The sequence below is a fragment of the Legionella birminghamensis genome (assembly GCF_900452515.1).
GTDB classification, from domain to species: Bacteria; Pseudomonadota; Gammaproteobacteria; order Legionellales; family Legionellaceae; genus Legionella_C; species Legionella_C birminghamensis.
The window spans coordinates 1960826-2076168 of record NZ_UGNW01000001.1 but is presented as its reverse complement, the minus strand read 5'-3'; the positions used below and the strand labels follow the sequence as shown (position 1 = coordinate 2076168).

Genomic DNA, 115343 nt, shown 5'->3' with positions numbered 1-115343 from the left:
TGAAACATTTTTAACTCCCCCCAGACTATAGATAACCATAATGTCGCGCCCCATGCGGGCGCGTGGATTGAAACTGTAGCATCTGATAAAACCCTTACTTTGCCAGAGTCGCGCCCCATGCGGGCGCGTGGATTGAAACATGTCATAGTGAATTAATATCATGAGTATATGCCAAGTCGCGCCCCATGCGGGCGCGTGGATTGAAACGCTACTCCTTAATCTCTTCTCTCATTTTAAGTAGTCGCGCCCCATGCGGGCGCGTGGATTGAAACAACGATGAAACTAGGGCGTTGCCCGTCTGAGGTTGTCGCGCCCCATGCGGGCGCGTGGATTGAAACAGTATCCGCTCAAAATAGAGTTAGATATTATTGGTCGCGCCCCATGCGGGCGCGTGGATTGAAACAAGTTAAAAATGCCTGAAGGTACCAAAGACCAGCGTCGCGCCCCATGCGGGCGCGTGGATTGAAACAAGAATGTGCCACAGAATAGTACTTTTTCAGGAGTCGCGCCCCATGCGGGCGCGTGGATTGAAACTTGTTCTGTCAGTGTCACGCTATATAAGTCGGCGTCGCGCCCCATGCGGGCGCGTGGATTGAAACTTTTTGCTTGAACAAATTAAGTGCTGCAGCTTGGTCGCGCCCCATGCGGGCGCGTGGATTGAAACAAATTTGGAACTCTGAATGTACCAACTCCACCAGGTCGCGCCCCATGCGGGCGCGTGGATTGAAACTAAAAAACCAATGGTATTTGCAAGACTATATCGAATAGTCGCGCCCCATGCGGGCGCGTGGATTGAAACATTATAATGTACACCGTCATAATGAAAATCAAGGGTCGCGCCCCATGCGGGCGCGTGGATTGAAACAAGCTGTGGCGTGTTCTGCTGTTGCTCACCTAAAAGGTCGCGCCCCATGCGGGCGCGTGGATTGAAACGTTTAATTTTAACTTTACATTCGTGCCCATTATGTCGTCGCGCCCCATGCGGGCGCGTGGATTGAAACTTTTTGACATTGTATGTTCCGAGTGCCGGAACAACGTGGCGCCCCACGCGGGCTGAGGAATCCCCTCATTTTTTCATTCAAAAAAACGTACCTTATTAGGGTCAAAATGACTTTAAATAATGTCGTTTCCGCGTAGCGGAAATCCATCTTGCAAACAAAGTTAGGAATTATCTTGAGAAATAGGGTGGATACCACCGAATCCCCGCGGCTTTGACCGCGGGCCCACACGAAGCCAATTTAATGTTAAGCACACTTGTTTATGACTACCCGTTAAATCTTATTTTTTGGCAACATTCAAACTTGTTTGAGGACCATGCTACTCCAACAGGCATGGGCCCCGCGGTCAGTGCCGCGGGGATTCGGACGGGGAAAATATTGGTGTAGATAGCTATGGGCTGCGACCGCGGGCTAAGGATGTTTTATCAACCTCAGTTTCCGTTGTCTAAACAGGGGGATTTCGTTAATATCGCTAAAGAAAAATTACAAGAGACGATAAAATGCTAAATCCAATCACCCACAATGCAACTATAGAAGAAACATTGACGAGGGATTCTATTGGTTCTCTTTCATCTGAGGCGCTTCGACAACTTTTCCTGGATGCTCGAACTCATCATTTTTGGCAAGATCGACCGGTTTCTGATCTTATTTTACGAAAGCTATTTGATCTTGTTAAATGGGCACCTACCTGCGTGAATGGGTCACCAGCAAGAATACTATTTATTAAATCTCCTTTAGAAAAGGCAAAGCTGCTTCCCTGTTTAATGGAAAAGAACGTTGAAAAAACGCGACTTGCTCCGGTAACAGCGATTATTGCCTACGATTTGGCCTGGTTTGAGTATTTGGATGCTTTATCTCCCCATTTTGATTACAAGCCAATGTTCGAGTCGAACACCGCATTGAGCGAGGCCACAGCATTTAGAAGCGGTTCGCTTCAAGGAGCCTATTTGATAATGGCTGCTCGTGCACTGGGGCTGGACGTAGGCCCGATGTCTGGATTTAATTCAGAAATGGTAGATGAAATTTTCTTCAAAGGGACAAACTGGCGGACAAATTTTCTCTGCAATTTGGGCTATGGAGATAAGTCAAAGCTTCATCCGCGAGCGCCACGATTAAAATTTGAAGAAGCGTGCCAGATCATTTGAACTGGCTACTTGTGTGCAAATTGTGTTTGCATAACAAAACAACAAAAGCGCCGGAAGCAATAAAGTTGTATAATCTGTCTGTTTTCGTAGCACTTCAACCGGAGCCGTCATATTGAATTCCATTGCCTGGACAGAAAAACAAACACTCTTACGGTTATTTCCCTTAATTATTAGCATTTCATTTGCCATGGATGTTTTTGTGCCCGCTATTCCCGATATGAATCAGTTTTTTAACACTGATAATGCGGTGATGCAGGCCAGCCTTTATGTCTTTATGTTTACTGTTGCTGTGGGGCAATTGATAACAGGGCCTTTGGCCGATAAACTGGGGCGCCGGCGAGTAGCCGTCGGCTGTGCGCTGCTCTTTTTTGTCGGTTCACTTCTCGCCACTTTTACCAGCTCTATTCATGCGCTAATTATCACTCGCATTATTCAGGCTGCAGGAGCCTGTGGAACTTATCTGGTGTGCTTCATCATTGTTCGCGACAATTTTTCAACGCAGGCCTGTGCGAGATTATTCAGTATTTTGACTGGTACGAACTCAATTGTTGCCAGTTCGGCGCCCATCATCGGTGGTGTGCTGCTAGATTGGACACACAATTGGCACAGCGGTTTTTATTTCCTCACCATTCTGGGATTAATAATGACTGCGATTGCGTTTCGTTATATCCCTGATTATGCCTATTCCAGGCCTGAAACGTCAGGCAGTTGGCTCCAGGCAATGAAGCCTATGCTGAAAAATGCTGATTTTCGTCAGTACACATTGGTTGCCGCATCCTGTTTATTGGGTTTGTATCTATTCTGCGCCTTATCTCCCGGGATATTAATTACCCAACTGCATCTCAGTGGAACAGAATACGGTCTCTGGTTTGGTTTGAATGCGATGACAATGTTTCTGACCAATATGGTTACTGTCCGCTTTACATACTCTTATTCTCTGGAAAATATTGTGCGTTGCGGGGTGATTGTCATGATGGTTTCATGCCTGCTAATGACCGGCCTCAACTTTGAGGAATGCAGTGTATTAAGATTCATGCTGCCGATGATTTGCCTGACCATTGGTATTGGAATGAGCATGGGATCAGCTACAGCGCTGGCGCTGAGGGATTTCGAGAGGCAAGCGGGGACTGCAACCGCTTTAGTGGGAGCTTGCCAATTTGGGCTGGCAGGGTTTATGGGAGTGATAACTTCCCAGTTTACCCCTGGCCCTTTAAGTCTGACCATTCCGGTCTTCTGTTTTAGCGCGATAGGGCTTGTTGGCGTAAGCAAATTGGGATTGATTCTGAATAACTCTCTAGATAATTAGCTGCTAAACACTGCGAGTGGATGCAGCTTAAATCACTAAAGTTAACCTGGGTTGGTTATTTTGGGCGCAATTCTGTTAAAATTGCCCCATGTTTTTTGCATTTCATTATCAGCATGCTTCAGAATTTTACAAAACTGGCTGATAAGACAGCCCGTATGTCTATATCCGAATTAAAGTTTAAGCGTTTAATCCCTTTTGTTTTACCCTTAAGAGCCCAAGAAAGCAATTTGCAGCGACCTGCAATGAATTGGTCATTAACCAGAGTGCCCAAACAAAATGGTGTGCATCAGCGGCATCTGGTATTGCCAAGATTTAACCGAGTCAATGAAAGCTGTTATCTGCATGATGATAGTCTTTTGGAAACCGGTATAAAAGTAGAGCGCCTGCAAGTTCTTTATCAATGCAAAAGTTTAAATCCAGCTTCTACCCTGGACAGGCTTTTGATAGGACTTCATCCCAATCAGGTATTATCACTAATGGCTATTCCCCGGCCTGGTACCAGTTTGAAGCTCTGCAGAGCACTTAGCGGATTCGATTCGCTAGTCTCGATAGAGCAATTGCATAACGAGGCTCTGGTCAATCAGCATTCTTTTCAATTCGCACCGAGGGCAGGCGCCGATCCCCGTGCCCGCGCATCACTACAGGTTCGTTGCGATAATGAAGCGGACGTTCAGCGATTAAAATGCTTTATGGTTGGGATACAATCTCTGGGTGCATTCAGCCAGCCGATTACTGCGCTTTGGCAAGGCATTGAGCAGCAAGTCAATTCACAATGCGACTGGTATATCGATGAGAATATTCCCATGGTTGAAGAACCACGGCTGTTTACGGGCTATCCAAATGGCATTTCAGATTACCAGCCTCAAACAAAAATCTCCAGTTTTCATCCTGCTGACATACTTTCTTTTCCAGACCATTTGCCAGATCTTCATTTGGCTATTCTGGAACAAAACGAGGAAAAAGTAGCGCAGTTGCTTGAAGTAAGCCCGATGTCAATCTTCCAACGCTGTCCCCGGGGGATTCTGCCGATTGAGCTAGCCAAGACTTGCCTCAACTCTTTTATCTGTGCTCAAATTTTTAACACATGGCGGGCACTGCCAAAATCCAGCCAATGGGCTTCACAGCGCTTTATAGAAGCGGCTAATGGTATGGTTCACATAGAGAAAACCCAGATCATTGACGTGGAAAGAAAGCAAAAAAAAATAGATATTTTCTTGAAGGAATCTCAGATTTTTTCCGAGGGACGATCTGGATCAGGTTCTAGTCGCAGCAAGTTACATCAGCAGGCAATCGCGGGGCAAATAAAGAACGTCGATTCTTTTGTTGAAGAGAAAGCTGATTTAGAGAATTATCGCCAGGTTATCAAGAATATTTTATTAGCGCAGGCACGGCATCATGAAGCCCATATTCTTTCAATTAAACGGCTTAATTCAATTCCTGAGCGTTTGGAGTTTTATATAAAATATCTGGTGACTGATGCCGAGTCCTTACAGGATCTGGAGACACGGGTAGAACACTACATTCGATCGGAAAATAATGGCGAGCATCTTCGAGAATTATGGGACGCCTTTCGTCTTCGAAAAGCACTGGATATTCAAGTTTTATCAGAAGCGACGGCTGAATATAGAAGGCGCTGTAGAACAAAAAATGAAAAGATTTTTCAGGTGTACACTGCTTGTCTGATATTGCAAACAGGTTCCATAATTTATCTGGACGTTCTGAATGTGGAAAGAGAAATGCAATTCCCTGGCGCTATCCAAACCAGGCTTGCGCCCGGATTGGATGGTGACAATTCTCATGTGTATTCATGCAAGCCTCTCCGCCATTATTCCGCCCGGGATGACTTTCGGCTTGATCCCTTGATTAAAAGCAATTTGCTAAGTTATGAAGCGCAGGATCCCTGGGGCTATACACCTTTATTATTGGCCGTAGCCGCTAACCAGCTTGACACGGTTAAACTGTTTTTCGAGAAAGGAATTGGAAGCGATATCATCGTTCCATTAGGAGGCGCAGATGGTTGGTACTATAGCCTGCTGGATGGTTCGCCCTCTCGTGAGATGACCGCGTTATTGCTCCACTATTATCTGGATCCGAAATTTACTTTTTCCTGGAACTCTGGAGTCGAGAATAAATTACAGATCCTGCTCATGTATCAGCATTCTCTCAGCCAGGATACTTTTAACCAGAATTTACTTGACTATATTGCTACTGGTCATCGCTATGATTTAACGTTGCTTGATCTTATTTTAAAGCATCGAGACACCCCCGTTCAGGAAGGCCCTTATGATCCGGAGATGCCAGAAGAGGTTCAAAAACGGTTTACAGCGCACAATCGAGGCATTGCTTTAAAGCAAAAGAAACTCTCGGAGCGAGAGGTAAGCCTCCAAAAACTTTCATTCTTTGGAAAAGAAACGTCTTCGCTTATCTTCTATATAAAGAATGATTCCAATAAACGCTTTTATTCATTATTCAAGTCAACTAACGAGTTGAATCCGAAAGAACAAAATGCATTGGCCGCTATTTTCGCCCGCCAATTTGAATTGCCGGGAGATTCCGGATCATTTGAAAAAGTGCAGGATTTTTTCAAATCAAAAGTGCTAAGCGATCCGCATTATTTGTTTGATATTTTTTTCGACAAGGCCAATGAAGCGGTGGCTTTTTGTTGCTTTAAATTTAAAACGGTTAATCATCCCCGCTTTGGGCATTTCAATGTTATTTATGCTTCTATTGCAGCCTGTGATAATGAGGCTGCAAGATATAATTTATTAAGCTCTTCATTTAAAATTGTGTTGGCGGCAAAAAAAATCAGTGACTCACAAAAAGTGCCTTTAAAATTTTACGGGCGTTTTGGGCGACCTGGTATTGCCTATTTACTCATACCTAAAGAAGCACGGGTGTCTACAAAATATCACCATCCGGATGGTTTGATAAAGTTTATTGCCGGTTTATTTGGCAACGTCGTTGAAGCAGATGGGTCGTCAGTGCCGCCTGTACAGTCAAGGGCAACGCCAGCTTGTGAAAATGTTCGTCTGGATGAATATAACTATTTGCTAAATGAATTTCTGCATGCCAGGACAAATGCCTCCCTGCCTTTGATTTTTGATGTGGATGAAGTGGTTTATAAAAGCTGGCTTAGTAAATTGTCTCAGGTATGTGGCGTTACAGAATCCTATCTTGGAACGCTTGCATCTGATGGCCGACTTTCCCCTCACCCTGCACAGTCTGAAGAAAGCTATGTCGCTTTTTCAGGAAGGAGTCGTTTGTAGTGGGAGTCAATCGAGATATATTGACTACTTCTTTTTTGATGAGACCGGTTATGCATCTTAAAAAAATCTATCGCGAACATCCCAGTTTCATTCATGCTCCGGAGGTTCACCAACTATGTGAGCCTCTTAAAGCCATGGGTATTAACCATTTTTCGCATGTAAGAGTGAGCAGGGAAAAGCAGTTTTCGTTTATTTCATTAAATCCAGAATTTGTATCGCATTATCTTGACAATGCTTATTTCGATTTTGATGTACACCGCATTGTTCCATCTGCTGCAGAGCAGTATTTTATCCGCGATTTGCAATCGCTGACTGGACGGACTAGAGCCTTGCAAAAAGCATTTAATGAATATGGATTTGGGCATTCCTTTACGATTCTGCGTTCAGTGAATGGCGTTATAGATGCTTATAATTTTGCCACCGAGTTTGGAAATAGCGGGATTAATGGCCAGTATCTGGAGAAGCTTGACTTTCTAAAACAGTTTCTACTTTATTTTCATGCCCAGGTTGAAACCTGCGATTTGAAAAAGGCTTATGAGTTATCTTTATCTCTCCAGAAACAGGGCGCGGGATTTCAGGAGGATATGGCTTATAAAAAAGAGAGGTTATCCCTGCCTGTCCCTGACCGTGTTGCTGTTCCTGGAACGGAATCTTATCTTACCTTTCGTGAATACGAATGCATGTGCTGGCTTGCCAAAGGAAAGACACAGCAGGAAATAGCAGAAATTTTGTCGCTTAGCTTGCGGACCGTGAAAGCGCATGTTGGACAAGTGCGTAAAAAAATGGATTGTAGAAATCAATTTCAACTGGGGCTAGTTCTGGCAAGGCTGGAACCTTTACTTACGGAAAAAATTGATTAATCAATCTATTTTGCAGGCTTCGAGATGATGCACAAGGCTATTCCTGTTTACAATAAGCCTAAATACTTCCAATAAGGGATAGAGGCATAGATCACTGCCAATTTAGCCACAGCCATTAAGGCATTCGTTACCAGCAAAGGTTTTAGTTTGAAATTCTGCTGATTATCCAGCAACTTTTTAAAGCAAAGAAAATAGCTGGACTGATAAGGAAATATCCAGGATTCAGTAGCCATCAGAATGACAAATGCAATAACCCATTGATTAACCCCGCCGCTTGTCAGTATGGGAGCCAGCAGTGTGAAAGCAATGCCAGGCGCAATCATAGTGCCGAAGACAATACAGAGCAGCCAGCTGAGAATAAACAGCAGGAAAATAAACAGGTAAATGTTTTCTGTAACTGGATTAAATAGCAAGTGTAGTCGGGTAAACCACAAAGGGGCGGTCATACCGCTTATACATTTCATAATACCAATCATGGTTCCCAGATAGCATATGAATTTCCAATTGATATGACTTGTAAAATCGCTCATTTTTAACAGGCCAAATGAGACGGGTATCAATGCAGTCAGCAGCGCAATGAAGATGGGATGTATTGGTAATAGTTCTCTTAATAATAAGCTCCCAATCAAAACAACAACCGAAATAATCGCTGCGTATTCTTTTTGGGATACAGGTCCCAGCTTAGAGCATGTTTTTAACAGGCTAAACCTTGTAATTTCTGATGACTCTTTGGTTTTATAAGCAACTGAATGTATTATGAAAAAGCTGGTAACGAGTAGGATTCCCGGAAATGCAGCGAAACCAAGCCAGAGAAGCCAGGCTTTCGACAAACTATTTGAGGGGGGCATTGCGCTAAATAAAAGATAATTGCTTGATTTACCGGTGAGAAAAATGGTTGACAATAAAACACAGCCGGTAAAAGCCGCGTTAGCCATCGCATTGGCGGCTTTACCCTGGGGCTTATAGCCGCTAATTGAAACAATATTATCCAGCACCGGTGCAATAATTGAGACACGAGTACTTTGTACAGACAGAACAGGCGTCATTATTACCCCAATAAAAAATAATAATTTTTCGAGGCATGGCGGCTTATATGCAAATTTCAATAGCAGCCAGAGGATCATCCTTTGAAACATCTGGGATTTCTGAATGACACAGGCAATAATAAAAAAAGACAAGACAATATAAATGTTTGCACTGGTAAAACCGGAAATAACTAAGTATTGCGATTTTTCTGATATGAACAATGCTGAGATGCAGGTAATGGCCGATAGGGTATATTCCGAAATTAAGCCAAGGCCGGTAAGAAAAAGAGCCACAATGGATATAAGCAGGAAGAGTTGTTCTTCAGTGCCTGAATAGAATGACAGGATCTGAACTGATTTAAATGGAGTGGGAAGACTAAACAAACAAAAAGCAAGACAAATAGCGAGGGACAGTTTAACCCATAAACGGGCTGGTCGGTTTTGTAATTTTGAAACATAAATCTGCATAGAAGTCCCGCTAATTTCTTCTTATTAATCTCCCTGATCTATTGTCTCGTCCTGTGCCTGCGAGTTTAATTAATATATTTTTCTGAGGATATTGTACTAAAGTGCAATTGTTTGCAGATTCTATACAAGAAAACTTAAGTCTTCATTAAGAAGCAGAATGCATAAATTCTGGGAAAAGCTATAATTCAAGAAGACGCGTAGCATGAATCATAAAACATGGAGGTCTATGATGAATGTTGATCTGGGAGACGCAGATGCTGCGGTTGGAATTTCCTTTGAGGTTGTCACTGATTTCCTTCGCGAATTAACCCGGCTTGGCCGGTTTCCAGATCGCCTGGAGTTCGATCGGGATATTGGCGGTCAGCCTTCCCATATTATTGTTCTGTTTAATCCATTTGAATTTGTAATGATAAAGCAGGGGCCTGATGCCCCCCGCAGTATCTTGCGTATTTCAGGGACAATTGAGATACGTCCGGCGGCTGATCCCAATGCACAGCCCCTGGTTCTTCCTCTGGAAGCGGCAGTCAAATTAACAATAATTTTAATCGATGCTGATCCCGTTGCAGAAGTCGGTTTTCGCTATGATGGCGTAGACGGAACGCCTTCACCCGCAGAAATTGCCAATGATATTGATAATTTTATGAATAGTCCCGCTATTATGGATGTGCTTTCAAATACCAGGCTGCCGATAGCGGATAGTCTTGTACAGGGATTAAATGATACCCGGTTCGCCGATACCGCTAACCCGCCTGAACCTTCGGAGTGGAGTGTTGGGCTCACGCTAACTCCGTCTGGCTCTGACAGTGTCGATGCTTTTGTAATATCAGCAAGCCCTCCAGGCACAAACCCCGCTTTATCAATAACAGAAAGTTTTGTTGCACCGCGCACAGGGTTGGCTGTTGCATATAATAGACTTTTTCTTGATATGGTTTTAGCGCGAGGTGCAGCTGCAAAAGTAGGGCAGGAGATTGATGGTGCCGAAATCACTTCTTTAACCATGTCGATGGCCGATAATGGAATTCAAATTATCGGGCATGTGGTAAGGGACATCGATACGCCGCTTATTGATATAGCCCCCGATGTGGATATTGATTTCAATGGTGTTGCTATTCCCTTATTGATTCGTGGCACAACCGGTATGACGATGGATACCTCTGGTATTGAGGTTGATGTTGATGACAGTGATGAAATTTTCTATGGGGCGTTAAGGTGGGTACTTACTATTGGCGCCTCCGCACTGCTTTTTACAGGAGTAGGAAGTTTGACCGCGCTAGGCATCTTGCTGTGGGCGACTTTGGTACAAAAGGTATGGAACAGTGCTGTAGAACTGGATAATGCGCCAAATGTACTTCGCGACAGCCTGGCTGCAGCATTAGGCGCCCAGCTCAGTCTACTGGCTGACTCGCTTGATGATTCGACCCCGGCTGGCGAATTAAGAGTGGATGGCACGCCGGACTCTGCCCTGGTGGTGGAGGGCAATATTGTTCTTTTCGCACAGGTAATCATCACGTCGATGAGAGCCAGAATGCGCTCCGCGGAATACTCTCACCGCTTGCGGCGTTTTGTTATTTTCGAACTTGACGACAGGCGGAAGTTCAGGGCACAGGAACTAGCTAGGCTGATGAAAGCAGGTAAAATTTCAGTGTCCGGTTTCCACCATGTTAGTGGCAAATTTGTCCGGTCGGATCATGACAACTCAGCTGCTAATAATCTCCTGAAAATGTTTAAGTCTAATGAGACGAGGGAGGTTGTGGTGAAGAACGAACAATGAACTAAAGATGTTCAGGATTTATATCGGTATCAATTGTTTTTCTTGAATTTCATGGGTGCTGCAGTATAGTGATTCCAACACAATTTAAAAGTAAGCAGTATGATTCATATCAGACAATTAACCCTTGAGGATGTACCTGAACTTATCGCTATATTGAAACGCGACTGGTATTGCCGGTTTGTTGACTTCCGCTGTGAGGATGAAAGCCTGAAGAAAGAATTTCTAAAGATTATTAATGGTGATATAGATTTTGAAAATCCTCAGATTAGTTATTTTGGTTTATTCAATGAAAATGAATTGCTGGGCTATGCAAAACTGGCAATTCTAACAGAGCGCGCGTTTCTCTCTGGATTATTTGTTAATGAAAACCAAACAGAAAAAGGCTTTGAAGGCCTACTATTGAAGACCTGTGTCGAGAAAGCGCTGGAAGCTGGCATTCATAGTATGAAGGTAGAGGTAGAGGATCTGAATACGAGTGCTATCTCCTTTTATACTCAATATGGATTTAGCCGTCAGCCTAATAAATTACTGTATCCTTCAACAGGGATCTACCGACATTATAATGTGGCAATGATTTCAATGGATCTGCATCACTCCCTGAATTTATTAAGTGCCGAAGACGATCCGGAAGATGAATTTATCCAGTACTCGGCTGCCTCAGCGGCATAGGAAGTGACTACAGTTAATGGCAAAGTGTCTTAGCTTGTGAAGAATCTGCAATATTTGTCTTTAATTTGATTTTTTTGTAAAATGTTTGTTCGTTCATTCTTGTTGATGAAATATGCCTCGTATTGAATTTCCTGTTTATGAAAGCGCTCTTGTTCAATCAGAAGTGCAAAACAATTGTGATCTTGAGACGCAACTTCACCTACAGATACTGCAAGAAAAGCGTCTAGTGATCTATGTCTGGATGCAAGCTCAGATCAGCTCTAAGATCATTTTAGCTGGTAATGAGAGGGGTTATGAATTTTCTCTTGAATTTGACAATAATAGGCCCGTTAAAATCTCAATTCATAGCATAAATAGCAACTCGATTAATTTGGCTGAAAAGCCTTCCTGCACGTTCAGTTTTTATACCCTGGAACCTTACAAACTTGCTCTGACTTTTGATCAGTTAAGTTCATCATTCCAGGGCAATCCTATAACTCCTGACAGTGCTCAGCAACAGTTTCTTCGGATGGTGTGGAGATTTCTATCCGAGTGCGGCATAGAGCGATTAGCGGTAAAACAGCTATCTACGCTAACAATGTTTCGTGAAACAATTTATAAACAGCATATGCATTTTGATCAATTACCTTCCTACACGGAAAAAGATGTGGATTCTCTAAATACTTTTTTGAATGCTATTGCAGTTGCCAAGCGGCAGGAGTTAAAAAATGAAAAATTAACTGCTGAGCTGGCTGTAACTGGAGAGTCTAACACTCAAGAGAAGTGGGTCTGTAATATTCTCTAGATACATTAAGTCAAGAAGGATTGATTCGTTGCGTTCTTTCCAACCCAGCAGGATGCTCCTGCCAAATGTTGTGCTGGCATTGAGCTTGTCAATGAAATCAGATTTTCCCCCTCTCCCGCGCAAGGGAGTTTGAGTAGAATGATGATATTTTTCGCGGGATGAGGGTTGGGGAGAGGGTATGTAACTAAACTAACGCAGACATGATATCTTCAAGGACAGATTGTATTTTGCTGAAATACATCGTGATTCCAAAAGCGCAAGACCTTGAACCCATGTGCCATTAGCCAATCCGTGCGCTTCCTATCATAAATATGATTGCTCATGTGTTGACCACCATCAAGCTCGATAATTAGTCGTTTTTCAAGGACAAAATCAACGATATATACGCCTATTGGTACTTGTCTCTTGAATTTAAATCCGAGCCGATTAGCTCGAAGATAATACCAAAGATGTCTCTCGGCAGGGGTGCTGTTTTTCCGTAAATCGCAAGCACGTTGCCTTAGCGTAGATTTGTCCATTTCCCTCTCCCCGCGAAAGACATCATCAGATACTATTAAACTCCTTGCACGGGAGAGGGGGCAGATCGATTTCTTGGTAAAGCAGGGTATAGTGTTCGCAGCCAGATTGTGCCAGAGGCGAGAAGGATTGATTCGTCAGTCACTGCGTTCCTTCCTCACCCCTTCGGGGCGCGCAAAAGCGCGTCCAAAATGCTTCGCCGCGCTTTGCGCTCTTCGCTTCGCATTTTGTCGAACCTCTTTCGGTTCGAACCCTTCCGGACACCATTACTCGCCTACGTGTTGCAGCCATATCATTACCCATAAGTATGGCCAAAAGCGCGTGTAAATACTTCACGCGCATTAATACAATTATAAAGCTTTCGTAGGCCTTTCCAGATTACCGCAGGACCGGGCTCCCTATCATGTTTTCGTCCGAGGAAACCACCCAATTGAGCAATTATTCCCAGCATCTCTTTGAGGGTAGGTGGTTCATGCGGGGGAGGTTTTTCATAAATCATAATGTAGGCTGTTTGCCATTCTATTGTTTCAAATAAGCACTCGCTGCTTAAGGAAGGTGAAGCCCGCCCAATCATGGTCATGAATAGAATACGCCAAGCGACAATGAGATAGAGAGCAAGACAAGGGTCAAATCGTTGTTTATTACTTAATTGTAATTTTTCAATAGTACATCCACTTTTCAATATTTTAAAAAAGATTTCTATCTGCCAGCGACACAAGTACCAATGAATTACTTTTAAGGCAGCTTCTAAATTAGGGATAGGGATACTTGTTAAAAGAGTCCATTCGATTGCTTTCTCACCAGGTGGAGGATTTGTTTCTGTAGCAATAATTGCAGTGAGTTGTACCGGAGTAAAACCTTCTTTTGCTTTTTCTCGAGGTGGGCGCAAAGTCACCTCTTTTGCATAAATAGTTTGGGTCACTTCTCGTTTTTTTCTACTCCCAAATGAAGAGGTTGTAAACGTTACTTGCCCAACACCTGTAGAGGCTTTTACATTGGCTTTTAATTTAGTGCTTTTTTTAGGGTGATTCTCATCTAAAATAGCGCGGTCGAATGTGGCCCGGATTACCCAGTCTGCAGAGCCTTTTGCAAAAGCAGTATTCGCTTCATGATAAATATCATAAATATCGCCTTCTCTATCAGCTATATAAATAAATTGAGTATCGGGCATAAACTTCGCAAGGCAAGAAGCTTTTTTATATCCCCTAACCCAACGATAACTTTCCTTATCTTTGATTGCTTTGGAGCACCGCTCCGCTTTTCGCTCTTTGGCGCTTCGATGCGCCAATGGCTTTCGGGACCATTGTTCATAGTCAATTATCCCTAAACAATCACGATTAGGCGTTACCGCAAGCGTCGGATGAAGAAATATACCCCGTACATTGTCTTGTTGGAGAGGACCAAGGTCTTCTCGTTCTTTTTGGCCACTATAATTCAGCGTAGTAGTGTCTTGAAGCAATAAGACCACCGGATGCCCTTTAATTCGATTAAGCGTCGCCTGCCTATGGGGTTTAATAATTTTTTTTGAGGTAACCAAATCATTCTCAAAAAAACGATAAGCTGCCTCTGTTTCCTGCCAACCTTTACAGCTTTCAGGGATACTTGCGCTGGGATTAGCTCCCAATCTCTTTAATAAAGTCTTTGCTCGTCTATTTAAACGCTCATCACCTATATTCACACAACCAAGCTCATCTTCTACCCATTCCATGGATTATACTGCCGTTAAAAGGCTCTATTATCTCATGTAAGGAAATTTTAATACAACAACAATTTCCTTACTTATGGGTAATGATATGGTTGCAGCTTGTCCGCAACATCCATGGGATGATGAAGCTAAAACTGAATTTTCTGGAAAGCTGGGTGCTTGTGTTCACAGCCAGAATAGTGCCGGAGGCGAGAAGGATTGATTCGTCAGTCACTGCGTTCCTTCCTCACCCCTTCGGGGCGCGCAAAAGCGCGTCCAAAATGCTTCGCCGCGCTTTGCGCTCTTCGCTTCGCATTTTGTCGAACCTCTTCGGTTCGAACCCTTCCGGGCCAAGGATATTTGTTGTTTTTATTGGTTTACGGAGTGATTGTTTTTTTTGTGATTTTTACTGGGAAATGGCGCGCCCGGAAGGATTCGAACCTCCGACCCCCTGGTTCGTAGCCAGATACTCTATCCAACTGAGCTACGGGCGCGTTGTTCTTGGCGGAGAGAGAGGGATTCGAACCCTCGATGGGATTTTGTCCCATACTCCCTTAGCAGGGGAGCGCCTTCGACCACTCGGCCATCTCTCCATCAATGGAAGCGAAGTATAGCAGCTATTTTGTTAAGGTCAACAGTTTATTCAAAAGAAATAAAAGTTATCTGAAATTCAATAACATAATTTCCAAAAATTTTAATAGCTGTTATCTTTGATATATACTGAACTATTCAGCAGCCGGATACCTATCGGCTATACGCGTGGTGAATTAATCTCTATTTATGCCAATCTTAATTGGCAGATATCAGGAGGACGAATGAAGCACAAGTCTAATTTAAGTGGTCGCGACGTTTACGTCGTTGACGGGCTGAGAACGCCATTTTTAAAAGCAAAAGATATAGGTCCTTTCACTGGTTCTGATCTGGCTGTAGCCGCCGGCTTGCCTCTTTTAAACCGGCAGCCATTTTTACCCTCAGAGCTTGATGAGGTCATCATTGGCTCTGCAATGCCCGGACCCGATGAAGCCAATATTGCCCGGGTAGTTGCCTTGCGTCTGGGATGCGGTGACAAAGTTCCGGGGTTTACAGTAATGAGAAACTGCGCCTCGGGAATGCAGGCTCTGGACAATGCAGCAATGCAGATTGCTTCCGGGCGCAGTAATCTTGTGCTTGCCGGTGGTACAGATGCGATGAGTCATGCGCCACTCCTGTTCAACCAGAAAATGGCCTCCTGGCTGGGTAAATGGTTTGGCGCTAAAAGCGTGGGCCAGCGATTCGCTTTGGCAACGCAATTCCGACCCGCTTTTCTTGCACCGGTTATTGCCCTGCTTCGCGGCCTGACTGATCCCATTGTTGGGCTCAATATGGGGCAAACTGCGGAAAAGGTGGCCTATCGCTTTGATATTAGCCGCGAGCAAATGGACAGCTTTGCTGTTAACAGCCATAAACGTTTAGCGCAGGCTTATGCAGATAAGCGTATGGAGGAAGTGGTTCCAATTATCGACAGCAAAGGAAAAATCTATCTCCAGGATGATGGTATCCGCTCTGATTCCTCCGTAGAAAAGCTGGCTCAACTCAAGCCATTCTTTGATAAAAAATACGGTATGGTGACGGCAGGTAACAGCTCACAAATAACAGATGGTGCCTGTCTCCTGATTTTGGCCAGCGGCGAAGCTGTTAAAAAATACAAATTACCTGTATTGGGTAAAATTGTAGATTCTCAATGGGCAGCGCTTGATCCCTCGCAAATGGGGCTTGGACCGGTTCATGCCGCTACGCCGATTATGGAACGTCAGCATGTCAAACCGTCGGAAATTGACTGTTGGGAAATTAATGAAGCATTTGCAGCACAGGTTCTTGGATGTCTGGCTGCCTGGGATGATAAAGAGTATTGTCAGAAGCAATTAGGTTTAGCTGAGGCGATGGGTGCTCCTTCGCTTGCCCAGTTAAACCAGGATGGCGGTGCTATTGCTGCAGGTCATCCAATTGGCGCCAGTGGAGCGAGAATTGTCCTGCATGTTTTGGAAAATTTAAAGCACACTAATGGCAAAAGAGGAATGGCGGCAATCTGTATTGGAGGTGGACAGGGCGGCGCAATGTATTTGGAACGGGTTACTGAGGTGAAAGGATAATGACTAATTATAATCATTGGGAAATAGATACGGACACAGATCGTATATTTTGGTTGGGGATGAACCGGAAGGGGGCTGCTGTAAACTCTATTAATCAGGAAGTCCTGGATGAATTAAATATTGTTCTTCAGGATATTGCCAAACAGTCTGATCTTGCTGGCCTGGTCATTTATTCTGCCAAAAGCAAAGGATTTGTGGCTGGCGCTGATGTCAATGCGTTTTCCCAGTTTAAAACGCCGGAAGAAGCAGCAAATTTTTTAAGAAAGGGGCAAACCGTATTTTCTCGAATTGAATCGCTGAAGATACCTACTGTTGCGATGATCGATGGTTTTTGCATGGGCGGAGGCCTGGAACTGGCATTAGCCTGTGATTATCGGATTGCCAGTGATGAAGAGGGTACACGCCTTGGTTTGCCTGAAGTCATGCTTGGAATTCACCCAGGCTGGGGAGGCACTGTTCGCCTGCCGCGTCTGGTTGGCGGTTTTGATGCCTTGTCCCGAATTATTTTAACCGGCGCACCGGTATCTGCAAAAACTGCAAAACAAATCGGCTTTGTGGATGACGTCGTTCCTGAGCGGCAATTAAGACGGGCGGCAATTTACTACATTCGAAATAAGCCGGCCAAACATAAGCCTGGTTTCCTCCAGTCGCTTAGCAATAAAGGCTGGGCGCGTGCGATTCTTGCCCCGATTCTTCGTTATCAAGTATCCAAACGCGTAAGAAAGCAGCATTATCCGGCTCCCTTTGCCATTATCGATCTTTGGGAAAAAGAAGGCGGACAGGGGGAACGAGCTTATCTGAAAGAAGCGGATTCCGTTGAAAAATTGATAACGCAGAATAATACAGCCAGCAATCTGATTCGCGCCTTCCTTTTACGTGAGCGAATGAAATCCTTTGCCAAGAACAGCGATTTCCATGCAAAACATGTCCATGTCATTGGAGCTGGTGTAATGGGTGGTGATATTGCGGCCTGGTGTGCGCTCAAAGGTTTGAAAGTAACCCTTCAGGATCAAAGTTATAGTCAAATCGCTCCTGCTATTGGCCGTGCACATACTTTATATAAGAAAAAGCTGAAAAAACCCCGTTTAATCCAGGCGGCAATGGATCGACTTGTTGCTGATCCTGAGGGATTTGGTGTTGCCCGGGCTGATGTGATTATTGAAGCCGTTTTCGAAAATCTCGAAGTGAAGCAACAGATAATGAAGAAGCTGGAAGAGCAGGCAAGAGCTGACGCAATTATTGCAACCAATACCTCCAGTATTCCTTTGGAAGAGATAAGCCAGGTCATGAAAGACCCAGCGCGTCTGGTTGGAATACATTATTTCAATCCTGTTGCCCGAATGGAGCTCGTGGAGGTAGTGAGCAGTAGTCAAACGCTTAAGGAAGTCCGTGATAAAGCCTGTGCTTTCGTAAATCAGATTGGACGCCTGCCCTTGCCTGTAAAATCCAGCCCGGGTTTTCTGGTTAACCGCGTGCTAATGCCCTATTTAATGGAGTGCGTCCAGCTGCTTGAGGAAGGCTATTCCGGAGAAGCCATTGATGAAGCGGCTGAGGCATTTGGTATGTTTATGGGACCAGTTGAACTTGCCGATACAGTAGGTATGGACGTGTGCCTTGCTGTTGCAGAGAACCTGACCAAGCATTACGGTGGAACCGTTCCGCAAAGACTGCGGGATATGGTTAAGAATGGGAAGCTGGGCCGTAAAACCGGAGAAGGTTTCTATGTTTATAAGAATGGTAAACCCATTAAGAAGAAAGTACAGAATAAAACTGAGAAAGATATAGCGAATCGTTTAATTCTGCGAATGGTCAATGAATCTGCAGCTTGTTTACGTGAAGGCGTGGTTGCGGATAGCGATCTTCTTGATGGAGCCATGATCTTTGCTGCTGGTTTTGCACCCTTCCGCGGCGGACCTATGAATTATGCCAAGGATTTTGGGCGTGACAAACTCAATCAGCTTTTTACCGCTTTGCACACTCAATACGGCGAACGTTTTCGAGTAGATGGCAGTTTGTAATCCTATAAATAGCGGCAGGAGAAATCCTGCCGTTACCGAGAATCCAATATCATGCACTTAGTTGTTTTCTTCTTATTACTATCGATTAATTTCATGGCTCAGGCAGGCACTTTTGTATTACCGGCACAGGGTGATATCGTAGGGCAAATTGAATATGTTAACCCACAGATTGGCGAAACATTGAGTGAGGTCGGGATTCGTCATGACGTTGGGTATTATGAAATGATGAATGCCAACCCAGGCGTTGACCCAACCAGGCCTTTGTCGCCGCAAACCCGACTAATTATTCCAGGCCAGTATATTCTGCCTTCGGGCCCACGTAGCGGGCTGGTGATTAACCTCGCTGAATATCGGTTATATTATTTTCCTCCGAATGATAATGTTGTAATCACAATGCCGGTTGGTATAGGCCGCGAGGGTTGGAATACCCCGGTAGGACAAACAAAAGTCACCAGCAAGGAACATGATCCCATCTGGCGCCCCACTGCAAATGTCAGAGCGGAAGCAGCAAAAAATGGAACACCTATTCCCAATGAATTTCCACCCGGTGCGGGCAATCCCTTAGGCCGTCATGTATTCCGCCTGGGTTGGCCAACCTATTTAATTCATGGTACAAACAGGCGTGATGGTGTGGGTTCAAGGGTAAGTGCCGGATGCATTCGAATGCTTCCAGAAGATATTGAAACGCTTTTCGATATGGTTTCTGTCGGAACAACGGTTCGTGTTATCAATGAACCTGTGAAGGTGGGACGGTATAACAATAGTATTTATGTAGAAGCGCATACTCCGTTAGAGCAAACTATCAGTCTAAGTGCATTATTAAATACCCAGCTTGGAAAATATTCATCTTCATGGAATAAGACTGTAGTGCAGGAGGAGGGTTCAAGGCCTTCAGGAATTCCACGGAAGGTTGCCGGTTAGCGTTCAGTACTCCGGCGCAGCCACCCGAATCCCCGAGGCGAAGCAACTCGAATCCCGAGGTGAAGGCTACCGAATCCCCGCGGCTGCGACCGCGGGGCCCATGCCTGTTGAAGTAGTATGGTCCTCGGACAAGTTTCAATGTTGCCAAAAAATAGGATTTAACAGATAGTCATAAACAGGTGTTCTTAACATTAAATTAGCTTCATGTGGGCCCCGCGGTCGCAGCCGCGGGGATTCGATAGCTTTTAATTCTCATGCACTTGTGTAGATACCTATGGGTCGATGCCGCGGGGATTCGAAGGGGGGCGGAGCATGAAAATATTTGTAAATACCAAGCAGCGATTCATGTATTTATAAATAATATTTGTTAACCAAATCACTAAGAAGGCCCCAACAATATCGAGTGGATAATGCCACCCGAGCAGAACGCAACTTAATACCAACAGCGTGTTGATAACGAGTAACAGGGAATATGCAATGGGCCAGCCGCGCATCAGCTCCAGACAATACCATGCCCAAAAGGTATGGAAAGAAGGGAAAGCGACCATGCCGCCCTGAATGGTGTCAGGTTGAATATGCTGGTGCAGCTGATTAAATTTAATACCGGTTGCCAGCTGTTCAAGTGCAAATTCATCGGTACGGAACATAATTGCCGGGGCTACAGTCGGAAAGAAGTAATAAATCAAAAAACCAATCGTTGAACTGATTAAAATTAAACTAAAAAAACGGCGAATTTTTTCAAACTGGCCGGAAACGATGACCAGAAGCGGTAAAAAGCCCAGTTGGTAGGGTAAAGTATCATAGCAAAGCCCAAGTATATTCTTGAACCAGGGATGCTGATTGGTCCAGGCTACAATCACGGGAAGAGAAATGCCTAACCTGGATTCCAGGGAAATAATATGACTGTCAATGGGCGCGAAAGGGGTAAACTGCACTGAATTGGTGGCGAAAGCAATTGCCGACATTACTAAGTAAAAAAGCAAGGTTTCCTGAATTACCTTAAGCAGGTAGTGATCTTTATTTAATAATAATCGGCAGCCAGCAAGCATTAGTAATAAAGAAAGTCCAATTCCGGCAGAGCCTTCAGGGAAATAGTTATTACCTGGAAATTGATAAACAAAATGATTTACAGCAAACGCAATACAGGAAAGAGAAAATAATAAAATCAGCTGTAACGTTAAACAACTATAGATAAACTTTGGGGTTGGCATGCTTATTCAGCTAAAAGTTCAGCTTCTTTCTCTTTTTGTTTAATGGCCTGGTGAATTTCTTCGCGGTGTACTTTGATGCTGCGGGGCGCATCCACTCCAAATTTAATGTTGCCATGCTCCGGTGTTTTAAATGCAATGACTTGAACAACTTCGCCATTAATGCATACAGCCAGTGGCTCTTCGAATGAAACAGTGATGATTTCCATATAAAATCTCTTTTTTTTTAGTATGTTATATCTCAATACCTCTTTAAAATCAATGGAATACTGAACTGGCTGCTGCTGTTCAAGGCTTTGAGGAGGAAGAGTTTGCCCCAAAGCTGAAAATCGGTTAAACTTACTCGCTTTTTAAACCTTGCCTCATCTTTGTCGAGAGAGGCTTATTTCCATAAGGATACACTATGCGACATTATGAAATCGTATTCCTTGTTCATCCCGATCAGAGTGAACAAGTTCCTGCCATGGTCGAGCGTTATGAAGGTATTGTCACTAACAATGAAGGTATCATTCATCGCAAAGAAGACTGGGGACGCAGACAGTTGGCTTATCCAATTGCCGAAGTGCACAAAGCGCATTATATTTTAATGAACATTGAATGTAATCAAACAGTAATCAATGAACTGACGAATGCTTTCAAATTTAATGATGCAATCATTCGTTACATGATCATCAAACGTGATGAAGCGATTACTACTGAATCTGTTCAAATGAAAAAAGAAAAAGACACTCGTGCAGCTTAAGGAACTAAATATGTCAACTACATCCTATTTTCGCAGAAAAAAAATGTGCCGTTTTAGCTCTGAAGGCTCAAACGAAATCGATTACAAAGATATTGCCCTGTTAAAAAATTACATCACTGAGACTGGAAAAATTGTACCAAGCCGTATTACAGGTACTCAAACCAGATTTCAACGACAATTGGCGCAGGCAATTAAACGAGCACGATTTTTGGGCTTGTTACCTTATTGCGATAGCCATAAATAAGAATTAATTGGGTATGAACAAATTGCTGCACAAACAGGGAAAACTTCTGCTGGAAAATAAGAGTCTTGCGTACTTTTTAACAGCAGCGCTCCCTTTTTTGCCATTTGCTTCATGGTTATCTCTCGTTATTGTTGCACTAATTACTTTGCGGCAAGGGGCGAGAAACGGCGCAGGATTGTTGCTAACCAGCATCATTGCATCTTTGTTAGCAGGTAATTCAAGCGATTCAGCATCGTATATAACGATAACCATTCTGCTGACGCATTTCATGTGCTTCGCGGCAGCTCTGGTATTAAGGGCTTCTGCCAGTTGGCAATGGGTTGCTGCAACAGCGTTGGTCATTAGTCTACTGGTGGTTGCGCTGACTTATGGTCTTGTACCCAATTACATTATTAATGAATACAACTACATACTACTGATTTTTAGCAAATTGAATCCAAATAATTTGCTGGAAAATCTGACGAAAGAAAACCAGGCGAATGTACCATTATTTGCCAGTTATTGTTTTGGCGTTAAAGAGGCATGTATTGTAATTTTTGCCTTAATACCTTTGATGTTTGCTCGCTACATTCAGTCGCTGCTCTTTTACCCTGGCGGTTTCAGGCATGAACTGATGGCGTTTAGAGCCAGCCGCCTTGTTGTAGGGCTGTTTATAATTACAGTGGCGGGTGTTTACCAGAATAATTTGCTGGCAATAAGTTGCTTACCTGTTTTGAGTGTTTATTTAATGATGGCAGGGCTTTGTCTGTCATTCAGTTTAACGCCCAAAAGAGGAGGTGCTTTTTGCATCGCTTTACTATTACTACCGCTTATAATAAGGCCCGATCTTATGCTGCGGGTTTATATATTGTTTGGTTCTCTGGATAGTATGTTTAATTTTAGATTGCGCCTGGCTTCAAAAGCCAGCAATTCAAAAGGGGTTTAGTAATGGAAGTTATTTTATTAGAAAAAGTTAGAAACCTGGGTAACCTTGGCGACAAAGTAAAGGTCAAGCCAGGTTATGGAAGAAATTTTTTGATTCCACAAAGCAAAGCAGTTTTTGCTACTGCAAAGAATGTTGAGCTTTTCGAACAAAAAAGAGCAGAGCTTGAGAAAAAGGCACAGCAGTCACTGAGCAACGCAGAACAACGCGCTGCCAAACTGAATGATATCACTGTAGTAATTAATGCTATGGCAAGCGATGAAGGCAAGCTTTACGGCTCAGTCAGTGCTAATGAAATCAAAGATGCATTAAACGCTCAGTCAGTTGAAGTTAGCAAGCGTGAAATCGTAATGCCTGAAGGACCAATTCATTCAATTGGTGATTATATCGTTGAGATTCATGTCCATAGTGATGTGATTGCCAAGTTGCAAGTTCAGGTTCTTCCTTCCAAGTAATAATTCCTGGGAAACCTTGATTAGGACTTCTGCTGCTTGAAGGCCACAGCATTTCAAATGGTGTGGCCTTTTCCTTTTCAGCACAGTGGGATCCCAGCGTGACTAGCTCATTTTCTCAAAACAATTTTGCCTGCACTCTCTAATTCTGCTAGTTTATAGCTAATAATTTTAAGGAGAAGAATGTGGACAAAATTCAAGCATTATTTACCATAACTGCCACATCAATGGGCGGACGGAATGGACACAGTAAAACCAGTGACGGCATGGTATCGGTTGACCTGTCAGTTCCCAAGGATTTAGGCGGTCCTGGAAAGCCCAATACGGTAACGCCTGAACATTTATTTGCAGCAGGTTACGCAGCCTGTTTTGGTGGTGCACTGGACTTTATTGCCAAAATGCATAAAAAAGATGCTTCCAAGGCAAAGGTAGATTGCAGTGTATCCATCGGTAAGCGGGATCCCAGCGGGTTTGCCTTGGCAGTTCAAATACAGGTAGAAGATAAAACCCTGCCTCAACAAGAGCTGGAAGCTTTAGTGAAAGAAGCCCATGAAAAAATTTGCCCTTATTCCCATGCCACAAGAGGCAATATCGAAGTGGATTTTAAAGTGATTGGCGGATAAATTGACGTCTTTGTGTGTGCAAAATGAAGCCATACAGAAGGGTGCTCGTTGCTTCACTTGCTTCGCAAAGACGATTCATGCCGTAAAAGCCAATAATACGTCCTTGCAGTACTATTAATTTACAGTAGAATGGAATTATTTAATTAATGGTGTTCGCAAAATGCTACAGCAAGTAAAGACTGAGGGCGGCGTATTTATTGAGTTTGAACAACAATCGCTAGTTTATAAAAATGCGATTGAACCTTTACTTGATAAGCTCGATTCCCAACGGGGCGCATTATTTGCGTCCAGTTTTGAATATCCGGGTCGATATACTTGCTGGGATATCGGATTTTATAACCCCCCGATGGCGTTGGTGGTAAAGCAACAGGGCGCAAGTCTTCAGGCACTTAACCGTCGCGGTGAGATTTTATTAGTTATCGCCCATGCTGCCCTGAGTCGTTCGAGCTCAATTAAAATTACTGAGGTCAGTAAACAGTCCATTCATCTTGAAGTGAAGAAAACTGAAAAAATTTTCAGCGAGGAAGAGCGAAGCCAACAACCCTCTGTATTCACTATTATTCGTTGTTTAGTTGAATTGTTCAAACTGCCGGAAGAGCCATATCTCGGTTTATACGGCGCATTGGGCTATGATTTAATTTTTCAGTTTGAAGGCTTAAAACAACATAAAAAAAGGGCTGAAAATCAACGTGAAATGGTCCTTTATTTTCCCGATGAAATTTATATCGTCAATCATCGTAAAGAGGAAGCGTTTATTCGACGATACGATTTTCAATTCCAAGGGCACTCCACGCAATCATTAGCTCGCGATGGACAGTTTTCTGAATATCAGGCAGACAATAAGCCGGACAATTTTTGTGATCATGAAGAAGGTGAATATGCTGCTGTTGTGGAGACAGCCAAAAAGCGATTCGCATGTGGCGATCTGTTTGAAGTGGTTCCCAGTCAAACTTTTTATGCGCACTGCCCGCAGAGGCCTTCTGAGTTATTTCGAAAAATGCGGGAAGTAAATCCTTCGCCTTATGGTTTTTTTATTAACCTCGGTGAGGAAGAGTATCTTGTAGGTGCATCGCCCGAAATGTATGTGCGTGTTACGGGGAATATGGTAGAAACCTGTCCCATTTCTGGCACAATTAAGCGGGGAGGGGATGCTATCGAGGATGCCCATAATATTCAGCTGCTTCTTGATTCAGAAAAAGAAGCCTCTGAGCTGACTATGTGCACTGATGTAGATCGTAATGATAAATCGCGAATCTGTGAGGCTGGAAGCGTTCATGTCATCGGTCGACGTCAAATTGAAATGTATTCGCGTCTTATCCACACAGTCGACCATGTGAGAGGTACTTTGCGTGCGGGATTCGATGCTGTTGATGCCTTTCTAACGCATATGTGGGTGGTTACTGTGACAGGAGCCCCCAAACTCTGGGCAATGGATTTTATTGAAGCACATGAAAAATCGCCGCGCCGCTGGTATGCTGGCGCTGTTGGATGGTTTGGTTTTAATGGAAACTTGAATACCGGGCTGGTATTGAGAACCATGCGCATTCAAAAAGGAATTGCTGAAATTCGTGTGGGTGCCACTTTATTATACGATTCTGACCCGGTATCTGAAGAACAGGAAACGCGGCTAAAAGCCTCTGCATTTCTGGATTTATTGCGGCCTGTGTCCAAACCAGCGAAGAATACTGTTTCGCAACTTACAGGCAAGGGAAAGAAAATATTATTAATTGATCACCAGGATTCGTTTGTGCACACGCTGGCTAATTACCTGCGTCAAACCGGAGCTGCAGTTAAAACCATGCGCTTTGACCATGCCCTGTCCTGTTTAGAGTCCGAATCCTTTAATCTGGTTGTGTTGTCCCCTGGCCCGGGTTGTCCTGCTGACTTCGATTTAAACAAAACGATTGCTGCGATTATTGAAAGAAGCATTCCATTATTTGGAGTCTGTCTAGGCTTGCAGGGGGTCGTGGAGTACTTTGGCGGAAAGCTGGAGACGCTATCCTATCCTATGCATGGAAAGGCCTCTGAAATTAAAATTACGAACGATACAGCACTTTTCAAAGGGCTGGGTGTTTCATTTACAGCGGGACGCTATCATTCGCTCTATGCTTCGCGTTCTGAATTGCCGGCGGAACTTAAAATAACGGCTATTACGGAGGATGGCGTTATTATGGCAGTTGAGCATCGCAGCAAACCTATTTACGCTGTCCAGTTTCATCCTGAAACTATTTTGTCGCTGGCGAATCAGGCTGGATTTAAAATTATCAGTAATTTAATGGAATTGATTAATGAACATCAAGGGACGATTGTGGAATAAAGTTGTCAGTATTTATTTCATCTCGATTTTATTAGGCCTATTGACAGGTTTGGCTGGTTCTTTATTTCAGATTGCAATAACAGAGGTCAATCGATTCCTGTCATGGATTAAGTCTTTCTCTCAGGGCGACTTGATAATGACCCTTTCGGTCACTGTGATTATTACTGTACTGATGGTAGTTGTTGCCTGGGCATTAGTACGCTTTATCGCTGCGGAAGGGGCAGGAAGCGGAGTACAGGAAATTGAGGGAACCTTACTGCATAAACGGCCCATTCATTGGCGGCGCTTACTCCCGGTCAAGTTTTTTGGGGGAGTACTGGCAATAAGCGCGCAAATGGTGGTCGGACGAGAAGGACCCACTATTCAAATGGGCGGCAATCTGGGCGCAATGCTTGGTGAATGGTTTAGCATGCATCGCAACCGCCGTGATGCACTTATCTCAGCCGGAGCCGCTGCGGGTTTGGCGACCGCTTTTAATGCGCCTCTTGCGGGTGTATTGTTTGTTATTGAGGAGATGCGCAACGAATTCAATTTTAATTTTACAAATTTTAAAATGGTTGCTATCTGCTGTGTAATGGCAACCATTACAGGTCAATTAATTATGGGATCGGCGCCAGCGATTCCCATGGCTGTTTTCCAGCAGCCGAGTCTGCATTCCCTATGGTTATTTTTTGTTTTTGGCATCGTTATGGGGCTTGCGGGTCTGATATTTAATATTTGTCTGATGAAGTGTCTGGCCGTCAGTGACCGTTGGAGTATTCGTCAGAAATTGATTTATGTAGTAATTGTTGCCGCTTTGATTGGGGTTTTTACAATCATGTATCCACCTGTTGTCGGTGGAGGATATGATATTATCGAGCAATCATTAACCCTTTTTCCTCCGGTGTATTTATTATTGCTGTGGATCTTACTGCGTTTTATAAGCACTTTAATGAGTTATACCACTGGTGTCCCAGGAGGAATATTTGCACCAATGCTGGCATTGGGTACTCTAGCAGGATTGGCGAGTTACAACGCGCTGATATGGCTTATGCCTGAGCTAACTATTCATCCCGGTATGTTTGCGGTTGCCGGGATGGGAGCGCTATTCTCGGCAGCGGTGCGCGCTCCAATTACCGGTATAATTCTGGTTGTGGAAATGACGCAGAACTATTCTTTGATTCTGCCTTTGATGGTTAGCTGTCTGACTTCAACGACAGTGGTCCAGTTGGCGGGTAACGAGCCAATTTATACGCAATTATTACGGCGTACTTTGAAAAATACTTAAACACGATAAGAAGGGGCTCTTTTCAAGTTTTTGCGTGGTGGAAAACCATTGGAGGCTTTGAGTGGGCCCCGCGGTCGGCGCGGGGATACGAGTAGGGGCTGCGGTTCGGATGCAGTGGCGGGATTTCCGAGCGGCGAAGACCGCGGGATCCATCTTCATTGCAAACTAAACCTCACATTTTCACCACCACCTTGCCAAAGTGCTTCCCTTCTAACATATGCTGCTGTGCTTTCTCCATCTCATCAAATTGAAATACAGAGTCAATTACAGGCTGAAGTTCTTTATTCTGCAAAGCGGGTTGCCAGCGCTTATGGGCGGCTTGCCATAAATTTATTTTGTTTTGAATAGGTTGGGCGCGTAGAACAAATCCCTGAATTTTGAGGCGCTTCCTCATTAAAGCTGCCAGATCCAATTCCGCTTTTCGTCCTAGCATGGCAGAAATTTGAATCAAGCGGCCAGTTGTTTTTAGCAGTCCGATATGCTTGGCAAAGTATTCACCGCCCATGTAATCGAGAATTAAATCAAGCGAATCAGCCGAAATAGCGGAAGCAAAGTCTTCCTGCCGATAGTTGATAACCTGATCGGCACCGAGAGCAATTGCCTTTTCAGCCTTGACAGCACCGCTTGCAGTGGTGAATACATAGGCTTGTGCAAGTTTTGCCATTTGGATTGCCATGGTGGTAATACCGCTGCCAGCAGCATGTACCAGCATAGTTTCCCGGCTGGACAGATTACCCAATTCAAACAGGGTTGCATGGGCGGTGGTCAGCGCCTCAGGAAGTGCTGCGGCGTACTCAAAAGACCAGTCAGAAGGCATTTTCTCGGCAAGGAATTGATTGACGGGACAGTATTCAGCATAAGCGCCGCTACCCACCAGACCATAGATGCGATCGCCTGTTTTAAAACGGGTAACGCCTGTGCCGAGCGCCGCAACTTCACCGGCAACTTCCAGACCGGGAATTGCAGATTCATTCGGTGGTGGAGGGTATTTGCCCTGTCGTTGCATTAGATCAGCACGATTTAATGCTGTGGCATGCACTTTAACTAAAATTTGTTCCACCTGTATGGATGGAATTTTCCCCTCGACTATTTCAAGCCGATTTTCCTTGTTCACCAGAATACAGCGCATGGAATCTGATTGCGGATTTAACATAGAATTCTCTCCCTGTCTTTAATATAGCAAGCGGTCGGTATATACTTTTGTTTCTATAAATAATATGGCTGCTGATGGCAAATTTTACATCGCATAAAAAATTGGCGCTATTGCTAATAGCTCCCCAGTTAGTTATTACCCTGCTTTTTTTTATCTGGCCGGCCTTTATGGCATTAGTTCAGTCCGTTTATTTTAGTGATGCATTTGGTCTTAAACAACAGTTTGCCGGTTTAAGCAATTTTGTGGATTTGCTGCTTGATCCCGAATTCACCCATGCTATCTTAATGACCATTATCCTTGCTTTCTCGGTTGCAGCCGTAACCATGTGCATGGGGCTTTTCCTGGCTTATCTGGTTTCTCAGCGAAGCAAAAGCCAGAAAATTTATAAAACCTTGCTGATCTGGCCTTATGCTGTCGCGCCAGCGATAGCTGCCATTCTGTGGCGGTTCCTATGCCAGCCCGGAATGGGATGGTTCTCGCACATAATGGAAGCTGTGGGCATTCATTTTAATTATCTTACCCATCCTGGTCAGGCTTTAATTGTTATTATCATCGCTGCCAGCTGGCAGCAGTTTAGTTACAATTTCCTTTTTTTTCTTGCAGCACTCAAAGCGATTCCTCACTCGTTGATCGATGCTGCGGTAATTGATGGGGCTACATCCTGGCAGCGGTTCTGGCAAATTATTTTTCCCTTGCTATCACCGACGACTTTTTTTCTTCTAGTAATGAATCTTATCTATGGCTTTTTTGAAACTTTTGGGATTGTTGATATATTAACCAGCGGCGGTCCTGGAACGAGCACCAGCACATTAATATATAAAATTTATCGGGATGGATTCGTAGGTATGGATCCGGGAAGCTCCGCTTCGCAATCAGTTATACTCATGTTGTTAGTGGTTGGACTTACTCTTTTACAATTTTATTATCTGGAAAAGAGGATCCATTATAAATGAAAATAAATCGTCTGTTTCCACATGTTTTTCTGACAGCATTTATTATCTTATTATTTTGTCCATTGTATCTGGCTCTGGTGGCAGCAAGCCATGAAGGCAGCACGATGATGCAGCATTCAGTGCCGATGGTTCCGGGCGGGTTGTTATTCAGTAATTTGAAAACGGTACTGACGCAAGGGGTGGCATCTACCGGCGGGCAACCTGTCTGGCGTATGCTCCTCAACAGTTTCACCATGGCGTTTTCCATTGCCTGTGGAAAAATAATCCTCGCTCTTTTCTCAGCATTTGCTCTGGTCTATTTCAAATTACCAGGTAAATCGCTTATGTTTGGATTAATTTTTGCCACCATGATGTTGCCCGTCGAGGTCCGTATCGTTCCCACCTTTCAGATTGTTGCACAGATGGGATGGCTTAACCATTTCAGCGGTTTAACCTTCCCGTTGATGGCCTCGGCAACGGCCACTTTTCTGTTTCGGCAGTTTTTTAAATCGGTACCCAATGAGCTGATTGACGCTGCCAGGCTCGATGGGGCAGGGCCCCTTCGCTTTTTCTGGGATATATTATTACCGCTTGCGAAAACACAGATTGCCGCTTTGTTCATTATTTTGTTTGTTTACGGCTGGAACCAATATCTCTGGCCATTAGTGATTACCACCGATAGCAGCGTTGCGACAATTGTTATGGGGATACGTTATCTGGCTGGCGTTGCAGATCAGATCCCACAGTGGCACTATATTATGGGAGTCGCATTGTTGGCGATGTTTCCTCCATGCATTATAGTGGTGATTTTACAACGCTGGTTTGAGCAAGGACTAACACATTAATGGCTACGGTCAAACTCCTTGAAGTGAGTAAATATTATGACAAACAGCAAATTCTCGATAATGTCAGCTTGAATATTGAACAAGGCGAGTTTGTTGCTGTGATTGGGCCATCTGGTTGTGGAAAATCGACATTGTTGCGGCTTGTTGCTGGATTGGAAGTCATTAGTTCCGGGAAAATTCTTTTTGATGAGAAGTGTGTTAATGATATCGCGCCTTCAAAACGTGATATCGCCATGGTTTTTCAAAACTATGCACTCTATCCGCATATGACTTGTTTTGAGAATATGGCCTATGGGTTGAAAATCAGGGGGATGCCGGCAAAGTCTATTAAACAAAAAGTGCAGGAGGTTGCGGAAATGCTGCAGATTAGCACTTGCCTGCATAGAAAGCCCCAGGCTTTGTCGGGTGGTCAACGGCAACGTGTAGCGATGGGCAGGGCCATTGTGCGTTCACCCGCTGTTTTCCTCTTCGATGAACCCTTGTCCAATCTTGATACCAAATTACGCAATGAGATGCGATATGAAATACGCAAAATTCATCAGCGCCTGGCTACGACCAGTATTTATGTAACTCATGATCAAACAGAAGCAATGACCATGGCTTCCAAAGTAGTCGTTCTCAATCAGGGTAAAATCGAACAGATTGGTTCTCCCCAGGATCTTTACCAGCAACCGCAATCACTATTTGTTGCCGGTTTCACTGGTCATTATCCGATGAACCTTATCCCTGCCAGGTTGAACAGCGGCAGCAATTTAATCTCATCGGAGCTGGGTTTTGAGATACAGGCCCCTGGAAGTACCAGCCGCCTTGCGAGTGAAGTGGTTATAGGTATTCGCCCCGAACACCTTCGGATTAATACAAGGGCTGGCAGCCCAGCAATACGGGTGAAAATAGAGTATATTGATGATTTGGGAGCGGATAAATTAATCCATGCGCAAAGTTTGTGCGGGACAACCCAATTTGCAATCAGAGCATCTGCTGACCAACTGATTGGCGACGGGCTCTTGGACATTGAATTAAATATCACAAAAGCAAACTTGTTTGACAGTAAAACCGGATTACGAATGGGAGGATGGCATGAATCAACAGAACTCTGCGCTGCGGGATATTAATAAGCCTCATTATAATTATTGGCAGGCGCTCATTCTTTCATTTTTTAGTAACCGTTTATATGTCGATGTCGGTAAACGCTGGACAGGGCTGGGAGTTCTCTATCTATTTATCGCCATACTGGTATTTGGCACACCCTTTGCCCTGAGAACAACGAATGATTTTAATTCTTTTTTCAATCAACAGTTATTGACGCCGCTACGAGAGCTTCCGCCTATCACAATTCAAAATGGCCAGGTAAGCACTGATAAACCAATGCCCTATGAGATAAAAAACCAGCAAGGCCAGGTGGTTTCAGTCATTGATACCACAGGTACAGTTACCGGGCGCAGTGAAAAATACCCCTATCTGACTACCCTGATTTCCAAAAACCAATTATCTTACTGGCCGCCATCGCCTCAGTTTTTCTTCATGAATCAGGCGCAGCCGCAAAGTGACCAGCCTATTGTGCAAATATTTCCCCCGCAAATGAATGAAATTTTTGTGGGAAGCAAATGGATTGAATCCTCAGGAATTGGAACAGTAAAGTATTTATCCCTGATTATCATTTATCCCACTGTCATTTTGATCTTTTTTGTAATGTTTCTTACTTTTTTTCTGGTTTTTGGAATGATTGGCCAATTGGTTTCAAAATTATTCTATAAACTGGATCTGACTTATCCGCAATCCTGCCGCTTATTGGCTGTTGCTGCTACGCCGGCCATCGCGATTCTTTTATTGATACTGGCTATTAATCTTCCTGTACCCGGTTTTGGTGTGGTGATTATTATTGCGCTGGCCTTTTATTTCAGCTTTGCAGTAATCTCGCTGCGTAATGAGAGTAAAAAACTGGTGCTTTCGTGAAAGAAACCATTCATTTTGCCCATGGAAACGGTTTTCCGTCACCCTGTTACCATCAATTATTAACCGCATTGGAGCAGCGTTATCATTGCTGCTATGTGGATCGGATTGGGCATGATCCCCGTTTTCCTGTGACGGAAAACTGGCATTATCTGGTGGATCAGGTCGCAGAGAGTGTAAAAGAAAACTGCGAGCCTCCGGTGATTGGCATTGGGCATTCATTGGGAGGTGTTTTGTCTCTCATTGCGGCTATTGAACAGCCTGAATTATTTTCTGCAATAGTAATGATCGACTCCCCTTTGTTAAATCGCTTTAAATCCACAATGGTTAAACTGGCAAAAACCATTGGATTAATTGACAGGGTGACTCCAGCGGGGCGTACACGCGGAAGACGCCAGCATTGGCCAAACAAACAGCAGTTATGGGACTATCTTAAAACCCGGGCGCTTTTTGCCAGCTTTCGTGACGATTGCCTGCAAGACTACATTGAATATGGATTCACAAAGGATGAAGATGGCTACGTATTACGCTTTGATCGTGATATTGAATACGCCATTTTTCGAACCATCCCCCATAAATTTCATCGCTACGAAGGAAAGCTGAAAGTGCCTGCCTTTCTCATTTATGGTGATCACAGTGATATTGTCCGCCAGGCAGATGTTAGTTATATGAGCAGAAAATATGGAATTAAGAGTCATCAAATGTCTGGAACTCATATGCTGCCTATGGAAAACCCCGAATTACTGGCCAGGCAAATTTTTAAATTATTGGACAGTATCAACAAAAACTAAGCCTTGATGCTTAATTCTGGCAAAAATACCTTAACCCGCTATATACTTAAGATTACCCGCTTGAAAAGGAGATGAACGTGTTGCTCGATCTTATTATAACGGCAATATTGATATATGGATTTTATCAGTTATTGAGCCGGCAAGCTTCAATTGTGGTCTGGACAATCAGCTACGCAGTGGTTGCCTTGCTTTTTATGAAATATTCTAGCATAGGCTGGTTTACCCACGGGTTGCTGTGGTTAGGGTTCGCCATGCTCTTGATCGGTGCAATAAAACCGCTAAGGCGTCAACTGCTTTCCCGTCGTCTCTTCAATGTGGTGAGTAAGGCAATGCCTACGATGTCAGCTACAGAGCGTGAAGCGCTTGAGGCAGGTACTGTCAGTTGGGAAGGCGATTTATTTAGCGGCGCCCCCGATTTTAGCCAATTGCTAAATGCGCCGGTAAGCCGCCTCACCGATGACGAACAAGCTTTCATAAATGGCCCATTAAATGAATTATGCCGCATGCTTGATGACTGGGACATTACCCATAATCGCACTGATTTACCCCCGGAAGTCTGGCAGTTTATTAAGGAAAAAGGCTTTTTAGGGATGATTATTCCCAAGGAATACGGCGGCCTTGATTTTTCAGCCACAGCGCAGGCCTTCATCCTGGCCAGGGTATATGGGCGCTCAATTTCTGCAGCTACTACCATTTCGGTGCCCAATTCATTAGGTCCTGCTGAATTACTTTTGAAATACGGTACAAAAGAGCAGAAAGATTATTACTTGCCCCGTCTTGCTGACGGTCGCGAAGTCCCCTGTTTTGCGCTGACCGGCCCCAATGCAGGTTCAGATGCTGCCTCCATTCCCGATAAAGGTATTGTCTGCAAGGAAAAGGTGGATGGTAAAGAAGTGCTGGGAATTCGTCTGAACTGGAATAAGCGTTACATTACCCTTTGTCCGGTGGCCACTGTAATTGGCCTGGCTTTCCGTTTGTTTGACCCTGACAACCTGCTGGGTAAAGGTCAGGATGTAGGTATCAGCTGTGCTCTGATACCGGCAACCACTCCAGGCGTGATTAAGGGTAGAAGGCATTTCCCCTTGAATACAGCCTTTCTGAATGGTCCAACCCAGGGTAAAGACGTGTTCATTCCTGTTGATTATCTGATCGGCGGCGCTGCCATGGCAGGCGCAGGCTGGCGCATGCTGATGGAGTGTTTAAGTGCAGGCAGGGCGATTTCACTTCCTTCCAGTGCGATGGGCGGTTCTCAGGCGGGTGCTTTAGCCAGCGGCGCTTATGCGCGTGTCAGAAAGCAATTTAATCAGGCAATTGCCAATTTTGAGGGAATTGAAGAACCCCTGGCTCGAATTATGGGTAACACCTATATTATCGATGCAGGACTAAGTTTGGCTGCTTCGGCGATTGATCATGGTGCCAAACCCTCCGTTGCTGGTGCCATTCTCAAATATCAGACAACTGAAAGAGCGCGTCAGGTTTCTCTTGATGCAATGGATATCCATGGCGGTAAAGGGATTTGCCTGGGGCCTAATAATTATCTGGGCAGAGGTTATCAGAATGCACCGATCGGGATCACCGTGGAGGGCGCCAATATTCTAACCCGTAACCTGATTATCTTCGGGCAGGGTGCCGTCCGTTGCCATCCCTATGTGTTTAAAGAGCTTGAAAGCGTTCGTGAGAATAACCTGGCTGCTTTTGACGAAGCATTTTGGGGGCATGCAGGTTTTGTCATGGCTAACCTTGCCAAGTCTATCGTATATGCATTTACCGATGGACGATTCAGCAAGGCGCCGACCAGTAAAGCAAAACGTTATTATCAGCTGATTAACCGCTATAGCGCCAATCTGGCTTTCACTGCTGATTTCTGCATGGGTATTTTGGGCGGTGCTTTAAAGCGCAAGGAAAAGATCTCAGCCCGCCTTGGCGATGTATTGGGTAATCTTTATCTGGCTTCGGCTGTATTAAAGCGATATCACACAGACGGGGAACCGGCTGCCGATTTACCTCTGGTAGAATGGTGCTGCCAGCATTTACTCCATGAGTGCGAGCGTGCTTTCAGAGGCGTGCTGACCAATTTTCCGGTTGGCTGGGGGCGCATACTTTTAAAAATGATCATCATGCCTTTCGGCAGTAAGCGTCATTATCCTAGTGATCAGTTAGGTCATGCACTGGCTAAATTAATGTCAGAGCCTAATGAAACACGTGACAGAATGTCTCGAATAGTTTTTAAAGAACCGTTGGCGAACTGTCCTGTAGGCCGTCTTGAAGAAGCTTTTCTTAAAATTTATGCCGCAGAAAGCATTGAGCGTAAAATTAGCAAGGCAGTGAGGGATAAAAAGCTGCATGCGCTGACTTTAATGGAGCAAATTGACGAAGCTGAAGCGGCTGATATTCTGACTGCTGAAGAAGCGGCTCAAATGCGTGAAGCGGAGCAGGCTCGTCAAGCGGTTATTGCTGTGGATGATTTCAGTGATGATGAATTGCGTCGTGCAACAGCCGATAAACACAGTACCAAACAGCGAAAACTGCTTTCCACTCACGACGATCTGCCTATTGAAGCAGCTTGATAGGTTAGCCTGATTATAAGGAGCCGCGTATTGCGGCTCCTTAGCCACCCTAAAATATATTCGAGCCGCTACTATTTCCAATTGCCTGAGTGGTTATAGATGGCAAATTTATGGAACAGGCCCCATTCGCTGTAAATTCAACATAACCCACATAATTAGCAAGATTGTCTACAACTGTAGGCGCAGTAAATTCACGGACTACTTCATTTAGAATGTTCGGGGTTACTGATTTATCGATACAACGAATACGCACATAATACGTAAGCGGCAAATTGGGACCGGGCATGTTGAAATTGAAGACTGCAAAATAGGAGCGTCCCAAAGGCATAGGCAGATTGGAATTAACCTGATAAATATTTTCAGGGCCATCTCCGGGTCTATCATCAATATCCAATTGAAAATTGTTTTGAAGTTTGTTTTGATAATAAATATGAGTGGCAGTGGGTAATGTAGGAAATAAGCCATGTGCATCAATATCCCCATTCCTTGACCATTCCAATGTAAATTGCACGCCTCCACATCCGCCTAGCTCACCAAAAACATGATTTGTATTAACCAGAGGAAGGCCTGGGGTTGTGGGTAAACAGCTGCTGCATCCCGCAGTCGGATTGATAATATTTGTCGCATTACTCTGAAGCAGTAAGCCCGTACAATAACCCGGCGGGGTGAAGGCTAATACACGAACTTCCGAGACGGTTAGATTAGTGTTACTACCCCTAACTGAAATATTGGTGGTTTCCGGCTGATTGCCAGGCAGAATATTGTAAGTACAACTGCTGTGTGCTGGAAGAGTATTTGTGCAGGTAGAGCTTGCATAGTTCACTGTAAGTGCACTCCCGCCAGGTATATTGATGGCCAGGTTTAGTGCGGGAGCGTTGCTGTCATTTCTTACTAAAACATCTTTTGCGCCATCGTTCGCAATTAGAAGAAGTGTGGAGGGCGCTAAACTCAGCAGGGCAGGTTGCGTATCGGATGGTAGCAGGTGAATGTTGAGGCCATCATTGAAAGCAGGCCGATAGCATTGCAAGGGGGCATAAAGGTCGCAGAGAACGGGACCGCCAATGATATCCGCTGACAGGGATTGGCCATTAACCGTTAAGCTCAGAATGCAGGATTGATGATAGCCAAGAGTTTCAGTGCAGCCTGAGGCACTGATACCTCGAATAGGTTCCATCCTTAAAGTATGCGGTTTACGCGATTGATTAGTGACTGTATATTTAATGGTTGCGTTTCCTGTAGGGCTAACAACAACGTTTGCAGGATATCCAGGGACTTGCGCAAAAGTCCATAAAGGTATTCCCGCATTTGCTTCTGTCCCTAACAAAAACAGGGAAGCTGCAGCAAGCAACTGGTTTCTAAAATCCATTTTATTCATATCAATCCTCTTGGGTTTATGTAAAAATTTTTGTTTGATTTAGCCGTACATCATAGGATGACCAGGTTAAATAACCTAGCACAGCCATAATGGTGTAAAGAAGCATTAATAGAGCATGGAAAGGAATTTGTTTGTGGAAATATAAGTAGGCATATATCGCATCCGTAAAGAACCAGATAACCCAGGTAAAAATAACTTTATAACACATTAGCCATTGGCCCATAATGCTAAGGGAGCAAGTCAGTGCATCCAGACTGGCTACGGTGGAAGGGGTGTATTGACCCAATAAAAAGTAAATAAAAGAATATAATGCCAATATAAGAAAAAGAAGTTTAATAGTTTGAGTTAATGAAAGCCGCCTGATTCTATCAGCGCTAGTGGAGTTTCTGCCCCAGAGAAAGAAGCCGTAGAGGCTGTTTGATAAATAAAATAATTCAAGGGCGGTATCAGCAAAAATTCCTTTTTGGAAATAAAGAACGCTGTTAATTGCAGTAGCGAAAATACTGATTAGCCAGGCTTTTCTGTCCACCTTGATAAAATACCAGGTTGAGAGCAGTGATAAAAGAGTTCCTAAGAGATCGAGTACCATGGATATTGCTACTAATTGGGAAAAAGTTTCGCTAGGTGCGGAATAATGCATTCATTAATGCTTTGCAGCATTATAACATTGAATGATAAAGGATTATGTATTAACTTATATAAATATTTTTGAGCAAGGAAACCGCATGAAAAAACATTCAGCTTTATTGGCGATCACAACCTGTCTTTTTGCTGGCCAGTCTGTTGCTGGTACCATGGGTGAAGTAGCCGTAAAAGATTGGACTTGGGTCAGTTCGTTCAGCATCGGTCCAGCCTGGGCAAGAGGCGGCGATACCCAAACTTTTTTTCTGGCACCCGAGATTGAAAAAACCTATGTGGCCAGAAAATCAACTAAGGCTGTTGGGGTAGCAGAATTATTTTTTGGTGTTCAGAAAACTTTATCTGACCAATTAGCCGGCCAATTAGGTATCGAACTCGCTACCTACAGCAGAATTAAGCTGCATGGCGATATATGGGATGATGCTGATCCGACTTTCAATAATTACACCTATAGCTACAAAATCAGACACAACCGCATTGCAGCAAAGGGCAAGTTATTGCTGGATAAAGGCTATATGGTTATGCCCTATATTAGCGGCAGCGTGGGTGTCGGGTTTAACCGTGCTTTTTCTTTCGAAAACGTACCCACTATTTTTGAAGCCGTCCCCAATGCTGATTTTGCAAATCATACCAAAACGACTTTTGCCTATACATTGGGTGCTGGCATACAAAAAAGCCTGAATGAGCATTTCCAGGTTGGCGTGGGATATGAGTTCGCAGACTGGGGTAAAAGCGAGCTTGGACGCGCGGCGGGGCAAACAATGAATACTGGCCTCCAACTAGATCATCTCTATACCCATGGCGTGCTTTTTAACGTAACTTATCTCGCTTAACCCGTCATTGCGGCATAGCGAAGCATCCCAGAACGGAGCCAGAATGAGCTACATAAATGTTTTCCTATTCTGAATCCCGCGGCTGCGACCCATAGCTATCTACATAAATGCATCGAATCCCCGCGGCAGCGACCGCGGGGCCCATGCCTGAGTGATCCTCACAATTTAGACAGCTAAACTTCAGCTTCTATCTCAGGCCGAACGGTTTGGCCGCACCGGAAACCACAATCGCTGGATAAACGGCAAATAGCAGGTCCATAACGAATAAATTTAAACGCAAAGTCTAAGGCTCAATTGCCAATCCATAACCCCTTGCAGGAAGAGATCCCTTTATTTAAATCACTCGTATTGTATAATTGAAGACCATTCAGGTTGATTTAAGTGATCACATGCCAAGAAATAGATCCAAAGGCCTTTTCTGGAGAAGGGCTTTAATAGACAGAAAGGTTTTTGACCGCTATTCCAAGGATGAGAAAAAGATAATAGAGGCTGTCAAGGCTTTATTAAACAATGGAACTCATGGAACGAATTATGAAAAATTACGGGATGATTTGGCGAGCGCGCGTTTAAACGATGCGGATAGAATTTTATTAACGAATTACGAGCTCGACGGTCAAAACAATCTGTTGGTCATCGATGCAGCCGAATGGCATGAATATAAAAAATCGCCTGCTTATAATGATAAAAATGGTGTAAAGAATTATCTCGTCAAAAATAAAGAGTCCATTGAAAAACGCATTCGCGAAATGATGGCGGAAGAGGCTGCAGCCGCGCAGTCGCCTAAGCCCCCTGCCGGCAAGCCCGAGCCAGTCATCCTGGATTATTATAACCAGCAATTCATCCGCCTGAATTTAAGCCAGCAATCCGTTTTGCAATCGGGCTTGCCCCTTGTCGTCAGCGGTGCACCGGGCTCTGGTAAATCCTGCGTGGCCATTTCCATGCTGCGGCAATTGGCAGCGCAGCTGCCTGAGGGATCTGAGGAAAAGATCCTTTACTTGACAGAATCCCCCCGTTTGTTAAAAGAGATGCAGGCCATTTGGGGATCACTTGAGCTTCCCCCGGACATGCAAAGGCGGGTTGAGTTTAAAACCTATGCCATGCAGGCGGCGGAAAGCCGTGCCGAGTATGTAAAAGACCGGACAGTCTGCACCAAACTGGAATTTGAACACTGGTTTAAAAAGTATGTCAGTGACCGAAGAAATGAACTCAAACCCAGCATGGCGAACACCAAGGGTAAAAAAGGCAAAACCCAGGATGATCCCTTCCTGAAACTGGATGGGTTTTTAAAAAATCAGCAGACGATTTACCAGGAGTTTCGCTTGCTGTCGGGTTACAAAAAAAAAGAATATATCAAGCTGGGCAAGAAACAGAGTATTTACAAAAATGAAGAGGACAGACTTTGGATCTACCGCGCCTACAAAGCCTATCTCAATCATCTTGACGGCAGCGAACTGGTTAATTTTGACTTTCTCGACCTAAAAGAGGAAGAAAAATACCATTCAGTGGTGGTTGATGAAGCGCAGGATTTATCGCGATTACCCTTGAAGGAAATACTGCATCTGGCAAAGGAAAAGAAGGTATGCTATCTGATGGATACGCATCAAAGCCTCTTTGATAATAAGTCCAAGCGCCCCTATCTGCTGGGTTTAATGGGTGCCAATGCAAAGCATATCGAATTGCCCCACTCCTACCGCTGCCCCGCAAATGTTGTCCATTTTGCCAATAGAGTTATCCGCCTTAAAAACTGGCTGGTTGGCGGCCGTGCCGACAAGCTCGAGCAAGCCGAGATTATCCCTTCTCCGGAGCAGGAAAAAATCCCTGGTACGGTGGTCTGGGTAGACAAGGAAGAAGAGTTTGAACGCTTAAAAGAAGCGGCAAAGGAAAGTGATTTTGCAATCATAACCCTGCCCCAATACGTTGAAGAGGCGCGTCGTAAATACGGATCCGCCCTGATTTTTACTCCCGAACAAATCAAAGGGCTCGAATATAAGAAAGTGCTGCTCTACCGCATGCTCGATGACGAGCTTTGCTATGAGGCGAATAAAAAAATCAATGGCCTGTCGGATGAGGAGTTAAATTGCCTGACCAACCGTGCCAAAGAGGGTTGTGAAGAAGATCAATTTGGCCCTCCATTCAACAAGTTTTTTACCAGTTGTACCCGTTCGACCGCGGACTTATACATTGACCAGCCAGAGAAGCATGTCACCAGGAATCTGACCCGGTTTTTTAAAAAGGGAATAAAAGCCGCTGAGTTGCCTGTGCAGGATAAAGCCCCCAAAACAGAGGCTGAGCGATTGGCCGACTGGACGCAGGAAGCCCGCCGCCAATATGAAGAAGGCAATACGGAGATTGCCGAAAATATCTTCAGGCAATGCTTGAAGGATAAAATACCGCAGTCCGATTTCGAGTCCTTTCTAATCGCACAAAAGTTAGTTCCCGAAAAAATCGAAGCGCAAGCCCGGCCTGAGCCTGAAATAAAGGCGGAGCCAAAACCAGAGCCAAATCCAGCTGCTGAGGAGCAAACAAGCGAAGCTTGCCCAAAGAAGAAGAAAAAAAAGCGCTCCAGGAAGAAAGCAGCTGCGGAACCAAGAACTACGGCAGCGCTCTCCCTGCAGCCCAAGGCTGTAAATAATGAGAAAAAAATAGTCACTCAAGGCCCTAAGCCCGCCAAAAACAGCATACTGAACGTGTCCCCTCTACAGCAAAAAATTGTCGATAAGCTGATATCGGTTATGGAACAAGGAAAGATTAAGGAATGGCAGCATTATTTTCAGTCCAAGCTTTCCTGTCCAATTATGTATCAAGCCCTGATTCAAGGCCTTACAAAGCAAACTCACGCAGATAATCTTGTCAGTTTTTTCAGGGCTTGGGTTTCAATATTGCAAGTGGAATGGGATCGGTTTTCAACCATCATTACCCCGGAACTCCTGGCCCTGGAGTTAACAAACAATGTTCTTTGGTATAAAGGAGCGAACCTCCTGTACCTCTTTATTGTTGCTAGCGCCATTGTCAGTGAACGATGGGATTTCTTCAGATCACGCATCGATAAGACCTTACTTCATAAACAGAATACAGAAGGACTCACACCTTTTTTTATCCTCTGTCTCCGTAAACCCTACGAAGACGAAAATTTAAATAACATATGGAAAGATATCATAGGGTTCGTTACCAAAGAAGCTTTGCATATAAAATCCACTGATGGGTATAGTTCAGGGGCTACGCCATTTTATGGTTTATGCTCAAACACTGCCAACATAAAAATCATGGACCGGTATTGGGCTCATTTTAAGCCATTGATTACAAAAGAGCTGTTGTATCAAAAAGTAACGGGGACGAATACTAACCATCAGGGATGTAGTCCGCTTGTGCGTTTGTGTTCTTCAAAGGAAGGGCTCAATTTGCTGGACAAACACTGGGATTTTTTTGAGTTCTTATTAACGGATGAGATTTTTAGACATTCAGGCAACGAAAAGGATGCCTCAATTTTTGTCCACCTGGTTACTAAAAACAAAGAGGGTGTAGAGTTAATTAAAAAGCGCTGGCCGCATTTTGCCTCATTATTTCTTCAGGAATTTCAGAGCCCGGATAACAAGATCAGCAGTGATATTTTATTCGGCCTAAGTTCTACCCGGGAAGGCATTGAACTTCTCGATCAGGAATGGGATTTTTTCAGACAGTTTATCAATAAGCAAAGTTTTATGCCGAGGCATAATCCTGTTCGTCCTTCCTCGGGATATAGTTGCATTCTCCATTTAGTGTCTGGCCCAGACAGGCGTGAGGGTATCGCTTTATTAAATAAACACTGGGCTGATTTCCGCCCCTACCTGACGGAAGATCATTTAAGCGAGCATTTTTTGGATAATAGTGTAACAGCGCTTCATTATTTATGCTGCCACACTAATGGCATTAAAACCATAGCCTCCCATTGGGAGGATTTTGCCCCACTGCTTACACGAAAGAACCTGCATATGGCGGAGAAAGGGGAAGGCCCCTGCGCAGGCGTAGGCTCTTTATATTGGCTTTTCAGAATAAACGAGGGTATTGATCTCATTCAATCCCACTGGGATTTTTTCCAATCTTTCATTACGGCAGAGGTATTGCAACAGACAGTTACGGGTGAATGTGATGATAAGGGCGTGTGTGTATTGCATTCACTATTTAATAAAACAGCCGGGCTGGAATTGCTAGAGCAGCACTGGGATTTTTTTGAGCCTTTGCTGAGAGAGCAAAATTTATTAAGAACCACCACAAATTCTGCGGGCTTATCGATAACCCCACTGGACAGTCTTTTGGCTACCAAACAAGGAAGGGCAATGATCCAGAAGCACTGGGCTTATTTTTCCCGACAACTTAGTCCCGAGGGGGAAAGGGATTTTTTTGTTTGGCTATGTTCTACGGCAGAGGGACATCAGTTGCTCAAGCAGGATTGGGACGAATATAAGCATCTATTTACGAAGGAGGAATTGCTAAGGCGGACATGGTGCAAGCAATCAAATCGTGAGGTCAGCTTGTTTGAGCGGTTTCTTTTATTGCCTGGCGGCATGGGTTTAACTCAGGTAAATCGCACATTCCTGAAGGAATTAATGGGTGAAAAAGAATTGGATGATTTAATCCTATTAACCCATCGTCAGGCATACAATAAGCGGCCATCCATCCCTCAGCCTTCTGATGCGATGAATAGGAGTCGATTTTTTGCAAACAGTGATAAAGATGGCAGGGATGATGTTTTACAAGTGGCTCATTCATGTAAAAAATAAGCAATCAAGGAAGATTTATTTCTCTATAATATCTATCTTGGCAGGGATTAGGAAAAAATAAGCAATGGCAATAAGCAATGAGAATACCCCCATCAAGGATAATGTGAAGAAGGAACCTAAATATTGCAGACTTATTCCTCCCAGGACGGGGCCTATGGATAGGCCAAGTAGTGATAAATTGGCTACACCGCTGTATATTCCTACCTTGTTCCTGGGTGTAATACGAAGTATCAGCAGATTATTCAATGACCAGGTAAATAGCTGGGCAAAACCGAAGCAAATGATACCCAAAATCGCGATAACTGTAGAAAATGACCAGGCCAGAAGTGCATAGGCCAATGAAAAGAGAAAACAGCCCAAAATGCCGCATTTAGCCAGCGAGTGTTTTGTTGACCAATTAGCCACAGAATGTTGAAAGAATATGCATATTATGGCATTAACTACAAGCAGTTGGCTCATTAATTGGGCAGGATGGTCTACTGTTCGGGTAACAATTTGCGGTATTGTTGAATCTATCTGCGAGACCAGCACCCAGATAAAACAGTTAATCACTGTAATGTTCACTAGCATTCTGTTCTTAAAGAACATCGAAAGCTTACGGTTGCCAACGCTCGAAACGCCTGGGGCTTTAGGGGAGAATAAATTAGCCCTGAACAACAACAAACACGCACCTAGCGAAATATGGATGATACCAGCAAGATAAAAAATGAATAAGGATTTATTACCTGCAAAAGCAGCACCAATAACTGGTCCCAGGACCAGGCCTAAATTCAGTGCAATAAACCGGGCACTGTAAACTGCAGCCAGGTGCTCATCAGGGGTATTATTGACTGCTACAGACATAGAACTGATATCGATGATGGAGCGCAGCCAACCTAATATTCCATTAACGAGGACAAGGGCCATAAAAAGACGGATGTTTAAAGCCAGTGCAAAATAGCAGAATCCTGCAAGAATGAGGGAGATCACGAGCAGGATTTTTGAGCCATACCGATCAATTAAAGCCCCATTGATTAAGCCAAAAAGGCAGAAAATCAACCCTGAAACCCCGATAATTATCCCTATTTTACTGGGACTAAACAGATTTTCTTTTGTTAAATAGATCGATAAAAATTGCAGCGACATGAAAAAACCTATCCTGGTAAACAGGGTAATCACGGCTACAAAGTACCCGGCAATAGAGATCTTTCTAAAAAAAAGCATCAATGCATCCATACCTGATTTCCCCATTCATTAAAGACTTATTGTCAAATTCGCGCATGAGATTAGAGGCCGTATATTTGAATAATAGGTCTTTCCTCAATTTTATGCACAGGGCATTCCGATTGTTAATGTGTTCAAAAAAATATCATTTTAGCCAAAAAATTACATTTTCAGAATCAATGGACTAAACTTAGACTGAGACTCTTGGAGGAACAAATACGATGCAAGCAAATAAATATTTAATTGACATTATTCAAGAAAAACAAAAAGACGATGAACAGGAGGCTAAAAATGTCATTACTCGCATGCTGCAACTTATCGGTGAGGAGACAGGGAGGGAGGGTTTAGTTGATACCCCCAGAAGAGTTTTCGAGAGCTGGAAAGAATTATATGAAGGATACTTTATTGACCCGGAAAAAATATTAAGTACCTGTTTTTCCAATGACAAGAAGTACAGCCAGCTGGTTATACTGCGCGATATCGAGATATTTTCGATGTGTGAACATCATATGCTGCCGTTTTATGGTCAAGTGCATATCGGTTATATACCTGATACGAAAGTAGTGGGATTATCCAAATTGGCCAGACTTGCGGAATGTTTTTCACGCCGGCTACAGATTCAGGAGCAATTAACAGTACAAATTGCTGAAGCAATACAAAAGTATTTGAATCCAAAAGGCGTGGGTGTGATGGTTGAGTGCCAGCATTTATGCATGGTTGCCCGCGGTGTTAACAAAAAGAATCCCCATATGGTGACTTCTCATTTTATGGGTGTATTGGAAACTGATCCTGAGCGGAGAAAAGAATTTAATGAACAGATCACGCGAAAACTATAGATTGATGGTATTGGCCACACATTAAATTTAACAAAAACAACAAGGTGCTAACAATGTATATTTCTACAAAAAAATTTATTGGTTATCCTTGTGCCCACAGACAATGGAAGGACACAGGGCACTGTCGTCTAGTCCATGGTTATTCCCGTGAGTTCACATTTTGGTTTAAGGCCACGAGTCTTGATGACAAATCATGGGTAATGGATTTTGGAGCCTTTAAAGAGTTCAAAACATTTTTAGATGACTATTTTGATCATTCCTGTTTGATTAATAGTAATGATCCTGAATTACCGCTTTTTCGTGAATTGGATAAAAAGGGGATAATCAGGTTAAGAGTGCTGGAAAACGTTGGCATGGAGGGCACTTCAGAGTTTCTTCATCAAAAAATGAATGAATATCTGGATCAAAAAACTGATGGAAGAGTTTATTGCTTTCGGGTTGAGACACGCGAAAATGAAAAGAACTCAGGTATATTTGAACTCGAAAAAGAAAATCTACAGCAGTATCGCTAGGAATCGATAACTTTACCTTACTTGAAACAATTGAGCTTTGACAATCAGACTAAGCTCTATCGCCTTGACAGCGATAGAGCTTAATATATTATTTTTGTGTTTCTTTCAAAAATGCAAAGTACGCAATCAAATCATTTAAATCTGAATCATTTAAGCCAGTTGCGCCAGACATCTGGCTTTTAGGCACGAATCTGACTGAGGCCGGATTACGTATGAATTTTTTTAAAGTGGCAATATCGGGGTATATGACCAAAGGATTCCCATTGCCGCCTAAATCCGGGCCAAGCTTTCCTTGCCCAATTTTGTTGATTTTGTGACAGGATGCGCAATGGCTGATATAAAGCTGGTATCCATTTAATATGGATTTTTTTTGATTATCCGGTACGTTTTCAGGGGGGGCTATCAGCAAGGAACCGATTGATTCCCGTATGACTATTTTGTTAAGACTCCAGGCCCAATATTCCCTTGAGATATGCGAACCCTCCGGAACAGACCAAATCAGAAAATAAGGGCCTGCTGTTGTGCCTGGATGTTTGATCAGTTCTGGCCATCGAGTATCGGGTTCAATGGCAAGATAAGCAACAGGATTGTTTGCTTCACATTGGGTAACAAGTCGGGCTGGGATGAAGACCGAAAAGTCATCAATCGCCACAAATTCAATGACATAGTTGGGGTTAACCTTATAAGAGCGTAGTAAATCGCATAATTTAACAGCTTGATAATGCATTTCCCGCTTAGGGTAGGCCGGGCTATCAACTATTTCAACCTCATGAATACCGATTTTTCTCAATTGTGCTTCATCAAGAGTAACTGATTTACCTTGATTAACCAACTCTAGTGTTGGTTGGCTAAACGAAAGCGGAGAGAGAATAAAGGCAATTAAGAGAGTTATGATTCGTTTCATATTTATCCATAAAAAGAATATCCTGTACCTATTATATTCCGAATCTTCCTAATCGTCAGGTACAATCGTTATAGTCTGATGCCACATACTGGGAAAATTTCGAAATATCTGATAGGCTTAGCTTATAAGCTTGCTAAGGAGATAGCTATGTACAAAAGGGTTTTATTCGCTACAGATTTTGATGAAGTTGGGGTGAGAGCCGCGCAAAAGGCAAAGAAAATTGCTGATGAAAACGGTGCTGATCTGCTGCTGGTCCATGTTGTTGAACCCATTCCTGCCTATGCATACCCGGGATTTGCCGGATTTGCAGAAGTGGAAGTGTCTATTCGCGAACAGGCAGAGAAAGAATTGGCCGCACTTGCCAAGAAACTTGGTGTTGATTCTGCACATTGCATGATCGAATTTGGCTCTACCAAAAACGAGATACTACGGGTGGCGCAAGAGAAGAATATCGATCTGATCGTTACTGGTAGTCATGGCAAGCATGGCCTGGCATTATTACTGGGCTCGACTGCAAACGCTATTCTTCACGGTGCCGAGTGCGATGTGCTGATTGTTCGCTCTGCGAAGGATTAGGGACAAAGTAGAATCCTTTGTGATGAAGTGTAGGGATGACCTTCGCTTACCTGAGGCGAAGTAGAGCATGTTAGCTGGCTGTCACCGCGGCTTGCCCTGGCCTACTTACTGCGGCTTGCCTGGCCTACTTACTGCGGCATGTCTTGGCCTACTTACTGCGGCTTGCCTGGCCTACTTACTGCGGCATGTCCTGGCCTACTTACTGCGGCTTGTCCGCAGTATCCAAAAAATGTTTCTTAACGCTTTGGATTGGGAAGTTAGTATGATCTGGATACTGCGGACAAGCCGCAGTAAGTAGCAACTGTGATGTCTGTGATGTAGTAAGTAGCAACTGTGATGTAGTGATTAGCAACTGTGACTAAGTAACAGTGAAGTGTAGCAACAGCAAAGTAAATAGGAAGCAGGACCGGCCAATCAAAGTTCAATTTTTACAGGCTCCTCAACAAGCTCGACAGTAATTGCTGGTGCGGGTTTTATCTCCCGTGATTTTCCACAGCAGAAAAAAGAGTATATAGACTCTTTGAAGCCAGGCTTATTTTCGGAACGTGTTTCTTTTTTCACTGGAAGAAATTCAGGCAATTCGACCTGCAAATTTGTAAATTCACCGTCTTTAAGCTGTTCTTCAATTGTTTTCGCAGGCTGCAGGTTTGGCAGATAAATGGCCAGTAATCGGATTAAACCAAAATTTGTAAACCCGATCTGCAGCAAGCGATAAAAAAACATACTGGTCAGAGTAAAAAAATCATGCTGCAAGTCTGGACGGTTACGAAGCTTCACATAATGCCAGAGCATGGTTGTTAACTGCTGTCCGGCAATAATTGCCCCTAATTTACCCCAATAAGTAGCATCCGAGGCTGAGATAATCATCACAGCCAAACGAGTCCAGTCAACCCAGTTGTTATAGAGCATATACAACTGGCTCACTTTGAGCACGCTAACATCGGCGGGATGTAGATTCCATTCTGTAAGAAAATTCCATAATAATTCTAAATTAAGGGTTTGAATACCCATGCTCCAGCCCCTGACTCGCTGCGCATAGAGATTGGGACGTGGGCCGAGGATGGTTTTGGGAACTAAGGTGGGGAATATATATTGTGAATCAAATTGATGGCGATAACCCAGACGGGCAGAGCGGATGCCGGTCTCAATATCTTCCGCAATGAATCGGGTGCTATGGCGCAATAAGGCTTTTATGAGGGACAGCCTGTCCCACAAGGCAATTGCTCCATGTGGGTAAAGCGCCCCGTGGGAACTTGCTTCAAACATATTATAATGATCAGCCTGCTTGTATTCGAGCGATTGCCATTGAACAAGCTTGGAAGGTTTTTCTTCATTAGAAATCGCCATGATGGGATAAAATATAGCTTTAAATCGGGAATCGCTTAATAGTTCCCGGGTAAACCTGAAGCAAGGGGGCGGTCGCACATCATCATCGCTCATCAGTACATGGCTATATTCAAAGGCCAAGAGCAGGCCCACGAATTGCGCAATGGTTTTGTTGCCCCGGTTATGCCAATGGTAATGAATGGATTCTGAAACTGATTTTACAATACTTAGGGTATTGTCTGCAGGCAGTTCGGAGTTTCCGTTATCTATAACAAAAATTTGCTCGGGCTCGACAATCTTCAAATAAGCCCTGAGGGTGGCTTCTATCTCTGCTTCGCTATTGTGCGCTACGATGATAACTGCCAAACCTTTATTATGGTTTTTAATTGCTGTTCGCGGATCTTGTTCTGCCTCTATATCGACATCAATTTGATCTGCTGCTTTAACAGGCGCTTCTGGTTCTTTCGGCGGATAGCGGGTAAAAGCCATGCTAGTGAGTGTTAACAAGGGCTCAAATCCATATAGGATTGCCATCAAGGGGATCAGATTTGATTTCACTGCCATGATAAGATAGTCAAAAAAGCCAACGGAGCTTTCAACGGCAACGACTGCTCCAATCAACAACGCATAAAATAAAAAAAAGAACAGTTTTCGGAAACTAAGCGGAAAAATAAGTTCGCGAAGGTCAAAAATGGATTTAATAAAACGCCAGTCCATGGACGGTTAACTCAAAATCGAAAAAAAAACATTTTAATGAGTTTACTGCCAGAAAGAAATAACGCGTATCATTAAGATAGCGGCTAAACTTAATAATAAAGGAATTTCGCAAACTGCGATAAAAATCGGTATAATTAAAATTTTATTCTTAAAAGTCTCTTATGAAGGTTTTAGCTGGGTTACATCATTTTCCATCGGACATGGGGTGTGTGGCAACTATTGGTAATTTTGATGGTGTTCATTTAGGGCATCAGGCTATACTCCAGAAATTGCAGGAAAAATCACGCGAGCTGAATTTACCATCAGTCATATTGACTTTTGAACCGCAGCCGGCCGAGTTTTTTCTTGGTAAGGATGCCTTCGCTCGCTTATCCAGTTTAAGGGAAAAAATAGAAATCTTTTCCAAATATGGAATAGATTATGTTTGCCGATTAAAATTCAATCAGGATATGGCATCCATGACTGCCGAGGCCTTTGCCAATACCTGTTTACTGGATTTATTGCAGCTTCGCTATTTAATCGTTGGCAGTGATTTTCAGTTTGGGGCAAACCGCCAGGGAAACGCTTTATTACTGAGCGACTACTTTAAGGCTGCACATCGTGAACTGGAGATATTTCCTGATTTTGAGGTAAGCGGGCAACGCGTAAGCTCTACCAGAATTCGAAATTTGCTTCGCGAAGGCATGCTGGGGCAGGCTGCCAAATTACTGGGGCGAACTTACAGTATTTGCGGGCGGGTGGTTATTGGAAACAGGCAGGGCTGCAAATGGGGTATACCCACAGCAAACATTGCACTGCACAGAAAATCCCCCCCATTTACCGGTGTATTTTTCGTAAAAGTAAGACGAAGCAATGGAAAGATATATAATGGGGTAGCCAATCTGGGAATTCGTCCTACGGTGGATGGCACAAAGACAGTATTGGAAGTGCATTTGTTAAATTTCAAGGAAAATCTATACACTGAGCGATTACAAGTATTTTTCTTGCATAAATTAAGAGACGAAATAAAATTTCCCAATTTGGATGAATTAATCCACCAGATTAAAAATGACATCGTGGCGGCAGAACATTATTTTTCAGACAGCCGCATGAATTTAACGCTTTTAGCAGAGTAAGTAATGGCAGATTATAAAGACAGCTTAAATTTACCCAATACCTCATTCCCGATGAAGGCCAGCCTGGCTCAGCGCGAGCCGGAACGTCTTGCCGGCTGGCAGGATTCCAAACTTTACGAGCAGATAAGAGAAAAACGCAAAGCTGCCAGCAAGTTTATTCTGCATGATGGCCCTCCTTATGCGAATGGTCATTTGCATTGCGGGCACGCGCTGAATAAGATTTTAAAAGATATTATTGTCAAATCGAAGACAATGAGCGGCTATGACTCCCCTTTTCAGCCAGGTTGGGATTGCCATGGCTTACCAATCGAACTGAATGTTGAGAAAAAAATAGGCAAGGCAGGCGTTAAGGTTTCTGCTGCGGAATTCCGTGAGAAATGCCGGGAATATGCCGCCAGCCAGATTGATATTCAAAGGGAAGAGTTCCAGCGTCTGGGAGTTTTCGGTGACTGGCAGCATCCCTATGCGACCTTTGACTTCGCTTATGAAGCCAATATCATCCGTGCGCTGGGTAAAATTATTGAGAATGGCCATTTACAGCAGGGGTTTAAACCGGTTCATTGGTGTATTGAGTGCGGTTCAGCTTTAGCAGAAGCAGAAGTTGAATATGAAGAAAAAACGTCCAGCTCCATTGATGTCAGTTTTTATGCTGTCCATCCTGAAGAGGTCTTGAGGATTTTTGAGGCCGCTTCCCAGACAGTCAAGCCAGTCATTTTTCCTATCTGGACTACAACGCCATGGAGTCTGCCTGGCAATGAAGCAGTTTGCCTTCATCCAGAATTAAACTATGAGCTGATTGATACTGGAGCCGCTTATTTTGTGATTGCTTCAGAGCTGGTTGAAGCCTGCATGAACCGATACGGTTTCCCTGATTATAAATCTCTGGGGCAGGTTGCTGGTGCTCAATTGCTGATGCAGGCTGTGCAGCATCCCTTTCTGGATCGCACAGTCCCGGTAATCCTCGGTGAACATGTAACGATTGATGCAGGGACAGGCTGTGTCCATACTGCACCAGCGCATGGACCTGACGACTATCAGGTGGGACAAGCTTATAACTTACCCTTAATAAATCCAATTAAAGCCAATGGCTGTTATGCCAGCGATGTAGAGTATTTTGCTGATCAATATGTTCTTAAGGTCAATGACAAAATCATTGCATTGCTTGAAGAAAGAAACATGTTGCTGAAAAATGAGTTAATCCGTCATAGTTATCCTCATTGCTGGCGGCACAAAACCCCCATGATTTTCCTGGCAACTCCGCAATGGTTTATTTCCATGGAAAAAAATGGATTGAGGTCGCAAATTCTGAAAGCCATTAATGAGGTCAACTGGATCCCTGAATGGGGCAAATCCCGAATTGCAGGAATGGTTGAGACAAGACCAGACTGGTGTATATCCCGGCAAAGGGCATGGGGCACACCAATGCCCTTGATGGTTCATAAAGAAACCAGGGAACTTCATCCTGATATTCTCAATTTGATTGAACAGGTGGCCGATCGCGTTGAAAAGAAGGGCATAGATGCCTGGTTTGATCTTGATCTGGCAGAGCTGCTTGGTGATGATGCCGAGAACTATGAAAAAATAACGGATACGCTCGATGTCTGGTTTGATTCAGGCGTTTCTCATTACAGTGTTTTAAAAGTCAATAAGGACTTGTCACTTCCTGCTGATATTTATTTTGAGGGTTCTGACCAGCATCGAGGCTGGTTTAATTCCTCTATAACCACAGCGGTAGCAATCTATGGGCATGCCCCTTATCGCAGCGTATTAACGCATGGGTACACCGTGGATGCAGAAGGAAAAAAACTGTCTAAGTCAAAAGGTAATTATGTTGCATTAGACAAATTGATTGATCAGCATGGTGCTGATATCCTTCGCCTTTGGGTTTCCTCGACTGATTACCGCAATGAGGTTAGTATTTCAGAAGAAATTATCAAGCGGAATGCGGATGCCTATCGCAGAATCCGAAATACTGCTCGATTCCTGTTAGCCAATTTATTTGATTTCGAACCTGAAACAGATTTATTGCCCGCTGAAAAAATGGTTGAGATTGACCGCTGGGTTGTTAAACATAGTCAGCACCTACAGGAAGAAATTCTCCAGGCTTATGAGCAATATAATTTTCACATTATTTATCAGAAAATCCATAATTTCTGCGCGGTAGATTTGGGCAGTTTCTATTTGGATGTCATTAAAGATCGCCAGTACACCACTCCCAGGAATAGTACGGCAAGACGATCCTGCCAAACTGCGATGTACCATATTTTACATGCACTTACCCGCTGGCTAGCCCCTGTTTTATCTTTTACAGCTGATGAGATCTGGCAATATATTCCAGGTAAAACCTCTGAATCAGTAATGCTGGAAGAGTGGTATAAGGATTGGCCCGAGATGGGGCAGCTCGACATGAAATTCTGGCAGCAGTTGCTCGAAATCAGAGATGAGGTCAACAAAGCACTCGAAGCGCAGCGGCAGCAGGGGGTTATTGGTTCAGGTCTGGCGGCGGAAGTACAGCTCTATACTAGCCCTGAATTGTTCAATAAATTAAAGCCTCTGGAAAAAGAACTGCGTTTCCTGTTTATTACTTCTGAAGCGAGAGTATATCCACTTGAGGAAAAACCCGAAACGCTTTCTCTGCAACCCGAATTAAAGCTGGCTATTGAAGTGAGTGCCAGCCCTTATGAGAAATGTGTGCGTTGCTGGCATCGCCGCGATTCAGTTGGCAAACGGGAGGATTTTCCCGAGGTCTGCGATCGTTGTGCAGATAATTTAAGTGGTCAGGACGAAATGAGACTATTCGCATGAAAAAATGGCACTGGTTTATTATTAGCTTTTTAGTAATTGCTTTGGATCAAATTAGTAAGTATTGGGCAGCAACCCATTTGGTTGCCTATCAACCCGAACCTTTGATACCTATGGTCAACTTTACTCTGGCTTATAATACTGGTGCCGCATTTAGTTTTTTAAGCGGCACAGGAAGCTGGCATCGCTGGTTTTTTGCCGGTTTTAGCATCGTGATGAGTGTGGCATTGATTGTCTGGCTAATTCGTTTGCCTAAACAAGCTATCCTGCAATCGCTTGCTGTCAGTCTAATCCTTGGTGGAGCGATTGGAAACCTTTATGATAGGGCGCTTCTTGGACATGTAATTGATTTTATCGATGTCTACTACCAAAATTATCATTGGCCAGTTTTCAACCTGGCTGATAGTGCAATATGTCTGGGCGCTTTCTTCCTCTTACTGGATTTATGCAAGAGCCCCGTCCGATAAGGCAGTCAGTGATTTAACTTCAGGATTAAGGATACTGATTGCTGCAACAGAGGGTAAACTCAGATAGTGCTCTGCTTCATCCCATTCCACTTCTGCAGGGAACAGACGAAGTGTGGGCAGACATTTGTTCAATAGCGCGCAAAACGATAGAGAGGCTGGAAAAGGGCGTGCCTGATGGTAACCCAATGCCATAACCTGCATGGCTTCGGATAGCGTTGCAATACCTGGAAGGTGATTAATGGAATAGATTGCAGCTGTTTGAGCAATGGCGGGTAAAAAGCCGGGACTTGTAACAAAATGCGCCCCAGCCTGATAGCAGTCTTCCAACTGTTGCGTGCTAACGATATTGCCAGCGCCAATTCTAAGGCCTGGAAATTCACCCAGGATCTTTTTCAATAAGCCTTCGTCACAGGTATTAATCTCCACAACGGAAAAGCCTGCTTTGGCAATTTGTCTAAGCCTGTCAAATAGATAGGCATCAACATCAAGGCTAATAATAATTGATTGATTTCCAAACAATTTCTCTGTCATCATATTCTTCGCTAATACAGGCGCCATAATTCTCCTATGGTAGAAGAGTTGTAAACGCTTAGCAAGCGTTTTAGGTTGAAAGTCAAATCCGGGATCCGACTTCACGTGCGTCCAGGCCTCGCCCCCTACGGCCTGCGGCTTGGCCGCGGAATCCAGAGCACCGCAGCCGGAGTAACTGCTGGACCCTGCGGACAAGCCCATAGCTATCTACACAAATGTTTCCCCCGTCCGAATCCCCGCGGCACCGACCGCGGGGCCCATGCCTGTTGGAGTAGCATAGTGGTCAGACAAGTTTCAATGTTGCCAAAAAATAAGATTTAACAGGCAGTCATAAACAAGTGTGCTTAAGATTAAATTGGCTTCGTGTGGGCCCCGCGGTCTGATATATCCCCACAAATTTGATAAAAATAATTGCAGTTAAACTCGAGTAATGATCTAATTCCTCCTAATAAAACAGGTTGGGATGAATGATGGAAGCTATTGATATTTTACATACTCATTTGATGGAAGAGTGCCCTTTTATCCATGGTAAACGTTTACAGGCGGTCATGGATGTGGCTTGCTCTCTTCAGAAGAAGCAAAACCTATCTCTAACAGCGATAGGAAAAGGATTATCTGGCGACGTTTCATTAAAGCATAAAATTAAAAAAGTGGATCGCCTTGAGGGGAACAAGCACCTTTATGAAGAAATCGGCGCAATTTATACAGGTCTTTCCAGCTTTCTATTTCAATACCTTGCTTTTCAAGAAGATGTTCCTGTGTTAATCGATCTTTGTTATTTAAAAGATGATCATGATATTCAAATGTTAAGTGCAGAAATTGCGCTTAAAGGCAGAAGCATTCCCCTGTATCGAGAAGTGTTTCGCTCCGGGGGATTATCTGGACGAGCGCACTCTTTTTTACAGGGATTAATGCCCTGTATTCCAAAGAACAAAACCGTCATTTTTATTATGGACGCAGGATTTGGTGAAGACTGGCTTAAAGCAATAGAGTCATTGGGCTGGTTCTGGTTAACTCGGATTAGGCAAGGAAAAATGCTAAAACTTGGCGCTGATGAAGAATGGACTACAGTAAAAGACTTCGTCCCCCAAATATCGGAGAAAACGAAAAGTTACAATCAAGCCTTTATCATGAAAGACCATAATCGTGCATGTCGCGTTATAACCACACAACGTAGTCCTGGGGAAAAAAGAAATCTGAGTCGAGTTCCAAGGAATGATAAAGCCGGCTCTAATCATTACCGACGTTTGGCACGAGAGCCATGGATATTGGCAACGAATTTACCTAAAGAGACTTTTAACGCCACCAAAGTAGTGAACTATTATTCTAAAAGAATGCAAATAGAACAATCATTTCGTGACGTTAAAAGCCATCAATTTGGTTTGTCAGCTCGCTATGCAAGCACTAAAAGCATTTATCGCTGGGGTGTCAAAATGTTATTGGCTGCTATTGTTCAGCTGATGTTTTGGATAATAGGCGTGATTGCCCATAGCCAAAATTATCAAAGGGTTTTTCAGGCTAATACCGTCAGGGATAAAAAGGTATTCTCTTACTTCTATTTAGGACAATTGATGGTTGAATTTGACAAGATACATGAGCTCGTTATTGACCATGAAAACTTACCAAATCTTATTGAACAGGAGTTGGCTAGAAAATGGTAATTTTGTGGGGATCAGTCAGCCCGCGGCAACTGACCGCGGGGCCCATGCCTGTTGGAGTAGTATGATCCTCAGACAAGTTTCAATGTTGCCAAAAAATAGGGTTTAACAGGTAGTCATAAACAAGTGTGCTTAACATTCAATTGGCTTCGTGTGGGCCCCGCGGTCAAAGCCGCGGGGATTCGATAGCTTTTAATTCTCATGCGCTTGTGTAGATAGCTATGGGTCGCAGCCCGGGCTGATGGATTTCTGCCTACGCGGAAACGACACTATTTAAAGTCATTTTGACCTAATAAGGTACATATTTTTTGAATGAAAAAATGAGGGGATTCCTCAGCCCGCGGTCGTAGCCGCGGGGATTCGATAGCGTTTAATTCTTAAGCACTTGTGTAGACAAGCTACGGAACGTAGTGTTTTTAAATATATATCTGATCGCGGAACCATGCCCATCACAAGACACGATTCAATAGCTAATCTGCTAAACTATAAAGAGGACATCTCTTTCCCAGGAAAGGATTTGTTATGGAAACAAACAAAATAAGTGCGATTTTCCGTGATGAAAGAACACTTGAAAAAGCAATTAGCCATTTAACCGAAAAGACACTGTCGCTGGGAGAGGTCAGTGTGCAGGGGCCTCCTTCTGAAATGTTGCAGAAATTCGGTAAGTCTTATATCAGTCCGGAGACACTGCAAAAAGCAGAAGAATTTTCACCTAAGACAGAACCCTATATGCATGACGATTTTGGCTGGAAACAAGGCTTCTCAATATCGATTCCCATGTTTATCGGTATCATTTTAGGCCTTCTGGCGGGAGGTGAACTGCGTTATTATTATGATAATGTCATTCTGGGTGCGATTGGCGGCTTAATTGGTGCAGTAATAGGTTTTTTCATAATGAAATCAATCAGGCAATCGCGTATAAGCAAAATTGAGAAGCAGGAGCGTATGGGCGGCTTTGTTTTATGGCTGGTCTGTACTAATGAACAACAACAGCAAGCGATTTTCTCTATTCTTAAAGAGCATCATGCTGAGAATATAACACTTCATAGAGAAAATCCTCAGGCTGTTTCCTGATTAGGAGTTTGACATGGGAAATGTTGAGCAATTTTTACAGTCCCCAGCATTTGGAGTGGTTGGAGCATCCTCAAATCAAAGCAAGTTTGGCAATAAAGTCCTGCGCTGTTACCTGGCGCACGATATGAAAGCTTATCCTGTGAATCCCTTTGAAGAACGTATTGAGGGTTTGGCCTGTGTTAAGGAAGTAGCCGATCTGCCCGAAGAGATCGACAGCCTATCGGTTATTACTCCACCAGCCGTCACTGAGAAAATAGTTGAGCAGGCCATCGCAAAAGGAATCAAAAATGTATGGATGCAGCCTGGCGCCGAAAGCGATGCGGCAATTGAACAGGGAATTAAACATGGAATTAATGTAATTGCTCGCGGACCATGTATCTTAGTGGTATTAGGATTTGACGAGTGGTGGTAAGCGGGTGAATGTCATTAATTGATCAATTGTCATTGGAGGATAGAAAAAGATCCCCTGAAATAGATTGCAACCTCTTGTTACGAAAAACTCCAGATCGTCTTCTCGTTCGATGCCTTCAATAATAACCTCACTATTCTGTAACATTAATTGTTTCAGCATAATGTCGATTTCTGACTGATCAACTTTTCGTTCGTAAATCTTTCTTGCATAGTAGCGGTCAAACTTAATTTGCCTGGCGCCAATTTCTGTCATAAACCGGTAGGAAGTGAATAAGGAGTAGCCGCAGGATACAGCGATATTGATGCCGCTTTTTTGTAATTGCTGCACGGTGATAGTCGCTGCCTGCTGTTTTGTCATTAAATCATTGGTTATTTCAATACTGAGCATAGAGGGGGGAAAGTGATATAGCTGCAAATTCTCCTGCACCTCCTGATAAAAATTGGGATGAAGGAATTGGGAAGCGCTGACATTGACATGAAGCCTGAGACTGCTGGACTTAATCATGTTCATATCCTGCAGCGCCTGAGAAATTACCCATTTTTCAATGGCAGGTAAAAGCTGGTATTTCTCAGCAATTGGGAAGAATTCATTGGGCAGTAACAACCCGCCCTGATCATCCTTACAGCGCAAAAAAGCTTCAATAGCAACAATCTGGCTGTTTTCAAATGAAACGATGGGTTGATAGTATAAACAAAGCCCTTCACTGTTTAAGGCCTCTTTTAAATAGGAATAAGTAATTAAATTATCCGTTGATTTATTTCGTGGCTCATCTATAAAATACGATGACTGCTTATTGATTGTTTTTGCATGCAACATGGTACTCACTGCTTTAACCAGTAAAGTATCAAGATAAAAGCCATTTTCCGGATAGAGTGCTGCACTAATAGCCAAACTTGTCTGTGGGTCTGATGGAATATTCTCCTGATTCATAATGCTGATCAAGGCAAGACGCAGATGGCCCAGAAAGTTTTCAAGGGAATGTCGTTGTTGAAAATAAGCAATACAAACAAGGTAGTCCTGATTCAATTTACCCGCAAAAGCAAATTGCTGTAATTGGGAGGATAGGTAATTAATCATTTTATCACTAAGCCTATCATGATCAGGTCTAGTGCTGCTTCCTGTCTCAGTTGCTTCAATCTTTAAAAGAATAAGGGCGAAGGTATTGTTATTACCATCGCCGGTATTTTCTTCAAAAAAATCGGATAAGGAGAGGTCTGAATTGGGCAGAAGATTTCGACATCTGTCAAATTGCGGCATATGGGTGATCACGGAATCAACCAGATCTCCTAAAATTTGCACAGAAGATAAACGTAGAAGATAAAATTGCAAATCGCCTTCATCATCATTAATTCTTATGATCAACGCATTGGCGAGATAAACCTGTCCTGTTCGCGTGCGGTTAATCATCGCACCTTGCCAGCGCAAGTTAATCGCAAGAAATTTTTCGATTTTTTGAAAATAGGAGTCATCGTGTAGTCCCGAACCAAGAATGAGTGCATCCTGACCAATCAGCTCGGCGGGAGAGTAACCGGTAATTCGTGAACCTGCTACATTGTTTAATACGATTTTATTGAACGAGTTAAGAACGAAGACGCCATCCTGCGAACTTTCAATGAGCTCATTGATGAGTTTGAACTCTAAACCAGTTGTGTCCATATAATCATTCCTTTGAGCCTTCATATCAAAAGTGGGTCGATATATTAAAGTATACCTATACTCTATTCTTTGGGTATAGCTAACAGGATAAATTTGTCAAACTCAATTTGGTAATGCAAACTGGACTGTAAAATCCGCGATTGGCTACCAACACTGAGCCACCGTTCCACTCGGTGCGCCGCCAGGGCCTGCTGTGATCCCCTTTGCCCCCAGACTGTTCAAGGTTAATGTCTGGCACCAGCGATCATCCCTGCCCTGGTTATTACGTGGAATGGCCTGAAGGGTATAGGAGGAAGCTGTTTGCGCGCTTATCGAAAGGGTATACCAGCCTTCTGAGGAAAGATTGCTCGCGCGTATGTCATTTGCTCCGCCTGTTCCGATAGTCGCGTTTAAATAGGTATTGCGTTCTGAGTAATAACGCTCCATACGGCTTGCCAAATCAAGTAATGCCGACTGGCCATCACTGCGTCTTGCACGCACGATGTATTGTAGATAACTGGGATAAGCAATGCTGACCAGAATTCCAATGATTACCATAACAATAAGCAGTTCAATAAGCGTGAATCCTTTTTTCATTATTTCCTCTTTTAAAATACAGGTGTTGCCTGTGGGTAGTCGCTGCAGCCAATGGGCTGGGTTTCATACTCAAATTTAATTGAAGCAGCCGGTTTATTAGACAAGCGGTTACAGATCGTATTGTCATTTAATTCTGAAAGGGAAGTATCCGGTAAATCATCGATGAGCATCTCCAATAAACGCTGTGTAGAGTCTTGCTCTTCGAGACGATCCAGCCTGAGTAAATCGTCCTGAAAATAACCAAGGTCAGTCTGCGTTTGATGCGAGGATGCATCCTGACTGCCAAAAGCCCAATGAAATACAATATGACGGCCTAATTGTATTTCTTTTAAAATCAACTGGCGGCAAAAACCGGCGGCCTTATCAACCCAATTACTGCTCCTGGTGATCAAAGTGGCGGTAAACCGAAACAAATAACCCAGAGTATAATCGGAAACATAACCTGCATAAAACAAGCTGTTCCCTATGACGAAAGCAACCATGCGGCTTGCGAGATCCAGCACATTTATTGTCAGTCGAAGAATCAGTGAGCTCAAGTCCAGAATTGGGAGAATAATAACATTTTTTATTAGCTGCAGCAGCGGGGACACTATTATGAAAAATAGTGTTGCCAATGCATTAGGAACTGGTTTAAATGAATAAGTTTGGATGGGATTGCTGAAGCCATAAAGAGGTGAGAGGCGAAAGTCTGATAAATAATCCCAGCCGGTTTTACGCAGGGCAAAATGATTCATCATCTCGCCAATCGCCTGAATGTTTCCTAATGCACCGAATGTCTTGCTGAATAGACTGGTTATCCCGCGGAAGGGAACATGAATAAACATTGCGCTCAATTCCATAAAGGGAACGGTCAGGAGAGACATTGTCAAATCAACCGTTCCTGCCAGGATTTCTTTTCCCGTTTGCAAGGAGAGCACAACACTTTTTTTAAGCCCGCTGCCAAAACCCTTTTGAAAACCATAATAATGCCATTCGATAAAAGGTGAAATAAAGGTTTTAAGAAGAATCATCCCGCCATGCAATAACCATTTAATAGTACCCAAAAGCCAATCATCGCCAGGATGCATGACAGTATCCCAGGCAGCACCGCCTCCTTTAATGCCAAGTGCAAATCGATTGGGCCAGGGGCATGTCCCCATTTCCTTGTTAATAGAGGGAAATGCCTTGCACAGGCCATAGCCCAATCCGAGCGCAAGACTGATGATAATAGCAACCTGCGCAGGCTCGTCGCGTAATACGCTGATTGCTTTTATGAAAAATTGATCCAGGTCACCACCAACAATCACTCCCTGCCAATAGGTCACTGCGGCTGAAATTGCTTCTGATACAGTACCATGGCTCATCCAGCGCCCTAATGCCTGCGTGGGTTCAATGCCATGAATTAAGCCATTGAGATGAAGCTTAACGAGAATAGATTTTAACATTTCAGGCGCAGCAACCGCTCCTGCTCCATACATGTAGGCAGCAATGGCTAATGAGCCAATAATGGGATTTTGTTCACTGATATCAATAAACAATGCAGAAAAATGTCTCAGTACACTCACTACCCTATGAAACGGGTTGGTATACGCCGGAGGGCTGGGTAAATGCTCCGGGCGTACAATAACATATTGATTGTTATGCAATTGCCTTTTGATGAATTGCTCCAGTGTTTCTCCGTTGGCAAGCAGGCCCTGGCCTTGCAGGACTTCTTCCAGACACCTAAGGTGACTGGGTAAAACTTTTACCGGTGGCGGCGGGGGGCTGGCTTTCTGTGGCCGTTGATGACCCGCGTGCAGATGCTCTGAAAAGTCATTTTTTAGGGTATCGGTAATGTAAGAGCGCAGCTGCTGATACAGGATTTTAAAAAAGCGGGGAACGCCAACGAGAAACGCCTTGAATTTTAATTTTGCCTTTTCCAGAAAATACAGATGCCGTTTACTCAACTGGGTAATCGTTAATAAATCTTCGTTTTTTGGCAATAAATAGTAAGCGTCATTTTCTTTGAAATAATGCCATTGCTGGATGCGATTATTGTTACGCAGGACAATAGTATTTTTATGTGGTAAATGAATCCAGGAGCCATCGCATCGCGTCCATAGCAATTTCTCTGCCTCTTCAAAAGTGTCCCGTTCTCCAATTTCCTGGGGATCCTCCACAATATCCCGCACCAGGGAGTAAATATCAGGTCGGCTTTTCTGTTTAATCCCTTCCAGAAAATAATAAGGATCAATCTGGGTAATTGACAATCCGTTCAGTCGCTTTTCTTCCCTGACCTTCGGCTCTGGTTTGACTGGCATTGCCAGATAATCGACCCATTTTCGTGCTTCCAGCCATTGCCTTTTAAAGAATATCTCCAATCGTTTAAAGCGGTTGGCATCAATTCGATTCAGATCATTCGCTTCATTAAAGCCATATTCTTTGCTGATGACCCATAATGCCTCTAATGCTTGTTTTTCATTTACAAGAATTTCGCTGTCCCATACATAACAAGGCCTTGAGTCGGCTTGTCCAGAGAATTGTGAAAAATCATGCTGATCAATTCTGCTTACCGGAAAAACCCTGTTAAATTCATAGTGTTGGGCCGATTGACGCGTTTCATACAAAATTTTTCCCAGCGCACCTTCGGAAACGCATGGATGATTGGCCAGTAAAATATTTTCATCACGGCATGATTCAATTATATCAATAACCTTAATGCGTAAGTTTTCTTGCTTCGACCATTGTTCAGAACCAATTTGCCGTTCTTCTTCCAATAGAAGGGTTAGTGCCCTGATGCTGTTATGCGCCAGTTCTATTTTTTTCTTTTGATGAATTGAAAGCGGCCTTTCGTAGCAATCACTGCGAAGTAAATACTCATTCAGGCGACTGATGGTATCAGCAATGAGGGAGGAAGGGCGTTCCCCTGGCAGTTTTCTGAGCAGTTCAGTATCTTCAGTCAACAGCAATATTTGCATTGCTTTATTGTCATGGCGAGCCAATATCCGCAGAATACCTCCCGGTATGCGGTAATCCATACTATAATGCCCGTATAGCAGAGTGCCGCCGCCAGGATTTAGGCTTGTTACTGTTGAAGTGTAGCTTTCAACCGGTTTAACTGTTAAAGGTATACCTATTTGCAGATGCTCATCCCTATTTCTTATATTGGCCATTTGCTAATTACCGTATATCCATATGGACTTAAACATTAGCGTTATTAGGGTTACTATGGCAAGTGCTTTGACAAAGTAATCTTTATCAATGCAAATTACTGAATTCCTATGAATCATGATAAAATGGATTCTAATTTAGACAGGGTTTTTATTTAATGACTAGTTATTGCGGCTATATTGCTTTGGTTGGGCGACCCAACGTAGGCAAATCAACATTATTGAATCGGATCTTACAACAAAAAATCAGCATTACTTCGCGTAAACCGCAAACTACCCGGCATAGTATTCTCGGGATTGATACCTGCAGCGAATATCAGTATGTGTATGTTGATACGCCGGGTATTCATCAGGGTTCAAAAAAAACAATGAACAAAATGATGAATAGAACAGCTATCAGTGTGCTGCGTGACGTTGACGTTGCTGTGCTTGTGGTGGATGGAACGCATTGGCATGATGAAGATGAGTATGTTCTTAATCTGATCAAGCAATCAGGCGTTCCCTGCATCCTGGCTATTAATAAAGTAGATAAACTGGCTGACAAATCCGCTCTGTTACCCTGGATGGACAAGATGTCGCAGCTGCATAACTTTGTGGCTATGATTCCATTATCCGCTAAAACAGGCGTGCAGGTTGAGCAGTTACAGAAGCAGCTAAAGCCATTCCTTCCCGAGGGCCCCCATCTATTTGGTGAGGATCAAATCACGGATCGACCGATCAAATTTCTCTGTGCGGAACTACTCCGTGAAAAAATATTCCGCCTGTGCGGCCAGGAGCTTCCCTATTCAACAACAGTTGATATTGAGTCCTACAAGGACGAAGGCGAGCTGGTTACCATCCATGCCTTGATTCTGGTCGATAAAGATAACCATAAGCGAATGATTATCGGCGATAAAGGCAGAAAATTGAAAGAAATGGCAACAAGTGCCCGTTTGGATATGGAAGAATTACTAGGTAAAAAAGTGTTCCTGAAATGCTGGTGTAAAGTGAAGTCAGGGTGGTCTGATGACGAGCGTATGCTTCGGCAATTAGGTTATGATCACTGAAACGCATAAAGCATGGCTTTTGCACAAACACCCCTCCGGTGACAGCAGTCTGCGAACCCGCTTTTTCACTCGGGAAATGGGGGTGATTGACTGTTTATACCGAGGGGGGCGGAAGCCTAAAAAAAATGCGGAGGTGCAGCCTTTCTCGCCCTTGTGGCTGTCAGTTAATCTGCGGAATGAGTACTTTTATGTTAATACGCTTGAATCCACCGCAAGCAGCCTCGATTTAAAAGGGAACAATCTATTCGCAGCAATCTACCTGAACGAATTGCTTTATTATTCGATCAAGCCCCAGGACCCTTGTCCCCATTTGTTTGAAAGCTATGAGATAAGCCTGAATGCCTTGCAAACCATCAATGAAAATCTGGCCATTGAAGTGATATTACGCCAATTTGAAAGGCGCTTATTGCATACCTGCGGATATAGCCTGAATCTGACTGAGGAAGGTAGCGGTGAGGCAATTAGTGCCGGTAACTGTTATCAGTTTATTGCGGGAACTGGTTTTATCCTGTCTCAACAAGGCTTTCAAGGGGCTGACATACTGGCGTTTGCCAATCAGGACTTTTCAAATTTATCCGTATTAAAAATGGCAAAATCCGTTATGCGTCAGGCAATTGACCACTTACTCATGGGGCGGGTACTAAAATCCAGATCGCTATTTTTAATCCCGGGAAGAACCTGATATGATAAACCCTTGTGAATGTAGGATGGGCTATAAAGCCCAGCATTTGTTGAACTCAGGGTGAAGTATGTTAAAAGAGATATTATTAGGCGTTAATATTGATCACATCGCAACGATTCGTCAGGCCAGAGGCACTCGTTATCCGGATCCCGTACAGGCTGCGATGGACTCTGAAGAGGCTGGCGCCGATGGTATCACTCTGCATATGCGTGAGGACTTAAGGCATATCCAGGCGCGGGATGTGCGGTTGATTAAGGCCGTGCTGCAAACAAGAATGAATCTGGAGCTGGCCGTCACGGACGCTATGCTTGATTTTGCCGAAGAGATTTCGCCTGAACATGCCTGTTTGGTGCCTGAAAAACGTGAAGAGCTCACGACTGAAGGCGGACTGGACGTTATCTCCCACTTCACAGCAGTTTCAAAAGCTGTAGCGCGTTTGCAGGCTAATGGCAGCGAAGTTTCACTATTCATTGATCCTGATTTTAAACAAATTGATGCGGCAGTTGAAGCTGGCGCTCCTGTGATTGAAATCCATACAGGCTGCTATGCGGATGCCAGCAACTCAAAAAGCCAGAATGAAGAATTGGAACGCATCAGGCAGGCTGCGAAGTATGCTGCCAGCAAAGGTTTGGTTGTAAATGCTGGCCATGGGCTTCATTATCAGAATGTAAAAGCCATCGCGGCGATACCGGAAATGAATGAACTTAATATTGGACATGCCATCATTGCGCGAGCCTTGTTTACCGGTTTAAAACAAGCAGTGAAAGACATGCGTCAACTTATGCTGGAAGCCAGGAACTATGTCAACAACTGATGCGATCGTAATTCGTTTTACGGGAGACTCCGGGGATGGTGTTCAATTACTGGGTGAACAGCTAACCATAACGGCTGCTCTTACCGGGCGCGAAGTGCGCACACTCCCCGATTTTCCAGCTGAGATTCGTGCTCCCGCAGGCACGGTAGCAGGTGTTTCCGGTTTTCAGCTGGCTATGGCAGAGGAAGCGATCTTCACTGCTGGTGAAACCTTAAATGTATTAGTTGCTCTAAATCCCGCTGCTTTAAAAAACTCCCTGGAGTTTTTATCTCCTGGCGGTTTGCTGATCATCAATGAAGACAGTTTTACTGAAAAGGACTGGCAAAAGGCAGGGCTTGACAGTGACTACCTCAAAACTGTTGGCGAGCACTATCAGATTTTGAGTTTGCCGCTCATTAGTCTCACCGTGAAGGCAGTAGAGACTGCGGCTATTAGCCATGCCCAGGCTAAAAAAACCAAGAATTTCTATGTTTTAGGCCTGGTCTTGTGGCTTTTTGATCTGCCTACTGAAAATTGCCAGGGCTTTATCGCCAAAAAATTTAAAAATGACCCGGAAATTGCAAAAGCAAATGAACTGACATTGTTAGCAGGTTATAACTATGCAATGACGCTTGAGTTGGCACGCCAGCATTTTATGCTCGGTAAAGTAAACAGAGAGCAGGGGGAATATCGTCAGATTACCGGCGTAGAGGCCCTGAGTCTGGGACTTGCCACGCTAACGGTAGGCACTCAAACGCGAATGCTGGTATCCGGTTATCCGATTACTCCGGCTTCGGCTATTTTGCATGAGTGCGCCAGGCTTGGCGATTATGGCATTCAATTATTACAGGCAGAAGATGAAATTGCCGCGGCTTGTGCCTGTATTGGGGCTGCATTTGGCGGACACCTCGCGTTAACCTGTACGTCTGGCCCAGGCCTGGATTTAAAAAGTGAAAGCCTGGGCCTGGCTGTAATGACCGAACTACCTTTGGTGGTTGTCGATGTGCAGCGGGCAGGCGCTTCAACCGGATTACCAACTAAAACAGGACAAAGCGATTTGCGCCAAGCCTTGTACGGACGCCACGGCGAATCCCCCATGCCTGTTATAGCAGCCCGCTCTGCTTCTGATTGTTTTAAAACAATTATTGAAGCATTCGATATTGCTATTTCCTATATGACCCCGGTTATTGTCTTATTGGATGCTTATCTGGCTAATGCAGCTGAACCCTGGAAAATTCCTGAATTTGATTCGATCAGACTTCCAAAAATTGAATTTAACCATTTTGAAAAACCTTATCAGCGTGATGACAAGCTCTCGCGAAGCTGGAATCCCCCCGGGATGCCGGGTTTTATTCACCAACTTGGCGGTTTGGAGAAACAGGGTGAAGAGGGCAAGGTAAGTTATGATGCCCAGAACCATCAGAAGATGGTTAATCTGCGAGCGGCTAAAATTGCCGGCATTGCCAAAATCTACGAACCATTAGAAGTAGAGGGTCATCCTGAGGCTTCTACATTAATTATCGGTTGGGGGAGCACCTATGGCAGCTTAAAGTCGGCTATTCAGCTAGCAGCAGAGCAGGGCCTTGAGTTGGCGCTTCTGCAACTTCGGCATCTGAACCCATTGCCGGCTGATCTGGCTGCTTTGCTCCAGCGATACAAAACCGTGTTGGTAGCGGAACTTAATTCAGGCCAATTGTGCCAACTGCTTAGGGCTGAATATTTAATAAATTGCCGATCAATTAGCCAGTGCAATGGTCAGCCATTTACAGCCAGTTTTTTACTTCAGGCCATTAAAGCGGAAGTCGATGATGAATACTCAATACAAGCGTGATGATTTTGCCAATTCAAACGAAGTCCGTTGGTGCCCGGGATGTGGCGATTATGCCATTCTAATGGCAATACAACGTTTGCTTCCGGAGCTTGGCCTGCCGCCCGAACGGCATGTTTTCATATCCGGAATCGGCTGTGCTGGCCGCTTGCCTTATTATATGAATACCTATGGACTGCATACCATTCATGGTAGAGCCCCTGCTATTGCTACCGGGCTTAAAGCCATGCGGGATGATATAACTGTATGGGTGATTACCGGCGACGGGGATGCGCTGAGTATTGGGGGGAATCATTTTATTCATTGCCTGCGGCGCAATGTGAATGTCAATATCTTATTGTTCAATAATCAGGTTTACGGTTTAACGAAAGGGCAGTTCTCACCAACATCACAAAAGGGACAAATTACTAAAACGTCACCGCAGGGTGTAAGTAATGAACCCATTAATCCACTGATGCTAGCCCTCGCTGCTGGTGCCAGTTTTGTTGCCAGGGCTGTCGATAAAGATCCCAATCATCTTATTTCGGTTCTAAAGAAAGCGTATGAGCATCCAGGTTGTTCCTTTGTGGAAATCTATCAGGATTGTAATATTTTTAATAATGGCGCTTTTGACGGCTTTGCCTTAAAAACAAACCGTGCAGATAAAACTGTTCTTCTCGAAGAGGACAAACCCCTGGTGTATGGCAGCAATGGAGAGCATGCACTGGCACTTGAGGGAGAACAACTTAAAGTCATTGCCCACAATGAACACAATGGATATATTCATGACAGCAGTAACTTTATAGCCGCCATGCGTTTGGCTCAAATCCATTATCCTGAATACCCGGTTCCATTGGGTGTTTATTATCAGCAGTCTCGTCAATGCCAGCAATTTGATAAACCGATCAGCAAAAGCAAAGTGGATGTGGAACAGTTATTTCGATCCAGGGCATCCTGGAATCAGTCTTAGATCTTTTATGGCGGGTTGATATAGCTTTGGATTAGCTCAGTATGGACCCCGCGGTCGAAGCCGCGGGGAGTCGGGTGGTCGAAGCCGCGGAGATTTGACGCCTGTACGTATCCCCGCGGCTCCGACCGATAGATATCTACACATCTCTGAAAACACAGTCTGCTCTAGGCTTCTACTTCCCTCGGCTTGTCCGAGGGATCCAGAAGACTCATAGAAAACAATGGACCCTGCGGACAAGCCGCAGGGCGTAGTGGAGATCTTTGGGCTGCGACCGCGGGCCCATGCATATGCTAGCAAATATAACTTAAACTCAGCTGAACTTGATGGGCAAAGAAATTATCTGTTTCAATCCCATGGCCCACGGTCTGACCCCGTGCCCTGTCTAATTCGGTTTTGCCCCAGTCGGCGAATTCATAACCCAGGCCAAGCTGCCAGTTTGAATTAAATGCTGTTTGCAGTCCAATACCCAGAGTGTAGACAAAGGAAGACTTGGTCTGTGAGTTAAATGGAGGAGCGGGAATTTCCTCAAATATTCTGGGAGTAATCTGAAAATCACTGGCCTGATTAAAACCAATACCAGCACTTGCACTGACATAAGGTTCTACCCATTCGTCCAGATCCATCAGTAACTTGCCTTTAACTGCAAGGTGATAATGGTTTACTTTGTACTGGTAGGTATAATTATTAAAAGCCGGATCTGCATCTTCCCAAATATCGCCGTCGAGTGTTACCTTCGAAGTAGCTGCTCCTGCAATACCGATCTGGCCTTTCAGGGTATCGGTGATAGGGTGTTGCCAGCCAAGGAATAATTCAATAGCAGGATTCACTTTAGAGTTTGTGGTGTCGGAATAAGTTTTGATAACATCGGGTTGGAGGCTAAGTGTTTGCGTTTCGCCGAGGTCATTAACCCAGGCTGCAGCAATACTGACAGTCGCCACATAAGAACCCTCCGGTACAACACCCATGGATCCTGCAAAGGAACTAGAGGCTAATAACATGCCCAGTGAAAATAGTGCATTTTTTTTTGTATGCATGTCCTGTCCTTGACTTTAATTGAAGACAATATTAAAAACCGGCTAATCATATAATTGATAATGGGTTTAGGCAATAATCTGATAAAAAAATCCCGGCGAGCCGGGATTTTGAATAGAGGAGTATGTTAGTCTCTGTTGCCAGCGAAAGCACTCAATATGTTCAGCAAGCTGATAAACAGATTGTAGATTGAAACATAAAGGGAAATCGTTGCAGAGATATAATTGGTCTCGCCGCCATGGATAATCTCGCTAGTTTGAAAGAGAATCAAACCGGAAGAAATTAAAATGAATGCAGCTGAAATGGTTAGTTGCAGTGCGGGCAAGTCAAAGAATATACCGGCAATCATTGCCAGAAGGGCTACCATCATTCCGACAAAAAGGAAACCGCCAAGAAAGCTGAAGTCTTTTCTGGTTGTCAGGGCATAGCCGGATAAAGCAAAGAAAATCATCCCTGTGCCGCCTAATGCTGTACCTACCAGCTGTGCGCCATTCGAAAAGCTGGCGATATAAAAGTTGAGAATGGGGCCTAAGGTATATCCCACAAAACCAGTGAACGCGAACGCACTGAGTAACCCCCAGACGCTGTTACGAAGAGCCTGGGTCAGGAACATTAATCCATAGACACCGCCAATCATAATGAATGGGTTCATCGGGCCTGCTTTGTATGCGAAAGACAAATAGGCTGTTAGTGCACTAAAAAGGAAGGTCATACTTAGCAGCAAATAAGTGTTGCGTAAGACACGATTGGTAGCCAGTACCGACTCGTTACTCTGGCCTAAAATGGTGACGTCATTTCTATTCATTGACTACTCCGGTTATTTTATCCTGATTACCTATATATGTATTATATTTTAGCATATATATGGGAATGACTATTGGGCTTTTCAAGTCTATAGAGATATTATTTCGATCTCAAGAGGCTGGGCAGGTAATTCCTGGATACTGATTCGCAAAGATGTCTGAATAACAGTGATTTTTTTCTCGATTTGAGGGTAGAATTGACATCTGTTTTTTGCAAGGAACATAATAATGTCCAAAGCTGCTGTATTACAAATGGTTTCTACCGCAAATGTTGATGAAAATCTGCGTCAGGTTGATACATTGCTGGCGACAGCGAGGGCACAGGCCGTTGAATTAGTGGTGCTTCCTGAAAACTTTGTATTTATGGGACTAAAAGAAACCGATAAGCTGCATTTGGCGGAGCCTTATCTCAATGGGGCGATTCAGGATAAAATCAGTCATTATGCCCGCAAACATGGACTTTGGATAATTGCCGGAACAATACCTGTAAAAGGTTTGCATGATGATAAAGTGCGTTCCTCAAGCCTGGTTTTTGATGATAAAGGACGGTGTGCTGCCCGCTATGACAAAATCCATTTGTTTGATGTCCGAGTTTCTGATCAGGAAGCCCATCAGGAATCCCTTACCATAGAAAGGGGAAGCGAGCTGATCGTAGTTGAAACGCCAATCGGAAAAATTGGCCTTACGGTTTGTTATGATTTGCGTTTTCCAGAATTATATCAACAATTAGTGATGAGAGGTGCAGAATTATTTACAGTCCCCTCAGCGTTTACTGCCATAACGGGACTTGCTCATTGGGAAATATTACTAAGGGCGCGCGCTATTGAAAACTTGTGTTATGTACTTGCTGCCAATCAGGGCGGGGCGCATCAAAATGGCAGGCAAACCTATGGTCATAGCATGATCATTGAGCCCTGGGGAAAAATTCTGGGCCAACACGATAAAAATGCGGGTATGGTGACTGCGGAAATCGATTTACCCCGGTTGCATCAGTTAAGACGGCAATTTCCATGTATTGAACACCACGTCTTGATTAGTAACTGAGATTGTTTATGCAGTCATGGTTGGTTAATAACGAATAAGGTATTGATTATGAGTCAGGCGCTGGCAATTGCCAAAGAATTAATTTTAAAACCTGCTTCTCTGGATGAATCAACTATCGCCAAGCTGGTTCATTCAATAATGGGTCAACATGTAGATGATGCAGACTTATATTTTGAAAGCAGCAGTTATGAGTCCTGGTATCTGGAGGATTCAGAAGTAAAAAGCGGTAGTTATTCACTCGATAAAGGGGTTGGAATCCGGGCAGTAAGCGGCGACAAAACGGGATATGCTTACTGCGATGATATTATTCTGCCTGCTTTACAGCGTGCTGCGGACGCAGCTCGTTCAATTGCGCTGGTGGCAACAAATCCCGTGCATGCGATTCATGTTTCCGGTGCGCCTGTAAGTCGTTATGCAGGAATTAATCCGATAGAAGGAATGAGTAAACAGGAAAAAATTGCATTACTAGAAGCGATTGACAAGGAAGCGCGCCGGCTTGATCCCCGAGTGATTCAGGTTAATGCATCCTTAAGCGGTTGTTATGAAGTGATAATGGTTGCTGGGATAGAAGGAAGAATGGTAGCGGATATCAGACCTTTGGTCAGTATACATGTCAGTGTTCTGGTTGAAGATAAAAATGGCCGGCGTGAAAGTGCACGCTCAGGGGGAGGGGGGCGAGTTCCCTATTCTTATTTCCTTGAGAAGGACAGGGCACTGGAATATGCGCGTGAGGCGGTGCGGGAGGCTTTGATTAACCTGGAGGCTGAAGATGCGCCCGCAGGGACCATGCCGGTAGTTCTTGGACCAGGATGGCCGGGAGTTCTTTTACATGAAGCAGTGGGACATGGCCTGGAAGGGGATTTCAACCGTAAAGGCCTATCGGCTTTTTCAGGGAAAATAGGTCAGCAGGTGGCTGCAAAAGGCGTGACTGTTGTTGACGATGGAACCCTGGAAAACCGCCGCGGATCGTTAACAATGGATGACGAGGGAACCCCCACCCAATGCACAACTCTCATTGAAGACGGCGTACTAGTGAATTATATGCAGGATAAATTGAATGCCAAATTGATGGGTATGAAACCCACCGGCAATTGCCGTCGAGAGTCCTATGCCCATGTGCCTATGCCTAGAATGACCAATACTTATATGTTAGCCGGCCAGTACGATCCCCAGGAAATTATCAAATCGGTCAAACGTGGATTGTATGCTGTGAATTTTGGCGGCGGCCAGGTGGATATCACTTCCGGGCAGTTTGTATTCTCTGCCAGTGAAGCGTATCTGATTGAAGATGGCAAAATTACCAGACCGGTGAAGGGAGCCACTTTAATCGGCAATGGCCCGGAGGTCATGAAACAAATCAGTATGATCGGTAATGATTTGTCGCTAGATAGCGGGATCGGGGTATGCGGCAAGGAGGGGCAATCAGTCCCGGTGGGGGTGGGTCAACCTACGCTAAAGATTGATGCCTTGACGATTGGCGGAACGAAGTAGACCGATAATGACCAAAACAGGTAACTATTGGCATGCCTACGTACTGTTTGGCAAATCTATTTGACACATCTACGTACCGCGCTTTATGCGCGGTATCCATGTAATGTTTGTGATGAATAAAAAGTATTACACTACACCCTCCTATTTATGGTTACCGCGCATAAAGCGCGGTACGTAGGTTCTCCTAAGAGGGGCAAGCATAAAGCGCGGTACGTAGGCTCTCCTAAGAGGGGCAAGCATAAAGCGCGGTACGTAGGCTCTCCTAAGAGGGGCAAGCATAAAGCGCGGTACGTAGGTTCTCATAAGAGGGGCAAGCATAAAGCGCGGTACGTAGGCTCTCATAAGAGGGGCAAGCATAAAGCGTGGTACGTAGGCTCTGATAAGAGGGTGAGGCATAAACGGGGTGCTTAGATTATAAGAGTTCTCAGAGTATGGCACTGAGTGCTGGATGGACTAGTTCACAGTGTCCGCAAAGGCGGATAACTGAGCTCATTTCAGCTATACTTTTAGCTGTAGATGAATTTTCAAGGATTGAAAATGGCAGCTAAGGGTGCAGGATTATCAATTAATCAATATCTTGTCGACAATGAGAGGAATTTCGGCGATCGAATCTATCTTCGACAGCCGCGCGATAATCACTGGCATGAATACAGTTGGAAGAAAACGATGGAGCAGGCGCGCCAGGTTGCCCGCTTTTTGCAGGACAGTGGTTTAAATCGAGGCGATCGTGTCGCTATATTTTCAAAAAACTGTGCTGAGTGGTTTATCGCTGATTTTGGTATTGCCCTGGCAGGAATGGTCAGTGTACCTCTTTTTGCAAACCAGCATCGGGAAAGCATTGATTTCGTGTTAAACCACGCAGGAGTAAAGCTTGTTTTCATTGGCAAGCTTGATAATTATAAGACAACCAAAGAATATATTTCTTCTCAATTTATTCGGGTTTCTTTTAATTATCATCCTAAACCGGAGGGTTGTTTCGCCTGGGATGACGTATTAAAAAGAGAACCGTTAGAGGAAATCATTTTCCCTGAACCTGAAGAGTTGTTCACTATAATTTATTCCTCAGGCACAACGGGGCTGCCAAAGGGAGCGGTTTATACTCACCAGACCATCAGCAATTATCTTGCCCTTTTTCCCGACGATCTGGCAAGCATGAGAAAATTAAATCATTATCACCTGATTTCTTATTTGCCCTTGGCTCATGTTTATGAGCGCACGGCTATTCAGTTGGGCAGCGTTAGTATTCCAAGTGATGTGTCTTTTGTGGAAAGCCTTGAGAAGTTTGCTGAAAATCTACGTGAAATTAAACCGAACCTTTTTACTGCAGTGCCAAGGATCTGGGGTGTTTTTCAACAGAAAATTGAGCAAAAGGTGCCGCCTGAGAAATTGCAGATGCTATTGAAAATCCCGATACTTTCCTATTTTATCAAGAAAAAGATCAGGCGTCAGTTGGGACTGGATCGATGCTATAACTGTTTTTCCGGTGCTTCCCATTTACCGGCCTCAATCATCAAATTCTTTGATGCTTTGGATATCCCAATTCAAGAGGGCTATGGGCAAACTGAGAATCTTGCCTACGCTACGGTTTCAAGGCTCGAAGAAAGACGTCCCTGCTATGTAGGCAGTCCCCGATTAGAGGTTGAAGTGAAACTGGGAGAAAATGAAGAGCTATTAATTAAATCGCCTTGTCTAATGAAAGAATATTATGATGATCCAGAGGCAAGCATTCGGGCATTGTCAAAGGATGGCTGGCTGTGCACCGGTGATATTGCCGAGATAGACAGTTCAATGCGGATAAAAATTCTTGGACGCTTGTCTGAAAATTTTAAAAATCAGAAAGGGGAATTTATTGCTCCAACCCCCATCGAAGAACGCTTTGGAGAAAACGGCTTTATCGAACAATTATGTCTTGTTGGGAGAGAGCTGCCTAGCAATGTGCTAATTACCACATTGAATGAAGCAGGCCTGCAAAAGCCGCGGGAATGGATTAAGGCTCAATTGGAAAAGATATTGCATTTGGTAAATAGAGATCTGGCCGGTTATGAAAAAATTAGCCATATTATCATTAGCAAATATCCCTGGACGGCTGAGAACGGTTATCTGACCCCAACCTTGAAAGTGAAACGACGCACGATTGAGGCGAATTATCAGCCGCTCATACAGCGGGCAATCAAGCAGAGGCAAATAGTGATATGGGAATGAAAACCTCGATAAGGCCTATACCGTTCCCTCTATGCTTAATTTCACTAGCAAATTCTTTATTTCGAGGATCCGCTCCTCATGGCTTTGGCTATCCAGCGTGAACTTAAGTTTTGAAGGGCCGTCAAGTTGATAGCGCTTGGAATGAACCTGAATCAGATTAATAAGTGCCCCCGTATTGATCCGGGGAGTTTCCCCAAACTCAATTTTACCCTGCTGCTGAGCCGCGTTTATTTTATTAATGCCTAATTGGGCTGCCATAAGCTTGAGCTCAGTCACCCCTAATAAGTATTTTGCCTGGGGAGGAAGTAGTCCAAAACGGTCTATCATTTCAATTTGCAGATCCCTTAATTGCTCTTTATCGCCTGCATTGGCAATCCGCTTATACATAATCAGGCGGGTGTGGATATCAGCAATGTACTTTTCCGGCAGAATGGCGCTTAAACGCAGATCAATCTCAGGACCTTGTTGCAAAGGTCCGCCCAATTCAGGAGTTTTGCCTGATTTCAGATCATGAACTGCTTTATCCAGCATCTCCATAAATAGATGGAAACCCACAGCCTGCATATTACCGCTTTGCTCTTCTCCCAATAGCTCACCCGCGCCGCGTATCTCCAGATCATGGGTGGCCAGGGTAAACCCTGCACCGAGATCCTCCAAGGAAACAATGGCCTCCAGGCGTTTTACAGCATCAGGAGTAAGCAGTTTTTCATTGGGAGTGAATAAATAGGCATAAGCTTGATGATGTGAACGTCCAACCCTGCCGCGCAGCTGATGCAGTTGGGCTAAACCGAACTTGTCGGCGCGATCGATGATAATGGTATTGGCTGTAGGGATATCGATTCCGGTCTCGATAATTGTTGTGCATACTAATACATTGAATCGATGATGGTAGAAATCAGACATTATCTTTTCAAGTTCCCTTTCCCTCATCTGACCGTGGGCTGTACGTACCTTCGCCTCAGGCAGCATTTCCTGTAATTCCTGGGCAGTATTGTCAATCGTCTGAACATTATTGTGCAGGAAATAGACCTGTCCACCACGCAAAATTTCCCGCAGGATAGCCTCACGCAGGACAGTGTTTTGCTTCTCCTGCCAGAAGGTTTTAATAGCGAGGCGCTTGGCAGGCGGCGTCGCGATTAGCGAAATATCCCTGATTCCTCCCATTGCCATATTTAATGTTCGCGGAATGGGGGTCGCTGTCATCGATAAAATATCAATGTGGGTGCGAAGTGATTTAATATGCTCTTTTTGTTTAACCCCGAAGCGGTGTTCTTCGTCAATAATCAGCAAGCCAAGATTTTTAAAATCAATCCCTTTGGAAAACAATTTATGAGTGCCGATTACAATATCAATTTTTCCGGACTTCAATCCATCAATAACCTGATTGGATTCTTTTCCGCTTCGAAACCGGGAAAGCAATTCAATATTGACGGGGAAATCTGCAAAGCGATCACGGAAATTTTCAAAATGCTGACCAGCCAAAAGCGTAGTGGGGACAAGGACACAAACCTGTTTACTATTTTGCACAGCCAGGAATGCCGCCCTCATGGCAACCTCTGTTTTACCAAAGCCCACATCGCCGCAGATCAGCCTGTCCATGGGTCTTGGAGACTGCATATCATGAATAATTGCATTAATTGCATTGAGCTGGTCAGTTGTTTCAGTAAACGGGAATCCGCTGGCAAAGCGCTGATAATCATGGGAATCGAATTGATAAACAAAGCCGGGCTGGGCTTCGCGCTTGGCATAGACATCTAATAACTCAATGGCTACATCATGAATTTTTTCGGTGGCTTTTTTCTTTTCTTTCTGCCACTGATCACTGCCTAATTTATGCAGGGGTGCATGCTCGCTATCCATACCTGTATAACGGCTAATCAGATGTAAAGAGGTCACCGGTACATATATTTTGTCATCGCCTGCATAAGATAAAACCAGAAACTCATTGATACTGCCATTCGCTTCCAGTGTTTTAAGACCCTGATACCTGCCAACCCCAAACTGGATATGCACGACTGGCGCGTGAAGGCGTAACTCCGCCAAATCCCTGATCACCAAATCAGGATCAACTGTCTTTTGCGTGCTCCTCCGTTGTGGAATGGCCTGTTCGCCAAAGAGCTGCGCTTCAACAATAATGGCCATTTGCGCATCTAACAGCTCGGCACCTTCAATAAGCGGACCCGTTGTAATGGTAATCAGGGCATCACTGTCGATAAAGGATTGCCAGTCGCTCAGAGGATTTGCAGTGACACCAGTCTGTCTTAGTAAATCCAGAAGTACTTCCCGGCGGCCAGCACTTTCCACCACAATCAGATGCCGGCGTTCTGCCTGGCTAAGATACTCCCTTAATCGATGCAAAGGTTGCTGTGACTGGCGGTCTATGGGGAGAGAGGGCGCTTCTGCAATGGGAAAATTAAAAACAGCCCCTTTCCTGTCAATGGGGTGCTGCCAGGCCCGCAGTTGCTTATAGGTATTTACAGTGGTGAGTAGGTCAGTGGGGCTGATAAAAACCTGTTCAGGCGCAAGTATAGGCCGGCTTATATCGTAGCGGCGCTGCTCATAACGCAATTTCAATTCCTGCCAGAATCGCTCAGTTTCTTCAGGTATATTTTGAATGAGGCAAATATTGGCATTCTCTGGTAAATAATCAAAGAAGGTGACGGTTTGATTAAAAAAAAGAGGCAGATAATATTCAATACCTGAAGGATATTGATGATTACTGACGCTCTCATAGACAGGACTTTGACTGGGGTTGCCCGAAAATTGCTCACGGAAGTTTCTGCGAAAGAGAGTAATACTGGCCTCATTAAGCGGAAATTCCCGGGCAGGCAGAATTTCAATTTTTTCGACTTTGGCAATGGTCCGCTGTGTCTCGGTATCAAACTGACGCAGGCTTTCAATTTCGTCGTCAAATAGCTCAATTCTGAATGGGCTGCTGCTTCCCATGGGGAACATATCAATAATGGAGCCGCGTACGGCGTATTCGCCATGCTCTAATACTTTATTGACAGAATGGTAACCGCCATTTTGTAACTGGCTTCTAAAGTGGGCGAGGTCGAGCGTTTGGCCTTGCTCCAGGACAAACGCATATTGATGCAGGAATTCGGGAGGGCAAAGCCGGTGCATTAAGGTTGGTGCAGAAGCAACAACAATGGCCTTAGTGGATTGCTGAAGGCGGTTTAATGTAAGCAGCCGCTCAGAAATAATATCCTGATGGGGAGAAAAGTGATCATAGGGCAATGTTTCCCAATCTGGAAAATACAGCAACTCGTAATTGGACTGCCCAAGAAAGAAACGTAGTTCCGACATTAATTGATTGGCTGTCAGGGTATCTGGCGTAATAAGTAATTTAACCCCGGCTTCTTTCTGGCAATATTCCGACAAGGCAAGCGCCAGACTGCAGCCATAAAGGCTTCCCCAGTGTTGTTTGCGATCAAGGGATGGGTATTGAAGTATGGAGTTTTGCATAAATCACGATCAAGGCTATTTGAGGCCAAGAGTATACCTTAAAACAGGGGATATACGAACCACTTAGAGCATTCATGCGAAGACTTGTTTATCCCCAGGCGGAGATATTTTAAACCCCTGCGACGAATCGTGGTATCGCCCCCCGAATCCCCTCATTAGGTATACACAAATGCACTCGAACCCCCGCGGCTTTGACCTCGGAGCCCATGCCTGTTGAAGTAGTATGGTCCTCAGACAAGTTTCAATGTTGCCAAAAAATAGGATTTAACAGATAGTCATAAACAGGTGTTCTTAACATTAAATTAGCTTCGTGTGGGCCCCGCGGTCAAAGCCGCGGGGATTCGATAGCTTTTTATTCTCATGCATTTGTGTAGATAGCTATAGGTCGATGCCGCGGGAGTTCGAAGTGTCGACCTTCGGAGCCCAACACTACTCGCGCTGCAAAGCCGGAAGATGTCTTTGCTGCAGGCAATCAATAACTTGATAGAGATCAAGCTCGCAGGCTTTTAGCATCACCAGAATATGGAAGAGTAAATCAGCGGTTTCTTCGATTACTGCATCCTTATGTCCTTCCACAGCAGCAATAACCGTTTCGACTGCTTCTTCGCCGACTTTCTGGGCGCATCGTGCTACCCCGGACTGCACAAGTTGTGCAGTATAACTAATCCCTTCCTGCTGGTCGCCTCGTGTCTGGATGATGTCAGCAAGACTCGCCAGAAAGTTTATTTTTGCCGAGGTCACCGGTTTATAGCAGGTAGTATAACCCAGGTGGCAAGCGGGTCCTGTAGGTAGCACCTGCACCAACAGGCTGTCGCCGTCACAGTCAACCGCTAATGAAATCACATCCATGGAGTTGCCTGAGCTTTCGCCTTTTCGCCAGATTCGTTTTTTACTGCGGCTGTATAAGGTCAGTTTTCGGGTAACCTGGGTAATTTCTAGTGCCTGGGGATCCATATAACCTAGCATGAGAATATCGCCATTGTCGGCATGCTGGATGATAGCGGGAATCAGATTGTTCATTTTTTCCCAGTCTAATAATGTATTATCAATATGATTCATAACCTAACCTCAATATTATTTTCCGCAAGCAATTGTTTAATGTCACAGATACTTGCGATTTTGTCGTGAAAAATACTTGCCGCGAGTGCTCCATCGACCTGAGCCTGTTTGAATACATTCACAAAATCTGCAGCCGCACCTGCACCGCCGGAAGCAATTAGCGGGACATGAATTTGCGCTCTTAATTGTTGCAATTGGCGGATGTCGTAACCTTTTTTGACACCGTCTGATTGCATGCAGTTTAAAACGATTTCTCCTGCCCCTCTTTCCTGGACTTCTTTAACCCATTCCACAGTTCTGCGTCTGGAGTTTAAGGTTTTGTCCGGATCGCCTGTGTATTGAAATACATAATAATCATCTTCCAGCCATTGGCTATCAATCCCGAGTACCACACACTGGCTTCCGAATTCCTTCGCTAACTCGTCAATAAGTTGCGGATTTTCGAGAGCAGGGCTGTTAATGGAAAGTTTATCAGCCCCTGCATTCAAAATAGCCCGCCCTTTCTCAAGTGTACGGATGCCGCCAGCAACAGTAAAGGGGATATTAATTGTTTTAGCAATTGCTTCTATCCAGTCAAGAGAGACCGCACGATCCTCGCTGCTGGCGGTGATATCATAAAACACCAGTTCGTCAGCGCCTGCTTCTGAATAATAAGTTGCCAAAGGCAGAATATCGCCGATAATGCGGTGATTTCTGAATTGAACCCCCTTCACCACTTGCTGATTACAGACATCAAGGCAGGGAATCAGACGTTTAGTTAGCATAGTAATTCCCTCCCGGTGTAAGCAGACAAGTCAAAGTCTGTTTCGTAAAGCATTCTTCCGAGAATGGCTGCTGACAAGCCTTGCTGTTCCAAACAGCGGAGATCGGCGTCGCCGCGGATTCCGCCGGAAGCCTGCCATTGGATCTGTGGAAAACGCCGAATCGCTTCCTGATAAAGTAAGAAGTCAGGTCCTTGCATCATGCCGTCGCAATCGACATTAGTGCATAAAATCTCTTTTATATTTATTTGTGCATACACATCAACCAACTCCCATAAGCTTAGGTTAGTCGATTGCTGCCAGCCATGGCTGGTTAGCAAGGGAAGCCCATCTACCCAGCGGATATCCAATGCCAGCACAACCCGTTCTGCACCAGCGAAGCGGATGATGGTAGATGTCTTCTCCATATCGTGGATAGCAATACTGCCCAAAACAATTTTTTGAATGCCGGCATCAAGGCATTGTTTTACTGTTTCAAGTGAACGTATTCCGCCGCCAACCTGCAGGGACAAATTGGAGGATAACAGCGGAGCAATTAATTCAAGCTGTTGAAGAGACCCTGTACGCGCGCCATCCAGATCCACAATGTGCAGGCGGGTTGCTCCCTTTTGCCGGTAAAGCGCCGCTAACTGGCTTGCTGATTGCGGATAAATTGTTGTTTGTGAAAAATCGCCCCGGCATAAGCGAACGCATTGTCCATTTTGTAAATCAATCGCGGGAATAATATTCATTATTGCATCCTTAAAAAATTATGGAGTAACTGCAAGCCTGCCTGCGCTGATTTCTCAGGATGAAATTGCATGCCTATTTTATTGTCCCGCTGCACAATAGCGGAAAAGGAATGATTGTATTCACAACTTGCTACGGTCGTTTGATTGCTGGCGTCAAGAAAGCGGGCATAGCTGTGAACAAAATACATATAAGTTTGTTCTGGCAAATTTGCCTGCAAGGGCGATTCGCTTAGCCAATTCAGAGAATTCCAGCCCATATGTGGAACCGGATAATCTTTCTCTGGAGAAAATGAAGTGACTTTACCGGGTAGAAGGCCCAGGCACTCCACCTGGCCTTCTTCGCTGTATTCATAAAGTAATTGCATCCCAAGGCAAATCCCTAAAACGGGTTGTTTAAGTTCTTTAATCAGATTAACCAGCCCGTATTTTTTCAATGCATTCATACCTGATGGCGCAGTGCCTACTCCGGGAATAATTAAATGGCTTGCATTGCAGATTTCTTTTGCATCATGGGTTAGCAAATAGTTATAACCTAATCTTGATAAAGCATTGCTAAGGGAAGCAAGATTATTTCCACAAACATCCAGCACAGCAATCATAGGAGCCCCTTGGTTGATGGTAAGTCATTATCAATTCGCGCACAGGCTTGCCTCAAAGCTCGGCCCAGGCTTTTAAAACAGGCTTCAATCATATGATGGTGATTCTCACCGGTCACTTTGATATGTATGCTAGCGCCAAGGCTGGACGCCAGAGAATGAAAGAAATGAGCAACCATTTCAGTGGCCATTCCGCCGACAAACTCTCTGGTAAATGACGCTTCAAAGCGGCAATAAGCTCTACCGGCCAGATCAATAGCAATAGAGGCCAGCGATTCATCCATTGGCAGCGTAAACCCATAGCGTCCAATTCCTCGCTTGTCGGCCAATGACTCACGTAAAACCGCGCCCAGAGCCAATGCCGTATCCTCTATAAGGTGGTGCTCATCGACTTCAGTATCCCCCATCGCTCTCAATTGCATCGAAAAGCCGCCGTGTTTGGCAATCTGTTCCAGCATGTGTGAGAAAAAAGGGATTGGAGTGCTAATTTCAATTTGCTCCTCTAAGTCGAGATTCAGCTCGATTTGAATAGACGTTTCCCGAGTTTGCCGATTAATTGCTGCTTTTCTTGCCAAAATGCGATCCGCAATCCGGGACCAGTTTTGTTGCTGATTAACTGCCAGAAAAGGGATCCCCAGATTGCTGGCGAACTCCTGATCAGAAAGACGATCGCCTAGCATCCAGCATGTTTTGCTGTCCAGAGTATTCTCTTTAAGAAAGCCGTCCAGTAAGCCGGTATCAGGCTTTCGGCAGGGGCAATTCTCGTCAGGCCTGTGCGGGCAAATCAGGATTTCACGAAACACTATCCCCTGGGAGGCAAACAGATTGAGAATAAAATTCTGACAGCGCTCGAAATCAGCAAAAGGAAAGCTGTCTGTGCCCAAACCATCCTGATTAGTCACCATCAGGAACTGATAACCTGCTTTTTTCAGGCGGAGCAGGGAGGGAATAACCTCCGGCAACAGCTTTATTTTTTCCAGCCGATCGATCTGAAAATCCTCTGGCTCTTCTATCAGGGTTCCATCCCGATCTATGAGTATTAACTGATTCATACACCACCTGCAGAGTTAAAACGATATAAAGCATCCAGGAGTTGATTATTTTGCTGTGCTTCACCGACCGTGATGCGCAAGGTATTCTCCAGTCCAAAAGCGGGCGGCAAGCGGCGAATTGCGATGTCATGCGACGCTAGCCAAATCTGAATTGCTGCACTGTGCCGGCTTTTAATCAGAATAAAATTCGCTTCACTGGGAAAGATAGCCTCTATCCATTGCAATTCGCCTAGTTTCTCTACAATGCGTTCACGCTCTTCAAGAATGCTTTGAATTACTCCTGTGAACCAATTCTGATTTTTCAGCGCCAGGGAAGCTGCTTTTAATACGGGTGAAGCTAAATGATAAGGGGGTATTATCTTTTTTAACTCGTGGATAAACCGCTCATTAGCGATTACTGCCCCTAATCTCAGGGCAGCAAGGCCAAAGGCTTTGGAAAGGGTACGTAAAACAATGAGATTATCGAATCGCGGCAGCAGTTGAACAGCAGACTCCCCAGTTGAAAAATCGATGTAGGCTTCATCAACAACAACGGCTGCTTTATTGGCAAACTGCTCGCAGATCAAGGCAACTGAATCGATATCAAGGCAATTACCGGTTGGATTATTGGGGCGGCATATCATGACGATTTTACAACCAGGCTGCCAGCTGGAAAATAGTTGATCCAGATTTAAACTAAAATCCTGAATATCCAAAGGGCAATTGATGACTGCGGCATTCTGCAGCTGCGCGTAAAAACTATACATGGGAAAGGTCGGGGGGCATTGCAGAATACTGTCCTGCCCGGCGACCAGAAAAAGGCGCATTAGCAGATCTATTCCGTCATCACTGCCTCGAGTCAGGGCAATCTGTTCCGGGCTTGCTTGATAATAGCTAGCAAGCTGTGATTGAAGTTCACGCTCGAGCTGATAATCAGGGTATTGATTAAGCTGGAGATCCAGTAAAGCAAGCGGTGCCTTGGGCAATTCATTGGCATGGAGGCGATTTTTAAGTTCATCCCCCCCTGGTCGATAAGGAACTAAACTGGCAAATTCAGGACGGATTAAATTTAAAATAGTCACATTATTCTCCACTGGAAACAGACTCTAAACGAAGTTTAATTGCATTGGCATGCGCCTCTAGGTTTTCAAGATTTGCAAGCGTCATCGCATATTTTCCCAAACCAAGCAGCCCTGATTCATTAATCGACTGAATGGTCATGGATTTCATAAAATCAGCGGTAGTCAAGCCGCTTCCTGTGCGGGCATAGCCAAAGGTCGGCAAGACATGATTGCTGCCGGTAATATAGTCTCCCATGCTTTCTGCCGCCCAGGAACCCAGAAACACAGTGCCGGCTGAGGTAATGCCGTTAATCCAGTCCTGATAATCTTCCCGGTTAATAATCAAGTGTTCGGGTGCATAGTGGTTAATTATTTGTAATTGTTCTTTGAGCGATTTACAAATGATAATGCTTCCTTTCCCCAATGACCGCTGGATAATCGCCTGCCTGGGCAGGTCGTCGATCTGGCGCAGCAAGGCCTTCAGCACGGAGCAGGCAAATGTTTCGTTCTCACAAAGCAGAAAAACCTGTGAGTCTGTTCCATGTTCTGCCTGCGATAATAAATCGGCCGCAACAAACTCCGGGTTAGCCCATTGATCAGCAGTTATCATCACTTCTGAGGGACCGGCGGGCATGTCAATGGCGGCTCCTAGGGGATCAATTGAAACCTGGGTTTTAGCCTCAGTGACAAAGCTGTTGCCCGGGCCAAATAGTTTATCAACCTTGGCCACCGTTTCAGTTCCATAGGCCATCGCTGCTATGGCTTGAGCGCCGCCCAGTTTATAAATCGTGTTTATTCCGCAGAGCCGTGCGGCAACCAGCAGATTGGGATTAACGCAACCTTTTTTATCAGGAGGCGTGCATAATACTCTTATTGGACATCCTGCAATTTTTGCAGGAATTGCCTGCATCAGTAATGAAGAAATAAGCGGGCTGTTGTTTCCTCCTGGCACATAAAGGCCAACCCTCTCAATGGGTCGATAAACCTTCTCTATACTGATTCCCCTGGCAGTATTAATTATTTGTGGACGAGGCAATACAGCCTGGTGGTAAGTTGTAATTGTATTAATCGCTTCGTTGATTGCGGCAAAGGCGTCTGGGTTAATAGCGGCTTGTTCTATCGCTGCTGCTTCAACCTGAATAGCGCTGAGATCGACACCATCCAGCCTCGAAGTGAGTTCAATCAGGGCGCGATCTCCCTGGGCTTTGACTTGATCAATGATCTCTCTGACTTGCTCGTAAGGGGGATTTGATAATACAGGTCTTTCGAGCGTTTGTTGCTTTTCCGTTTCGGAAATGCTATTCCAATTAATAATTTTTAACATGATCACTCCAGCATTTTTTCGATGGGTAAAACCAGAATTGAACTGGCTCCCATGGCCTTAATAGATTCCAGGGTATTCCAGAAAACACCCTCGCTGGACACTACATGGACGGCTACTTTCCCGGGATTTGCCGGGAGGGGAATAATCGTCGGACTTTCAGCGCCGGGCAGGTATTCGTAGATACTGGACAGGGCTTCTGTCGGCGCATGAAACAGAATATATTTTCTCTCCTGCGCCTGCTGCACTGCTTCAATGCGGCGCTTAAGCATGATCAGCAAGTTTTGTAATTCCTCAGGAATGGTGTAGGACGATTGAATGAATAAGGCCTGACTGTTTAAAAGCGTTTCAACTTCGATTAACTTGTTTTCCTCCAGTGTTTGCCCGCTGGAGACTAAATCACAGATGGCATCTGCCATCCCCATCCTTGGCGCCACTTCCACCGACCCCGACAAACTCAGGCATTCAGCAGACAATTTATTCTCATTAAGATATTTTTTAAGCAGTAGGGGATAGCTGGTCGCAATCCTTTTCCCATCCAGACATCCTGGCCCACGGTAATCAAATGATTCAGGTACTGCAATGGAGAGACGGCATCGGCAACTGCCTAAAGGCTGGAGAATTACATAGTTTTTACCGGGATTGGCAAGTGCTGCTTCCAATAATACATTCTCTCCGACAATGCCGCCGTCGCAAAGACCATCAAAAAGCAGTGCTGGTATATCATCATCGCGAATCAAAAGTAAATCGATTGGGAAATTATCAACATGGCATAACAGGGCGTTTTCCCGCAGGCGAAATTTTAATCCGCAACGGTTAAGCAATTCGATTGACTCTTTGGCTAACCGCCCTTTTTTTTGTATCGCTAAACGCAGTCTTCTCGTCATGATTGATCTAACCTCTCTGAAATCAGTAAATAACCACCGCTTCCCATGCCAAGACAGCGCGCCACGCGGGTAATGGTGGTAACGCTGACTCCTGTTTGTTCATGAATAGTTCTATATGGCAGGCCTTTTCGTAATAAAGGAACAACCTCCCAGCGATCAGCCATCGCTTCTAGCTCTGCAGGCGTGCAGAGATCATTGAAGAAGGCGGTTGCTTCGTCTTCATTTTGTAGAGAACAAATAGCCTGCATTAAATGATGATGAGAATGTTTGGAATGAGTATGTGATTTCATAATAGTGTATTAGTGTAATAGAACATTACTTCATTGTAACGAAACAGTGCCGGCTAGTCAAACTATTTGACATTAGCTGCGCTTTGAGATGAGATGGGAGTAACTACTGGTACGGACGCCACACGAGTCTCGCGCTCGCTCTACGATTCCCCGCGGCTTGACCGCGGGGCCCATGTCTGGTGGCCGAAAATGCTCTTTGAGTTTGCAATTATTGCTAAAAAATAGAGAATGAAAAGGCACAAGACAGATACCCTGAATAGGCATCAGGTGGGTCCCGCGGTCGTTGCCGCGGGGATTTATAAAAAATTTTTAAAGAGGTCGATTTCCCGCGTTTTATACGCGGGATCCATATTTACAAGGAGTTCAAATGTTATTAAAAAAAGAAGACTCATGTTTATTATTAGTGGATGTACAGAAGAAGCTTGCTCCTTTAATTGAGCATTCCCGGGCGATCATTGATCGCTGCAAATGGCTGATGTCCCTGGCTGGTAATTTATCAGTCCCATGTCTGGTAACAGAGCAGTACCCATCAGGTTTAGGCCATACGGTGGAGGATCTACAGGGAGTAGGGGGTATTGAGGTTTTTGAAAAGGTTTATTTTTCCTGCTACCGGGATCCCGCTTTCATTTCAACATTAAAAAACCTGCAAAAAAAACAAATGGTATTAATTGGCATTGAAGCCCATGTCTGTGTGTTGCAGACAGCAATGGACTTAAACGAGGCAGGATATGAAGTATCTGTAGTTATCGATGCGGTGGGCAGCCGTAAAGAATTGGACAGGAAATATGCTTTGAAACGCATGCAACAGGCTGGAATCCAGCTGCTTACTTCTGAAATGGTATTTTTCGAATGGGTGGAAAAGGCGGGGAGCCCTGAATTTAAACGCTTAAGTCAACAATATTTGAAATAAGGAACAACTGTGAGTCTGAATAATCAAGTTGCCATTGTAACAGGCGGGGCATCCGGTATGGGATTAGCCTGCGTCCAGGCTTTGAAAAATGCAGGGGCCAAAGTTGCTGTTTGGGATAAAACAAGTACTGATGAGGGTGATTTTGCGATTTCCTGTGATGTGAGTTCTGAATCGGAAGTAAAAGAGGCTTTGCGACAAAGCATCGAGCAGTTGGGAGTGCCCGGCATATGCATCAATTGTGCAGGTATTGCGCCAGCCAAGAAAATGATTGGCAGAGAGGGGGCCATGCTGCTTGCTTCATTCAGGCAAGTTATTGATATTAATTTGGTGGGTACGTTCAATGTGATGAGGCTGGTTGCCGAAGCCATGATCAGTCTTCCTTTGGATGAGGCAACTGGAGAAAGGGGAGTCATAATCAACACAGCCTCAATCGCCGCTTTTGAAGGGCAAATCGGCCAACTGGCTTACAGCGCATCGAAGGGAGGGGTGGTTGCCATGACCCTGCCGGCGGCTAGAGAATTGGCTGAGCATGCAATTCGTGTCAATACCATTGCTCCAGGACTAATCGCTACACCTTTGCTATTGAATATGCCGCAAGAGGTTCAGGAGCGATTGGCTGCCACTGTGACTTTTCCAAAGCGTCTTGGTAAGCCGGAGGAGTTTGCAGCTTTGGTGATGCACATTATTGAGAATCGTATGATTAATGGTGAAGTCATCCGTCTGGATGGTGCATTAAGAATGCAGGCCAAATAAGCCGAGATTGGCAACTGAATAAATAATGGCTCTTTCTAACAGGCAATGCAAACTAGTTTAAATGCATTCCTACTTTAATTGGAGCCATTATTGTTTCCATCGATTTATTTTTTGACAAAGACTCTCTAATCACCCTGAAATTAATATGGCCCGGTTGACTGAATACATTAATAACTTCCAGGGTATTATTGCTATGATTTTTTTCATCGGATTGATTTATCCGATCCTTTATTTCAATAATGGCCGCAGCAATTTTTTTATCATCTGAACAATCAATATCCTCCATTATATTGCGTATTTCCAGAATAATGGCAGGGGTGTTGCCATCCCGTCCTTTCATAAGATCATCATTGTTTAATACGGCATTAATAGCGAAAATATTTTCCTCTCGCTCATTGGTCGGGATTTTAATAATATTAGTCCTGACCTTGAATTTATCTGGAAGCGCAGCGGGTGGAGCTAAACTGGGAGTCACACCAGTTTCACCTATTGTCGAGATTACTTTATCGAGGTTATTTATTTCTAATTCCATTTCCTCTAAATTTCGGGAAAGGTTTGATAAGGCAATTAATTGTTCTTCGCTTAATTTCTCGGATGTATCCGTACTGTCAGATGCAGTGAGCTCCATCTCTTTACAAATTTGGGCAATTTTTAAAAATCTGGAGTAGACTTGTTGGGTATCGATTCTTAAAAGCTTGTCCTCCGGCTTTCTAATTTCATCATTAAATTCTTCAAATTCTTTAATTATCTGTCGTATGACTGAAGGGTTTTGATTAACAAAATGCCTGAATTCTGGAATAGCCATTAGTGTTGAGGTCAATAGGGCGGTTCTTTCAATTTTATTTGCAATAAGTTGTTGCCTTAATGTTTCCGAACTGACCGTTGCTCTTGCTATTTCTATGTAATTCTGGTCATCAATAAGAATGCGTTTCAGAAAGCTATAGTATTTTTGAGCAATAAAATCTTTATTATCAACTAACTCATCAACATCTAATAATTTTTTAGGATATTCATGGACGAAGATTGCCGGACCTGCGTCAGTTAATTTTGGAAAGTTTATTATATCATTTGTAGTAATGATAAATTGATTTTTAGCAGGGAGATCCCTTTGCTCGGATACAACAGGATATGTACTGTCACCATGATCTATTTTAACTGAAATTATTTGACCTTCCTTGTTGCGTCCAAACCCAAAATTATCTGCGTTTAGGTCATTTTCTTCCTCGCAATAAGCTGCTACTAAAATTTGAGGAAACTTGTATTTAATGAAATCGTCTGTGCTTAGTCCGACTTTTTCATTCTGTGTGTAATAGCTGTAAAAAGATAAGTACTCAGGAATGAGTTTTGAAATAACCGCAACTGTAACATTCGAATCATCATGGACTCCCCTTACTTTTGCAGCATGCTCTCCGAGTAGCATTCGATAACACAGGCCGTTAAAAGCTTCTATTTCACTAAATTCAGGAGTGAAAGCTTTTTTGTATACATAAGAACGCCCGGATTGTGTTTGCTCCTCCTTTCTCTTCACAATAGATATTTCAGAGGTACCCTTTTCTATTTGAGTAGATCCCTGTTGCTTTGTGAATATTCCTTCGCTCTTACTTTTATGAGGCTTGTTTTTATCTTTCATTTTATAAGCATTAATTAGCTATCCTTATCTAATTATATTAGGGAATGCCCCAAAATGATAAAATTACATGCTATCCCTTGCCTAACTCTGTTCGCTACGACGGATTAGTCAGGCTTTCTAAGGACGCATTGCTTTCCGCCACTGTTTCGTTATTGTCCCGTATCGGGCATACAATCGAGCCATTTAAGGCGGCAAAGTAAAAAGAATATCTATTTTGCGGCGTATATTCTGTAGCTGCTTCAAATAATGCATCGCATTGAGTTAACAGTTGCTGTCCCGCCTGACAGACTTTTCGTCGGCTGCCAGCTGGAGCAAGAGTTATAAACGAATCCATTTCCAAAAAGAGTTTATGGGCATTATTAAGCAGGTTTAACCGCCATTTGATGACAGCCTCATAATCCAGTGTTGCAATATGATCGGGAAAGCTTGATAAAAGCTGCTCAATCATTTGCTTTATTCTTCGTTTGCGGTTTTCGTTACCGTGTACCCGTTTTCGCGATAAATCCAGGACAAACTCGTTAAATCTTCGATTAGCAGAAATAATAGCGGGTTCCCTTTCAAGCTTGTAAGTCCATTCGCTGCCTATGAAGCTTGCCAACTTAGTCATATTTGTTACAGAGGATACAGCAGCAATGTCATGGAGTTCATCGGCCAGGAGCAGGGATTGGGCGCGATTATGATAAACGTCAATGTCAATGAGCAGTACGTTCTTTTCCTCTTCACTTAGTCTTGCGTCTGAAAGATGGCGATCCAGATAGCCTACCAATTTGAAGTAAAAATCCCTGGTCAGTTTTTTACTTGCCAGTAATGTTTCCCTGAGAGGATGATTGAGATCTTTTAAAATGACATGGGCAAGCGGTATGCCGGTATTATCAGGAACCAGTAAAGAGGCATTATGTTCCAGTAGGGTTTTAAAACAAGCAGTCATGTCGATACCCGTATGGCACGCACTGAGGCAGTAATGCATTGCGGAGGGGTATTCCGTTTGGTTTATCTGAATCGGTTGAGTATTTAAATCATATTCTCCGCATTGGATTAAAAAATGAAGCAAATTAGCATTACCAGTGCTTAAGGCATTATTAATTAAGCCATGCTCCAAGGTGAAGTGAAAAGGATACAGAGTGTTTGCAAGCAGGTAATTTTCTTGAACCAGCAGCTGTTTAAGCAGTTTTTTTCCTCGGGATTGTATTTGCAAGCGCAATGCGGCCAAGTCACCCAAGAGCGTTTTTGAGGGATTGGATTCAATACTGATTACGGATAATTGATTTGTATCCGCAAACAAATGGCAGAGCGCTTCAGCGTATGATCCAGGATCTTCTGGTTTAAGTTTCGCAAATTTCCTTCTTAACTGCTGTAATTCTTTGCTGAAATCCTGCTCAGGATCTTTTTTAGCTTTGTGTGATGTCTTTATTGGTGGAGTAATTTTAGGACGTCCCTGGTGGGCGGTTGGCTTTTTCTCCCGGCTGGTTTCTTGCACGGAAAGGGAGCCTTTTTTTCTCTCAGGCGTCGGACTGTATTGCAATTCCCCAAGCATTTGAGCTGACATAGCATATTTTTCATGCTTGAAAAGAGGATTCAATTGCCTGGCCAGGTTTATCATTTTTTGGATGACCAGTTTGTGCTGGACAGCATTGCTTTTAAGATCGGTAGAAAGGGCGGTTGCTTTTTCATCCTCCTCTTCAAATTGACGCTTTAACTGGTCAATACACTCTATTTTGGCTGCATTTAGCTGCATGATAGTGGGGCGGATAGCTGCTTCTGCCTGTGCCACAAATTGACAGGCCTTTTTTTCTGTAATTTGTACAGGGCTTGGCTTCTCATTTTCAATAAGACTCAATACAGGCGCTTTGGTAATTTGGCCATTTTCATTAAAATACACATGGAGGGTATAAAACGTTTTATTAGGGCCCTCTAACTTCGCCGTATAATGATATTGGCTTAAAGCAGGGTCATAGCTGTGTTCGGTTTTATAGATGCTGATATGATGCTCGACAAGCTCAAGAACTTGCTTATTCGATTTAAAATAAATCGCCTTGGACAACTTCAATTGCAAAAGAAAATATTTTTTCTTATCCCGTGTTTCCATCGGTTTAAGTGCTATTACATTCGCTAATCCCTTTTTTCCGTTAATATATAGGTCGATAAAATTATACAAAGTGTTCTTGGCCATGAATAAGCTCTGTGTTCTAATTCGAACAAATAATACATTTACAGAGCATTCTTTGCAATAATGATTCTACATTGGCAGTAATTTAGACAGACTATTGATCAGGCTTGTTCGTGATGATTTGAGCCTGGTTTGGAGTGTAAATCGCCAGAAGAGGTGTATGTATTCACTGCTTCGGCAGGATTTTGTCCATGCAGGATTTGGACGAGTTCCTGACGGGTATTCATATTTGCAACAATAACTTGCCCATTAACCGTATTAAGTTCGCGGCAATGGTTTAAGTGATTGGCTAATTCTTCGTTGAATTGTTTAATTTGTGCCGCCTCTTCAGCAGAGCAGGTTTTTAGGAAAATTTCCAGCGATTGTTTTGGATTCTCGCCCGAAAGGTGGGACGTCAGCAGATTAAGCCGCTGTTTACTGCTTGTTTCTAATTGTTCAGACAATGATTCCTTTTGATTGGCAAGCTTTTCTAAATTCTCAAACTGCCTTGTTAGCAGGATATCTTTTTCCTGAACCAGTACCTCACACAGATTACTAAGCAAATTAATTTCATTTTTTAACAATAAAATTAATTGGGAGGCTTGTGCTGAAATCATTATTATCCTTAAAAAGCTTGCATTTGGCTAAGCATGTTGGAAGCAATTTGCTTACTTGATGGCTCATACAGACCGCTGGCAATCTGGCTTCGAATAAACTCAATGCGCGCTTCATTGACAGCTTCAGCGTCCATTACATATTTTTTCAGCATGGCAATTTGTTTTGATGCTTCACTCAAACTGACATTGCTGGCACCAGACGAACCACGATTTTGAAGGGTTTGCTGGGCGTTTTTTAATTTAATCTCGGGATCCAGCTGCTTAAAATTGTGGGAATCGTTAATGGAGTTAACCATAATATTGTCCTCAATTACATTCATCATAGTTATCGGTTCCATTTTAAAAATCTTTAGAAAATCCTGGAAAAAATTGTAAAAAAGGTCTACAGATAAAATCTCTAGACCTAGCTATATCATAAAAAAAACGGGTTGTCATTATATTCTTGTAGTCTGCTTGACTGATTATTATTGCATTAAGAGGTCATTACTTCGACCTTCCTTACATCAACAACCTGGGCATCCACAATACGTTTACTGGTTAAATTACGCACTTTGATGGTTTCATTCAAAGCACCGTCAGCCAGTGCAACGGCGGCCATCGCAATTTTGATATTCCCATTAACCGCCTGAATAACAATCTGTTCACCTTTGTGAACCAGACAGGGTTTTTGCAGTTGGCTATGGTTAATCAGTTGCCCTTCACGCAGATTCTTTTTTATAACCAACCCAACTGCCTGGTCCATATTATCAAGGTAATCTGTACTGAGATAGTTAATGTTCTGTTTTTGCAAACGCAGATCTTTATTGGTTAAAACATCGCCTTTAGACAGGGCATGGGTGCTGACCAGGACTTCCTTTAAAATGGTAATTTTGACAGGCACATACAGTGTCCAGTGATTTTCCGGCGCTTTGCAGCGAATACCCACCGTTGTATGCTGTGTTGCCATATTTGGATAGGGGTTGAACGTTTCCAGGTATTTTGAAGGGCATTTTTGCAGATGCAGGCGCTGATCAATGTTTTCAGCACTGATGCTGATATTATGGTATTGCCGATTTTGCAATTCTTTTTTTACAAAAGATTCTACTTTTTGACTCAGTAGATCGAGGGATTGTTCCTCTGCATAATTCGTTAAGGGAAAAAACAAACAGATGAAAACAAGCAGCAAGCGGTAAATCATGTACAATACCTTTCAAAAAGAATTGAGCAAAGCAAAAATCAGGCCAATTATGAGCTAGTTATATAAGAGGAAAATCATGCGTTCAAAAATACTTATAATTATTCTTTTATTGAGCCAAAGCGCCTGGGCAGCAAGCCATCGTCCTCAGGAGTTTTTAGAGGACATTAAGGGAAGCCCGGCGGAGGGTGAGCAGATAGTGCAGCATTTTTGCGCAACTTGTCACGCAGAAAAGCCTATGATTAATTTGGGTGCGCCAATTAGCCAAGAGGATAAGGATTGGCAGCCCAGGGTAAAACAGGGATTAAGTAAGCTGCTTGAACATACTGAAGAAGGCTATTCTGCAATGCCTCCGCGCGGTGGTTGTTTTGAATGCAGTGACGAGCAGCTGAAGTTAGCCATTTTAGCCATGCTTTCACCGCAAATCAAAAAAAATCTTCAAAATGAACTTAAAGACCATAAAAAAAACAATTAGTTAAAAAAAGTTATAAAAAAAGCTAAACCTATTTTTCATTCTCCCGATAACAAAAAAAAAGAGGGAGGATACACCAATGAAAAAACAACTAGTCATTGGATCGCTTTCGGTGTTAACCGCAGCTTGCGCTTCAATGGATCGCTCGGTGCCGATTGTAGATGATGGAGGATACACCCATTACACGGCGTTCTATAAATCAGACAACAAGGGAAGCAATTATTTCCCGGAAAAACGGGCTGCAACTGGACGTAAAGTGTTCATCTTTGACCCGAAAGCAACGGCATGGGCTGCTTATGATGCCCAGGGAAATCGGGTTCAGACAGGAAGTGCTTCAGGTGGTAAAGACTTCTGTGAAGACGTTGGGCGACCCTGCCGCACAGTGACTGGTACTTTCCGGATTTATTCGAAGAAAGGGGCTGACTGTACTTCAAGTATTTATCCGATTGAAACGGGCGGCGGCGCCAGAATGCCTTATTGTATGCACTTCAGCGGCGGTTATTCAATTCATGCCGCTTATGAAGTACCTAACTATAATGCCAGCCATGGTTGTATTCGAGTTCTACCCAGTGCGGCTCAATGGTTGAACCAGGACTTCATCGATGTGGGTACAACGGTTATAGTGAAGCCTTACTAAAATCGGGTCCCTGTGCGCACTGCCGGGGCGTCTTGAATCCCAGCGGCACCGGTCCATAGGTATCTAAACAAGTGTTTTTCCGCTCCGAATCCCCGCGGCATCGACCGCGGGCCCACACTAAGCCTATTGAGAATGTCGGTTTTGCTAATTAAGAAAAATTTTAAAAAGGCCTGTTTTTAACTGCCTTTTCAATCGCTATTTGGCAACATTGCGAAACTTAAAGTACTAGACATGGGCCCCGCGGTCGATGCCGCGGGGATTCGAAGGGGCATTACCGGGGGATTCGAAGGGGCATATACCCGGGGGATTCGATGGACTGCGCCGCGGGTTCTATCCACACGGTCTCAGACCTAAGCCAAATATTTTGTTAATAACGCATTAACCTCGGTTGGATCCGCCTGTCCCTTAGAGTATTTCATTACCTGACCCACGAAAAAACCAAGAATTTTCTCTTTTCCTTGCCGATACTCTTGAACCTGGGAAGGGTTTTTTGCAATCAGTTCTTTTATAAACTGTTCGATTTCACCTGAGCTTTGTGATTGATTGGCCTTTGCTTTTTCAACCAGCTCATTAATATCGGCCTCAGGGTGGCTAGTCAGGTTATTGAATATCTGACGGGCTTGATTATTGGAAATTGCAGCATTCTTCAAATACTTTAGCAAAATAGCCATTTGTTGGGCTGAAATCAGCGGATTTGAAAATTCGAGCTGTTTTTCTTTCAACAAGGCCTGATAGGGACCTTTAAGCCAGTTTATAATTAATTTTCCATCCGCTGGTATTTCTCTCATGATCTCCATAAAAAAGTGGTAGTTATCCGGCGAAGAAAGTAAAAACTGGATATCGTCTTCATTCACACTTTCAAGATTTGCCAGCTCATTTTTGATTTGTTCAGGCAAAGGCGGCAAGTTGTTTTTGATTTTTTCAATATCCAGGGTTTTAATGTCAATGGGTAATAAATCCGGATCGGGAAAATAACGATAATCCTGCTCATTTTCTTTACTACGTAATGCATAGGTTCGCTCTGTATCAGGATTGAATAAGCGCGTTTCTTGGATAACAGGCTGGCCATTTTCCAGCAAATCCTGATGCCTTGCCTGTTCATAAGCAATGGCTTTCTCGATAAAACGGAAGGAATTGAGATTTTTTAGTTCAGTTCTCACACCCAGCTTTTCGGAGCCTGCAGGCTTGAGCGAGAGATTGACATCGCAGCGGAATGATCCTTCCTGCATGTTCCCATCACAAATATGTAAAAACCGCACCAATTGATGCAGGATTTTAAGATAGGCAATGGCTTCTTCGATAGAATACAGACAGGGAGCGGTGACAATTTCCAATAAAGCTGTCCCGGCACGATTTAAATCAATACCTGTGTAGTCAGGATTCGCATCGTGAACCGATTTTCCAGCATCTTCCTCCAGATGCGCTCGTACAATTTCTACCTCTTTAATGCGTTTGTCTGGTGTTTCGATTCTCAGGCGGCCATTACTGACAATGGGGGATTGATATTGGCTGATTTGATAACCCTTGGGTAAATCAGGATAAAAATAATTTTTGCGTTCAAAATAAGACAAATTATTAATATTGGCGTTGATTGCCAAGCCAAATTGAATCGCCATACGGACTGCTTCAATGTTTAAAACGGGTAAAACACCAGGAAGCCCGGCATCGATAAATGAGGTTTGCGTGTTTGCCTTAGCACCAAACCGGGTGGCTGAGCCTGAAAAAAGCTTGGATTTTGTTTGTAGCTGTACATGTACTTCAAGGCCAATGACTGTATCCCATTGCATAAAAGTTTCCTCACAGAGCCGGACGGTATTGATGCCAATCAGTTAACTGCTGAAATTGATGGGCGACATTTAACAGCAATGATTCATTAAAGTGTTTCGCCATGAGCTGCATGCCCACGGGTAAGCCATTCATTTGTCCCGCAGGAATGGAAATGGCTGGAATTCCTGCCAGATTGGAGGCAACTGTAAAAATATCAGCCAAGTAATTTTGCACCGGATCTGAATTATTTGTGCCTAGCTCAAAGGCTGGGCCTGGGGTGGTTGGGCCTAAAACAATATCTACCTTGTTGAATTGCTCAAGCAGCTCCTCCTGAATAAGGCGACGTATTTTTAAGGCTTTTAGATAATAAGCATCAAAATAACCCGAAGAAAGGGCATAAGTCCCTGTCAGGATTCGACGTTTTACCTCAATTCCAAATCCTTCAGAGCGTGATGCAGAAATCAGCTCGCCGATACTGGCGGCTTTATCACTGCGATAACCAAAACGCAGTCCATCATAGCGTGACAGATTGGAGGAGGCTTCCGCACATGCAATCAGGTAATAGCAGGGAACCCATAGGGATTGTAACTGAAGATCAATTTCCACAATAATTGCACCGGCTGTTTCCAGCTCCCTGGCTGCCTGTCTGATTATCTGTTGAATCCCCGGGTTGACCTGCGGCTGGAAAAAGCAGGAGGGAAGACCTATGCGCAATCCTTTTAACGATTGATTCAGGTTGCTTGAATAATCAGGAATACTCACCTGGCAAGAAGTAGAGTCCCTGGGATCAAATCCAGCCATGACGCTTAAAATGCAGGCCAGGTCTTCTGCTGTCCGAGCCATGGGGCCGCCTTGGTCAAGGCTTGAAGCATAGGCAACCATACCGTATCTGGAAACAAGGCCATAGGTCGGTTTAATACCGGATATACCGCAAAAAGCAGCCGGTTGACGGATAGAGCCGCCAGTATCTGAACCTGTAGCGAATGCGATAAGATCAGCCGCTACTGCCGCTGCCGAGCCGCCAGACGAGCCGCCGGGGACACAGGATGGATTCCATGGGTTTTTGACCGGGCCAAAATAGCTGTTTTCATTAGTGGAGCCCATAGCAAATTCATCCATATTGGTTTTTCCCACCAATACTGGACTTTGTCCTGCTAATTTACTTACTACCGTGGCAGCATAAGGTGATTTGAAATCAGCCAGCATTCTAGAGCCGCAGGTGGTCGGAAAATCAGTCGTGCAGAAAATATCTTTATGTGCCATTGGCACGCCAGTCAGCAGCTGTCCCTCGCCACTTTGAATTAGCTGGTCTGCTTTTCTGGCCTGTCGCATTGCTGCATCATAATCAACATTGATAAAGCAGTTTAAGGTTTGATATTGATTAATGCGTTCAAAATAATGGTTGGTTAACTCTGCACTGGAAATTTTTTTGCTATGCAGGGCAGAAATAAGTTCTCGTAAGTTTTTAAACATCCTGCTTTCCCGTGTCTATAACCTTGGGTACCAGATAATGGGTATCTTCAAATAATGGGGCGATTTCTTCCAACTGCTGCAGACAACTGCTTTCACTCACTTCATCATCGCGAAAACGCTGATGCATATCCATGGGATGAAAAAGCGGCAGGATTTGATCGGTATCAATTTCTTGCATCTGCTCTGCAAAATCAATAATTGAATTAACCTCTTCCGCCAGAGAACTCATCTCTTCCGCTTCTACATCAATATGAGCCAGCTTAGCGATTAAATGCAAATCGTTTATTGAAAATGTCATGCAATTACCTGTAAATACTGATTAATCGTCTGCCGCATATTATACCTATTTAAATATACCTGTACTATGATTATTGAAACATACTCAGGGAGAGAATTATGAAAGCTGCAATTGTACCGGGTAAAAGTGCGGGCTGGGAAGTCAGGGAAATCGCGACACCTAAACCTGATGTCAATCAGGTATTGATTAAAATTCATGCCAGCGGTCTTTGCTACACGGATGTCCACCAAACTGAAGGCCATCTGCCAGGCCCCTTTCCCCGTACCCTGGGCCATGAGCCTGTGGGGGAGATTGTTGAAATAGGCGTTGGTGTGACCAGTCGGCGAGTAGGTGACCGAGTGGGTGTGCCATGGGTACAAAGCACCTGCGGCCGCTGTGAATGGTGTCTGAGGGGTCGAACATTATTTTGCCCAAATATGCATGCAACTGCAGGCGATGTTGCCGGTGGGCATGCGGAGTATATGGTAGCTCCCGCCGATGCGACGATGTTAATTCCTGATGGCGTCAGTTTCGAGCAGGCAGCTCCAATTTTCTGTGCTGGCTATACAGTATGGTCAGGGCTTCGCTGGGCTGAGCCTAAACCGAATGAACGCATTGCTGTAGTAGGAATTGGCGGGTTGGGGCATTTGGCCGTCCAATATGCCCATGCAGCCGGCTTCGAAACAATTGCCGTCTCCCACTCACCGGATAAAGATGCTCTAATCAAAGAGATGGGGGCGGATGAAGTGGTTCGTAATGGCAGGGAACTGGCAAAGCTTGGCGGAGCTGATATTATTCTCAGCACAACCAACTCCAATGCGGCCATGCTCGATAGCTTCAAAGCTTTACGACCGGATGGACGATTCGTCACAATGGGACTTGATACCAGCCCCTTGCAAATTTCAATTGGAGAATTAATTAGCAAACGTCTAAAAATTATTGGCAGCCAGCAAAATCACCGGGAGTTCCTATTTGAAGCCCTGGATATGGTGGCTAAAGGCAAAGTAAAAGTTATCACTGAAACTTATCCTTTGAAGAATATCAATGAAGCTTACGATAAAGTGAAGAATGGAACAGTGCGTTTTCGAGCGGTTATTACTATGCAATAACACTGACCGACTCGGATTGTATCAGGCCCGTTCGGCCTGAGGAGACGCCGTTAAAGCGGCTCCTCAGGCTGAACGGATTAAGACAAAAGCTGAAGTTTGTGTTAAAAATCGAAGCTCTATCGGGCAGCGTTCTTGATTGCCTTCACTTTGCTTGCAAAGAGGGCTTACTCCACAAGAACAACAATTTTTCCAATTTGCTCATTAGATTCCATATAGCGGTGTGCCTCCTGGATTTCTTCCAGGGAAAATGTACGGGCTATCTGGGGTTTGAAAGTACCATTCTGCAGATGCTCGAAAATATAATGCTCGGCTTTTTTACGTAATTCCGGATTAGTGCTGAGCTCGAACAGTGTATATCCTCGAATGGTTAATCCCTTGCTTAAAGCGGTAAATAAGGGGAAGGGCATTGGATCATTTGCCAAAGCGCCATAAACAAAAATGATCCCCCTTTCTGCTGCAGCCTCAGCCAGTGCCTCGATGCCTTTCCCAGCGATTGGATCAAAAATGACGCGTGCGCCTTTACCCTGGGTAATTTCTTTGACCCGGGCAGCCAAATCTTCTTCGTTAGTCACGATAACATGATCTGCTCCCAGTTCGAGCAGCTCGGCTTTTTTAGCTCTCGTGCGCGTGGTTGCAATGCTTATTCCGCCTTGCGCGCGAACTATTTCAATTGCAGCAACACCGACACTGCTGCTAGCTGCTGTGATCAGCACATAATCGCCTTTGGACACATTTCCATAATGAATAAGCGCACCATAGGCAGTCATGTACTGCATCCAGATGGAAGTGGCTTCTGCAAAAGACAGCTTTTCAGGATAAGCAGCTAAAGAGTAAGCTGGTAATATCGCGACTTCACCATAGACGCCATATTGCCCCATATCAAAACAGGGTACAGAGCTGAACTTTTTACCGATCATCGTCGAATCGACTCCGGGGCCAACTGCTTCGACAATACCCGACGCTTCATATCCAATTTTTGAAGGAAATTGCGGAGCGATAAGATATTGGCCCGTCCGGAACATTATCTCTGCACGGTTTAATCCAATCGCATGAACGCGCAGGCGTACTTCACCTGGCCCAGGTTCGGGCAAAGTGATTTCTTCAAATTTTAAAACATCAGAACTGCCTGTTTTATGAAAACGTACAATTTGTGCATGATTTTCCGACATTCTATTTTCCTTTTTTATTGTGCAACTGTAGAAAGTGTAGGTTGGGCTGTAAAGCCCAACAAGACCATATTAAGCAGCTATTCCTTCCACTTAATATTGCATCCCAGACTGGGTTTTTGTTCTGTAGAAATTGACTGGTTGCTCATCAGACAGTCAAGCGCCTCCCGAATGGAACTGCCGGTGACTGGAATTTGATTTCCCGGGCGTGAATCGTCAAGTTGGCCGCGATATACCAATTTTAAATCAGCATCGTAAATAAAAAAGTCAGGGGTGCAGGCCGCTTGATAAGCTTTGGCTACTTCCTGGGTTTCATCAAATAAATAAGGGAATTGATAGTTCTCCTGGATAGCCGTGATGCGCATGTTTTCAGGGGAATCATCCGGGTAATTTTTAACATCGTTAGAGTTTATAGCAATAAAACTGATGTCTTTGCCGGAATAATCTTTTGCCAATTGACTGAGCTCTCTATTGACATGCTTTACATAAGGGCAATGATTACAGATAAACATAATGACAGTAGCAATCTTGCCCTGATGTGAACGCAGATCGACCCGTTTGTTAGAGATCACATCAGTCAGGGAAAATTGAGGAGCGGGCGTTCCCAGTTCTGTCATATTTGAAGGTGTTCTTGCCATAGCTACTCCTTTAGTACAGTTAGCTAAAAATTACATTAATAATAGCAATAAGTGCAAACAAACTGTTTAATATCGCCCAGAGTAATACCAGCGGATTTTTTTTAACAATAGAAAAGGCATAAATCGCCAGGGATACGCCGCCAATAAAAAATATCCAGTCATTGGCATAAGCAAAACCGATAGATAAACTTCCAATTCCAACAATCCCAATCAAAAGATAGATATTATTGAGTTGTCCGATAAGGTAGAAAAAGGTCAATAGCTGAATACATAACAGGACAGGGATAGCAAATTGCAGGATAGAACCAATCCCAAGCAATATAGCACCATGGCCCGCAATCAATATTAACTCGAGAGCAATGAAAAAAACCAGCCTTGAATAAATAGCCGTGATTAAAAGCAGGCTGGAGCCAGCAACATAATAAGCTTGCGCATTAAACTGGGTAAAACCATACAGAGTAATGATCGCTCCCGCTATGCCAACGAGTAGAAAGAAATAATCACGGAATGTTAGCGACATCTTGTTACCAGCGTAAATAGATGCCTTTTGCTGCTGAGTCATTGATAACTTCACGTTGTGGTTTGTTAGTGGAAACCCAATAATTACCCATATTGCTTAAAGCGAATTTTGCTCTTGGGTATTGGCATACATCGAGAACCTCACGGCAATCGACTTTTTCAGTGTTGTTATCTTCTACAACAAAACATTGAAAGTTAAATTCTTTTTCATCGGATGCAAATGCAGCCCAATTTGCAGCCTGTAATTTTGCTGTTAGGGGAGGACTCATAAATACTTCTTTTGTCTCGATACGTTGCAATTCAACATTATGAGTGCTTCGATTCTGAATGAGGTAGTAGCTTTGTTCGCCAGTTTCATTAAGGACTAAATTGTATCCATTATAGCCAAAGCCTGTCACTTCACAGCCTCGTGGAAAGCCTTCAGCGTAGCCGCTTACTGAAGCAAGAATAGACAAAACTCCTGCAAACCCTGTTTTAACTAATGACATTATTAACCTTATACCAATTCAAAAGCGGCTATTTTAAATAGATCGAGTCTAAAAGTGAACCTACTTTTAGACCTTGTTTTCTAATTCTTCCCGATGAGCGATGATACGTGATTTAATCATCGGATAATAGGTTCGATAAATACTTAATGCCAGATAGATCACAATATAAATAAGTGAGACGGCCAGGCAGAATGGATTCAAAACCGGGTAGGTCCATAAAATTATCGCGGAACAGATCCCGTACATAATTGAAAATACATGCATCAATATCTTTAAAGCTTTGGATTCTGTCAGATAATCAAGCCTTGAGGGATAGACATATTTAACAGGCACAAAAACCAACAGGCAAAGGATCCCTAAAATGAGTGCATTGGTGTACATCGAGGTGTTAAAAATAAACATATAGAAAATGACGATATTCCAATAGCAGGGAAAGCCCTTAAAGAAATGATCGGGAGTTTTAGCATCAGACTGGGTAAACTGATAAGAAGAAGTAATTGTAATCGCTATAATTATCAATAAATTAAGCGAAGGAGGCAGCATGTCGGCCTTCACATATAAAAAGAAACAAGGGGTGATGACATAGTTGACATAATCTACAAGGTTATCCAGCAATGCGCCATCGATGTTTGGTAATACCATCTTAACCTTGACCAGCCTCGCAAAAGTACCATCAAGAGCATCGATGACAACAGCGATAGCCATATACCAAAGCGCTTGCTGGTATTCCTGTTGGTAAATTTTAATAAGGGTTAATATTCCCACATACGCAGCGCTGGCAGTAAATGCATGGACGGCCCAGGCGACCAGATATTGAGAAAAACGGTAGCCCAGATTTTGTTTTGTCATTTTTAATCCTGTATGCAAGTACGATCTTGGAATTATTCCAAACGTAACAAATTACAAAATAGTAACAACAATCAATTATTAGAGGCAAGAATGACAGTTATCTAAGTGATTTAATTGTGTAATTAAAGCCAACCCTATATAAAAATAGATCCAAATAATTAATTATTATACTTTTTCCAGTATCCAGAAATGTGCATGAGAGTGTTATACTTAGCTTTAAATAAATTCTCGGTATCGGTGTCAAGTCGGGGAAGATCGCTCACAGGAGATGAAATATGATATTTCAAACCGTTAATCCGGCAAATGAAAAAGTAATTAATGAATATACTGCACTGGATTTTAAGGCAGCTGAACAAAAAATAGATTCAGCCTTCGCCGCCTACACACATTGGAGAAAAAAGTCATTCAGCGACAAATCTGTTCTGGTCAATGCCTTGGCTAAACTCCTAAGGCAAAAAACAGAAGCATTGTCTCAAATGATTACAATGGAGATGGGTAAGCCAATGACGCAGGCACAGGCCGAAATTGAAAAATGCGCCTGGCTTTGTGATCATTATGCCCTGCATGCAGAACACTATTTGGCTGACCACAGTATCCAGACGGAAATGAAAAAAACGCTTGTCTGTTACAAGCCAATGGGGGTAATTCTAGCGATTATGCCCTGGAATTTTCCATTTTGGCAGGTATTTCGTTGTGCAATTCCAGCCATCATGGCTGGGAATGCCGTGATATTAAAACATGCGCCAATTTCAATCGGCGCAGGCAATTTAATGGAACAATTATTTCTTGAGGCAGGTTTTCCCCTGGGTTTATTTCAGAATTTAATCATTGACAATGAGGTGGCCGCGAAAGTGATTGCACACCCGCAGATTGCTGGATTAAGTTTCACCGGAAGTGAGAAAGCAGGCCGTATAGTCGGCGGAGCCGCTGTTTCACATCTGAAAAAGGCTGTTCTCGAGTTAGGGGGCAGCGATCCCTATTTAATACTCGAGGATGCGGATCTGGATATTGCCGCCCAGGCTGTTGTTTCTTCGCGTTTAAATAATTGCGGCCAGGTTTGTATTGCTGCAAAGCGCGTTATTGTTGTTCAATCAATTAAAGAGAAGCTGCAAGAGAAGATCCAGCAATTAATAGTTGAGTATAAAATGGATGATCCGGCAAAAAAAACGACGCGTCTTGGTCCAATGGCCAGAAATGATTTACGAAAAACGCTTCAACAGCAAGTAGAGCAAAGTATCAGCAAAGCTGCGGGACTTATTTGCGGAGGACAAATTCCGCAAGGGGCCGGCTTCTATTACCCGCCAACCTTACTGGTTGATGTAAAACCCGGTATGCCGGCATTTGACGAGGAATTATTCGGACCAGTTATTGCGCTGATTGATGCCAGAGATGAAAAACAAGGTATTGAGCTTGCCAATCATACCCGATATGGGCTGGGAGCGGCGGTTTTCACTCGTGATCTTGAGCGTGGTGAAAGAATCGCCCGCGACGAAATAGAGGCTGGCTCCTGTTTTGTAAATGCATTTGTTGCATCTGACCCCCGTGTTCCCTTTGGAGGTATAAAGAATTCAGGAATAGGCCGCGAGCTTTCCCGTGAGGGGATCCTGGAATTTGTAAATGTAAAAACCGTTGCAATTAAATGAACAGACAAATCATAGTCATTGATACACAGGAACAATTGATGTATTGCTACGAATCCGACTGTATTCGATTTGTTTATCCTGTTTCCTCTGCGAAAAACGGCTTGGGTGAAGCAAAAGGGAGCTTCTGTACCCCCAGAGGCTGGCACCGTATTCATAGCAGATTGGGGTTGACAGCACAACCCAATGCAGTATTTGTAGCCAGAGAGTGGACAGGAGAGGTTTATACCGAGGAATTCGCCAGTCAATTTCCTCAACGGGACTGGATTCTAACCCGCATTTTGCAATTGGATGGCATGGAACCCGGAAGGAATCAGGGTGGGGAAGTGGATAGTCTTAACCGCTATATCTACATTCATGGAACGCCTGATAGCAGCCGGTTACGTCAGCCAGGGTCTCATGGCTGCATTCGTATGAATAATAGCCAGATCATCGAGTTAACTGACTGGGTAGAGGTTGGAACCCCGGTTTATATTCGTTAGGCTTCGGAAATGAATGGGAATTTTCGAGAAAATCTGCAGATTGTTTATATTTCTGTGCTTTAATTTCTCGCATATTTAATAGGGTACAGTATATAATTCGTCACAAAAATTTATTCCCATCCTGATGAGGTAAATGCATGTCTTATAAGTTCGAAGCGGGCAAGGATCTGATTATCCAGGAAGTTGTAGATAAATTGCGTCAGAAAATGACTGGTGAGCAGGGGCTTTTTTGTGCGGAATTTGTTCGCCAATTTTATGGTACCGTAGCGCTTGAAGATCTGGGTGAGTGGGATATTGATGATCTGTATGGCGCAGCCATCAATTTTTGGGCACTCATTCAGCAACGCTCAACCAATGAAACCAAAATCCGTATTTATAATCCCGATTATGAAAGGCATGGGTGGCAGACTACGCATACTGTAGTTGAAGTCATTACCGATGATATGCCTTTTCTGGTTGATACATTACGCATGGTCATTAACCGTCTTGGGCTGGTATCGCACCTGGTTATTCATATGGGCGGCTTTACGGTTCGAAGAAACAAGGAGCATCAGGTCTCTGAGGTATTACCCCGAGGCAGCAGCGAAAAAGGGCAATCTTTGTATGTAGAGGCCCCTATTTTTATCGAGATTGATCGCCAGACTGATCCGGAAGTGCTTGAGGAATTACACCGGAATTTTGAGCGTGTCCTGGAAGATAACCGTGCTATTGTAGAAGATTGGCCCATGATGCGGCAAAGAGTGCGTGAAGCAATTGATGAACTCAGTGAGGCTGCAAGTGTTATTGATCAGGCTGAGGTGGAAGAAGCAAAAGAATTTTTAAGCTGGATAGAGGATCATCATTTTACGTTCCTGGGGATCCGCGATTACGATCTGGTGCATAAAGGCCAGGAAACAATCCTGCAGCCGATTGCACAAACCGGTCTGGGGGTTTTGCGTGCGAGTATGAGCAAGTCGAATGTTCGCAGCATTTCGGCGATGACGCCTGAAGCGCGTGAACTGACATTGTCCAATCGTGCACTGGTTATGTTTAAAACCAATACAGAGGCGACTGTTCATCGAGGCGCCTATACCGATTATATCGGCGTGAAACGCTTCAACAAGCAAGGACAGGTCATTGGCGAAAGACGTATTATCGGACTCTATACTTCAGCGGCATATAATACCAATCCCAAGCATATTCCTTTTCTAAGGCATAAAGTAGCTACGGTGATGAAGAACTCCAACCTGAATCCCCGAAGCCATGCCGGAAAAGTGCTGCTTAATATTCTCGAAACCTTGCCAAGAGATGATTTGATTCAAGCGTCCGAAGACGAATTGCTTGAAATTGCAATGGGTATTTTCTATATGCAGGAGCGCCGCCGTATCCGCATGTTTGCGCGGACAGACGTGTATCGCCGTTTTGTATCCTGTCTGGTGTATGTACCCAAAGAGCGGTTTAATACTGAATTGCGTCAGGCGATGCAGAAAGTACTGGCAGAAAGTTTTAACGCACAGGAGATTAGCTTCTCAACCTGGTTCTCTGAATCAGTACTTGCCCGGATCCATTTCATTATCAAAACCAATCCCCAGGATAATACGGAATGGGATTTCAAAGAAATCGAGCAAAAGCTTATCGAGATTGGCCGTTCCTGGACAGATGATTTGCAGCATTTCCTGTCAGAAGCGTTTGGTGAAGAAATGTCGAACCGGCTTAATGCGCGTTATAAATCAGCATTCCCTGGCGCTTACCGCGATAATTTTACGCCTCGAACGGCTGTCTATGATATCAAGCATATAGAGGCCTTATCCAAAGATAATCCGCTGGTAATGAATTTTTATCGTCCTATGGATGAAGTCGCAAATAGTTTCCGGCTTAAAATTTATCAACACGATAACACCATTCCATTGTCAGACGTACTACCTATCATTGAGCGTCTGGGAATGCGTGCTATCAGTGAGAGACCTTATACATTAAAATTCGAAGATGGCAAAACCACCTGGATTAATGATTTCTCCTTGCAATACACCGGGGGCGATTGCTTTGATATCGATGAAATCAAGGATTTGTTCCAGAATGCCTTTGCCAGCGTATGGTTCGGTGAAGCAGAGAATGACGGTTTCAATCAGCTGGTGCTCGCGGCGGGTCTGAACTGGGAACAGGTCGCTGTCTTACGCACTTATGCGCGCTATTTCAAACAAATAGGGCTTACATTCAGCCAGGAGTATATTGAGTCTGCGCTGAATAACAATCCCATGATTGCTAAAAAGCTGGTTGAGCTTTTTGAAATGCGCTTTAATCCGCAGGCTAATCCCAAACGGGAAATTCAGTTTGGCGAGAAGGTAGAGGAAGTGTTTGCTGCATTGGATAATGTCGCCAATCTTGATGAAGATAAAATTATCAGACAATACGTTCACACAATGGCCGCCACGCTGAGAACTAATTATTATCAGGTGGATGAACAGGGTAGGAGTGCGCCTTATCTTTCTATAAAATTGAATAGTAAATTAATACCCAACTTACCCAAGCCGCATCCTTTATTTGAAATTTTTGTTTACTCCCCCCGATTTGAAGGCGTGCATCTTCGTGGCGGCAAGGTTGCCCGAGGAGGCTTGCGGTGGTCAGATCGCCGTGAGGATTTCCGAACTGAAATTTTAGGCCTGATGAAAGCCCAGCAGGTTAAAAATGCCGTAATTGTTCCCTCTGGTGCGAAGGGAGGATTTGTTCCCAAGCGCCTGCCGGTGAATGGCTCAAGGGAAGAGGTGCTGGCAGAAGGTATTGCCTGCTATCAGGATTTTATCCGTGGCCTGCTTGATATTACTGACAATTACAAAGAGGGTAATATTGTCAAACCTGAACATGTAGTTTGCTTTGATGAAGATGATCCTTACCTGGTTGTCGCTGCAGATAAAGGGACTGCGACTTTCTCGGATATTGCCAATGCCATCTCCCTGGAGTATGGGTTCTGGCTGGGAGATGCATTTGCATCTGGCGGCTCAGTTGGCTATGACCACAAGAAAATTGGTATTACGGCCCGCGGTGCCTGGGAGTCAGTCAAACGGCATTTCTATGAAATGAATGTCGACATCAACACGACTGATTTCACTGTGGTGGGTATCGGTGATATGGCAGGTGATGTTTTCGGTAATGGAATGCTCTTGTCGCACCGCATTAAACTAGTTGCCGCTTTTAACCACATGCATATTTTTATCGATCCAAATCCGGATACGGAGGTAAGCTTCAAAGAACGTCAGCGTTTATTTAATTTACCGCGTTCCACTTGGGCGGACTACGATAAGAAATTAATCTCCAAGGGCGGTGGTGTTTTCAATCGTAATGCCAAATCCATTGCAGTGAGTAAAGAGATGAAGCAGATATTCGGAATTAAGCAATCCGATATCGAACCGAACGAATTAATTCGGCTGCTTTTACGCGCCAAAGTCGATTTACTCTGGAGTGCGGGAATTGGGACTTTCGTTAAAGCAACCACTGAAACCCATCTGGATGTCGGGGATCGAAGCAATGATGCCATTCGTATCAATGCAACCCAATTACGCTGCAAGGTTGTTGCCGAAGGCGGGAACCTGGGCTTGACCCAGCTTGCCAGAATCGAATACTCCCTGGCAGGCGGTCTGATATACACAGACTTTATCGACAACTCGGCAGGGGTAAGCTGCTCTGATAAAGAAGTCAATATCAAGATCCTGTTGAATACAATTGTTGCCGCCGGTGATTTAACGTTCAAACAGCGAAACGAGCTTTTGGAAGAAATGACTGAAGAGGTAGCAACTCTTGTATTAAAAGATAATTTTACGCAAACACGCTCAATCAGCTTTACTGCGGCTAACTCATTGCGAATGGTCGAGCTGCATACTCGTTATATTAATGAGTTGGAGCGCTCTGGAAAAATAGATCGCGCCCTGGAGTTCTTGCCTGATGATAAAGTATTCATGGAAAGAAAGCTCTTAGGAAAAGGTCTTGGCCGGCCTGCGATTGCCGTGTTGCAAAGTTATAGCAAGACGATCCTTAAAGAGCAGATTCTGGCGACCAATGTGCCGGAAGATAGTTATCTGAAAGGAATCTTGATTAGCTATTTCCCCAAGCCTTTGCAAGAGCGGTTTAGCAAGCAGATGCAGGAACATCCATTGAAGCGTGAAATTATTGCGACCAAATTAAGTAATATCATAATCAATGAGATGGGCTTCCATTTTGTATTCCGTATGCAGGAAGAAACAGGCGCTCCAGTATCGGCTATTGTACGCGCTTATATGATCGCCAGAAGCACACTGGATATTGATAATATCTGGCAGCAGATAGCGAATCTGGAAACCCTGATTAGCGTTGAAAAGCAAACTGATCTGGTAATGTCTTGCGTTCGCCTGCTAAGAAGAACGACAAGATGGTTCCTGCGAAATCAACGACTGCGTTTGAATATCAGCAAAGCGGTCAAGGCCTTTGCCCCTGGTGTCGCTGAGCTAAAGCAGGCTATCCCCGATATTTTTGGTGCTCATTACAAGGAAGCTTATACACTTCAATATAATCAAAAGATTGAGGAAGGATTAAGCCCGCAACTGGCGCATAATTTAACAACAGTTCGCGCGATGTTCTCAGCGATGGATATCGTTGAGGTTGCCCGACTGCTTGATATCAGCGTGCCGAAGGTCGCAGAATTGTACTTTGGTATTGGCGAGTTTCTTGATTTGGACTGGATCCGTTCCCAGATTATTGCCCATCCAACAGACAATAATTGGGAGGCCCTGTCGCGAGAAGCATTGAGAGACGATTTAGATTGGCAGCAAAGGCAGTTGACCATGGGAGTTGTAACGCTGGATAATCAGCAGAAAGACTTCATGGGCTGCTTTAACGCCTGGGCGGAAAGTCACTCCGGTTTGATTGAGCGCTGGAAGCACATATTGTCTGATTTACGCGCCAGTTCAAGCCTGAATTATACGATGTATTTCGTCGCAATTCGGGAGTTACTGGATCTAACGCAAACTACCATGCAAATGACTGAAAAAGAAGCTGTTGTGTAGAAGCTGCGGCGTTTATCAAGGCTACAGCTAATGTAGCCTTGATAGCCTAAACAATTAAAGTTTAAAAAGGAGTTTAAATGTATAAAAACAGATCGGTGTCTCATTATTCTGCTGGGTCAAAATTCTTCCACTGGCTCATTGCTTTGCTTGTGATAGTCATGCTTGCCGTCGGTTTTTTCCTTGACGATGTGCCAGATCAATATGCTGGAACAGCGTTTATGGTTCACAAATCAATTGGACTAAGTATTTTATTACTAGTTGTTTTACGAATCATCTGGATAATTCACAGTGGAAGACCCCCTCTGCCTGAAAATGTGCCATTATGGGAAAGAGTATTTTCTCGTATAGTTCAATACGCTTTGTATCTGTTTCTGATTTTAATGCCGCTTTCTGGATGGATAATGTCCGTGGCAGCAAACCGTACCCCAAAATATTTCGGTTTCTTTAATGTCCCCTTTCCAGGGATCCCTACAGATAAAGGCCTCTCCAAATTAATGTTTGAATTCCATGAGACGATAGCCTGGATTTTGATAGTATTGATTGCTCTACATGTTGCCGGCGCTTTGAAACATCATTTTATTGATAAGGATGATGTGTTGAAGAAAATGATGCCGGGATCATGAGGTTCCTGCTGGGCAAATCCGAATCCCCGCGGCATCGACCAGCGAATCCCCGCGGCACCGACCGCGGGGTCCATGCCTGTTGGAGTAGCATGGTCGTCAGACAAGTTTCAATGTTGCCAAAAAATAAGATTTAACAGGTTGTCATAAACTAAGTGTGCTTAACATTAAATTGGCTTCGTGTGGGCCCCGCGGTCGCAGCCGCGGGGATTCGGACGGTCAACTGCACGCGGGGATTCGGACGGTCAACTGCACGCGGGGATTCGGACGGTCAACTGCACGCGGGGATTCGGACGGTCAACTGTACGCGGGGATTCGGAGGGTCATTCCTCGGGAATCCGATATTCGGCCTTACTCAATTTGACAGCTTGTGCATGATTTTCAAAATAAACCGTTTCCGGGTGTTCAAATAGAATGCTGATTGCGACCAGGTAGCGATTTAAGCCGATAGGGCAATAATCAATAACTTCGCCGACTTCGGTACTTTTATCTTCCCTTAATACGCGCTGACCGAGCTGCAAATCTTCCCCGGTTTCAATAAAAAATACGGCCAGCTTGTGTTTAAGCGTTGCTTTATAGTGGGTTCGAGCGATGATTTCCTGTCCCTTGTAGCATCCTTTTTGAAAATCAAGATATCCCGCCAGATGCAAATCCACGCGGTGAGGAAGGAAAAGTCCGCGGGATGAAGGATAAATTTCTATTCTTTTCTGTAGAAGCTGCAGCTGATGCCATGCTGCTGAGCCGAAGAGATGGCCGGTCTTATCAAAATAATTTCGTATATCATTATCTTTACTGATGATTTGGTAAAAGCCATTACCAAGAGAGAAACAGCAAAGCATCTGGCTGGACACCACTGCATACTGTTCAGTGGGAAGGGTGATGCCAAAATGTGCAAGCGCTTGCGAGTGTGGAGGCGCATACAAACCAAACACAGACAAGTCAGAAGCTGCACGCAGTTGAACGCGGCTTAGCATAGCTGGCTTATTCAATGACTCGATGGTTTTCTCAGTTAAATCCTGGGGCAATATTAATTGATAGTTTTGCCAGTTAATAATATTCGCCAAGGCTAGGATACGTCCTTTTAGATTGCAAAAGGCAGCTTGCCGCATTGTTTCAGAATTAATTTTCGAAATATCGCAAGTCAATTGGCCTTGCAGAAACTCCATTGACTTATTACCAGTTACCTCAATGACTGACAGATAGCTCAAATCAAAAAGTGCAGGAAAGCCAGGCGGCAGTTGAACGTTCTGAGTTTCTTCGGACTGGGCAATCATGGAGTAGATTCGATTGTCGATTTGGATATTTTTCATAAAAGGCCTGATTGGAATGGATAAGGAATTAATTTGCAGTGTACTGGTATTATATTGTAACATTTGCCGATTTTTAAGTAGTGATGAAAACCAATGGATCCCACTAGAAAAGCCAGAATTGCGTGGCGCTGCCGCAGGGGAATGCTGGAACTTGATTTGCTCTTTCAGTCATTCCTGAAATATAGTTTTGACGAGCTCAAGACGGAGCAGTTCGATACGCTGGAGCGGCTTTTAACTTGCGATGATCCGGATTTATATACCTGGTTAATGACGGATATATTGCCAGAGGATAAGGAGTTGTCCCAGCTTGTACAATTCATTAAGCAACGGCATAGAGCTAAGTAGATCTGCAAATTATATTAAACTGGCTTTATTCTTGTATTTGTTTGCCTTCATGATGTTAATGAACGCTTCCTTTGGCATTTTTATAAAGGCTATTTTAAGCGTGGCTGTCAGCGTTCAATTGCGCTTGCTCATTAAATCACCCTATCCTGGTGGAAGACTAAATCTTCAGTATTTAAATGAAGAATGGATTATTCACCGAAACAGTCAAACCCAGATTTTTACTAAACGCAGGCTCTTATTAAATACAGGCGTGTTCTTTCTACTTGAGTTTTCTTCCCCCACACAGCGAATTGTTATTCCAGTTTTTCTGGATCAACTATCCTCAACAGAATTTCGCTCAATTATCCTCGGTTTGAATGTGAATGAGTTATAATCAATAAGAGCAATGTTAAAGCATTTGTCAGTTATGACGATAATTTAAAAGTGATCATACAAAGAGCAAATTATGTCTGCGCTAGAAAAAGATCTGGATAGGGAATTGATCAATCAGGCACGAAGTGGAGAAAGGGCGGCAATTGGCCGATTATTGTATCATTATCGGCCTGCAATTCTGTTCCATATTAAATCCCAGGTTGATGAAATCGCAGACGTAGAGGATCTGGTTCAGGAAGTATGCATCAAAGTGTTTCGGTTCATAACTCAGTTTGATTACAAGGCGAATTTCAAGACCTGGCTATACAAGATCACGCAAACGACAATCATTAATTATTATCGCAGCCGGCGGCTGGATACTGTAGAAATATTTTCTGAAGAACCGGATACTCAGGATAGTTCTCCTGAGCAAGAGGCTATCCGTCTTGAGCTTAGTGAACAAATAACTCAATTTTTACTTAGCCTGCCAAAGACATTGCAAAAATGTTTTTATCTTTATAGCGTTTTAGGATTAGCCTATGAAGAAATTGCTGTAAGAATGCATTGCCCATTGGGTACGGTACGTTCAAGAATTCATCGTATCCGCTCAACGATTCTGGTTATTTTGAAATAGCTGCGTGCGGCATGGGGTATTTGCTGGGCTTTACCGCCCAGCCTACTATTACCTTGTAAGAAAGCTGTGCTAGAATGTGGCATTTGATAATAACTCGAATAAAAATGCTTGAAAGCGATCGTTTGATTAGTGCTGTCCAGGTAGGTTCAGAAGAGGCTATCGATCGGGCTATCCGCCCCTTGAGCCTTGATGATTACATTGGTCAGGATGCTGTTCGCACCCAAATGCGCATTTTTATGGAAGCAGCCAAAAGACGATGTGATGCCCTTGATCATGTTCTTGTCTTTGGACCACCTGGCTTGGGAAAAACGACACTGGCCGGAATCATTGCCCATGAGATGGGCGTAAATCTCCGTCAGACTTCTGGCCCAGTGCTTGAGAAAGCAGGGGATATCGCCGCTCTATTAACCAATCTTGAAGAAAACGATATCCTGTTTATTGACGAGATCCATCGCTTAAGCCCGGTTATTGAGGAAATTCTATATCCCGCAATGGAAGATTACAAACTGGATATAATGATTGGCGAAGGTCCCGCTGCCCGTTCAATCAAGCTGGAGTTACCCCCATTCACTCTTGTGGGCGCAACAACCCGTGCCGGCCTGTTAACCTCACCCTTAAGAGATCGTTTTGGGATTGTTCAGCGTCTTGAGTTTTATTCAACTGAAGCCTTGACACAAATAGTAAAGCGTTCTGCACATTTACTTAAGGTTAATACTGAAGAAAGCGGGGCCAAAGAAATCGCGCTTCGTTCGCGGGGAACACCGCGTATAGCCAACCGTTTGTTAAGACGGGTTCGGGACTATGCTGAGGTGTGTGGACAAGGTATCATTACTCTGCATATGGCAAAAAAAGCACTGGAAATGCTTGATATTGATAAAAATGGTTTCGATCTGATGGATAGAAAATTGCTGCAGGCAGTCATCGAGCGCTTTGACGGCGGACCTGTTGGGGTTGACAGTATTGCAGCAGCCATCGGTGAAGAGAAAGGCACTATTGAGGACGTGCTGGAGCCATTCTTAATCCAGCAGGGTTTTCTGATGCGTACACCCCGAGGACGCATTGCTTCGCCTCTTGCTTATCAGCTTTTCGGCTTACAGCCTGCGGAGAGGGTATAATGTCTCACTATACTCATTCTTGCCAGTTCCGTGTTTATACCGAAGATACAGATTATATCGGTGTTGTTTATTATGCTAATTATTTAAAATTCTTTGAAAGGGCGAGAACTGAGTTACTACGCGAGAATGGATTGATGCTTTCTACATTATCGGACGAAAATTGTTTTTTTGTTATTGCAGAGGCGGGACTGAAGTATAAACAGCCGGCACGGTTGGACGATCTGGTAACAATCACCACGAGTGTAAAAAATAAGACGGCTTGCAGTGTTTTATTTGAACAAACCATGAAGAATGAGCATAATAGCGAACTTTGCAAAGCATTAATAACGGTTGTTTGTATCAATAAAAATAACAGACCACAGCGATTGCCTGAGCGTTTTAATGCATTGCAAGGCTAGCGTTATGAATATTTATATCAAATTTAACTTTTAAGAGGCTGGAGGATACAGTGGGAACCCATGCGAGCGTATTAGCGTATTTCATACAGGCAGGCCTGGTTGTCAAAACCGTCATGCTGATTCTGCTTGTCGCTTCGATCACCTCGTGGACACTTATTATACAAAGGGCCTGGTATTTTAAACGTAAAAAATCAGAATGCGATAATTTCAGCCAACGATTCTGGGATAGCAGCGATTTGAGCAAACTCTATGCGGATGTAGATGGGAATCCTGACAATAAGCATGGTCTGGCTTCCATTTTTCATGCTGGCTTTAAAGAATATGTCCGCTCAAGAAAGCAGGGTGCCATTGCGCTTGAACCGATTCAGCGAGTGATGCAAATTACCCATAACAAAGAAGCGATTCAACTGGAGCAGCATTTACCCTTTTTTGCTTCTGTGGGTTCAATTGCCCCGTATGTTGGTCTGTTTGGTACAGTGTGGGGAATTATGACTTCTTTCCAGGCCTTGGGACAGGCTTCCCAAGCTACCATTGCGATGGTGGCTCCAGGAATTTCCGAAGCGCTGGTAGCGACTGCCCTGGGTCTGTTTACCGCCATTCCGGCCGTAATAGCGTTTAATCGCTATTCGACCAGAGCTACTGGTATATTGGAACAATACGATTTATTTCAGGACGAGCTTATCGCATTAATCGAACAACAAACGACTGTACCGATTAGAGGATAACTTCCATGTTAAGAAAGAAACACAAGCAAAGAGGAGGCCCCATTGCTGAGATCAATGTGGTTCCTTATATCGACGTCATGCTGGTTCTGCTAGTCATTTTTATGATCACCGCACCTATGTTATCCCAGGGGGTAACCGTTGATTTGCCCAAGGCTGCCTCGACTGAATCCCTAAAAGACAGCGAACGAGAACCCATTATTGTTTCGGTCAATCAGCAGGGCGATTATTTTCTCAATATTAATGCGCAACCTGAAATGCCTATTGAACCCCATGCGCTGGTTGTGAGAGTTGCGGCTGAACTTGAATTAGCCAAACAAAATAATCAGTCCATCAATGTGCTG

98 protein-coding genes, 2 tRNA genes, 1 pseudogene and 1 CRISPR repeat array (2 of these 102 running past the window's edge) are annotated in these 115343 nt (G+C 44.0%); of the genes and pseudogenes, 58 read left to right on the top strand and 43 right to left on the bottom strand.

Annotation, left to right across the window (positions count from 1 at the left end):
* A CRISPR array of direct repeats spans positions 1-1001; the repeat unit is 32 nt; unit sequence GTCGCGCCCCATGCGGGCGCGTGGATTGAAAC (it extends 161 nt beyond the left edge of the window).
* A gap of 497 nt (positions 1002-1498) precedes the next feature.
* The 4 genes from DYH42_RS08830 (at position 1499) to DYH42_RS08815 (ending at position 7575) form a co-directional block, all read left to right on the top strand.
* On the top strand, positions 1499-2143 hold the full coding sequence (locus DYH42_RS08830) for a malonic semialdehyde reductase (protein ID WP_083503134.1): 645 nt from the start codon (positions 1499-1501) through the stop codon (positions 2141-2143).
* Between the two features lie 112 nt (positions 2144-2255).
* Positions 2256-3449 (top strand): multidrug effflux MFS transporter, encoded by a 1194-nt coding sequence (locus tag DYH42_RS08825; RefSeq protein WP_058523915.1) that lies wholly within the window; start codon positions 2256-2258, stop codon positions 3447-3449.
* Positions 3450-3469: 20 nt separating this feature from the next.
* Entirely contained in the window at positions 3470-6715 is a 3246-nt protein-coding gene (locus tag DYH42_RS08820) for a hypothetical protein (RefSeq protein ID WP_058523916.1), read from the top strand.
* Positions 6716-6765: 50 nt separating this feature from the next.
* A complete protein-coding gene (locus DYH42_RS08815; protein WP_162263100.1) occupies positions 6766-7575 on the top strand; it encodes a helix-turn-helix transcriptional regulator in 810 nt (269 codons plus the stop codon).
* 47 nt (positions 7576-7622) lie between these two features.
* Here DYH42_RS08815 and DYH42_RS08810 read toward each other — a convergent pair whose 3' ends face one another.
* Positions 7623-9068 carry an SLC13 family permease gene (locus tag DYH42_RS08810; protein WP_058523918.1) on the bottom strand — a complete coding sequence of 482 codons (1446 nt, stop codon included), beginning with the start codon at positions 9066-9068 and terminating at the stop codon, positions 7623-7625.
* 226 nt (positions 9069-9294) lie between these two features.
* Here DYH42_RS08810 and DYH42_RS08805 point away from each other — a divergent pair, with 226 nt between their 5' ends.
* The 3 genes from DYH42_RS08805 (at position 9295) to DYH42_RS08795 (ending at position 12292) form a co-directional block, all read left to right on the top strand.
* The gene (locus DYH42_RS08805; protein ID WP_131793051.1) at positions 9295-10839 is read left to right on the top strand and encodes a hypothetical protein; all 1545 of its coding nucleotides are present in this window, start codon (positions 9295-9297) and stop codon (positions 10837-10839) included.
* 99 nt (positions 10840-10938) lie between these two features.
* On the top strand, positions 10939-11508 hold the full coding sequence (locus DYH42_RS08800) for a GNAT family N-acetyltransferase (protein ID WP_058523920.1): 570 nt from the start codon (positions 10939-10941) through the stop codon (positions 11506-11508).
* A 112-nt stretch (positions 11509-11620) separates the two neighbouring features.
* On the top strand, positions 11621-12292 hold the full coding sequence (locus DYH42_RS08795) for a hypothetical protein (protein ID WP_058523921.1): 672 nt from the start codon (positions 11621-11623) through the stop codon (positions 12290-12292).
* A 184-nt stretch (positions 12293-12476) separates the two neighbouring features.
* Here DYH42_RS08795 and DYH42_RS08790 read toward each other — a convergent pair.
* From DYH42_RS08790 to DYH42_RS08775, 4 genes and pseudogenes are all read right to left on the bottom strand, one after another.
* Positions 12477-12810, bottom strand: a pseudogene (locus DYH42_RS08790) (endonuclease domain-containing protein).
* A gap of 293 nt (positions 12811-13103) precedes the next feature.
* Entirely contained in the window at positions 13104-14516 is a 1413-nt protein-coding gene (locus DYH42_RS08785) for an IS4 family transposase (protein WP_058523923.1), read from the bottom strand.
* A 393-nt stretch (positions 14517-14909) separates the two neighbouring features.
* A tRNA-Arg gene (locus tag DYH42_RS08780) sits at positions 14910-14986 on the bottom strand.
* Positions 14987-14994: 8 nt separating this feature from the next.
* Positions 14995-15085, bottom strand: a tRNA-Ser gene (locus tag DYH42_RS08775).
* 222 nt (positions 15086-15307) lie between these two features.
* Here DYH42_RS08775 and DYH42_RS08770 point away from each other — a divergent pair.
* The 3 genes from DYH42_RS08770 to DYH42_RS08760 are packed head-to-tail and all read left to right on the top strand — an operon-like array spanning position 15308 to position 19560.
* On the top strand, positions 15308-16621 hold the full coding sequence (locus tag DYH42_RS08770) for an acetyl-CoA C-acetyltransferase (RefSeq protein WP_058524147.1): 1314 nt from the start codon (positions 15308-15310) through the stop codon (positions 16619-16621).
* Positions 16621-18639: a 3-hydroxyacyl-CoA dehydrogenase NAD-binding domain-containing protein gene (locus tag DYH42_RS08765; protein WP_058524148.1), complete on the top strand. Its 2019-nt coding sequence runs from the start codon at positions 16621-16623 to the stop codon at positions 18637-18639. The genes DYH42_RS08770 and DYH42_RS08765 overlap by 1 nt, the downstream gene beginning before the upstream one ends.
* 51 nt (positions 18640-18690) lie before the next feature.
* A complete protein-coding gene (locus tag DYH42_RS08760) occupies positions 18691-19560 on the top strand; it encodes a L,D-transpeptidase family protein (protein ID WP_058524149.1) in 870 nt (289 codons plus the stop codon).
* A 272-nt stretch (positions 19561-19832) separates the two neighbouring features.
* Here the strand turns inward: DYH42_RS08760 and DYH42_RS08755 are convergent, their stop codons facing one another.
* Positions 19833-20771 carry a phosphatase PAP2 family protein gene (locus DYH42_RS08755; RefSeq protein WP_058524150.1) on the bottom strand — a complete coding sequence of 313 codons (939 nt, stop codon included), beginning with the start codon at positions 20769-20771 and terminating at the stop codon, positions 19833-19835.
* Positions 20772-20773: 2 nt separating this feature from the next.
* A complete protein-coding gene (locus tag DYH42_RS08750) occupies positions 20774-20977 on the bottom strand; it encodes a carbon storage regulator (RefSeq protein WP_058524194.1) in 204 nt (67 codons plus the stop codon).
* A 194-nt stretch (positions 20978-21171) separates the two neighbouring features.
* Here DYH42_RS08750 and rpsF point away from each other — a divergent pair, with 194 nt between their 5' ends.
* The 7 genes from rpsF (at position 21172) to clcA (ending at position 27335) form a co-directional block, all read left to right on the top strand.
* Positions 21172-21510 carry a 30S ribosomal protein S6 gene (gene rpsF / locus DYH42_RS08745; protein ID WP_058524151.1) on the top strand — a complete coding sequence of 113 codons (339 nt, stop codon included), beginning with the start codon at positions 21172-21174 and terminating at the stop codon, positions 21508-21510.
* 10 nt (positions 21511-21520) lie between these two features.
* The gene (rpsR, locus tag DYH42_RS08740) at positions 21521-21754 is read left to right on the top strand and encodes a 30S ribosomal protein S18 (RefSeq protein WP_058524152.1); all 234 of its coding nucleotides are present in this window, start codon (positions 21521-21523) and stop codon (positions 21752-21754) included.
* A 13-nt stretch (positions 21755-21767) separates the two neighbouring features.
* Positions 21768-22679 carry a hypothetical protein gene (locus tag DYH42_RS08735; RefSeq protein ID WP_058524153.1) on the top strand — a complete coding sequence of 304 codons (912 nt, stop codon included), beginning with the start codon at positions 21768-21770 and terminating at the stop codon, positions 22677-22679.
* Between the two features lie 2 nt (positions 22680-22681).
* The gene (rplI, locus tag DYH42_RS08730) at positions 22682-23131 is read left to right on the top strand and encodes a 50S ribosomal protein L9 (protein WP_058524154.1); all 450 of its coding nucleotides are present in this window, start codon (positions 22682-22684) and stop codon (positions 23129-23131) included.
* 182 nt (positions 23132-23313) lie between these two features.
* A complete protein-coding gene (locus DYH42_RS08725) occupies positions 23314-23751 on the top strand; it encodes an organic hydroperoxide resistance protein (protein WP_083503149.1) in 438 nt (145 codons plus the stop codon).
* A gap of 160 nt (positions 23752-23911) precedes the next feature.
* On the top strand, positions 23912-26068 hold the full coding sequence (locus DYH42_RS08720; RefSeq protein WP_058524155.1) for an anthranilate synthase component I: 2157 nt from the start codon (positions 23912-23914) through the stop codon (positions 26066-26068).
* Positions 26040-27335: a H(+)/Cl(-) exchange transporter ClcA gene (clcA, locus tag DYH42_RS08715; RefSeq protein ID WP_420324127.1), complete on the top strand. Its 1296-nt coding sequence runs from the start codon at positions 26040-26042 to the stop codon at positions 27333-27335. Before DYH42_RS08720 ends, clcA begins: the two co-directional genes overlap by 29 nt.
* Positions 27336-27507: 172 nt before the next feature.
* On the opposite strand, the gene DYH42_RS08710 is transcribed toward clcA, so the two are convergent.
* Positions 27508-28488: an NAD(P)H-quinone oxidoreductase gene (locus DYH42_RS08710; protein WP_237759039.1), complete on the bottom strand. Its 981-nt coding sequence runs from the start codon at positions 28486-28488 to the stop codon at positions 27508-27510.
* Between the two features lie 74 nt (positions 28489-28562).
* On the opposite strand from DYH42_RS08710, the gene DYH42_RS08705 reads away from it, so the two are divergent.
* The 6 genes from DYH42_RS08705 to DYH42_RS08680 all read left to right on the top strand — a co-directional run bounded on the left by DYH42_RS08705 (position 28563) and on the right by DYH42_RS08680 (position 35573).
* Positions 28563-29441 (top strand): ABC transporter permease subunit, encoded by an 879-nt coding sequence (locus DYH42_RS08705; protein WP_058524156.1) that lies wholly within the window; start codon positions 28563-28565, stop codon positions 29439-29441.
* Positions 29438-30265, top strand: a complete 828-nt coding sequence (gene ugpE, locus DYH42_RS08700; RefSeq protein ID WP_058524157.1) for a sn-glycerol-3-phosphate ABC transporter permease UgpE — start codon at positions 29438-29440, stop codon at positions 30263-30265. The genes DYH42_RS08705 and ugpE overlap by 4 nt, the downstream gene beginning before the upstream one ends.
* Positions 30265-31377 carry an ABC transporter ATP-binding protein gene (locus DYH42_RS08695; RefSeq protein WP_058524158.1) on the top strand — a complete coding sequence of 371 codons (1113 nt, stop codon included), beginning with the start codon at positions 30265-30267 and terminating at the stop codon, positions 31375-31377. Before ugpE ends, DYH42_RS08695 begins: the two co-directional genes overlap by 1 nt.
* Positions 31343-32218, top strand: a complete 876-nt coding sequence (locus DYH42_RS08690) for a DUF1189 family protein (RefSeq protein WP_058524159.1) — start codon at positions 31343-31345, stop codon at positions 32216-32218. Before DYH42_RS08695 ends, DYH42_RS08690 begins: the two co-directional genes overlap by 35 nt.
* Positions 32215-33006, top strand: coding sequence for an alpha/beta fold hydrolase (locus DYH42_RS08685; protein ID WP_058524160.1), 792 nt, complete (start codon positions 32215-32217; stop codon positions 33004-33006). The genes DYH42_RS08690 and DYH42_RS08685 overlap by 4 nt, the downstream gene beginning before the upstream one ends.
* Positions 33007-33086: 80 nt before the next feature.
* Positions 33087-35573, top strand: a complete 2487-nt coding sequence (locus tag DYH42_RS08680; RefSeq protein ID WP_058524198.1) for an acyl-CoA dehydrogenase — start codon at positions 33087-33089, stop codon at positions 35571-35573.
* A 49-nt stretch (positions 35574-35622) separates the two neighbouring features.
* On the opposite strand, the gene DYH42_RS08675 is transcribed toward DYH42_RS08680, so the two are convergent.
* On the bottom strand, positions 35623-36948 hold the full coding sequence (locus tag DYH42_RS08675; protein WP_058524161.1) for a hypothetical protein: 1326 nt from the start codon (positions 36946-36948) through the stop codon (positions 35623-35625).
* Positions 36949-36964: 16 nt separating this feature from the next.
* Positions 36965-37588 (bottom strand): nicotinamide riboside transporter PnuC, encoded by a 624-nt coding sequence (gene pnuC, locus DYH42_RS08670; protein ID WP_058524162.1) that lies wholly within the window; start codon positions 37586-37588, stop codon positions 36965-36967.
* 85 nt (positions 37589-37673) lie between these two features.
* Between pnuC and DYH42_RS08665 the strand changes: the two genes are divergently transcribed.
* Entirely contained in the window at positions 37674-38420 is a 747-nt protein-coding gene (locus DYH42_RS08665) for an outer membrane protein (protein WP_058524199.1), read from the top strand.
* 389 nt (positions 38421-38809) lie between these two features.
* Positions 38810-43177 carry a UvrD-helicase domain-containing protein gene (locus DYH42_RS08660; RefSeq protein WP_115317026.1) on the top strand — a complete coding sequence of 1456 codons (4368 nt, stop codon included), beginning with the start codon at positions 38810-38812 and terminating at the stop codon, positions 43175-43177.
* 15 nt (positions 43178-43192) lie between these two features.
* On the opposite strand, the gene DYH42_RS08655 is transcribed toward DYH42_RS08660, so the two are convergent.
* Entirely contained in the window at positions 43193-44392 is a 1200-nt protein-coding gene (locus DYH42_RS08655; RefSeq protein ID WP_058523940.1) for an MFS transporter, read from the bottom strand.
* 209 nt (positions 44393-44601) lie between these two features.
* Between DYH42_RS08655 and folE the strand changes: the two genes are divergently transcribed.
* The gene (gene folE, locus DYH42_RS08650; RefSeq protein ID WP_065232823.1) at positions 44602-45216 is read left to right on the top strand and encodes a GTP cyclohydrolase I FolE; all 615 of its coding nucleotides are present in this window, start codon (positions 44602-44604) and stop codon (positions 45214-45216) included.
* Positions 45217-45269: 53 nt separating this feature from the next.
* A complete protein-coding gene (locus tag DYH42_RS08645) occupies positions 45270-45728 on the top strand; it encodes a 6-pyruvoyl trahydropterin synthase family protein (RefSeq protein WP_058523939.1) in 459 nt (152 codons plus the stop codon).
* Between the two features lie 88 nt (positions 45729-45816).
* Here the strand turns inward: DYH42_RS08645 and DYH42_RS08640 are convergent, their stop codons facing one another.
* A complete protein-coding gene (locus DYH42_RS08640; RefSeq protein WP_058523938.1) occupies positions 45817-46632 on the bottom strand; it encodes a c-type cytochrome in 816 nt (271 codons plus the stop codon).
* A 147-nt stretch (positions 46633-46779) separates the two neighbouring features.
* Here DYH42_RS08640 and DYH42_RS08635 point away from each other — a divergent pair, with 147 nt between their 5' ends.
* Positions 46780-47208 carry a universal stress protein gene (locus DYH42_RS08635; protein ID WP_058523937.1) on the top strand — a complete coding sequence of 143 codons (429 nt, stop codon included), beginning with the start codon at positions 46780-46782 and terminating at the stop codon, positions 47206-47208.
* A gap of 414 nt (positions 47209-47622) precedes the next feature.
* On the opposite strand, the gene DYH42_RS08625 is transcribed toward DYH42_RS08635, so the two are convergent.
* Positions 47623-49251 (bottom strand): glycosyltransferase family 2 protein, encoded by a 1629-nt coding sequence (locus DYH42_RS08625; RefSeq protein ID WP_058523935.1) that lies wholly within the window; start codon positions 49249-49251, stop codon positions 47623-47625.
* 161 nt (positions 49252-49412) lie between these two features.
* Here DYH42_RS08625 and ribF point away from each other — a divergent pair, with 161 nt between their 5' ends.
* From ribF to lspA, 3 genes are read left to right on the top strand one after another with little or no spacing between them, the layout of a single operon-like run.
* Complete coding sequence (gene ribF / locus DYH42_RS08620; protein WP_058523934.1) at positions 49413-50366, top strand: bifunctional riboflavin kinase/FAD synthetase; 954 nt, start codon at positions 49413-49415, stop codon at positions 50364-50366.
* A gap of 3 nt (positions 50367-50369) precedes the next feature.
* Positions 50370-53171, top strand: a complete 2802-nt coding sequence (ileS, locus tag DYH42_RS08615) for an isoleucine--tRNA ligase (protein ID WP_058523933.1) — start codon at positions 50370-50372, stop codon at positions 53169-53171.
* Positions 53168-53635, top strand: a complete 468-nt coding sequence (gene lspA / locus DYH42_RS08610; RefSeq protein ID WP_058523932.1) for a signal peptidase II — start codon at positions 53168-53170, stop codon at positions 53633-53635. The genes ileS and lspA overlap by 4 nt, the downstream gene beginning before the upstream one ends.
* Here lspA and DYH42_RS08605 read toward each other — a convergent pair.
* Positions 53612-54169: a beta/alpha barrel domain-containing protein gene (locus DYH42_RS08605; RefSeq protein ID WP_058523941.1), complete on the bottom strand. Its 558-nt coding sequence runs from the start codon at positions 54167-54169 to the stop codon at positions 53612-53614. The genes lspA and DYH42_RS08605 overlap by 24 nt on opposite strands.
* A 464-nt stretch (positions 54170-54633) precedes the next feature.
* Between DYH42_RS08605 and DYH42_RS08600 the strand changes: the two genes are divergently transcribed.
* The 3 genes from DYH42_RS08600 to DYH42_RS08590 all read left to right on the top strand — a co-directional run bounded on the left by DYH42_RS08600 (position 54634) and on the right by DYH42_RS08590 (position 57310).
* A complete protein-coding gene (locus tag DYH42_RS08600; protein WP_115317024.1) occupies positions 54634-55827 on the top strand; it encodes an IS4 family transposase in 1194 nt (397 codons plus the stop codon).
* A gap of 519 nt (positions 55828-56346) precedes the next feature.
* Positions 56347-56898, top strand: coding sequence for a hypothetical protein (locus DYH42_RS08595; protein WP_058522469.1), 552 nt, complete (start codon positions 56347-56349; stop codon positions 56896-56898).
* A 13-nt stretch (positions 56899-56911) separates the two neighbouring features.
* Complete coding sequence (locus DYH42_RS08590) at positions 56912-57310, top strand: CoA-binding protein (protein ID WP_058522468.1); 399 nt, start codon at positions 56912-56914, stop codon at positions 57308-57310.
* Here the strand turns inward: DYH42_RS08590 and DYH42_RS08585 are convergent.
* The 3 genes from DYH42_RS08585 to DYH42_RS08575 all read right to left on the bottom strand — a co-directional run bounded on the left by DYH42_RS08585 (position 57287) and on the right by DYH42_RS08575 (position 62673).
* Positions 57287-58966, bottom strand: coding sequence for an EAL domain-containing protein (locus tag DYH42_RS08585; RefSeq protein WP_058522467.1), 1680 nt, complete (start codon positions 58964-58966; stop codon positions 57287-57289). The genes DYH42_RS08590 and DYH42_RS08585 overlap by 24 nt on opposite strands.
* Before the next feature lie 144 nt (positions 58967-59110).
* Positions 59111-59542 (bottom strand): type IV pilin protein, encoded by a 432-nt coding sequence (locus DYH42_RS08580; protein WP_058522466.1) that lies wholly within the window; start codon positions 59540-59542, stop codon positions 59111-59113.
* Positions 59543-59553: 11 nt separating this feature from the next.
* Entirely contained in the window at positions 59554-62673 is a 3120-nt protein-coding gene (locus DYH42_RS08575; protein ID WP_058522465.1) for a hypothetical protein, read from the bottom strand.
* Between the two features lie 155 nt (positions 62674-62828).
* Here DYH42_RS08575 and era point away from each other — a divergent pair, with 155 nt between their 5' ends.
* The 5 genes from era (at position 62829) to DYH42_RS08550 (ending at position 67968) form a co-directional block, all read left to right on the top strand.
* The gene (era, locus tag DYH42_RS08570; RefSeq protein ID WP_058522464.1) at positions 62829-63716 is read left to right on the top strand and encodes a GTPase Era; all 888 of its coding nucleotides are present in this window, start codon (positions 62829-62831) and stop codon (positions 63714-63716) included.
* Positions 63706-64398, top strand: coding sequence for a DNA repair protein RecO (gene recO / locus DYH42_RS08565; protein ID WP_065232777.1), 693 nt, complete (start codon positions 63706-63708; stop codon positions 64396-64398). The genes era and recO overlap by 11 nt, the downstream gene beginning before the upstream one ends.
* A gap of 67 nt (positions 64399-64465) precedes the next feature.
* The gene (gene pdxJ, locus DYH42_RS08560) at positions 64466-65212 is read left to right on the top strand and encodes a pyridoxine 5'-phosphate synthase (protein ID WP_058522463.1); all 747 of its coding nucleotides are present in this window, start codon (positions 64466-64468) and stop codon (positions 65210-65212) included.
* Complete coding sequence (locus tag DYH42_RS08555; protein WP_058522462.1) at positions 65199-67022, top strand: 2-oxoacid:acceptor oxidoreductase subunit alpha; 1824 nt, start codon at positions 65199-65201, stop codon at positions 67020-67022. Before pdxJ ends, DYH42_RS08555 begins: the two co-directional genes overlap by 14 nt.
* Entirely contained in the window at positions 67000-67968 is a 969-nt protein-coding gene (locus DYH42_RS08550) for a 2-oxoacid:ferredoxin oxidoreductase subunit beta (RefSeq protein ID WP_058522472.1), read from the top strand. Before DYH42_RS08555 ends, DYH42_RS08550 begins: the two co-directional genes overlap by 23 nt.
* A 290-nt stretch (positions 67969-68258) precedes the next feature.
* Here DYH42_RS08550 and DYH42_RS08545 read toward each other — a convergent pair whose 3' ends face one another.
* Together DYH42_RS08545 and DYH42_RS08540 are read right to left on the bottom strand one after the other, a co-directional pair.
* A complete protein-coding gene (locus DYH42_RS08545; protein WP_058522461.1) occupies positions 68259-69002 on the bottom strand; it encodes an outer membrane protein in 744 nt (247 codons plus the stop codon).
* A gap of 125 nt (positions 69003-69127) precedes the next feature.
* A complete protein-coding gene (locus tag DYH42_RS08540) occupies positions 69128-69805 on the bottom strand; it encodes a Bax inhibitor-1/YccA family protein (RefSeq protein WP_058522460.1) in 678 nt (225 codons plus the stop codon).
* A 226-nt stretch (positions 69806-70031) separates the two neighbouring features.
* Between DYH42_RS08540 and DYH42_RS08535 the strand changes: the two genes are divergently transcribed.
* From DYH42_RS08535 to DYH42_RS08520, 3 genes are all read left to right on the top strand, one after another.
* Positions 70032-70847, top strand: a complete 816-nt coding sequence (locus tag DYH42_RS08535) for a carbon-nitrogen hydrolase family protein (RefSeq protein ID WP_058522459.1) — start codon at positions 70032-70034, stop codon at positions 70845-70847.
* Between the two features lie 48 nt (positions 70848-70895).
* On the top strand, positions 70896-72338 hold the full coding sequence (gene tldD, locus DYH42_RS08530) for a metalloprotease TldD (RefSeq protein ID WP_058522458.1): 1443 nt from the start codon (positions 70896-70898) through the stop codon (positions 72336-72338).
* Positions 72339-72875: 537 nt separating this feature from the next.
* On the top strand, positions 72876-74540 hold the full coding sequence (locus DYH42_RS08520; protein ID WP_058522456.1) for an AMP-binding protein: 1665 nt from the start codon (positions 72876-72878) through the stop codon (positions 74538-74540).
* Positions 74541-74555: 15 nt separating this feature from the next.
* Here the strand turns inward: DYH42_RS08520 and mfd are convergent, their stop codons facing one another.
* From mfd to DYH42_RS08470, 10 genes are all read right to left on the bottom strand, one after another.
* Positions 74556-78008 (bottom strand): transcription-repair coupling factor, encoded by a 3453-nt coding sequence (mfd, locus tag DYH42_RS08515; RefSeq protein ID WP_058522455.1) that lies wholly within the window; start codon positions 78006-78008, stop codon positions 74556-74558.
* Positions 78009-78437: 429 nt separating this feature from the next.
* Positions 78438-79067, bottom strand: coding sequence for a bifunctional phosphoribosyl-AMP cyclohydrolase/phosphoribosyl-ATP diphosphatase HisIE (gene hisIE / locus DYH42_RS08510; RefSeq protein WP_058522454.1), 630 nt, complete (start codon positions 79065-79067; stop codon positions 78438-78440).
* Positions 79064-79831: an imidazole glycerol phosphate synthase subunit HisF gene (hisF, locus tag DYH42_RS08505; protein ID WP_058522453.1), complete on the bottom strand. Its 768-nt coding sequence runs from the start codon at positions 79829-79831 to the stop codon at positions 79064-79066. The genes hisIE and hisF overlap by 4 nt, the downstream gene beginning before the upstream one ends.
* Positions 79825-80559, bottom strand: coding sequence for a 1-(5-phosphoribosyl)-5-[(5-phosphoribosylamino)methylideneamino]imidazole-4-carboxamide isomerase (locus tag DYH42_RS08500; RefSeq protein ID WP_058522452.1), 735 nt, complete (start codon positions 80557-80559; stop codon positions 79825-79827). The genes hisF and DYH42_RS08500 overlap by 7 nt, the downstream gene beginning before the upstream one ends.
* The gene (gene hisH, locus DYH42_RS08495) at positions 80559-81158 is read right to left on the bottom strand and encodes an imidazole glycerol phosphate synthase subunit HisH (RefSeq protein ID WP_058522451.1); all 600 of its coding nucleotides are present in this window, start codon (positions 81156-81158) and stop codon (positions 80559-80561) included. The genes DYH42_RS08500 and hisH overlap by 1 nt, the downstream gene beginning before the upstream one ends.
* Positions 81155-82207: a bifunctional histidinol-phosphatase/imidazoleglycerol-phosphate dehydratase HisB gene (gene hisB / locus DYH42_RS08490; protein WP_058522450.1), complete on the bottom strand. Its 1053-nt coding sequence runs from the start codon at positions 82205-82207 to the stop codon at positions 81155-81157. Before hisB ends, hisH begins: the two co-directional genes overlap by 4 nt.
* Positions 82204-83268, bottom strand: a complete 1065-nt coding sequence (gene hisC / locus DYH42_RS08485) for a histidinol-phosphate transaminase (protein WP_058522449.1) — start codon at positions 83266-83268, stop codon at positions 82204-82206. The genes hisB and hisC overlap by 4 nt, the downstream gene beginning before the upstream one ends.
* 1 nt (position 83269) lies before the next feature.
* Positions 83270-84571 carry a histidinol dehydrogenase gene (gene hisD / locus DYH42_RS08480; RefSeq protein WP_058522448.1) on the bottom strand — a complete coding sequence of 434 codons (1302 nt, stop codon included), beginning with the start codon at positions 84569-84571 and terminating at the stop codon, positions 83270-83272.
* Positions 84572-84573: 2 nt separating this feature from the next.
* Positions 84574-85455, bottom strand: coding sequence for an ATP phosphoribosyltransferase (gene hisG / locus DYH42_RS08475; protein ID WP_058522447.1), 882 nt, complete (start codon positions 85453-85455; stop codon positions 84574-84576).
* Positions 85452-85745: a YerC/YecD family TrpR-related protein gene (locus DYH42_RS08470; RefSeq protein WP_058522446.1), complete on the bottom strand. Its 294-nt coding sequence runs from the start codon at positions 85743-85745 to the stop codon at positions 85452-85454. Before DYH42_RS08470 ends, hisG begins: the two co-directional genes overlap by 4 nt.
* A 367-nt stretch (positions 85746-86112) precedes the next feature.
* Here DYH42_RS08470 and DYH42_RS08465 point away from each other — a divergent pair, with 367 nt between their 5' ends.
* Both DYH42_RS08465 and DYH42_RS08460 read left to right on the top strand, forming a co-directional pair.
* A complete protein-coding gene (locus DYH42_RS08465; RefSeq protein ID WP_058522445.1) occupies positions 86113-86655 on the top strand; it encodes a hydrolase in 543 nt (180 codons plus the stop codon).
* A gap of 9 nt (positions 86656-86664) precedes the next feature.
* Positions 86665-87408, top strand: a complete 744-nt coding sequence (locus tag DYH42_RS08460) for an SDR family NAD(P)-dependent oxidoreductase (protein WP_058522444.1) — start codon at positions 86665-86667, stop codon at positions 87406-87408.
* A 52-nt stretch (positions 87409-87460) separates the two neighbouring features.
* On the opposite strand, the gene DYH42_RS08455 is transcribed toward DYH42_RS08460, so the two are convergent.
* The 5 genes from DYH42_RS08455 to flgA form a co-directional block, all read right to left on the bottom strand.
* Positions 87461-89038 carry a hypothetical protein gene (locus tag DYH42_RS08455; RefSeq protein WP_058522443.1) on the bottom strand — a complete coding sequence of 526 codons (1578 nt, stop codon included), beginning with the start codon at positions 89036-89038 and terminating at the stop codon, positions 87461-87463.
* Between the two features lie 94 nt (positions 89039-89132).
* Entirely contained in the window at positions 89133-91208 is a 2076-nt protein-coding gene (locus tag DYH42_RS08450) for a hypothetical protein (protein ID WP_058522442.1), read from the bottom strand.
* Between the two features lie 98 nt (positions 91209-91306).
* A complete protein-coding gene (locus DYH42_RS08445) occupies positions 91307-91801 on the bottom strand; it encodes a flagella synthesis protein FlgN (protein WP_058522441.1) in 495 nt (164 codons plus the stop codon).
* 8 nt (positions 91802-91809) lie between these two features.
* Positions 91810-92124: a flagellar biosynthesis anti-sigma factor FlgM gene (flgM, locus tag DYH42_RS08440; protein WP_058522440.1), complete on the bottom strand. Its 315-nt coding sequence runs from the start codon at positions 92122-92124 to the stop codon at positions 91810-91812.
* A gap of 149 nt (positions 92125-92273) precedes the next feature.
* A complete protein-coding gene (gene flgA, locus DYH42_RS08435) occupies positions 92274-92978 on the bottom strand; it encodes a flagellar basal body P-ring formation chaperone FlgA (RefSeq protein ID WP_058522439.1) in 705 nt (234 codons plus the stop codon).
* A 76-nt stretch (positions 92979-93054) separates the two neighbouring features.
* On the opposite strand from flgA, the gene DYH42_RS08430 reads away from it, so the two are divergent.
* A complete protein-coding gene (locus DYH42_RS08430; RefSeq protein ID WP_058522438.1) occupies positions 93055-93450 on the top strand; it encodes a c-type cytochrome in 396 nt (131 codons plus the stop codon).
* A 76-nt stretch (positions 93451-93526) separates the two neighbouring features.
* Positions 93527-94084, top strand: a complete 558-nt coding sequence (locus tag DYH42_RS08425) for a L,D-transpeptidase (protein ID WP_058522437.1) — start codon at positions 93527-93529, stop codon at positions 94082-94084.
* A gap of 350 nt (positions 94085-94434) precedes the next feature.
* Here the strand turns inward: DYH42_RS08425 and gatB are convergent, their stop codons facing one another.
* Genes gatB through gatC form a run of 3 tightly spaced genes read right to left on the bottom strand, consistent with a single transcriptional unit; the run spans position 94435 to position 97622 of the window.
* Positions 94435-95871, bottom strand: a complete 1437-nt coding sequence (gene gatB, locus DYH42_RS08420; protein WP_058522436.1) for an Asp-tRNA(Asn)/Glu-tRNA(Gln) amidotransferase subunit GatB — start codon at positions 95869-95871, stop codon at positions 94435-94437.
* A 10-nt stretch (positions 95872-95881) separates the two neighbouring features.
* A complete protein-coding gene (gene gatA / locus DYH42_RS08415) occupies positions 95882-97324 on the bottom strand; it encodes an Asp-tRNA(Asn)/Glu-tRNA(Gln) amidotransferase subunit GatA (RefSeq protein WP_058522435.1) in 1443 nt (480 codons plus the stop codon).
* Positions 97317-97622: an Asp-tRNA(Asn)/Glu-tRNA(Gln) amidotransferase subunit GatC gene (gene gatC / locus DYH42_RS08410; RefSeq protein WP_058522434.1), complete on the bottom strand. Its 306-nt coding sequence runs from the start codon at positions 97620-97622 to the stop codon at positions 97317-97319. Before gatC ends, gatA begins: the two co-directional genes overlap by 8 nt.
* A 98-nt stretch (positions 97623-97720) precedes the next feature.
* Here gatC and DYH42_RS08405 point away from each other — a divergent pair, with 98 nt between their 5' ends.
* The gene (locus DYH42_RS08405; RefSeq protein ID WP_058522433.1) at positions 97721-98710 is read left to right on the top strand and encodes an alcohol dehydrogenase catalytic domain-containing protein; all 990 of its coding nucleotides are present in this window, start codon (positions 97721-97723) and stop codon (positions 98708-98710) included.
* 164 nt (positions 98711-98874) lie between these two features.
* On the opposite strand, the gene DYH42_RS08400 is transcribed toward DYH42_RS08405, so the two are convergent.
* The 5 genes from DYH42_RS08400 to pcsA all read right to left on the bottom strand — a co-directional run bounded on the left by DYH42_RS08400 (position 98875) and on the right by pcsA (position 102370).
* Positions 98875-99879 (bottom strand): zinc-dependent alcohol dehydrogenase family protein, encoded by a 1005-nt coding sequence (locus tag DYH42_RS08400; RefSeq protein ID WP_058522432.1) that lies wholly within the window; start codon positions 99877-99879, stop codon positions 98875-98877.
* 77 nt (positions 99880-99956) lie between these two features.
* Positions 99957-100514 (bottom strand): thioredoxin family protein, encoded by a 558-nt coding sequence (locus tag DYH42_RS08395; protein WP_058522431.1) that lies wholly within the window; start codon positions 100512-100514, stop codon positions 99957-99959.
* A 19-nt stretch (positions 100515-100533) separates the two neighbouring features.
* Positions 100534-101034 (bottom strand): hypothetical protein, encoded by a 501-nt coding sequence (locus DYH42_RS08390; protein ID WP_058522430.1) that lies wholly within the window; start codon positions 101032-101034, stop codon positions 100534-100536.
* A 4-nt stretch (positions 101035-101038) separates the two neighbouring features.
* Positions 101039-101521: a hypothetical protein gene (locus DYH42_RS08385; protein ID WP_058522429.1), complete on the bottom strand. Its 483-nt coding sequence runs from the start codon at positions 101519-101521 to the stop codon at positions 101039-101041.
* A gap of 66 nt (positions 101522-101587) precedes the next feature.
* Entirely contained in the window at positions 101588-102370 is a 783-nt protein-coding gene (pcsA, locus tag DYH42_RS08380) for a phosphatidylcholine synthase (RefSeq protein ID WP_058522428.1), read from the bottom strand.
* 275 nt (positions 102371-102645) lie between these two features.
* On the opposite strand from pcsA, the gene DYH42_RS08375 reads away from it, so the two are divergent.
* The 4 genes from DYH42_RS08375 (at position 102646) to DYH42_RS08360 (ending at position 110127) form a co-directional block, all read left to right on the top strand.
* Positions 102646-104013: an NAD-dependent succinate-semialdehyde dehydrogenase gene (locus DYH42_RS08375; protein WP_058522427.1), complete on the top strand. Its 1368-nt coding sequence runs from the start codon at positions 102646-102648 to the stop codon at positions 104011-104013.
* Positions 104010-104492 (top strand): L,D-transpeptidase, encoded by a 483-nt coding sequence (locus DYH42_RS08370; protein ID WP_083503043.1) that lies wholly within the window; start codon positions 104010-104012, stop codon positions 104490-104492. Before DYH42_RS08375 ends, DYH42_RS08370 begins: the two co-directional genes overlap by 4 nt.
* 137 nt (positions 104493-104629) lie before the next feature.
* Positions 104630-109504: an NAD-glutamate dehydrogenase gene (locus DYH42_RS08365; protein ID WP_058522426.1), complete on the top strand. Its 4875-nt coding sequence runs from the start codon at positions 104630-104632 to the stop codon at positions 109502-109504.
* A gap of 77 nt (positions 109505-109581) precedes the next feature.
* Positions 109582-110127, top strand: a complete 546-nt coding sequence (locus tag DYH42_RS08360; RefSeq protein WP_058522425.1) for a cytochrome b — start codon at positions 109582-109584, stop codon at positions 110125-110127.
* Positions 110128-110447: 320 nt separating this feature from the next.
* Here the strand turns inward: DYH42_RS08360 and ygfZ are convergent, their stop codons facing one another.
* Positions 110448-111434, bottom strand: coding sequence for a CAF17-like 4Fe-4S cluster assembly/insertion protein YgfZ (ygfZ, locus tag DYH42_RS08355; RefSeq protein ID WP_065232778.1), 987 nt, complete (start codon positions 111432-111434; stop codon positions 110448-110450).
* A gap of 93 nt (positions 111435-111527) precedes the next feature.
* Here ygfZ and DYH42_RS08350 point away from each other — a divergent pair, with 93 nt between their 5' ends.
* The 7 genes from DYH42_RS08350 to tolR all read left to right on the top strand — a co-directional run.
* Positions 111528-111779 (top strand): FAD assembly factor SdhE, encoded by a 252-nt coding sequence (locus DYH42_RS08350; RefSeq protein ID WP_058522423.1) that lies wholly within the window; start codon positions 111528-111530, stop codon positions 111777-111779.
* A 58-nt stretch (positions 111780-111837) separates the two neighbouring features.
* Entirely contained in the window at positions 111838-112152 is a 315-nt protein-coding gene (locus DYH42_RS08345; RefSeq protein WP_058522422.1) for a hypothetical protein, read from the top strand.
* Between the two features lie 72 nt (positions 112153-112224).
* Entirely contained in the window at positions 112225-112764 is a 540-nt protein-coding gene (locus tag DYH42_RS08340; protein WP_058522421.1) for a sigma-70 family RNA polymerase sigma factor, read from the top strand.
* A 104-nt stretch (positions 112765-112868) separates the two neighbouring features.
* Entirely contained in the window at positions 112869-113879 is a 1011-nt protein-coding gene (ruvB, locus tag DYH42_RS08335) for a Holliday junction branch migration DNA helicase RuvB (protein WP_058522470.1), read from the top strand.
* On the top strand, positions 113879-114277 hold the full coding sequence (locus DYH42_RS08330; protein WP_058522420.1) for a YbgC/FadM family acyl-CoA thioesterase: 399 nt from the start codon (positions 113879-113881) through the stop codon (positions 114275-114277). The genes ruvB and DYH42_RS08330 overlap by 1 nt, the downstream gene beginning before the upstream one ends.
* Before the next feature lie 50 nt (positions 114278-114327).
* Positions 114328-115002: a protein TolQ gene (gene tolQ, locus DYH42_RS08325; RefSeq protein WP_058522419.1), complete on the top strand. Its 675-nt coding sequence runs from the start codon at positions 114328-114330 to the stop codon at positions 115000-115002.
* 5 nt (positions 115003-115007) lie between these two features.
* Positions 115008-115343: the 5' portion of a protein TolR gene (tolR, locus tag DYH42_RS08320; RefSeq protein ID WP_058522418.1), read on the top strand. The gene runs 126 nt beyond the window's last position; 336 of the gene's 462 nt are visible here — the first part of the coding sequence; its start codon is at positions 115008-115010; its stop codon lies beyond the right edge, outside the window.

What these genes read in the sequence shown, in the direction of transcription:
- DYH42_RS08540 (WP_058522460.1), bottom strand. Translation starts at nt 69,805, where the DNA reads ATGAATAGAAATGACGTCACCATTTTAGGCCAGAGTAACGAGTCGGTA.
- DYH42_RS08395 (WP_058522431.1), bottom strand. Translation starts at nt 100,514, where the DNA reads ATGGCAAGAACACCTTCAAATATGACAGAACTGGGAACGCCCGCTCCT.
- pdxJ (WP_058522463.1), top strand. Translation starts at nt 64,466, where the DNA reads ATGTTAAAAGAGATATTATTAGGCGTTAATATTGATCACATCGCAACG.
- DYH42_RS08350 (WP_058522423.1), top strand. Translation starts at nt 111,528, where the DNA reads ATGGATCCCACTAGAAAAGCCAGAATTGCGTGGCGCTGCCGCAGGGGA.
- DYH42_RS08500 (WP_058522452.1), bottom strand. Translation starts at nt 80,559, where the DNA reads ATGAATATTATTCCCGCGATTGATTTACAAAATGGACAATGCGTTCGC.
- DYH42_RS08820 (WP_058523916.1), top strand. Translation starts at nt 3,470, where the DNA reads ATGCAGCTTAAATCACTAAAGTTAACCTGGGTTGGTTATTTTGGGCGC.
- ygfZ (WP_065232778.1), bottom strand. Translation starts at nt 111,434, where the DNA reads ATGAAAAATATCCAAATCGACAATCGAATCTACTCCATGATTGCCCAG.
- pnuC (WP_058524162.1), bottom strand. Translation starts at nt 37,588, where the DNA reads ATGCATTATTCCGCACCTAGCGAAACTTTTTCCCAATTAGTAGCAATA.
- DYH42_RS08710 (WP_237759039.1), bottom strand. Translation starts at nt 28,488, where the DNA reads ATGTTAAATCCGCAATCAGATTCCATGCGCTGTATTCTGGTGAACAAG.
- ugpE (WP_058524157.1), top strand. Translation starts at nt 29,438, where the DNA reads ATGAAAATAAATCGTCTGTTTCCACATGTTTTTCTGACAGCATTTATT.
- DYH42_RS08345 (WP_058522422.1), top strand. Translation starts at nt 111,838, where the DNA reads ATGAACGCTTCCTTTGGCATTTTTATAAAGGCTATTTTAAGCGTGGCT.
- rpsF (WP_058524151.1), top strand. Translation starts at nt 21,172, where the DNA reads ATGCGACATTATGAAATCGTATTCCTTGTTCATCCCGATCAGAGTGAA.
- DYH42_RS08340 (WP_058522421.1), top strand. Translation starts at nt 112,225, where the DNA reads ATGTCTGCGCTAGAAAAAGATCTGGATAGGGAATTGATCAATCAGGCA.
- flgA (WP_058522439.1), bottom strand. Translation starts at nt 92,978, where the DNA reads ATGATTTACCGCTTGCTGCTTGTTTTCATCTGTTTGTTTTTTCCCTTA.
- DYH42_RS08770 (WP_058524147.1), top strand. Translation starts at nt 15,308, where the DNA reads ATGAAGCACAAGTCTAATTTAAGTGGTCGCGACGTTTACGTCGTTGAC.
- hisH (WP_058522451.1), bottom strand. Translation starts at nt 81,158, where the DNA reads ATGATTGCTGTGCTGGATGTTTGTGGAAATAATCTTGCTTCCCTTAGC.
- DYH42_RS08810 (WP_058523918.1), bottom strand. Translation starts at nt 9,068, where the DNA reads ATGCAGATTTATGTTTCAAAATTACAAAACCGACCAGCCCGTTTATGG.
- DYH42_RS08625 (WP_058523935.1), bottom strand. Translation starts at nt 49,251, where the DNA reads ATGGACTGGCGTTTTATTAAATCCATTTTTGACCTTCGCGAACTTATT.
- hisF (WP_058522453.1), bottom strand. Translation starts at nt 79,831, where the DNA reads ATGCTAACTAAACGTCTGATTCCCTGCCTTGATGTCTGTAATCAGCAA.
- DYH42_RS08535 (WP_058522459.1), top strand. Translation starts at nt 70,032, where the DNA reads ATGTCCAAAGCTGCTGTATTACAAATGGTTTCTACCGCAAATGTTGAT.
- DYH42_RS08805 (WP_131793051.1), top strand. Translation starts at nt 9,295, where the DNA reads ATGATGAATGTTGATCTGGGAGACGCAGATGCTGCGGTTGGAATTTCC.
- era (WP_058522464.1), top strand. Translation starts at nt 62,829, where the DNA reads ATGACTAGTTATTGCGGCTATATTGCTTTGGTTGGGCGACCCAACGTA.
- hisB (WP_058522450.1), bottom strand. Translation starts at nt 82,207, where the DNA reads ATGAATCAGTTAATACTCATAGATCGGGATGGAACCCTGATAGAAGAG.
- DYH42_RS08785 (WP_058523923.1), bottom strand. Translation starts at nt 14,516, where the DNA reads ATGGAATGGGTAGAAGATGAGCTTGGTTGTGTGAATATAGGTGATGAG.
- DYH42_RS08795 (WP_058523921.1), top strand. Translation starts at nt 11,621, where the DNA reads ATGCCTCGTATTGAATTTCCTGTTTATGAAAGCGCTCTTGTTCAATCA.
- DYH42_RS08695 (WP_058524158.1), top strand. Translation starts at nt 30,265, where the DNA reads ATGGCTACGGTCAAACTCCTTGAAGTGAGTAAATATTATGACAAACAG.
- DYH42_RS08600 (WP_115317024.1), top strand. Translation starts at nt 54,634, where the DNA reads ATGATGGAAGCTATTGATATTTTACATACTCATTTGATGGAAGAGTGC.
- DYH42_RS08800 (WP_058523920.1), top strand. Translation starts at nt 10,939, where the DNA reads ATGATTCATATCAGACAATTAACCCTTGAGGATGTACCTGAACTTATC.
- flgM (WP_058522440.1), bottom strand. Translation starts at nt 92,124, where the DNA reads ATGATGAATGTAATTGAGGACAATATTATGGTTAACTCCATTAACGAT.
- DYH42_RS08590 (WP_058522468.1), top strand. Translation starts at nt 56,912, where the DNA reads ATGGGAAATGTTGAGCAATTTTTACAGTCCCCAGCATTTGGAGTGGTT.
- hisG (WP_058522447.1), bottom strand. Translation starts at nt 85,455, where the DNA reads ATGACGAGAAGACTGCGTTTAGCGATACAAAAAAAAGGGCGGTTAGCC.
- DYH42_RS08430 (WP_058522438.1), top strand. Translation starts at nt 93,055, where the DNA reads ATGCGTTCAAAAATACTTATAATTATTCTTTTATTGAGCCAAAGCGCC.
- hisD (WP_058522448.1), bottom strand. Translation starts at nt 84,571, where the DNA reads ATGTTAAAAATTATTAATTGGAATAGCATTTCCGAAACGGAAAAGCAA.
- DYH42_RS08365 (WP_058522426.1), top strand. Translation starts at nt 104,630, where the DNA reads ATGTCTTATAAGTTCGAAGCGGGCAAGGATCTGATTATCCAGGAAGTT.
- DYH42_RS08635 (WP_058523937.1), top strand. Translation starts at nt 46,780, where the DNA reads ATGTACAAAAGGGTTTTATTCGCTACAGATTTTGATGAAGTTGGGGTG.
- DYH42_RS08575 (WP_058522465.1), bottom strand. Translation starts at nt 62,673, where the DNA reads ATGGCCAATATAAGAAATAGGGATGAGCATCTGCAAATAGGTATACCT.
- recO (WP_065232777.1), top strand. Translation starts at nt 63,706, where the DNA reads ATGATCACTGAAACGCATAAAGCATGGCTTTTGCACAAACACCCCTCC.
- gatA (WP_058522435.1), bottom strand. Translation starts at nt 97,324, where the DNA reads ATGTTTAAAAACTTACGAGAACTTATTTCTGCCCTGCATAGCAAAAAA.
- hisIE (WP_058522454.1), bottom strand. Translation starts at nt 79,067, where the DNA reads ATGAATCATATTGATAATACATTATTAGACTGGGAAAAAATGAACAAT.
- rpsR (WP_058524152.1), top strand. Translation starts at nt 21,521, where the DNA reads ATGTCAACTACATCCTATTTTCGCAGAAAAAAAATGTGCCGTTTTAGC.
- DYH42_RS08330 (WP_058522420.1), top strand. Translation starts at nt 113,879, where the DNA reads ATGTCTCACTATACTCATTCTTGCCAGTTCCGTGTTTATACCGAAGAT.
- DYH42_RS08755 (WP_058524150.1), bottom strand. Translation starts at nt 20,771, where the DNA reads ATGCCAACCCCAAAGTTTATCTATAGTTGTTTAACGTTACAGCTGATT.
- DYH42_RS08550 (WP_058522472.1), top strand. Translation starts at nt 67,000, where the DNA reads ATGAATACTCAATACAAGCGTGATGATTTTGCCAATTCAAACGAAGTC.
- DYH42_RS08445 (WP_058522441.1), bottom strand. Translation starts at nt 91,801, where the DNA reads ATGATTTCAGCACAAGCCTCCCAATTAATTTTATTGTTAAAAAATGAA.
- DYH42_RS08720 (WP_058524155.1), top strand. Translation starts at nt 23,912, where the DNA reads ATGCTACAGCAAGTAAAGACTGAGGGCGGCGTATTTATTGAGTTTGAA.
- ruvB (WP_058522470.1), top strand. Translation starts at nt 112,869, where the DNA reads ATGCTTGAAAGCGATCGTTTGATTAGTGCTGTCCAGGTAGGTTCAGAA.
- DYH42_RS08605 (WP_058523941.1), bottom strand. Translation starts at nt 54,169, where the DNA reads ATGATGACAGAGAAATTGTTTGGAAATCAATCAATTATTATTAGCCTT.
- DYH42_RS08390 (WP_058522430.1), bottom strand. Translation starts at nt 101,034, where the DNA reads ATGTCGCTAACATTCCGTGATTATTTCTTTCTACTCGTTGGCATAGCG.
- DYH42_RS08750 (WP_058524194.1), bottom strand. Translation starts at nt 20,977, where the DNA reads ATGGAAATCATCACTGTTTCATTCGAAGAGCCACTGGCTGTATGCATT.
- DYH42_RS08400 (WP_058522432.1), bottom strand. Translation starts at nt 99,879, where the DNA reads ATGTCGGAAAATCATGCACAAATTGTACGTTTTCATAAAACAGGCAGT.
- folE (WP_065232823.1), top strand. Translation starts at nt 44,602, where the DNA reads ATGCAAGCAAATAAATATTTAATTGACATTATTCAAGAAAAACAAAAA.
- gatB (WP_058522436.1), bottom strand. Translation starts at nt 95,871, where the DNA reads ATGCAATGGGATACAGTCATTGGCCTTGAAGTACATGTACAGCTACAA.
- DYH42_RS08385 (WP_058522429.1), bottom strand. Translation starts at nt 101,521, where the DNA reads ATGTCATTAGTTAAAACAGGGTTTGCAGGAGTTTTGTCTATTCTTGCT.
- lspA (WP_058523932.1), top strand. Translation starts at nt 53,168, where the DNA reads ATGAAAAAATGGCACTGGTTTATTATTAGCTTTTTAGTAATTGCTTTG.
- DYH42_RS08690 (WP_058524159.1), top strand. Translation starts at nt 31,343, where the DNA reads ATGAATCAACAGAACTCTGCGCTGCGGGATATTAATAAGCCTCATTAT.
- DYH42_RS08545 (WP_058522461.1), bottom strand. Translation starts at nt 69,002, where the DNA reads ATGCATACAAAAAAAAATGCACTATTTTCACTGGGCATGTTATTAGCC.
- DYH42_RS08760 (WP_058524149.1), top strand. Translation starts at nt 18,691, where the DNA reads ATGCACTTAGTTGTTTTCTTCTTATTACTATCGATTAATTTCATGGCT.
- DYH42_RS08660 (WP_115317026.1), top strand. Translation starts at nt 38,810, where the DNA reads ATGCCAAGAAATAGATCCAAAGGCCTTTTCTGGAGAAGGGCTTTAATA.
- DYH42_RS08555 (WP_058522462.1), top strand. Translation starts at nt 65,199, where the DNA reads ATGTCAACAACTGATGCGATCGTAATTCGTTTTACGGGAGACTCCGGG.
- DYH42_RS08425 (WP_058522437.1), top strand. Translation starts at nt 93,527, where the DNA reads ATGAAAAAACAACTAGTCATTGGATCGCTTTCGGTGTTAACCGCAGCT.
- DYH42_RS08655 (WP_058523940.1), bottom strand. Translation starts at nt 44,392, where the DNA reads ATGGATGCATTGATGCTTTTTTTTAGAAAGATCTCTATTGCCGGGTAC.
- DYH42_RS08640 (WP_058523938.1), bottom strand. Translation starts at nt 46,632, where the DNA reads ATGAAACGAATCATAACTCTCTTAATTGCCTTTATTCTCTCTCCGCTT.
- DYH42_RS08815 (WP_162263100.1), top strand. Translation starts at nt 6,766, where the DNA reads ATGCATCTTAAAAAAATCTATCGCGAACATCCCAGTTTCATTCATGCT.
- DYH42_RS08595 (WP_058522469.1), top strand. Translation starts at nt 56,347, where the DNA reads ATGGAAACAAACAAAATAAGTGCGATTTTCCGTGATGAAAGAACACTT.
- ribF (WP_058523934.1), top strand. Translation starts at nt 49,413, where the DNA reads ATGAAGGTTTTAGCTGGGTTACATCATTTTCCATCGGACATGGGGTGT.
- DYH42_RS08705 (WP_058524156.1), top strand. Translation starts at nt 28,563, where the DNA reads ATGGCAAATTTTACATCGCATAAAAAATTGGCGCTATTGCTAATAGCT.
- DYH42_RS08830 (WP_083503134.1), top strand. Translation starts at nt 1,499, where the DNA reads ATGCTAAATCCAATCACCCACAATGCAACTATAGAAGAAACATTGACG.
- DYH42_RS08765 (WP_058524148.1), top strand. Translation starts at nt 16,621, where the DNA reads ATGACTAATTATAATCATTGGGAAATAGATACGGACACAGATCGTATA.
- DYH42_RS08520 (WP_058522456.1), top strand. Translation starts at nt 72,876, where the DNA reads ATGGCAGCTAAGGGTGCAGGATTATCAATTAATCAATATCTTGTCGAC.
- DYH42_RS08375 (WP_058522427.1), top strand. Translation starts at nt 102,646, where the DNA reads ATGATATTTCAAACCGTTAATCCGGCAAATGAAAAAGTAATTAATGAA.
- DYH42_RS08665 (WP_058524199.1), top strand. Translation starts at nt 37,674, where the DNA reads ATGAAAAAACATTCAGCTTTATTGGCGATCACAACCTGTCTTTTTGCT.
- DYH42_RS08585 (WP_058522467.1), bottom strand. Translation starts at nt 58,966, where the DNA reads ATGGACACAACTGGTTTAGAGTTCAAACTCATCAATGAGCTCATTGAA.
- DYH42_RS08405 (WP_058522433.1), top strand. Translation starts at nt 97,721, where the DNA reads ATGAAAGCTGCAATTGTACCGGGTAAAAGTGCGGGCTGGGAAGTCAGG.
- mfd (WP_058522455.1), bottom strand. Translation starts at nt 78,008, where the DNA reads ATGCAAAACTCCATACTTCAATACCCATCCCTTGATCGCAAACAACAC.
- DYH42_RS08370 (WP_083503043.1), top strand. Translation starts at nt 104,010, where the DNA reads ATGAACAGACAAATCATAGTCATTGATACACAGGAACAATTGATGTAT.
- DYH42_RS08470 (WP_058522446.1), bottom strand. Translation starts at nt 85,745, where the DNA reads ATGAAATCACATACTCATTCCAAACATTCTCATCATCATTTAATGCAG.
- gatC (WP_058522434.1), bottom strand. Translation starts at nt 97,622, where the DNA reads ATGACATTTTCAATAAACGATTTGCATTTAATCGCTAAGCTGGCTCAT.
- DYH42_RS08645 (WP_058523939.1), top strand. Translation starts at nt 45,270, where the DNA reads ATGTATATTTCTACAAAAAAATTTATTGGTTATCCTTGTGCCCACAGA.
- tldD (WP_058522458.1), top strand. Translation starts at nt 70,896, where the DNA reads ATGAGTCAGGCGCTGGCAATTGCCAAAGAATTAATTTTAAAACCTGCT.
- rplI (WP_058524154.1), top strand. Translation starts at nt 22,682, where the DNA reads ATGGAAGTTATTTTATTAGAAAAAGTTAGAAACCTGGGTAACCTTGGC.
- DYH42_RS08735 (WP_058524153.1), top strand. Translation starts at nt 21,768, where the DNA reads ATGAACAAATTGCTGCACAAACAGGGAAAACTTCTGCTGGAAAATAAG.
- pcsA (WP_058522428.1), bottom strand. Translation starts at nt 102,370, where the DNA reads ATGACAAAACAAAATCTGGGCTACCGTTTTTCTCAATATCTGGTCGCC.
- clcA (WP_420324127.1), top strand. Translation starts at nt 26,040, where the DNA reads ATGAACATCAAGGGACGATTGTGGAATAAAGTTGTCAGTATTTATTTC.
- DYH42_RS08580 (WP_058522466.1), bottom strand. Translation starts at nt 59,542, where the DNA reads ATGAAAAAAGGATTCACGCTTATTGAACTGCTTATTGTTATGGTAATC.
- DYH42_RS08455 (WP_058522443.1), bottom strand. Translation starts at nt 89,038, where the DNA reads ATGAAAGATAAAAACAAGCCTCATAAAAGTAAGAGCGAAGGAATATTC.
- ileS (WP_058523933.1), top strand. Translation starts at nt 50,370, where the DNA reads ATGGCAGATTATAAAGACAGCTTAAATTTACCCAATACCTCATTCCCG.
- DYH42_RS08465 (WP_058522445.1), top strand. Translation starts at nt 86,113, where the DNA reads ATGTTATTAAAAAAAGAAGACTCATGTTTATTATTAGTGGATGTACAG.
- DYH42_RS08450 (WP_058522442.1), bottom strand. Translation starts at nt 91,208, where the DNA reads ATGGCCAAGAACACTTTGTATAATTTTATCGACCTATATATTAACGGA.
- DYH42_RS08675 (WP_058524161.1), bottom strand. Translation starts at nt 36,948, where the DNA reads ATGAATAAAATGGATTTTAGAAACCAGTTGCTTGCTGCAGCTTCCCTG.
- DYH42_RS08360 (WP_058522425.1), top strand. Translation starts at nt 109,582, where the DNA reads ATGTATAAAAACAGATCGGTGTCTCATTATTCTGCTGGGTCAAAATTC.